70 protein-coding genes and 1 tRNA gene are annotated in these 82,145 nt (G+C 34.6%); 34 read left to right on the top strand and 37 right to left on the bottom strand.

The genetic code is table 11. The features are described 5' to 3' along the window. Position 1 precedes the first annotated feature (1 nt). From IC221_RS19415 to IC221_RS19390, 6 genes are all read right to left on the bottom strand, one after another. Positions 2 to 75: transfer RNA gene (locus IC221_RS19415), tRNA-Asp, on the bottom strand. Between the two features lie 151 nt (positions 76 to 226). Continuing rightward, positions 227 to 1,495 (bottom strand): threonine ammonia-lyase, encoded by a 1,269-nt coding sequence (ilvA, locus tag IC221_RS19410; protein ID WP_188170553.1) that lies wholly within the window; start codon positions 1,493 to 1,495, stop codon positions 227 to 229. Between the two features lie 270 nt (positions 1,496 to 1,765). Continuing rightward, positions 1,766 to 2,308: an acetolactate synthase small subunit gene (ilvN, locus tag IC221_RS19405; protein ID WP_188170552.1), complete on the bottom strand. Its 543-nt coding sequence runs from the start codon at positions 2,306 to 2,308 to the stop codon at positions 1,766 to 1,768. A 12-nt stretch (positions 2,309 to 2,320) separates the two neighbouring features. After that, a complete protein-coding gene (gene ilvB, locus IC221_RS19400) occupies positions 2,321 to 4,063 on the bottom strand; it encodes a biosynthetic-type acetolactate synthase large subunit (protein ID WP_188170551.1) in 1,743 nt (580 codons plus the stop codon). A 33-nt stretch (positions 4,064 to 4,096) separates the two neighbouring features. After that, positions 4,097 to 5,779, bottom strand: a complete 1,683-nt coding sequence (ilvD, locus tag IC221_RS19395) for a dihydroxy-acid dehydratase (protein WP_188170550.1) — start codon at positions 5,777 to 5,779, stop codon at positions 4,097 to 4,099. Positions 5,780 to 5,816: 37 nt separating this feature from the next. Continuing rightward, a complete protein-coding gene (locus IC221_RS19390; protein ID WP_044201268.1) occupies positions 5,817 to 6,713 on the bottom strand; it encodes a branched-chain amino acid transaminase in 897 nt (298 codons plus the stop codon). Between the two features lie 442 nt (positions 6,714 to 7,155). Between IC221_RS19390 and IC221_RS19385 the strand changes: the two genes are divergently transcribed. The 7 genes from IC221_RS19385 (at position 7,156) to IC221_RS19355 (ending at position 14,684) form a co-directional block, all read left to right on the top strand. Beyond that, on the top strand, positions 7,156 to 7,797 hold the full coding sequence (locus IC221_RS19385) for a polysaccharide deacetylase family protein (protein ID WP_188170549.1): 642 nt from the start codon (positions 7,156 to 7,158) through the stop codon (positions 7,795 to 7,797). 78 nt (positions 7,798 to 7,875) lie between these two features. Beyond that, on the top strand, positions 7,876 to 8,655 hold the full coding sequence (locus IC221_RS19380) for a ParA family protein (protein WP_044201265.1): 780 nt from the start codon (positions 7,876 to 7,878) through the stop codon (positions 8,653 to 8,655). A gap of 55 nt (positions 8,656 to 8,710) precedes the next feature. After that, positions 8,711 to 9,661 (top strand): ParB/RepB/Spo0J family partition protein, encoded by a 951-nt coding sequence (locus IC221_RS19375; RefSeq protein ID WP_188170548.1) that lies wholly within the window; start codon positions 8,711 to 8,713, stop codon positions 9,659 to 9,661. Next, the gene (locus IC221_RS19370; RefSeq protein ID WP_188170547.1) at positions 9,661 to 10,374 is read left to right on the top strand and encodes a DUF5683 domain-containing protein; all 714 of its coding nucleotides are present in this window, start codon (positions 9,661 to 9,663) and stop codon (positions 10,372 to 10,374) included. The genes IC221_RS19375 and IC221_RS19370 overlap by 1 nt, the downstream gene beginning before the upstream one ends. An 8-nt stretch (positions 10,375 to 10,382) precedes the next feature. Then, the gene (gene dapB / locus IC221_RS19365; protein WP_188170546.1) at positions 10,383 to 11,108 is read left to right on the top strand and encodes a 4-hydroxy-tetrahydrodipicolinate reductase; all 726 of its coding nucleotides are present in this window, start codon (positions 10,383 to 10,385) and stop codon (positions 11,106 to 11,108) included. Between the two features lie 23 nt (positions 11,109 to 11,131). Beyond that, positions 11,132 to 12,235: a signal peptidase I gene (lepB, locus tag IC221_RS19360; protein WP_188170545.1), complete on the top strand. Its 1,104-nt coding sequence runs from the start codon at positions 11,132 to 11,134 to the stop codon at positions 12,233 to 12,235. Between the two features lie 268 nt (positions 12,236 to 12,503). After that, a complete protein-coding gene (locus tag IC221_RS19355) occupies positions 12,504 to 14,684 on the top strand; it encodes a S46 family peptidase (RefSeq protein ID WP_188170544.1) in 2,181 nt (726 codons plus the stop codon). A gap of 57 nt (positions 14,685 to 14,741) precedes the next feature. Here IC221_RS19355 and IC221_RS19350 read toward each other — a convergent pair whose 3' ends face one another. Further along, a complete protein-coding gene (locus tag IC221_RS19350) occupies positions 14,742 to 15,191 on the bottom strand; it encodes a hypothetical protein (RefSeq protein WP_188170543.1) in 450 nt (149 codons plus the stop codon). A 107-nt stretch (positions 15,192 to 15,298) separates the two neighbouring features. Between IC221_RS19350 and tsaD the strand changes: the two genes are divergently transcribed. The 3 genes from tsaD to lgt all read left to right on the top strand — a co-directional run bounded on the left by tsaD (position 15,299) and on the right by lgt (position 17,663). Further along, on the top strand, positions 15,299 to 16,315 hold the full coding sequence (gene tsaD / locus IC221_RS19345) for a tRNA (adenosine(37)-N6)-threonylcarbamoyltransferase complex transferase subunit TsaD (RefSeq protein ID WP_188170542.1): 1,017 nt from the start codon (positions 15,299 to 15,301) through the stop codon (positions 16,313 to 16,315). A gap of 6 nt (positions 16,316 to 16,321) precedes the next feature. After that, on the top strand, positions 16,322 to 16,660 hold the full coding sequence (locus IC221_RS19340; protein ID WP_188170541.1) for a hypothetical protein: 339 nt from the start codon (positions 16,322 to 16,324) through the stop codon (positions 16,658 to 16,660). Positions 16,661 to 16,799: 139 nt separating this feature from the next. Beyond that, positions 16,800 to 17,663: a prolipoprotein diacylglyceryl transferase gene (gene lgt, locus IC221_RS19335; protein WP_188170540.1), complete on the top strand. Its 864-nt coding sequence runs from the start codon at positions 16,800 to 16,802 to the stop codon at positions 17,661 to 17,663. A 114-nt stretch (positions 17,664 to 17,777) separates the two neighbouring features. Here the strand turns inward: lgt and IC221_RS19330 are convergent, their stop codons facing one another. The 6 genes from IC221_RS19330 to IC221_RS19305 form a co-directional block, all read right to left on the bottom strand. Then, positions 17,778 to 18,038, bottom strand: a complete 261-nt coding sequence (locus IC221_RS19330) for a hypothetical protein (RefSeq protein ID WP_188170539.1) — start codon at positions 18,036 to 18,038, stop codon at positions 17,778 to 17,780. 197 nt (positions 18,039 to 18,235) lie between these two features. Beyond that, positions 18,236 to 19,717, bottom strand: a complete 1,482-nt coding sequence (ilvC, locus tag IC221_RS19325; RefSeq protein ID WP_188170538.1) for a ketol-acid reductoisomerase — start codon at positions 19,715 to 19,717, stop codon at positions 18,236 to 18,238. Positions 19,718 to 19,806: 89 nt separating this feature from the next. Further along, positions 19,807 to 20,691, bottom strand: a complete 885-nt coding sequence (locus tag IC221_RS19320; RefSeq protein WP_188170537.1) for an AraC family transcriptional regulator — start codon at positions 20,689 to 20,691, stop codon at positions 19,807 to 19,809. 233 nt (positions 20,692 to 20,924) lie between these two features. Next, positions 20,925 to 22,178, bottom strand: a complete 1,254-nt coding sequence (hemA, locus tag IC221_RS19315; protein ID WP_188170536.1) for a glutamyl-tRNA reductase — start codon at positions 22,176 to 22,178, stop codon at positions 20,925 to 20,927. 231 nt (positions 22,179 to 22,409) lie between these two features. Beyond that, positions 22,410 to 23,546, bottom strand: a complete 1,137-nt coding sequence (locus IC221_RS19310) for a DUF3179 domain-containing (seleno)protein (RefSeq protein WP_188170535.1) — start codon at positions 23,544 to 23,546, stop codon at positions 22,410 to 22,412. 115 nt (positions 23,547 to 23,661) lie between these two features. Next, positions 23,662 to 24,975 (bottom strand): M28 family metallopeptidase, encoded by a 1,314-nt coding sequence (locus tag IC221_RS19305; protein WP_188170534.1) that lies wholly within the window; start codon positions 24,973 to 24,975, stop codon positions 23,662 to 23,664. Between the two features lie 161 nt (positions 24,976 to 25,136). On the opposite strand from IC221_RS19305, the gene IC221_RS19300 reads away from it, so the two are divergent. Then, entirely contained in the window at positions 25,137 to 25,619 is a 483-nt protein-coding gene (locus tag IC221_RS19300) for a tetratricopeptide repeat protein (protein ID WP_044201243.1), read from the top strand. Here IC221_RS19300 and IC221_RS19295 read toward each other — a convergent pair whose 3' ends face one another. The 3 genes from IC221_RS19295 to IC221_RS19285 form a co-directional block, all read right to left on the bottom strand. Further along, positions 25,620 to 25,877 (bottom strand): hypothetical protein, encoded by a 258-nt coding sequence (locus IC221_RS19295; protein WP_156152218.1) that lies wholly within the window; start codon positions 25,875 to 25,877, stop codon positions 25,620 to 25,622. 188 nt (positions 25,878 to 26,065) lie between these two features. Further along, positions 26,066 to 26,371 (bottom strand): RNA-binding S4 domain-containing protein, encoded by a 306-nt coding sequence (locus IC221_RS19290; protein WP_188170533.1) that lies wholly within the window; start codon positions 26,369 to 26,371, stop codon positions 26,066 to 26,068. 1 nt (position 26,372) lies between these two features. Further along, on the bottom strand, positions 26,373 to 27,953 hold the full coding sequence (locus tag IC221_RS19285; RefSeq protein ID WP_188170532.1) for a toxin-antitoxin system YwqK family antitoxin: 1,581 nt from the start codon (positions 27,951 to 27,953) through the stop codon (positions 26,373 to 26,375). 95 nt (positions 27,954 to 28,048) lie between these two features. Between IC221_RS19285 and IC221_RS19280 the strand changes: the two genes are divergently transcribed. After that, complete coding sequence (locus tag IC221_RS19280) at positions 28,049 to 29,149, top strand: AMP-binding protein (protein ID WP_188170531.1); 1,101 nt, start codon at positions 28,049 to 28,051, stop codon at positions 29,147 to 29,149. Continuing rightward, positions 29,139 to 30,119: a glycosyltransferase family 2 protein gene (locus tag IC221_RS19275; protein ID WP_188170530.1), complete on the top strand. Its 981-nt coding sequence runs from the start codon at positions 29,139 to 29,141 to the stop codon at positions 30,117 to 30,119. Before IC221_RS19280 ends, IC221_RS19275 begins: the two co-directional genes overlap by 11 nt. 6 nt (positions 30,120 to 30,125) lie before the next feature. Here IC221_RS19275 and IC221_RS19270 read toward each other — a convergent pair whose 3' ends face one another. Then, the gene (locus IC221_RS19270; RefSeq protein WP_188170529.1) at positions 30,126 to 32,552 is read right to left on the bottom strand and encodes an ATP-binding protein; all 2,427 of its coding nucleotides are present in this window, start codon (positions 32,550 to 32,552) and stop codon (positions 30,126 to 30,128) included. Between the two features lie 290 nt (positions 32,553 to 32,842). Here IC221_RS19270 and IC221_RS19265 point away from each other — a divergent pair, with 290 nt between their 5' ends. The 3 genes from IC221_RS19265 (at position 32,843) to IC221_RS19255 (ending at position 36,369) form a co-directional block, all read left to right on the top strand. Continuing rightward, positions 32,843 to 34,840: an alpha-amylase family glycosyl hydrolase gene (locus IC221_RS19265; RefSeq protein ID WP_188170528.1), complete on the top strand. Its 1,998-nt coding sequence runs from the start codon at positions 32,843 to 32,845 to the stop codon at positions 34,838 to 34,840. 153 nt (positions 34,841 to 34,993) lie between these two features. After that, on the top strand, positions 34,994 to 35,605 hold the full coding sequence (locus IC221_RS19260) for a hypothetical protein (protein WP_188170527.1): 612 nt from the start codon (positions 34,994 to 34,996) through the stop codon (positions 35,603 to 35,605). A gap of 62 nt (positions 35,606 to 35,667) precedes the next feature. Further along, complete coding sequence (locus IC221_RS19255) at positions 35,668 to 36,369, top strand: DUF2490 domain-containing protein (protein ID WP_188170526.1); 702 nt, start codon at positions 35,668 to 35,670, stop codon at positions 36,367 to 36,369. A 49-nt stretch (positions 36,370 to 36,418) separates the two neighbouring features. Here the strand turns inward: IC221_RS19255 and IC221_RS19250 are convergent, their stop codons facing one another. Further along, the gene (locus IC221_RS19250) at positions 36,419 to 36,808 is read right to left on the bottom strand and encodes an arsenate reductase family protein (protein WP_188170525.1); all 390 of its coding nucleotides are present in this window, start codon (positions 36,806 to 36,808) and stop codon (positions 36,419 to 36,421) included. A 226-nt stretch (positions 36,809 to 37,034) separates the two neighbouring features. Between IC221_RS19250 and IC221_RS19245 the strand changes: the two genes are divergently transcribed. The 3 genes from IC221_RS19245 (at position 37,035) to IC221_RS19235 (ending at position 40,777) form a co-directional block, all read left to right on the top strand. Then, a complete protein-coding gene (locus tag IC221_RS19245) occupies positions 37,035 to 37,937 on the top strand; it encodes a LysR family transcriptional regulator (RefSeq protein ID WP_188170524.1) in 903 nt (300 codons plus the stop codon). Positions 37,938 to 38,009: 72 nt separating this feature from the next. After that, entirely contained in the window at positions 38,010 to 38,942 is a 933-nt protein-coding gene (locus IC221_RS19240) for a YeiH family protein (RefSeq protein WP_223241434.1), read from the top strand. Positions 38,943 to 39,094: 152 nt separating this feature from the next. Then, positions 39,095 to 40,777 (top strand): DUF748 domain-containing protein, encoded by a 1,683-nt coding sequence (locus IC221_RS19235; RefSeq protein ID WP_188170522.1) that lies wholly within the window; start codon positions 39,095 to 39,097, stop codon positions 40,775 to 40,777. Between the two features lie 2 nt (positions 40,778 to 40,779). On the opposite strand, the gene IC221_RS19230 is transcribed toward IC221_RS19235, so the two are convergent. From IC221_RS19230 to htpG, 4 genes are all read right to left on the bottom strand, one after another. Next, on the bottom strand, positions 40,780 to 41,196 hold the full coding sequence (locus tag IC221_RS19230; RefSeq protein ID WP_188170521.1) for a secondary thiamine-phosphate synthase enzyme YjbQ: 417 nt from the start codon (positions 41,194 to 41,196) through the stop codon (positions 40,780 to 40,782). A 70-nt stretch (positions 41,197 to 41,266) separates the two neighbouring features. Then, the gene (locus IC221_RS19225; RefSeq protein ID WP_188170520.1) at positions 41,267 to 41,749 is read right to left on the bottom strand and encodes a TlpA disulfide reductase family protein; all 483 of its coding nucleotides are present in this window, start codon (positions 41,747 to 41,749) and stop codon (positions 41,267 to 41,269) included. 138 nt (positions 41,750 to 41,887) lie between these two features. Further along, entirely contained in the window at positions 41,888 to 42,841 is a 954-nt protein-coding gene (locus tag IC221_RS19220; protein WP_188170519.1) for a hypothetical protein, read from the bottom strand. A 154-nt stretch (positions 42,842 to 42,995) separates the two neighbouring features. Then, positions 42,996 to 44,870, bottom strand: coding sequence for a molecular chaperone HtpG (gene htpG / locus IC221_RS19215; protein ID WP_188170518.1), 1,875 nt, complete (start codon positions 44,868 to 44,870; stop codon positions 42,996 to 42,998). A 653-nt stretch (positions 44,871 to 45,523) separates the two neighbouring features. Here htpG and IC221_RS19210 point away from each other — a divergent pair. After that, positions 45,524 to 46,756 (top strand): DEAD/DEAH box helicase, encoded by a 1,233-nt coding sequence (locus tag IC221_RS19210; protein WP_188170517.1) that lies wholly within the window; start codon positions 45,524 to 45,526, stop codon positions 46,754 to 46,756. A gap of 6 nt (positions 46,757 to 46,762) precedes the next feature. On the opposite strand, the gene IC221_RS19205 is transcribed toward IC221_RS19210, so the two are convergent. Then, positions 46,763 to 48,607 carry a 7TM-DISM domain-containing protein gene (locus IC221_RS19205; protein WP_188170516.1) on the bottom strand — a complete coding sequence of 615 codons (1,845 nt, stop codon included), beginning with the start codon at positions 48,605 to 48,607 and terminating at the stop codon, positions 46,763 to 46,765. Between the two features lie 66 nt (positions 48,608 to 48,673). Beyond that, a complete protein-coding gene (locus IC221_RS19200; protein ID WP_188170515.1) occupies positions 48,674 to 49,285 on the bottom strand; it encodes a response regulator transcription factor in 612 nt (203 codons plus the stop codon). A gap of 311 nt (positions 49,286 to 49,596) precedes the next feature. On the opposite strand from IC221_RS19200, the gene IC221_RS19195 reads away from it, so the two are divergent. Next, positions 49,597 to 49,734 (top strand): hypothetical protein, encoded by a 138-nt coding sequence (locus tag IC221_RS19195; RefSeq protein WP_188170514.1) that lies wholly within the window; start codon positions 49,597 to 49,599, stop codon positions 49,732 to 49,734. Between the two features lie 124 nt (positions 49,735 to 49,858). Here IC221_RS19195 and IC221_RS19190 read toward each other — a convergent pair whose 3' ends face one another. Beyond that, positions 49,859 to 50,428, bottom strand: a complete 570-nt coding sequence (locus IC221_RS19190) for a hypothetical protein (protein WP_188170513.1) — start codon at positions 50,426 to 50,428, stop codon at positions 49,859 to 49,861. Positions 50,429 to 50,657: 229 nt separating this feature from the next. Between IC221_RS19190 and IC221_RS19185 the strand changes: the two genes are divergently transcribed. Next, positions 50,658 to 51,143, top strand: coding sequence for an N-acetyltransferase (locus tag IC221_RS19185; RefSeq protein WP_188170512.1), 486 nt, complete (start codon positions 50,658 to 50,660; stop codon positions 51,141 to 51,143). Positions 51,144 to 51,222: 79 nt separating this feature from the next. On the opposite strand, the gene pgk is transcribed toward IC221_RS19185, so the two are convergent. Further along, the gene (gene pgk / locus IC221_RS19180) at positions 51,223 to 52,410 is read right to left on the bottom strand and encodes a phosphoglycerate kinase (protein ID WP_223241433.1); all 1,188 of its coding nucleotides are present in this window, start codon (positions 52,408 to 52,410) and stop codon (positions 51,223 to 51,225) included. Positions 52,411 to 52,905: 495 nt separating this feature from the next. Between pgk and IC221_RS19175 the strand changes: the two genes are divergently transcribed. Together IC221_RS19175 and IC221_RS19170 are read left to right on the top strand one after the other, a co-directional pair. Further along, positions 52,906 to 53,307, top strand: coding sequence for a hypothetical protein (locus tag IC221_RS19175; RefSeq protein ID WP_188170511.1), 402 nt, complete (start codon positions 52,906 to 52,908; stop codon positions 53,305 to 53,307). Positions 53,308 to 53,326: 19 nt separating this feature from the next. Beyond that, entirely contained in the window at positions 53,327 to 56,143 is a 2,817-nt protein-coding gene (locus IC221_RS19170) for a T9SS type A sorting domain-containing protein (RefSeq protein WP_188170510.1), read from the top strand. A 49-nt stretch (positions 56,144 to 56,192) separates the two neighbouring features. On the opposite strand, the gene IC221_RS19165 is transcribed toward IC221_RS19170, so the two are convergent. Then, positions 56,193 to 56,357, bottom strand: coding sequence for a hypothetical protein (locus IC221_RS19165; protein ID WP_188170509.1), 165 nt, complete (start codon positions 56,355 to 56,357; stop codon positions 56,193 to 56,195). 206 nt (positions 56,358 to 56,563) lie between these two features. On the opposite strand from IC221_RS19165, the gene IC221_RS19160 reads away from it, so the two are divergent. Further along, the gene (locus tag IC221_RS19160) at positions 56,564 to 56,953 is read left to right on the top strand and encodes a DoxX family protein (RefSeq protein WP_188170508.1); all 390 of its coding nucleotides are present in this window, start codon (positions 56,564 to 56,566) and stop codon (positions 56,951 to 56,953) included. Positions 56,954 to 57,106: 153 nt separating this feature from the next. Then, a complete protein-coding gene (locus IC221_RS19155) occupies positions 57,107 to 58,162 on the top strand; it encodes an MBL fold metallo-hydrolase (RefSeq protein WP_188170507.1) in 1,056 nt (351 codons plus the stop codon). A gap of 219 nt (positions 58,163 to 58,381) precedes the next feature. Here IC221_RS19155 and IC221_RS19150 read toward each other — a convergent pair whose 3' ends face one another. Both IC221_RS19150 and IC221_RS19145 read right to left on the bottom strand, forming a co-directional pair. Beyond that, the gene (locus IC221_RS19150; protein WP_188170506.1) at positions 58,382 to 59,515 is read right to left on the bottom strand and encodes a hypothetical protein; all 1,134 of its coding nucleotides are present in this window, start codon (positions 59,513 to 59,515) and stop codon (positions 58,382 to 58,384) included. 25 nt (positions 59,516 to 59,540) lie between these two features. After that, positions 59,541 to 60,218 (bottom strand): hypothetical protein, encoded by a 678-nt coding sequence (locus tag IC221_RS19145; RefSeq protein ID WP_188170505.1) that lies wholly within the window; start codon positions 60,216 to 60,218, stop codon positions 59,541 to 59,543. Positions 60,219 to 60,649: 431 nt separating this feature from the next. Between IC221_RS19145 and IC221_RS19140 the strand changes: the two genes are divergently transcribed. Then, a complete protein-coding gene (locus IC221_RS19140) occupies positions 60,650 to 61,774 on the top strand; it encodes a linear amide C-N hydrolase (protein ID WP_188170504.1) in 1,125 nt (374 codons plus the stop codon). Between the two features lie 91 nt (positions 61,775 to 61,865). Here IC221_RS19140 and IC221_RS19135 read toward each other — a convergent pair whose 3' ends face one another. Then, entirely contained in the window at positions 61,866 to 62,897 is a 1,032-nt protein-coding gene (locus IC221_RS19135; protein WP_188170503.1) for an FAD:protein FMN transferase, read from the bottom strand. 145 nt (positions 62,898 to 63,042) lie between these two features. On the opposite strand from IC221_RS19135, the gene IC221_RS19130 reads away from it, so the two are divergent. Both IC221_RS19130 and IC221_RS19125 read left to right on the top strand, forming a co-directional pair. Further along, complete coding sequence (locus IC221_RS19130) at positions 63,043 to 67,068, top strand: AAA domain-containing protein (RefSeq protein ID WP_188170502.1); 4,026 nt, start codon at positions 63,043 to 63,045, stop codon at positions 67,066 to 67,068. Positions 67,069 to 67,299: 231 nt separating this feature from the next. Beyond that, a complete protein-coding gene (locus IC221_RS19125) occupies positions 67,300 to 67,569 on the top strand; it encodes a hypothetical protein (protein WP_044201182.1) in 270 nt (89 codons plus the stop codon). A gap of 179 nt (positions 67,570 to 67,748) precedes the next feature. Here IC221_RS19125 and IC221_RS19120 read toward each other — a convergent pair whose 3' ends face one another. Then, positions 67,749 to 68,081, bottom strand: coding sequence for a co-chaperone YbbN (locus tag IC221_RS19120; RefSeq protein WP_188170501.1), 333 nt, complete (start codon positions 68,079 to 68,081; stop codon positions 67,749 to 67,751). A gap of 733 nt (positions 68,082 to 68,814) precedes the next feature. Here IC221_RS19120 and IC221_RS19115 point away from each other — a divergent pair. Beyond that, positions 68,815 to 70,290 (top strand): Do family serine endopeptidase, encoded by a 1,476-nt coding sequence (locus IC221_RS19115; RefSeq protein WP_223241432.1) that lies wholly within the window; start codon positions 68,815 to 68,817, stop codon positions 70,288 to 70,290. A 724-nt stretch (positions 70,291 to 71,014) separates the two neighbouring features. Here IC221_RS19115 and IC221_RS19110 read toward each other — a convergent pair. From IC221_RS19110 to IC221_RS19100, 3 genes are all read right to left on the bottom strand, one after another. After that, on the bottom strand, positions 71,015 to 72,403 hold the full coding sequence (locus IC221_RS19110) for an MFS transporter (RefSeq protein ID WP_367397779.1): 1,389 nt from the start codon (positions 72,401 to 72,403) through the stop codon (positions 71,015 to 71,017). A gap of 134 nt (positions 72,404 to 72,537) precedes the next feature. Next, complete coding sequence (locus IC221_RS19105; protein WP_188170500.1) at positions 72,538 to 73,191, bottom strand: recombinase family protein; 654 nt, start codon at positions 73,189 to 73,191, stop codon at positions 72,538 to 72,540. Between the two features lie 115 nt (positions 73,192 to 73,306). After that, on the bottom strand, positions 73,307 to 74,017 hold the full coding sequence (locus IC221_RS19100) for a Crp/Fnr family transcriptional regulator (protein WP_188170499.1): 711 nt from the start codon (positions 74,015 to 74,017) through the stop codon (positions 73,307 to 73,309). A gap of 164 nt (positions 74,018 to 74,181) precedes the next feature. Between IC221_RS19100 and IC221_RS19095 the strand changes: the two genes are divergently transcribed. Further along, positions 74,182 to 75,039: a helix-turn-helix domain-containing protein gene (locus IC221_RS19095; RefSeq protein ID WP_188170498.1), complete on the top strand. Its 858-nt coding sequence runs from the start codon at positions 74,182 to 74,184 to the stop codon at positions 75,037 to 75,039. A 678-nt stretch (positions 75,040 to 75,717) separates the two neighbouring features. Further along, positions 75,718 to 76,596: a pirin family protein gene (locus tag IC221_RS19090; protein WP_188170497.1), complete on the top strand. Its 879-nt coding sequence runs from the start codon at positions 75,718 to 75,720 to the stop codon at positions 76,594 to 76,596. A 614-nt stretch (positions 76,597 to 77,210) separates the two neighbouring features. Here IC221_RS19090 and IC221_RS19085 read toward each other — a convergent pair. Then, complete coding sequence (locus IC221_RS19085; RefSeq protein ID WP_188170496.1) at positions 77,211 to 77,636, bottom strand: hypothetical protein; 426 nt, start codon at positions 77,634 to 77,636, stop codon at positions 77,211 to 77,213. Between the two features lie 236 nt (positions 77,637 to 77,872). On the opposite strand from IC221_RS19085, the gene IC221_RS19080 reads away from it, so the two are divergent. Then, on the top strand, positions 77,873 to 78,796 hold the full coding sequence (locus tag IC221_RS19080; RefSeq protein WP_188170495.1) for a M90 family metallopeptidase: 924 nt from the start codon (positions 77,873 to 77,875) through the stop codon (positions 78,794 to 78,796). A 9-nt stretch (positions 78,797 to 78,805) separates the two neighbouring features. Here the strand turns inward: IC221_RS19080 and IC221_RS19075 are convergent, their stop codons facing one another. Continuing rightward, positions 78,806 to 79,555: a ThiF family adenylyltransferase gene (locus IC221_RS19075; RefSeq protein ID WP_188170494.1), complete on the bottom strand. Its 750-nt coding sequence runs from the start codon at positions 79,553 to 79,555 to the stop codon at positions 78,806 to 78,808. 280 nt (positions 79,556 to 79,835) lie between these two features. Here IC221_RS19075 and IC221_RS19070 point away from each other — a divergent pair, with 280 nt between their 5' ends. Continuing rightward, positions 79,836 to 80,720 (top strand): SIR2 family protein, encoded by an 885-nt coding sequence (locus tag IC221_RS19070; RefSeq protein WP_188170493.1) that lies wholly within the window; start codon positions 79,836 to 79,838, stop codon positions 80,718 to 80,720. A 60-nt stretch (positions 80,721 to 80,780) separates the two neighbouring features. On the opposite strand, the gene IC221_RS19065 is transcribed toward IC221_RS19070, so the two are convergent. Beyond that, positions 80,781 to 82,145, bottom strand: a 1,365-nt coding sequence (locus IC221_RS19065) for a T9SS type A sorting domain-containing protein (protein WP_188170492.1), incomplete at its 5' end; no start/stop codon positions are given.

The following is an 82,145-nucleotide window of genomic DNA, read 5'->3' as shown; positions in this document are numbered from 1 at the left end:
GCGGAACAGACGGGACTCGAACCCGCGACCCCCTGCGTGACAGGCAGGTATTCTAACCAACTGAACTACTGCTCCAGGTCGCTTTTTAAGATGCGTTTTTCTTAAAAGCGATGCAAATATGCACCCTTGATTTGGATAATCCAAACTATATTGGGTATTAAAATTGTAATTTTATCTTAACAAAACCATAATACTCTGATTTACAACAACAAGATAAATCACAAAATCATATCAAAAAGTTGAACATATCTTGATTTTCGTTGAGAAGCTCAAATTTATACCCTCCTTGGGTCATGCGTTCTGTCAAACTATCGAAGTCTGAAGGGTACTTAACTTCAATCCCAACGATGGCTGGAGCCTTCTCTCTGTTCACTTTTTTCGTGTATTCAAAGTGAACAATATCGTCATTTGGACCTAAAACTTCAGCCAAAAATTCTCTTAAAGCACCTGCTCTTTGAGGAAATCTTACCATGAAATAATGTTTATATCCTTCATATAAAAGAGAACGTTCCTTGATCTCTTCCATACGACCGATATCATTATTAGATCCACTTACTACACACACAACTCTCTTTCCTTTTATTTCATCTTTGATAGCATCCAAAGCTGAAATCGACAAAGCACCTGCAGGCTCTACTACAATGGCATCTTCGTTGTACAGACGCAAAATAGTCGAACATACTTTTCCTTCAGGAACTAAAACAACATCTTCTAAAAACTGCTTAGCGATTTTAAAAGTGTTATCTCCTACTCTTTTTACAGCAGCACCATCCACAAATTTCTCAATTTTAGGTAATGTTACCACTTCATCTTTGTCTATAGACACCTTCATAGCCGGAGCACCTTCAGGTTCTACTCCTATCAGCTTTGTACTAGGGCTGATTTGCTTGAAGTAGCTTCCTACACCAGAAGACAGTCCACCACCACCAATTGGCATTACAAGGTAATCTATATCGTCCTTAGCGTCTTCTAAGATCTCAAGTCCTACCGTACCTTGACCTTCTATTACTTTAGGATCATCAAAAGGATGGATAAATACTCGTCCTTCTTCCTCACAACGTTGCATTGCCGCAGCATACGCGTCATCGAAAGTATCACCTATCAATACTACTTCCACCATATCTTTCCCCCACATTCTTACCTGACTTACTTTCTGGTTGGGTGTTGGGGCTGGCATATAAATCACACCATGAATACCTAGCACTTTACAAGAATAAGCTACACCTTGAGCATGATTGCCTGCACTCGCACACACAATACCTTTCTTCTGCTCATCAATCGATAAAGATGAAATCTTGTTGTAAGCACCTCTCAACTTGTAAGAGCGTACAACCTGAAGATCTTCTCTCTTCAACCAAATATCAGCCTGATATCTTTCAGACAAGTTCATATTTCTCATTAAAGGTGTTCTAGTAACAACATCCTTTAATTTTCTATGTGCTTTTACGATAGATTCCACACTCGGTAAACCTACCAATTCTTCTGTTTCTGCCATGATATTTCCCTTTGATAAGGGCGGAAGTTTTTAATAAAATAGATTTAAGTATTTAAAATGCTTAGTACTTATTATCCATTTAAAAAGTAAAAAGGGATAGCCGAAACTATCCCTTCAAATATATCTACTGATAGAGGAATTTTAGAACTTCTTGAGTTTGTTTCAAAGGAAATTTTTCACGCTTTACTACGCTTTCAACTACTCCTCTAAAATTCAACTCTGTCATAATTACTATTATTTGCAGTTCTTTTTTTGAAAGGTTATCCAACCTTACACCATTACATCCTCTTGATCATATTCTGCAAGTAAGCTACTGATCTCCTGACGTTCTTTTGATAATGAAATACGTCCTGAACGACCAAATTGCATTAAACCATAAGGTTTTAGCTCTTCATACAAAGCGTGTGTTTCTTCTTCGTGACCTGTTTTCTCAATCACTAGGAAGTCTGCTTTTGCTGCTAATATTCTTGCATGATTCTTTCTTACGATCTCCTCGACCATATCTGAATCTTTAAGGTTATCAACTGCTACTTTATATAAAGCTACCTCTTGATAGATCGTTTCGCTGTCTTCATAAAGGAAACAACGCACCACATCAATTTGCTTTTCGATTTGCTTCGCTACCTTTTCCGCTGATTCTTTACAATCTGAATAGAATACAATCGTAAAACGGTGAACGTGCTCAATCTCCGAAGCCGAAGTAGTTAAGCTTTCAATATTGATTTTTCTTCTTGTGAAGATGATGGAGATACGGTTCGTTAAACCTACTACGTTCTCTGTAAAAATGGATAATGTGAATCTTTGCTTTTCCATAATCTTATTTTTTTACTTCAAACGAACATCTGAAACTGCGGCACCTGTTTGGATCATTGGGAAAACGTTTGATTCTTTTTCCACAACTACTTCCAAGAAACATGGTCCTTCAGCATTTAACCATTCGTCCATTTTATCACTTAAAGATTCTCTTGTCTCTGCTTTGTCAGCTTTGATGTAATACGACTCCGCTAACTTCACAAAATCTGGATTTACCATTTCAGTGAATGAGTAACGACTATCGAAGAATAATTCTTGCCATTGACGTACCATTCCAAGGAAACTATTATTAAGTACTAGAATCTTTACAGGGATTTTATATTGGAATATTGTCCCTAATTCTTGTACTGTCATTTGGTAACCGCCATCTCCAGAAATAGAAACGACTGTTCTGTCAGGTGCTCCCATTGCCGCTCCTAATGCCGCAGGTAGAGCGAATCCCATAGTTCCCAAACCACCAGAACTTACAATACTATCTGTACGCTTGAATTCATAATAGCGAGAGGCTTCCATTTGATGTTGTCCTACATCAGTAACAACTACCGCCTCACCTTTTGTTTTATCAGAAAGCATTTTGATTACCTCAGACATCTTCACTTTTTCAGTAGAAGAACCTAATGCATAATCTTTTACTTCTTTCTGTTCGATTTCATCACAAGCGTGGAATTCAGCTAACCATTCTTCATGTTTCGCTTCTTTCAACTTAGGAGTAATTCTTTCTAAAGCAGCTTTAGCATCTGAAATGACAGCTACGTCTGCTTTTACATTTTTATCGATCTCTGATGGATCAATTTCAATGTGAATTACTTTTGCTTGTTTTGCATATCTTGACAAATCACCTGTAACACGATCGTCAAAACGCATACCTACAGCGATCAAAAGATCACACTCGTTTGTTTTGATATTCGGTCCGTAATTACCGTGCATTCCTAAATAACCAACATATAGTGGGTGATCATGAGGAACAGCTGACAAACCTAATAGCGTTGATGCCATTGGAATTCCTGCTTTTTCAGCGAAAGCGAGTAACTCATTTTCAGCTTTAGAAAGCATTACACCATGACCTACCAAGATATATGGTTTTTTCGCCTTGTTGATTAAATCAGCTGCAGCTTCAATTGATTCTTCAGAAGCAACTGGTACTGGCTTATAACTACGTACTTTTGTACAAGGTTTATATTCAAAGTCAACCTCTTCAAATTGAGCATCCTTTGTAATATCAATCAATACAGGACCTGGACGACCACTTTTTGCAATGTAGAAAGCCTTTGCAATCGCTTCAGGAATTTCAGATGCTTTTGTTACTTGGTAATTCCACTTCGTTACTGGAGTAGAAATACCTACAACATCTGTCTCTTGGAATGCATCAGTTCCTAACAAATGAGAAGCTACTTGACCTGTGATAGCTACCATAGGAGTAGAATCAATCATTGCATCTGCAAGACCTGTAATCAAGTTTGTCGCTCCTGGACCAGAAGTTGCAACACAGACACCCACTTTATGATTGACTCGAGAATATCCTTGTGCAGCATGAGCAGCACCCTGCTCGTGACGTACAAGAATGTGGTTTAACTTGTCCTCATAATGATAGAGCTTATCATACACTGGCATAATCGCTCCACCTGGGTAACCAAAGAGTGTATCAACTCCTTCCTCAACAAGTGCCATTAACACTGCCTCTGCTCCCGTTACTCTTTGTGGTTTTTGACCTACTGTCTTTGCTTCTTTGGCCATTTCTTTTGTCGCTGTACTCATATTGAAACAATTTTGTACTTCTCTTATTACTGATTAAAATTCATCAGTAACACATCCCTCAGATGCTGAAGAAACTGTTTTTATATATTTATATAAGATTCCTTTCTTAAACTTAGGCTCTGGTGCAACCCATGCCTTTCTTCTTTCTGCCAATTCCTCGTCAGAAACTGCTACTTCGATTTTGTTAGTAACGGCATCAATTGTGATGATATCTCCATCTTCTACTAATGCTAAGTTACCACCAACCGCTGCTTCAGGTGTGATGTGTCCTACTACGAAACCGTGAGTACCACCTGAGAAACGTCCGTCAGTAATCAAGGCTACGTCTTTGCCAAGACCTGCACCCATAATTGCTGAAGTTGGCTTTAACATCTCCGGCATACCAGGACCACCTTTTGGACCTTCGTAACGGATCACAACTACTTCACCTTTACTCACTTCACCGTTAGAAATACCTTCAATCACAGCAAACTCATCGTTGAATACTTTTGCAGGACCTACGAATTTCTCACCTTCTTTACCAGTGATCTTCGCTACAGAACCTTCTGTTGCCAAGTTACCGTAAAGGATTTGTAAGTGACCAGTTGATTTGATTGGATTGTCTTTTGGTCTCATTAAGTCTTGATCGCTACCTAGTGGATCAACATCTGCTAAGTTTTCAGCAATTGTCTTACCAGTAACTGTCATACAAGAACCGTCTAATAAGCCCCAGTTCAATAATGTTTTCATTACTGCAGGGATACCACCTACTGCAAATACATCTTCCATCAAGTATTTACCTGAAGGTTTCAAGTCTGCGAAGAATGGTACTTTATCAGAAACTCTTTGAATATCATCTAATGTCAACTCAACATCTGCTGCCTTCGCGATAGCCAACATGTGCAATGTAGCGTTTGTTGATCCACCTAAAGCCATAATTACAGCCAATGCGTTTTCAAAAGATGCTTTTGTTAAGATATCTGATGGTTTTAAGTCTAACTCCAAAAGGTTACGAATAGCAGGACCTAAGTTCTGACACTCGTCTTTTTTGTTTTGACTTACTGCAGGGTTCGATGAAGAGTAAGGTAAACTCATACCCATTGCCTCAATCGCTGAAGCCATAGTGTTAGCAGTATACATACCACCACAAGCACCAGCGCCAGGAATAGCATTTTTGATTACTCCTTTATAATCTTCATCTGAAATTGTACCGGCGATTTTTTCACCTAATGCTTCAAAAGCAGATACAATGTTCAATTTTTTCTTTTTCCAGCATCCTGATGCAATAGTACCACCATACAACATGATTGTTGGACGGTTGACACGACACATTGCCATCATGGCACCTGGCATATTTTTATCACAACCTACTACAGTAATTAAACCATCGTAGAATTGTCCGTTTGTTACAGTCTCTACTGAATCAGCAATGATATCTCTTGAAGGAAGAGAGTAACGCATACCGATAGTACCGTTCGTAATACCGTCACTTACTCCAATCGTATTGAAAATCAAGCCCACCATGTCTGACTTTTGAACACCGACTTTGACTTCAGCAGCCAATCCGTTCAAGTGCATGTTACATGTGTTGCCCTCATATCCAGTACTAGCAATACCGATTTGAGGCTTGTTCATATCCTCCTCAGTTAAACCGATACCATATAACATGGCCTGAGCTGCAGGCTGTGTATCGTCTTGAGTAATTGTGCGGCTATGCTTGTTTAACATCTCTGCCATAATCTTTTAATATCTATTAGTTTGTCTGATTAGTACATTAAATGATGGAGTAGTTATCGTACTCACTTTGTGTTACGAACTGTCTGTATTTCTCAAACACTTCACAACCAATTGTATCTTCCCAGTTCTTTTTCATTGGCTGACGATCAATACTGCTAATACCCGTAATCTGGGCTGCAGTACCAGTAAAGAACGCTCCGTCGATATCTTTTAAATCTTCCGGTTTGAATTGTCCTTCTACTACTTCAACGCCTAAGCTTTTAGCAATTCCGAAAACCACATTTCTTGTAATTCCTGGATAGATGTGTCCTTTTTGAGAAGTATAAAGTTTGCCTCCTTTTTCAAAGAAGAAGTTGGCTCCTGTTCCTTCTGCTACATATCCTTCTACATCTAATAATAAAGCATCGTCAAAACCTCTGTCTTTTGCTTCTGCAATAGATACTATACTGTTAATATAGTGTCCAGAAATTTTAGCTTCTACATTAAATGAATAAGGACTAGGACGTGTATATTTTGATATTGTAATATCTAATAAGTCTTTTCCTAAGAATTTATCCCATCTCCAAGCTGCAATGAATAAGTTATGCGTTTTGGTAGGTGTTAAATCCATATTGGCACTTGCATATACTAATGGCCTAACATATGCATCAGTAAAACCGTTTTCTTCAAGTAGTTGATAAGTAATCCCAACCAGTTCATCTACACTATAAGGCAGGTCGAGGTGCATTGTTTTTGCGGCCTCTAAGAAACGTGTGTAGTGTTCTTTTGCTTTAAAAATATGCGGTCCTAATGCTGTATCATAAGCCCTTACAGCATCAAAAACACCATTACCATAGTGCAATGACTGAGAAAATAAATCAGCCTTTGCCTCTTCAGCTTTCACGAATTCTCCATTATGGAAAATCACCGTATCTTTGTCATAATATTTCAACATGGCAGAAGACTTTATTGGTTACCTAACTACTTTAATTAAATGACTAAAATGTTTGAGCAATAAAAAAACCACTGTCAGAATTTATTAGTCTTGACAATGGCCGTTCTTTATTATGATTTATGCAATATAAGATCCTGCCATTATCTTCCTTTGAGAAGGACGACAATAGTATTAATAATAATAAGGACGATATTTTGCGTTTTCTTCAACATTTTCGATCATTGTTTACATCAAATATAAAGACCTTACCTTTTATTTTGCAAATATATATACGAATGAAGGATTAGTTTTTATAAATAATTACGAAGTCTAAACTGTTTTTTTCTTTAATTTCATAGTTGAAACATTGATTTTAATAAATTAAAGCTATGTTATAAATATTATTCCTAATCATTTTTCATATCTATTATATTTGTAAAAAATGCACTAAAAGTGTTGTCATATGATTCAAAAAGTAGGTAGTATTTTTAGAAATAAAATTTTCCCAAGTCTAGTCTGGAAAAAGGAGGCTACTACCTCTCCTATATTATATCTAACATTTGATGATGGTCCTATACCAGAAATCACCCCTTGGGTGTTAGATGAGCTCAAAAAATATAATGCAAAAGCAACATTCTTCTGCGTTGGGGATAATATCCGTAAACACCCCGAAGTATATCAGCAAGTACTAGAACAGGGACATAAAGTAGGCAATCACACCTTCAATCATTTACAGTATTGGAAAAAAAGTTTATCTACTTACTTACAAAATGTAAAGGAATGTGATACAATCATGAAAAGTAATCCACTATACAGTGTTGAATCAGAAAAACCGCTCTTTAGGCCTCCTCATGGTCAAGTAGGAAAAAAAATGATGCATCAACTTTTAGTCGATTATGAAATTATCATGTGGCATGTCTTGACGAGAGACTACAATAAGAATTATAAAAAAGAAAGTTGTTTAAAAGCGGCTATTAAAAATACAGAAAATGGGTCTATCATCGTTTTCCATGATAGTATAAAAGCAGAAAAGAATTTAAAGTACGTTTTGCCCCGATATTTACAATATTTTTCAAATAAAGGTTATGAATTTCATACACTTTGAATAAAATAGTGACTTTTTTTAAATGTGTATGAATTAAAACTATATTTGTAGACAAACAAAATTTAGAAAGAGATATTCATGGGAAAAATAATCGCTGTAGCCAATCAAAAAGGTGGTGTTGGTAAAACAACAACTGCAGTCAACCTTGCCGCAAGTTTTGCAGCAATGGAATATAATACTCTTTTGGTAGATGCCGATCCACAAGCAAACTCAACTTCAGGACTGAATCTTGACCCCAAAGAAGAGAGAAAAAGTATCTATAACTGCATGGTGGAAGACATCAATGTTAGTGATATTATTATAAATTCAGAATATGATTATTTAGATATCATCCCCTCTCATATTGATTTGGTAGGTGCTGAAATCGAAATGATCGATATTGAAGATAGAGAAACAAGAATGCTGAAAGCATTAGAGAAGATCAAAGACTCTTATGATTTCATCATTATTGATTGTTCACCTTCATTAGGTTTAATTACAGTCAATGCACTTACTGCTGCTGACTCTGTAATTGTGCCTGTACAATGTGAGTTTTATGCTCTTGAAGGTTTGGATAAATTATTAAATACTGTCAAATTGATTCAATCAAGATTAAATCCAAATCTTTTAATTGAAGGTATTTTGATGACGATGTACGATACACGTTTACGTTTATCGAACCAAGTAGTTGAAGAAGTGAAAAAACACTTAAACGACCTGGTATTTGATGTTATTATTCCAAGAAATATTAAATTAAGTGAAGCTCCAAGTTTTGGCGTTCCTGTTATTGCTCATGATGCCGTTAGCAAAGGAGCTGTTTGTTACTTGAACTTGGCGCAAGAAATACTCACAAAAAATAATATACCCGTTAAAGCCTAACCTAAAATTAGGTACAATAAATTTTTATAACCTTTGATATTGGCGAAAATAGAATATGCCGGACAACTCTGAAAAAAAGACCTTAAAAAAAAGAAAAGCACTTGGTAAAGGACTTGGTGCCATACTTGGTGAAAGTAATAAAACAGAAACAAGTACACCTACTGCACAAAAAGAGGTTGAAAGTCAACCTACAAATATTACTGTAGTGGAAAAACTTGATGAGATTTCTATTGACTATGTTGAAAGAAATCCTTTTCAGCCACGTTTAGAATTTCAAGACGAAGCATTAAAAGAATTAGCGGATTCAATTCGAGTACAAGGCATTATTCAACCAATTACTGTAAGAAAACTTACAGACCAACAATATCAAATCATTTCTGGAGAGCGTCGTTGGAGAGCTTCAAAAATGGCAGGATTAGAAAAAATCCCTGCTTATATAAAAGGAGCCAATGATACTCAAATGCTAGAGATGGCATTGATTGAGAACATTCAAAGGGAAGACTTAAACCCTATTGAAGTTGCAATCTCTTATCAACGTTTGATTGCCGAATGTGAATTGAAGCAAGAAGAACTAGGTGATAGAGTTGGAAAAAAAAGGTCTACGGTTGCCAATTACCTTAGATTATTAAAATTACCACCTGAGATCCAAAGCGGATTAAGAAAAGGTGTTATTTCAATGGGTCATGCTAGAGCTTTGGTTAATGTAAACAGCATTGAAGTACAATTAGCGTTGTATGATACTGTTGTTAAAAGTGAACTTTCTGTTCGAAAAACTGAAAACCTAGTAAGAGATATCATCCAAGGGAAAGATCCTCTAAGTGCTAAGGCGAAATCAAAGAAAGAACCTCTTGATTTTGAATTCAGCCGTTTACAAAGAGATCTGTCTACACATTTTGGTACTCAAATTAAAATAAAGAATGCAGATGATGGTAAGGGAGAAATTAAAATACCTTATCAATCCATAGAAGACCTCAATCGCATCTTAGATATTTTAAAAACTCACTAATGCTCAACAAGTGCGTACATATCGCTTTTATATTCATCACATCATTTTTTATTTTCTTCAGTGCTTCTAAAGGGATTACTCAAACAATACCTCAGAAAGAAGAGTCCACTGAAGGAGATGATGGATTAACAGCAGAAGAACGGAATCAAAAATCGTTGGATTCTTTGAGTTCTATTTCTGCAATACCTAACCATATTGACCAAAAAGCAAGAAAGAAGGAAAAAAAGACACAGTACAAATACATTACTGAGCCGACAAAAGCTTCTTTTTATACTATTGCAGTACCTGGTTTAGGACAGATTTACAATCGCAAGCTTTGGAAATTACCATTGCTTTATGGTGGTATGACTGTTTTTATTTACTTCGTACAATTCAATCATAATAATATGGTTGAAACGGGACACTGGCTTGCTTACAAAGCAGATGCAGACCCAACAAACGATCATCTGATCCCTGAAATCTATCAAAACTTATCGGTTGACAACTTGCGTCAGCGAAGAGATAATTTCAGAAGAGACCGTGACTTCATGATTATATTATCATGTATGTGGTATCTATTAGGGGCATTAGATGCAGCAGTTGACCAACATTTAAAATACTATGATATCAGTGAGGATCTATCAATGAAAGTGAAACCTGCAGCGATAGCAGATCCTTACACTGGACTTCCTGCAGTAGGAATGACGGTATCTTTAAAATTAAGTTCAAAATAAAATAACAAATGAATTTTCTATTAATTGGATATGGCAAAATGGGTCAAACCATTGAACAAATATTAAAAGAAAGAGGACATAATATTGCCGGTATTATTGATAAAGACAATGCTTCTGACTTGGACACTATTGATCCTACTTCAGTAGATGTTGCTATTGAGTTTACGCAACCAAGTGCCGCGTATGCTAATATCAAAAAATGCCTGGATAAAGGAATCAGAGTTGTTTCTGGTACTACAGGTTGGTTAGAGCAAAAAGAAGTAGTAGAAACAACAACTAAAGAAAATAAAACCGCTTTCTTCTATGCTTCCAATTACAGCTTAGGCGTAAACATTTTCTTTGAATTAAATAAGAAATTAGCCAAAATGATGAGTGCTTTCAACGCTGAATATAAATCTTCAATGGTTGAAATTCATCACACTCAAAAATTAGATGCTCCTTCTGGTACTGCTATTACTTTAGCGGAAGGTGTTATTGAAAACTTTGAAGGAGTTGACAAATGGACGCTTCAAGGAGAAGATGAAGCGGTTGATAATGGTATTGAAATTGAAGCAGTAAGAGAACCAGAAGTACCAGGTACACACGAGGTTTCTTATACTTCAGAAATTGATAGAATTGATATCAAACACACTGCTTTCACAAGAAAGGGTTTTGCTCTTGGTGCTGTATTAGCAGGTGAATGGTTGCATCAAAAAGAAGGTATCTTTGGTATGCAAGACATGCTAGCATTGTAAATTAATCTGACTTAGAAACAACAATGAGCAATAAAAAAGAAAAAAAGAAAAAAGGTGTCGTTCAGGAATGGACCGACGCTTTGATTTTTGCTGTTATTGCGGCAACACTAATCCGTTGGGCTGCATTTGAGGCGTTTACCATTCCTACTTCTTCTATGGAAAAATCACTTCTTGTAGGTGACTATCTATTTGTAAGTAAGGTACATTATGGTCCAAGGACGCCTAAAACAGTACTCCAACTTCCTTTAACTCACCAGACTATTTGGGGTACTCAAATTCCTTCTTTCCTAGATTGGATTCAACTACCACAATTTAGATTACCAGGTTTTACGGACGTCAAAAATAATGATGTTGTAGTATTTAACTACCCTGCAGAGGAAGGCTTCCCTTCTGATATGAAACTCAATTATATCAAAAGATGTATTGGTATAGCAGGTGACACTCTTCAGATCAAAAACCAGGAAGTTTTCATTAACGGTAACCGTGTGGAAGTTCCAGAGGATAGTGAAACACAATATAGAGTAGTTTCTAAAACTCAAATTGGGAAAAGAACATTAGAAAGATATAATGTTTATGCTTACGATTATAACAATGTAGGACATTATAGATTGAAAATGATTCCTGGACCAGAAGGTAAATTCACCTACTCTGCAATGCTTCCTCTTCATACGGCGAAGGAATTGAGAAAATTAGATTTCATCGAAAGTGTAGAGAAAATTTACGCAAGAGAAGACCCATCTGTTTTCCCTCAAAATCCTAACAACGTTTGGAGTATTGATAACTTCGGTCCTCTTTATATTCCTAAGGAAGGTGATGTTGTAAAAATCACAAACGACAACTGGTCACAGTATAGAGACATCATCACTAAATATGAAGACAACGAAAATGTTGTATTCAAAGATGGTCAGTTATCGATTGATGGTCAAGTTCAAGACACCTATACCATACAACAAAACTACTACTTTATGATGGGTGACAACAGACACAACTCTCTAGATTCACGCTACTGGGGTTATGTACCTGCTGATCACATCATTGGTAAAGCTGTAATGGTATGGATGTCTATGGATAGAAATCCTGACGCTTCAATGATCAGATGGAATAGGATATTTAATTTCATTGACTAATTAAATGACTCCACTCATTTCAAGAGTCATCAAAAAATATCAAATTTGCCGGAGTTGGATAATCAATTCCGGCTTTTTCATAGCACTATTTTTAGACATCAGAAATAGATAGAAAAGCATTTCGTAGTGTATTGAATTTTTTCGTTAAACTTTTTGTTCATGTAAGACAAAAAAATTAACTTAATATACTGCCTCAATACTACTGTTCTGTATTGCTACAGTGCTATAGTGATTAACCATATTTTATAAACACTTATTCTTAATTGAAATGAAAAAATACATACACTTTTTAGTGGTTGCATGTATATTGGCTCCATTATCTTCTTTTGCACATGAAGGAATGTGGCTCCCTTCATTACTACAACAACTCAATGAAGACGACATGCAAGCCAATGGCTTTAAATTAACAGCGGAAGACATTTACTCTGTCAACAAATCCAGTATGAAAGATGCTGTGGTTTGGTTTGGTAGAGGTTGCACAGGTGAAGTGGTTTCGAACAAAGGCCTTATCTTGACGAATCATCATTGTGGTTATGGACAAATACAATCACACTCAACGGTTGAAAATGACTTACTTACAGACGGATTTGCTGCTCAATCTTTTGGTGAAGAACTTCCGAACAATGGACTTACAGTTAGTTTTGTAGTACGAATTGATGATGTAACTAAAAGTATTCTTGATGGCGTAAAAGACGGCATGAATGAAGAAAAACGTCAAGAAATTATTCAAGCTAATATTGAAAAAGTGGGTGAAGCGGCAGTAAAAGGAACGCATTACGACTTTATCATTAAGCCTTTCTTCTATGGTAATGAATACTATATGTTTATCATGGAGACTTTCAAAGACATTCGATTAGTTTTTGCTCCTCCTTCTTCAATTGGAAAATACGGTGGTGATACTGACAACTGGGTATGGCCTCGTCATACTGGTGACTTCTCTATTTTCAGAATCTATGCTGACAAAGAAGGTAAGCCTGCTGAATACTCAGAAGATAACGTTCCTTACACTCCAAAATACCACTTCCCAATTTCATTGAGCGGTGTAAAACCTGATGATTTTACAATGGTTTATGGATTCCCCGGAAGAACGAAACAGTATTTACCATCAGATGGAGTTTCATACACTGTCGAGACTTCTAACCCTATCAAAATTGCAATGCGTGAGAAAACAATTGCAATCTATGACAAAAATATGGCTGCTGACGATGCTGTAAGAATTAAATATTCTGCTAAAAAGGCACGTGTAGCGAATGCTTATAAAAAGTGGATTGGTGAAAGTAAAGGACTGAAAAGACTTGATGCCATCGAAAAGAAGAATGAGCAAGAGGAAATGTTTGCAAAAGCCGTAAAGGGTAACAAAGAGTACGAAGGATTATTAGATAAATTCCAAGAGAGCTTCAAAGCAATTGAAAAATATCAATTAGGAAGAGATCTTTACATTGAGGAGTTATATTATGGTCCTGAAATTCTTCGTTTTTCATTAGGTTTTAAAGCCTTGAAAGAACAGAAACCAGGTACTCCTGAGTTTGCAATGACACTAAAAAAACTAAAAGGCAGTGCAAAGGCATTTTATAAGAATTATGATTTAGCAACAGACAAAGAAGTCTTTATTTCTGCATCTTCAATGTATTCTGATGCTATTGACGCTTCATTCTTACCTTCTTCATTTGCTACAGCGAAAGAGAAAGGAGATTTTGAAAAATTGGCCAATACAGTATACAAGAAAAGTATTTTCTCTAGTGAGGAAAAACTAATGAAAGTATTAGATGGGTCTCAAGAAAACATCTATAAGAAAGTAGCGAAAGATCCTGCTTTTGTAATCGGTAAAGAAATCAATGATGTATACCGTAACAAAATTGCAGATGAATACGATCGATTAGGAAAGGAAATCGACTTATCAATGCGTACTTATGTAAAAGCACTGAAAGAGGTATTCCCGAACAGAGAGTACGTTGCCAATGTAAAAGGTGCAACTAAGCAATATTGGTCTGATGCCAACAGTACCCTAAGAGTTACTTATGGTAAAATTGAAGGTTCAGAGCCAAGAGATGGCGTTGAGTTTAAATATTACACTACTCTTGAAGGTGTGATTGAAAAAAGAAGAACGGATGTTCCTAAAACTCATGAGTTCTATGTTCCTCAAAAATTGATGGATCTTTATAAAAATAAAGATTATGGTCAATACGGGGAAGATGGAAAAATGATGGTTTGTATTACAGGTTCAAACCATACTACGGGTGGTAACTCTGGTTCTCCAGTAATCAATGCGGAAGGTCAGTTGATTGGTATTAACTTCGACAGAACTTGGGAATCTACGATGTCAGATTTAATGTTTGACCCCGTGAAATGTAGAAATATCATTGTGGATATTCGATATGTATTATTTATTGTTGATAAATATGGCGAATGTCCTCGATTGATTGAAGAAATGACATTAGTTAAAAACTAATCGAATTTTGATATAAAAAATAAGGGATTGAACTTCATTGTTTCAATCCCTTATTTTTTATTCTAAGTTCAAACGTTTTGAAATTTCTTCAATCGCTTCTTCCTCATCATCACTGACACCATCAGAAGCATCAGCAAATAGATGTAGAATATCTAAAATATCATCCTTTTCATCATCATTTTGATCTAAATAACTTCTGAGTGTATCTAGAAAGGGATCCTTCCATTGATCCAAATTATTGACAAGATATTCTAGTTCATTGTAATAGACCTTTTGTAAGTTTTCCAATTCTGTTCTAGTCAATGAGTTTTTATATCCTTCGGCCATAAACTTTGCCAGGTATTTCACAAAAACCCATTCTTCCTCATCTACCACACCGTCAGAAGCCACAATTAATAAACATGGAAAATAGATAAATAAAGTCTGAAAGTGTTCTCTTGAGAGCTCAACATTATTCAATGAATTATAGCGAGTATATAGTTCTTCCGTATTTGTATGTAAACTCATCTTTTTATTTGATAATATAATATTGTCGTTAATGGTTCCCTTTTTTTAAGGTAATTCCCCTCAAGTAATGTAATTTTGCGATCTAATTGACAAAGAAAATATACACCATGAGCGGAATAATATTAGCCATAGAGTCTTCATGCGATGAAACCTCTGCAGCAGTTGTAAAAAATGGAGCTGTACTTAGCAATATAGTGTCTACGCAAGAAATACACCAAAAATACGGTGGCGTAGTTCCTGAACTTGCTTCAAGAGCACATCAAAAGAATATTCTTCCTGTCGTTAATGAAGCGCTTACAGAAGCCAATATAAATAAATCTGACTTAGATGCAATAGCCTTCACCAAAGGACCTGGGTTATTGGGAGCCCTACTCGTAGGTGCATCCTTTGCAAAAGGAATGGCTATGGCCCTAAAGAAACCATTGATTGGAGTAAATCATATGCAAGCTCACATCCTTGCGCATTTCATTGATAATCCACAACCTAACTTCCCCTTTTTGTGCTTAACGGTAAGTGGAGGACACACTCAACTTGTAGTCGTAAAATCTCCTTTGGAGATGGAAGTCATTGGCGAAACAATTGACGACGCAGTGGGAGAAGCTTTTGATAAAACTGCCAAAATAATGGGATTAGATTACCCTGGAGGACCTTTCATTGATAAGTTTGCTCAAGATGGTGATCCTTTAAAGTTTAAGTTCCCCAATGTAAATATCCCTGATTATAATTTTTCTTTTAGTGGTATAAAAACGGCCTTTCTTAATTTCATGAGAAAAGAAACTCAGAAAGACCCTGATTTTGTGGAGAAGAATAAAGCAGACCTTTGTGCGAGTATTCAATTCACACTTATCAGTATTTTAATGAAAAAGCTAAAGAAGGCTGCCAAAGAATTAAATATTAAAGAGATTGGGATTGCAGGTGGTGTTTCGGCTAATTCAGGCTTAAGGAATACACTTTTAGAAGAAGGAAAAAAATTAGGATGGAATGTATTTATTCCTGAATTTGAACACTGTACTGATAATGCCGCTATGATTGCAATGGCTGCACATTATCAGTATGAGGGGGGGGATTTTGAAGCATTAAGTACTTCTCCCAACCCTAGAATGAAATTTACAGGTTCAAAGTAATAAATTATGAGCGTCGTTATTATAGCTGTACTTGCCTTTGTTTCGGCAATAACTTTAGGTGTTTATATCAATCAAAAGTTTCCCAATAAAGGAGATAAGAATGAACATCATACACCAAAAAATACACTTGCTTTAAATGACGCTACAGTTATTGCATTGGCTGCTGAACAAAAAGATGGAATCAGTGTTGCTGCAGTTTGTCTTGCATCAAAAGCTTCTGCAATAGAAGTAAAGAATAAATTGGAAGCCTTAAGAGAACAAGGCCTTCTGTACCTTAATATCGATAAGAATGGTGCTGAGAAATATATTCTTACAGATACCTCACTGATCTCGGATAAAAATTAATAAAAAAATAAAGGAGTCGTTCTGAAATCTCAAAAGTGATGTTCACAGAAAATGTACTTGGTTCTTAAGTTTACATAAACATCACTCTAAATTTACGAGATGCTTTTTTTGTTACGACTTCATTTTACATATTTGTGCTATGGAAGCAATACTAACATTCATTCACTGGGACATTAACCCAGAAATTTTACCAGGCATTTTACCCGTACGTTGGTACGGACTTTTATTCTCGCTTGGTTTCTTTATAGGCACATGGCTAATTGCAAAAATCTTTGTAATTGAGAATAGACCTGAATCTGACGCTGATGCGTTATTGATCTATGTAGTAATTGCTACAATTATCGGGGCTAGACTTGGACATGTCTTTTTCTATCAACCTGATTATTATCTACGAAACCCTGTTGAAATCATTCAAATTTGGAAAGGTGGACTAGCAAGTCATGGTGGTGCAATTGGTATTATCACGGCACTTTACCTTTACAGTAAGAAAAGACCTAATCAACCATGGTTATGGATCTTGGATCGTGTAGTGATCCCTGTTGCTCTAGCAGGTTGTTTTATCCGTTTAGGTAACTTGATGAACTCTGAGATCATTGGTAGACCTTCTGACCTACCTTGGGCATTTATTTTCGAGCGTGCACATGTTTCTGATCCATTGACACCAAGGCACCCTGCTCAGTTATATGAATCAATCACCTATTTAATTATCTTCTTTATTTTAGGTGCTATTTATAAAAATGAAAAATTTGAATTACGCCAAGGAAGAACTTTCGGTTTATTCTTAGTATTAGTATTCGGAATGCGTTTTGTTTGGGAATTTTTCAAAGAAGATCAAGTGGCATTTGAAGCAACAATGACTTTAAATATGGGACAATGGTTGAGTATCCCTGCCGTTTTAGCGGGTTTATTCTTCTTTATAAGATCATTTGGAGCAGCTGGCGAACCGCTTCCTCTCCCAGAGGTAAATCCTAATGAAGAAAAGCTTAAAAAAGCGAAGAAATAATTAAGTCCTAAGTCAAAATAATTATTCACTATTTTGTTCTTAGTTATCAATAAAAAACGAGAGTATTCTTTTTCGAGTACTCTCGTTTTTGTTTATAAGGCTAACTACTAAACCCTACTGCCATCCTTTGATCTCTGTATAATAATTAGGGCAATGCGTTGATAGATCAATTACTTTACCGCTTTTCGTAAAAGTATACTCTCCTTCTTTTTTCTGACCATACACATTACATCTTTCTTCACTGTGAGATTCACTATCATTCAAGCACTTATACCACATTGTTTGCTCTGGATATTCTGGTAAAGTCGAGTCATCTTCATTGCATGAACATAGTACTAGTATGCCTAGTAACATCATTAACGTTTGCTTTTTCATTGTCTAGTATTAAATTAAAAAATACAATTTTGTGATTCCCTCCTTAGATTCAAAATTATCACAATCAACAATTAAATTATTGTATAATTAAAAATCAGAAGTTTTCAAATCATCATTATCTGTGAACCTAACGCATCACAGACAAAAAAAGGCTCCCAAAAAGGGAGCCTTCATATATTGGATATAAATAGTGTTCCTTATCCTAAAGCAATTTGCTTCATAGCAGTCATTGCTCCTCTTAATCTTGCACCTACAGCTTCGATTTCGTGTGATCTTAAAGCTTCGTTTACTTTGATCAATGTTACGTTGTCTACACCGTTGTCTTTTCCTTCGTTGTAGTCTTTACCACAAATATCAGCTTCAACACCTTTCATAAAGTCAGCTAATAATGGCTTACATGCATGATCAAATAAGTAACAACCGTACTCCGCTGTATCAGAGATTACTCTGTTCATTTCGTACAATTTCTTTCTTGCGATTGTGTTAGCAATCAATGGAGTTTCGTGAAGTGACTCATAGTAAGCAGATTCACCGATGATACCCGCTTCTACCATAGTTTCGAAAGCCAATTCAACACCAGCTCTTACCATAGCAACCATCAATAAACCTTTGTCGTAGAATTCTTGCTCAGTGATTTCAACATCAGCAGGAGCAGTTTTCTCAAAGTTAGTCTCACCAGTTAAAGCTCTCCAGTTCAACAAGTTTTTATCATCCTCAGCCCAGTCTTTCATCATTGTAGATGAGAACTCACCTGAAATGATATCGTCTTGGTGCTTTTGGAATAATGGTCTCATGATGTCTTTCAATTCTTCAGACACTTCGAAACATTTTACTTTAGCAGGGTTAGACAATCTGTCTAACATACCTGATACACCACCGTGCTTTAATGATTCAGTGATAACTTCCCATCCGTATTGGATGAATTTAGCAGCCCAACCTGCATCGATTCCTTTTTCAACCATTTTGTCGAAGCAAAGGATAGATCCAGTTTGTAACAATCCACAAAGGATCGTTTGCTCGCCCATTAAATCTGACTTCACCTCAGCTACGAAAGAAGATTTCAAACATCCAGCTCTGTCTCCACCAGTTGCTACTGCATAAGCTTTCGCTTGTGCCCAACCCTTACCTTCTGGATCGTTTTCTGGGTGTACAGCGATTAGAGTTGGTACACCAAATCCTCTCTTGTACTCTTCTCTTACTTCTGAACCTGGAGACTTAGGAGCTACCATGATTACAGTTAAGTCTTTTCTGATCTGCATTCCTTCCTCAACGATGTTGAAACCGTGTGAGTAAGATAATGTAGCTCCTTGTTTCATCAATGGCATTACTGACTCAACAACGTTAGTATGTTGCTTGTCTGGCGTCAAGTTGATCACCAAGTCAGCTGTAGGAATTACTTCTTCGTAAGTACCTACTGTGAACCCTGCCTCAGAAGTATTTACAAAAGATGCTCTTTTCTCATCGATTGCTACTTGTCTTAAAGCATAAGAAATATCTAAACCAGAGTCTCTCATGTTCAAACCTTGATTCAATCCTTGAGCACCAGCACCAACGATTACGATTTTCTTACCTTTCAAAGCCTCAACGCCTTCGCTGAACTCTGAGCTGTCCATAAATTCACATTGTCCAAGCTGGTGTAACTGCTCTCTTAATGGAAGTGTATTGAAGTAATTTGCCATTGTATATAATATTTTTAATTTAAATCTTTTTTGTCTATCACAAATGTGAAGATAATAATCAATAAGATTGTGGTGATTTTAAATAAAGTTTAGGTACTTTTCAATGATCGCTCTCTATAAGCATTTGGCGTCTGCCCTGTCAACTTCTTGAAAAACTTACTAAAATAGGATTGATCTTTAAAGTTGAGATAGTGACAAATCTGAGTAACAGTCAAATCTGTATGCTTCAAAAGTCGCTTAATTTCAAGCACTTGCTTATCCGTAATTAACTCTTTTGATGTTTTCCCTGTCAATCCTTTGACCGTTTGCGTCAAATGATTTTCAGTCACATTGAGGAATTCAGCAAAATCTCTAACAGATAAATTATCTTGGTATTTTTCCTCAATCAATTCTCTGAATCTTTTAACCATCAAATGTCCCTTTCCTTTTTCGATAGCACGTTGTTCTTTCGGATAGATCTGATTACAGGTATTTAATATCAAATCTAAAATAGAATTGGCCATTTCGTGAGAGACTACATCCGTTTGATCCATCTCATCACAACCCTTGACAAACAATTGGGTTAAAAACGCTACATCCATTGGTTCCTCTAGTTTCAATGGAGGGTTTTCTTGTTTGAGATTAAAAAAGAAGGGAAACTCAAGTAACTTGTTTTTGTTGCTCTTGTCGATCAAATAAAACTCCGCTGTAAATAGAAAAATGTAACCTGCAATGTCTTTTGACAACTCCAATTTATGTGCTTGACCCGGACTCAAAAAAAACATACAAGGAGGTTCCACCTTATATTCATTGTCATCAATCACATGAAGCCCCGATCCCTGAGTCAAAAATAACACCTCAAAAAAGTCGTGCTTATGAGGATACTGTACCTCAAAATGACGATTGGCATCAAACACTTCAATTTGGAATGGGTGTTTTGAATTACCAATAGGTTTGAACTTATCTAGACTGTATGTGGGGATTAGATTTTTCAATTAGAAGTTTTAAACCTTTATCTCTATTTCGTTTGGAAGCTTAATAAAGCCAAATAAACCAAAGAAGAGATTAATAAACAAACCTTACTTTTCGAAATGTTATCAAGCATCATTTTTTTTCTAAAAAAGTACTCCAAATATCACTATCAGTGTTTAATAATACTTTAGGCAATAAAAAAAGTGATTACCATCTCTGATAATCACTCTTCCTTATTATTTATATAAATGGATAATTACTGTTTATCCAAATCAAAAAGATCACTAATAATTTTACCCATTTTCTGACCTTCCTTTTTATCGATATTTGATGTCGTTTTCAGTTGAAGTACTGGAATTTTAACGATCTTATTCAATAAGTTCTTTGTGATTTTATCGACGTTTTTCTTTTCCTTAGACGTTAGATCTTTTTCATATTTCTGAACTTCTCTACATCTAATTTCCTCCAAAGTACTCTTCAAACCTTTTATGATCGGTGAGTACTCCATCTCTTGCGTTCTTTTATTAAATTCGGTCAAAGAAGATTCAATGATTGCCTCTACTTTAGGAATTGAATTTAAACGCTTCTCCAATGCTTTGTCGGCTCTTGCGTTGATATCATCTACAGTGTATACTAATGCTCCAGGAATTTTCTCTACATCAACAGCAACTGATCTTGGTACAGACAGGTCCATAAAGCATTTGAAGGCCAAAATATCTAGTGATTTTACATTTTCAGCATTAAAGTAATCTGCAATAGGTAATGAAGAGATAATAACATCTGCTTCCTTTGCTGCTTTCCATAATTCTGAAAAATCTCTTACTTGATATCCTGTTTCGGCTGCTAGTTCCTCTGCGACTGTCAGCGTACGGTTCATGATCGTCACATCAGTGATGTCGGTATTTTGAAGGTTTCTCACTGCATCAGTACCAATCTCTCCAAGTCCGACTACAAGAATTTTAGGATTAGAAACATCAGAAGTGATTTCATCAATCATCTCTACTGCAGCATAAGATACAGAAGCAGCTCCGTCTCTAAATTCCGTTTCAATTTGTACCCTCTTGTTGGCATTGAAGATGGTGTGCATAAGGCGATGTAAATACTGCCCTGCCATTTCATGATCAGCAGTCCACTGATATGCCCTTTTCACTTGACTTGAGATTTGAATATCACCTACCACTTGAGCTTCAAGTCCCATAGCGACCCTAAACAAATGCATTTGAGCATCTGAAGCCGATGACATTGACTCAAAGTATTTGTAAGCTTTATCTTCTTCTACCGCTTTGAGAGAACAAATTTCTTTTATGATATCTTTTGAAAGATCTTCATCGGCCATGTAATAAGCTTCTGTTCGGTTACAAGTAGAAACCAACAACAGCTCATTCACACGCTCATCATTTTGATATACCCTTAGCAGGTCTTCACAATCTTGCTGAGAAAGTGAAAACTGTCCTCTAACATCTAGAGGAGTATTTTTGTATGATAATTTTACGGCTTTGAAATCTTTCATTTATTAACTTAATCTATTAGCAAAGAGCTATTTTACTTTTCACTAAATACCTCAAAAAAAAGAGATTAACTATAACTATTTGTCACTCCAACTACTATAAAAAAGTAAACGTTTAGTTCATTTGTTTTAAGGAAGCTTATGTAACAGTAGGATAAATTAATTCATCTCCCCTTAATATAGATATACAAATTTAAAGATGTTTTAAAAATAATATAAATCTATTAGCGAAGATTACCAATTTATATTGTAAATCAGACTATTCGGATAAAAATCGAGTGCTGGAAATGAGAAGTTTTGAGAGAATTTCAACATTTTCAGCTGTTGTCCTTTCAATTCTCCTTCAATACACCTGCCACTGAAATTCCAAACAGATTGAGTTTGTTCGTCTTTAAAAATATCTCCTTCTTTAGAAAATGTCAAGGATTGCCCCTCATGAAATGAGGAGTAGACTGCCACTGATCCTATCTTTTTATTGGAATGAATTTCTCTTCCTTCCAACATTGAAGTAGAAGCATCACCATAAAAGACTGCGATATACATATCCAATGGTTTATCATTGATGACTCCTCTATCTTTCACATCCTCTAAAGGATAAATTACGTGTTCATCCAACAATGCTACCGCTACCACTCTCTCCATAGGCATAAGCCTTTCACTTGGCATATAATTGAGATAAAGTGGTTTTTCAACCAAGACATTATCATAATTATAATAAGGGTTTTTACCATAAGGCAATAACTCATCCCTTTCATTAAACTTCATGACTAAACCATACTTGTAATTTTCATAGTATTGCTTCATCGTCATTCTTAATGCAGGGTACTTCGTCAGTTCATGTCCTTTGAATTCGCCGGTATAGCTTTTACCATTGTATTGTTGCCACCATGACTCAGATTGAGTATCATATAAAATGACATTACTCTTTCTGATCATTCCTGATGGATTAAAAGTTAACTCTCTTTGTACACCTTTGTATTGGAATCGTCTTTCATAAACCTGCACTGCATCCGTTAAAGGACAGTAGGTAATTGCTATAGGCATACCACCTATTCTATCATTGATAACTTGATGATACATCAAAAAGTCTAACGGATAGGCTTTAAACTCCCTACCGGCAGCTACTACAACGACATTACTCTCGTCAGAATACTCCTCTCCAGCACTTTCCTCATTATAGAATCGAGGATTGTCAATACTTTGAAAAGCATCTTTAGGCACCAAGTTTTCATATTCGTACAATGAAATAGATGAATTGTCTACATTCGTAGTCCACTCACTTTTCACCCCTACTCTATTGATTTGAGCCGATGCGTTGAATACAACTCCAAAAGCAAAAAACAATAGCACTATATTTTTTAATGAAATCATCTATTCCTATTAGGTTTAATCTGTCATTTTATAAGTATAAGGTCAGTCACTCTACCCTTTATACTACCTGTAAAACAACAAAAATACAAAAAAAGCTACACCTTATAAAATCATTTTATCGTATTCTAGATGGTGTTTCTCTTCCTGAAACGATCGGTTCAATTCCAACAATAATTCCTTTTGTTACTTCTACAATGTTTTGGAAGTCTAATGAACTCATTTCATCGTTTACGGTATGATAATATGAATCGAAGTCAATATCTGTAGAAGAGAATGTATGTGCAGGTACTCCTTTTGCTGCAAAAGGTGCATTATCAGAACGCATAAATAATTTTAAATCAGGGTAAGGGTCCGCAAAAAATCCGAATTTCAATCTTGCATTTCGAACGTTTTTCTGCATTATCCTTCCTAAGTTTGATTTATTGTAACCTGTAATGTATGCCTTTCTTTTACCATTAGCAGAAGGTTTACCAATCATCTCAATATTAATCATGGCTACAATGTTTTTCAGCTCTTCTTCTGACATTTTATCAGCCATATATTTAGAACCTACAAGACCTATTTCTTCAGCTGAGAAGGTAGTAAACAATATCGTTCTAGCATATGCTCTTCTTCTTTTTGCAAAGTATTCAGCAATTTGGAGTACAGCAGATACTCCTGAAGCGTTATCATCAGCACCATTCGCAATAGAATCTCCTTGTACTGCATCCAAAATACCAATATGATCATGATGTGCACCCACCATTACTACCTCGTTAGGTTTTGAAGAACCTTCCAGCTTGGCCATTACATTTCTCATTTCAGCCTTCTTTACTTCTTGCTTGAAATCTAAAAGTACTTTTTTGAATTTAGTTTTCACTGACAAAGGAGGAATGACCCAAATAATCGCATGTTTTGAAGATACATCTTCCCAATACTTCTTATTTCTTCCTTTGAATTGCATACTGATCAATTCTTTCCTTTGTTCTTTTGTCTTTACCCATACAATTGTGATAGCAGACTCGTCTAATAATTCTTGACGAAACTCTTTTAACGTTTTTCCTGAAGGGACATCTTTAATTTGAAGTTCTTTTACTTTTTTCGAGTACAGCTGTTCAACATTTGTATCAATAAAAAACTGATCTTTCGTTAAGTCTTCTTTATTAATAGAAAGATTATTTTTCTGAACCACTTTCTGGTATTTAGTCATTACTTGGAAATAAGTACCATTATCTCCAGCTGGTTTTAGTCCTAATTTTTTAAACTCATTACTGATGTAATCTGTTGCTAACTTCTCACCTTCACTTCCTGCTTGTCTACCTCTTAAAGCATCGCTAGATAATGTATCAATGATTTGGGTTGCTCTGTTAATAGTCTGTGCCGTAGTTACTTGATAGAAACCAATCAGTAGTATAAATACCAATCCACGAATTGTTTGTATTATTCTCATGAACTATGAAGATATGTTAAGTTTTTCCCTAATGAATTTAACTGTAAGAAACTTTTTTAGGGAGTTTGTGTATTAATGTTGTGTGACGCAATGCAATTTGCATTACTGTTTTGCGGTATAAAAGTAAATGAAATTTTACTAAAATCTAAAGTAATCCGGTTATGAAACAATATACAGATGAGGTAGATAGTCTTTTTAAGGAATTAAAAAAAGCTACCGAAAGTGAAAAAATATCAGATTTAGAAAGTTCAATTATTGAAATTTGGCAAAGAACGGAAGACCCTTTCTTGGATGATGTTATCATATTAGGGGTTGAACAATTAACCAGAGAAAATTATAAAGATGCAATTGCTACTTTCTCACATGCTTTAATGTTCAATAAAAGCTTTGCTGAAGTCTACAATAAAAGGGCTGTTGCTTATTATATGCGTGGTGAATACAATAAGGCGGTTGCAGACTTAAAAAGGGCATTAGAATTAGAACCAAGGCATTTTGGGGCACTTTCAGGTTTATGCAATATTTATAGAGAAATAAAATTGGAGGTACATACTCTAAAAACATTAGAGACATTGCTTCGAATTATCCCGAATAAAGAAGGTTTATCAGCTCAGGCATATACATTAAGGCAAAAATTAAGAAAATAATTACACCAAGGTTACTTCTTGAGGTTCTTTTTTGCTAGGATCAGGAGCATTGGGAGGTAAAATGAATATTCCTGGAGGCAAGTCTAAGTCTGGTTCTTTAGGAGTTGTAGGCCATCCGCCGTTATTATCATCATCATCATTACCAAAGGAAGAGCCTCTAGAAGAGTCTTCTCTCATTAGGTAGGTTTTGTAAAATGACCATATAGCAAGACCAATCGAAAGGTACATTATCAATAGTAAAAGGTGAATGTACTCCATACACTAGTTAATTAAGTTATTTAATTGATATTTTTCAAAGTAAGGGTTTATAAAGCACATCACACTAATATTTATATATGAGTGCTTGAAGACTTAATTTAAATATATTTACAATTAAAAAAAAGAGGTATTTATTCAAACACCTCTTTTTTTTATGATTTGAGTACTATGTAATAAAGTAAGAGTACTTATCTCAGGTAAAATTTTTTCTCATCAATAAATTCCTGAAGTTTACTTAACTCCTCTTCAGGTGTAATATCCTCAATATTACCCTCTACTAAACTGGCGCCTACCCTTTTATCTATAACGTCTAAAACTTTGTAGGTTCTCCAAATTGGAGCTTTCTTTACCTTTACTATATCACCTATACTCACTTTTTGTGAAGGCTTAGGTACTTGACCATTTAGTAGTACTTCTTCTTTTTTACAAGCATCTGTTGCTACGGTACGGGTTTTAAAAACTCGTACACACCATAAATATTTGTCTATTCGCATTTTATTCGTTGGGGTAATTTACTTTCAGTAATTTACCTTTTTCATAAATTTCTTCTTTTTCCAAGTTACCACTTTCATCATAGTATTTCCATGATCCAAGCTTCTGTTCCTTATATTTTTTCCCAATTTCTCTCAAAGTTCCGTCTTTATAGTACTTTTTGATCATACCATAAATATTGCCTTTATCATAAGGAACCTCATGAAGTACTGTTTTTCCATCTTCATGATATTCTATTCTAACCCCTACAATCCTTCCTTTTCTATATTTTTCTTTTGTCAACAAGACGCCATTTTGTCTGTAAATAAAAGCATCTCCCTCTTCAAAACCTTTCTGATATACTTTTACACTTTTTACGGAACCATCTGCATAGTAAGTTTTCCATTCTCCATTTTTCACCTTACCAAGATAATTTCCTGCTGCTTTGATAACACCTGAAGGATAATGCTCTTTTGAGGTATGTACCGTACCATTTTTAGTGTAAACCTCCAATAATTTAAGGGTTGTACCATCCTCATAAAAATCTTTCTGTTCTCCTTTCTTGATTCCTTTGGCATAACGATATACTGCCTTAGGTTTTCCTGTTAGATAGAAAAGTTCAGTTATCCCATTCATTTTTCCTTGCTGCATATGCCCTTCTTTCAGTAGAACACCTTTTTCAGAATACTCTCTGAAAACTCCTTTCTGATCTTTTCCTAAAGCCGTAATCATTTCAGCTTTTAATTGTCCACTTTCATAGTAGTTCTTGTAATTTCCTGTAGTTCGGCCTTCAAGCATTTTTTCTTCTGCCATTAATACCCCACTAGGAAAATAAGCTTTTCTCAGACCATGTTCTCTGTTGTTTTCGAAAGGGATAATCTCTTTTATTTTACCGGATTCATAAAATTCTTTCGATTCTCCTTCTAAAGCACCATTGACAAATTGACTCTCTTTTTTAATCGTATTTGTTTTAGGAAAGTAGGTATAAAAAACTCCATCAATCACTCCTTTTTTATAAGTACCTTTCTGAACTAAATTTCCTTCCTGATCAAAAACTTCCGTAAGTCCATTTTTCTTCTCCCCTAACATTTGAGAAACCGCTTTTTTCTCACCTGTTGGATAAAATTCTTTCCAAGTTCCTTTCTTGATATCATTCTTTATTTGAAGCTCACCAGATTGATAGTATTTTTTCATTACACCAACCATTTGATTGTTTTTAAACTGAGCCTCTGTTTTCTTCATTCCCTCTACATAATAGGATGTATACGCACCTTCTTGTAACCCATTCTTATAATGAGCGATAAAATGAGGTTGTCCATTTTCATAATATTCATGAAATGTTCCATGCAAGACACCGTCTTTATAATATGATTTTACAATAAGATTATCTGAACCCGGAAAATACCTCTTATACTCTCCGTCTATTCTATTCGAATCGCCATCTATCACATAAAATTCTTCAGCAACAATTCCAGCCCAATCGTCATAATAGGTTTTAATTAGGGTCTTGTCTTTTGACTGTCCTATTACTTTAAATGAAAAAAAAGTAAATAAAAGTAGAAGACACAAAGAATTAATTTTGATTGTTTTATTTTTAGTATTCATTTAGGTATTTGAGATTATTCTTATTCTACAAAGATCAATTATCATTCCTATAATGACAACCTCATTTAACCTTTTTAATTCACATAAGGCCATTTATGTATCTTAATATAGCAAATCAACAGTTTGACAGTAATGAAATCAAGCAAGGTAATTTTACCCTTGAAGGTGATGACTTTGTAGATAACATCTTAGTTTTTTGTTTTGAATGGCTCAATGGAAAAGAAGAATTTACGCTTCAGACTTCAGGTAGTACAGGCACCCCAAAAAGTATTACGGTCACCAGAAATCAAATGATTTCTAGTGCCTCCGCTACCATCAAAATATTAAACTTAAAAAGTGGGGATAAAGCATTGTGTTGTTTGAATACAGACTACATTGCAGGAAAAATGATGATTGTGCGATCATTAGTCGCCGATATGAACTTGTGGATTGTACCTCCTTCTGCTCATCCATTTAAACACCCTTTCTTACCTCATTTTGATTTTGTAGCTTTAGCTCCCTTACAAGTACAAAGCAGCTTGGATGTTCCTTCCGAATTAGAGCAAATTCAAAGTGTTAAGAATATTATTATTGGAGGAGCACCGATTAATTCTCACTTGGAAAATAGAATTATACATCAATTGGAAGGTGTTAGGGTCTTTATGACGTATGGCATGACGGAAAGTGTATCACACATTGCACTGAAACGTATTGCTGAAGATAGTGACCAATTGTATCATACCTTAGAAGGTGTAAGCATTGGTCAAGACGATAGAGGTTGCCTTCACATTACCGCACCAATGACTGATTTTCAAAAAATCCAAACCAATGATGTTGTTCAATTAATCAATAGAGATACTTTTGAATGGTTAGGAAGAGTAGACAATATCATTAACTCTGGTGGGGTGAAAATTCAAGTTGAAAAAATTGAAAATGCCATCTCCAAAATTTTAGAAACGATGGGTTACGCTTCTGTCAATTTGTTTATTGGAGGTATCCCTCATGAGCGTTTGGGAGAAGAAGCGAATTTACTGATTGAAGGTATCACTTTGACAGAAAACGAAAAAACAGTATTAATTAATGAATTGAAAGCTCAATTTACAAAGTACAAGCTACCTAAAAATATTCACTCTTTAGGGGAATTTGTCAAAACAGATACCCTTAAAATAAAAAGAAAAGAAACAGTACAGCTTTTTTTAGAAAACAATGAAAGTTAGTATAATCACTGCCGTTTTTAATAGTGAGGCTTTTTTAGATGACTACTTCAAAAGCCTTCTCAATCAATCCCATAAAGACCTTGAAATCATTTGTGTTGATGATGGTTCCACTGACAATAGTATTTCAAAACTTTATGAATACAGAAAAAAATACCCTGACCTCATTAAAGTCATTCGTCAAAAACATGAAGGGGTGAGTCAGGCCCGTAATAAAGCATTAGACGTCATGAGTGGCGATTATTATTGCTTTTTGGATAGTGATGACTGGTTATCTGAAAATGCCTTAGAACTTGCATTACAACAGTTTCAGAAAGAAGATATCGACGCCTCCCTCTTCACTTTAAATTACATCTACCCACAATCACCTGAAAAAAACTACATATTACCCAAAAAGTATGATCAACTATTCAGCTCCAATGAAATGTTTTCGGATACTTTAGATTGGAGTATTTCTGCTTTTGGCGTTTATAAATCAGAATTTAAGGAATTCTCCTACTATTCGTCTCCTCAAGCGATTTCATATGATGATGAATTTCAGACCAGAAGAATGATCTTAAAAATGAGAAATTTTAAGATTAACAATGGTGTCTATTTTTATAGACAAAGGGATAATTCTGTCAGTAATGAAATGAGCCTGGAATCTTTAGGTAAATTTAAACTGCAATACAAAACAAAGGGACTATTACAAAAAAGAGGGCTTTATGAGGAACATGCTTTAAAGTTTGAAAGACAGTCCCTCCATATTTTTGTCGGTTTCATTAGAAATTTCTTTTTGAAGAAAAAAGAGTTATCTAAAAATGAGTCTTCTTTTATTGAGAAATCAATTCATTCCTACAAACATTTTATCAACAAAAAAGTCTTGTTTCAAAACATCAATGAACTTGATGCAAAAGAAGTACTCATGTTCCTCTTCTTATTTCTTCCGTTTGTATTTCAGAAATTAATAATGAAAGTAATAGCAAAGTATTAGTCGATACTAACTATCGCTACTAGGACCTTCAATCGGTAATGAAATTGTAAATGACGTCCCTTTTCCAACTTCAGAATCAACTTTTATGTCTCCTGAATGATCTTGGATGATACCAAAAGAAATCGACATACCTAAGCCTGTACCCAAGCCAACAGGTTTTGTTGTAAAGAAAGGATCGAAGATTTTGCTCACGGTTTCTTTATCCATACCAGATCCGTCATCTGAAATTTTGATATACACCGTTTTCGCATCATACCAAGTTTTAATGGTAAGGTTACCTTCTCCTTTAATAGCTTGCTCAGCATTATTCAGAATATTCATAAATACCTGATTAATTTTACTTTCGTTACAAACCACTGGAGGAATATCCGCATAATCTTTATGCACTAGTACTCGGTCTTTTAATTTACTGTTTAATAGCGTCAGCGATGTATCAATACCTTCTTCCAAGTTCGCTTCTTTGAACTTTGTAGAATCCATTCTAGCAAAGGTCTTCAAGTCCATCACAATTTGAGTGGTTCTATTGGCTCCTTCTTCAATACCTTTTAATAAGTCACTGATTTCTTGAATTACAAATGACACTTCGTAATCTTCTTCAATTTCATTGACCACTTCCTCTGTGGTATGTTTTTTCAGTTCAGTGAAAGCTTGAATCAGATCTTCAATATCATCTTTAAGAGGTAGAACATTATTGGCTACAAAGTTAATTGGGTTGTTGATCTCATGGGCAATACCGGCCGTCAACTGACCAATTGAAGCTAATTTTTCAGAACTTACCAGTTGATCTTGCATCTCCTTTAACTGAGATAATGTATCTTCTGTCTTATTTAAAGAGTCTTTTAAAGCACTGTTTTTCGTCTTGATCTCATCACTCTTGTGCTCTAAAGCTACATTTTGTTCCCTGATTTCATCATGAGCATAACGAAGCTTTTCAGATTGTGTTCTCAAAGCTTCATTTTGTCGTTCAATATGTTTCGTTCTCTTTTCAACCAACAATTCTAAGTGGTTTTTATGCACCTCTAATTGTTTTTGAGCATCTTTCAATTCTGTTACATCGACCAAGAAAGAAGTAACACCGATGATCTCTCCCTGAGTATTTCTAAATGGATTAAAAAACTGTTCGAAATAATATCCTTTAAAACGATCTACCACCACAATATCTTCTCCTTTGATGCAACGATCAAAATATTCGCTCTGAAGAATGTTCTTATTGTTTTCTTTTATCTCATCAAAAATATCTAACAAATACATCCCGTTTTCAAGTTTGATACCTGTTAGCATTTCTGTAATCTTCATGAATTTGTTATTACAACTCAACAAGCGTTTGTCTCTGTCGAGTGTATACATCATGATATAATCAGAATTATCTAAAATATTTCGAAGGAGTTCATTGGTCTTCTTGTACTCTTCTACCACTATTCTTCTTTGATTTAATTCGTTCTTCCATTTACTCACCATAAATGTCAAAGAAGAAGTAATGATGACCCAAAGCAAGAAAACCAAAGCCATGGTGAAGTTCCTTGATTGAATAGAGCTTCTTAATACTGTTTTCAATGGCACACGAGTAGTAATTACCCATGGTTCTGTCATTCCTTGAATTTTAATTGGGAATAACATCTCATAATAACTTTGCTCCGTTTCGCTGTTCTCTACTATTCGAGATACTTTTTGATCATTTCTCAGAGAGGCAAATAAATACGCAGGAATACCATCATTCATTCCAATATCCGCTTCATTGACAGAACCCACTATTTGCCCGTTTGGTGCTGCAATACAAACATAACGATTATCAAAATCTTCACTTTCTTCAATAAAACGTTGGAAGAAAGACAAACGAATTGCACTACCAATAGCACCTATAAACTTGCCATCATTTGTAAAGAAAGGCTGAACAACATGGACCACAAACTTATTCTCATCATCATTTCCATTCGTATGCTTAGGAAGAGTAACAAAAGATTCTTTTGAGTTAAGAATTCGGTCTTTGAGAATAAAGCTGTCCCAATTCAATTGTGTATGATGGAGCTCATGCCTGATCTGACCTCGTCTTGAAACATATTCTTTATTGAGAAAAACAGGATTGTACAATAAGCGATCTGTATTTACGCTATCAAATAATACAAGCCATAATGATTCAATATTTGAATAGCTTCGTACCGTGTGATCCAATAGTCCTGACAAAACCTTATCTTTTTCCTCTTTATCTCCCTTAATCACACGCATTGCACTACCAATCATCCTCATCTCACCAAGCAACGTTTGTAACCTTGACTCAATAGACTCGCCATAACGCACTGCTCGTTCTTTGGTCACTTCGAAAGCCAATTTCTTTGATTGACTCCCTCCGTTCTCATATACTTTATAGCCTATGATTAGAAAGCAGAAAGTTGTTAGGGTAATTACCCACCATATGGACCTTGATTGTGAATTCAACTTTGGTAAAAGTTTTCCTGATTAAATGAATTGATAATAGATGGTCTTCATGACAAACACACAAAGTTAGTTAGCAAATATTCAATTACATATATTGTTAAGTTTTTTTAGAGAATAAATTCATTCACATAATAATGTGAATAAAAAAATGTATCGAAACGGGTTGAAATAAATTGTTAACAAAAACAATCAATTGAAGGTGGTTTGAATGAATAAAAAGGTTGTAAATTAGAAAGTAATCGAAGGATAATTTCTATAAATATCACCTATCTGTGATTTAATAAGTAAGTATGAAAAAAGATTCGAAGCTATTAAAAATTCTCGAATACCTTGAGGCTAATGAAGCTCAAGAAACGAGGGACTATTATGTTCCATCATTATGGATGGGGCAAGAGCAGGGAGCTTCCCACCCTGTCAAAACTAACCCATTTACGTTCTTCAAAAATGCCATCAAGGAGATCACGGCTCCAACTGATGCTGCTGTAAATTATAACCGTTCTCTTTCTACTTTAAGAAGTCAAATACATGGTTATGGAGGTGACTGGACTTATCAGTCTGCTTTCTACAACTTATTCCCAAGATTGACGACTGCTTATGACCATGATAATGATGGTCACGTAGGCTCTAGTCATCGTATGGACATCACTAGCAGTGATAATGGCTTTAGAGAAACAGGTACTTTATTAAAATGTATTGCAATCTTAAAATACATCAGAGATTTAGGTTGTGATACTGTGTATATGTTGCCCATCACGAGTATTGGTGAAGACGGAAATAGAGGTGATTTAGGATCTCCTTATGCCATCAAAGATCAATATAAGCTGGATGAAAACCTTGCTGACCCATTAATTCCGTTCTCTGTAGAAGAGCAATTTGAAGCTTTTGTAGAAGCGGCACACATGATGGGAATGAGAGTCATTATGGAATTCGTGCTTAGAACTTCTTCATTAGGTGGAGATTGGGTAAAAACAAACCCTGAATGGTTCTATTGGATTGACCGTCATAGAGCACACGAATACCAAAGCCCTGAATTCCCTGCCAACGAGTTGGCGGATATCTTGAAAATCCCTAAAGGTGGTGGATTCCACTTTGCTCCAAACAATGAGTATAGATCATTATTCAAAAAACCACCGACACCAGAACAAATTCAGGTACAAGATGGTAAGTATGTGGCCTATACTGACGAAGGTGAATTAATCATCCCTGGTGCATTTGCGGATTGGCCACCAGATGATATTCAACCTGCTTGGTCTGATGTAACGTATTTGCGAATGTATAACTTCCCTTATGATCATGCTCCTAATGATTATAACTACATCGCTTATGATACAATTCGTTATTATAACCCTGAGCTTGCACAACCTGCTCATGTCAACAGACCGCTTTGGGATAAAATTGCCGGCGTAATTCCTCACTACCAATCTTTCGGTATTGATGGTGTAATGATCGATATGGGACATGCCCTTCCAAAACCATTAATGGAAGAGATTATTCATGTTGCCCGTCAAAATGATCCTGACTTTGCCTTCTGTGAGGAAAACTTCGATGTTACTCAAGAAAGTAGAGAAGCTGGCTTTAATGCAGTACTAGGTCACGAATGGAGAGTTACTTCAAGAGAAAAAAGAGCAGGTATACAGAGAATCGTTCAAGATTCTAGCGAACGCCTTGCTTTACCTTATTATGGTACTCCTGAGACACACAACACTCCTCGTGCAATGATGAGAGGTGGTGAACCTCACTGTAGAGTTACTTATGTGTTGAATAAATTCCTTCCTAATTCTATTCCTTTTATTCATCAAGGATTCGAGTTATTAGAGGAGTGGCCTGTCAATACTGGTTTGAACTTCTTGCAGTCAGAAACAGATTATTACAGTCAACAAAGATTACCATTATTCTTTAAGTCTGCCTTAAGATGGAATAATGACCATAACCTTATTGGCTATATCAAATACATCAACAGTATTTATGATCACTTTGGATGGTTACTTAATAATGTACACCTAAGAGGTAATGAAAAATCGATGAAGATTCATTACCCTGAAACATCCTATGAAAGTGTAATCGGTTTTGAGCGTTTTGATCCTTGGCACCCTGAACATAGTATTCTTGTGATTGCCAATACAGATTATCAAAATAGTCAAGATTTCTATATCAATGTTCCAGGTACCAATAACGGTAAGTACTGGGATTTCTTGGAGAAAAAAGATTATCAGTTTGTTGAAAACTGGCTTTCTGCAACGCTTCAGCCAGGACAATGTCTGGTCATTGAACTGAAAAAATTATTATAATCATCTTTTAAGAATGATATTTATAGGCTACTGATTTTCAGTAGCCTTTTTTATGATATTTGTATTTTTTACGGTTTACTTATGTTCACACAATGTTATTTTCATGTTAGATTTTAAACATTAGATTTGTTTCATAATCAAACAAACAGGAAAATGAAAGTAACAAGTTATGTTGTTGGCTTATTAGTATTGTTTTTTGCAAATCAATCTTTCGCACAATCGCATTTAGATTCAGAAGTAAATGAATCAAATCACATCTCATCAAAAGCAACTATTCACCACCACGAAGAAGAAGACTTCAAAAGGCATAAGGTATCCGTTTATATGGGTTACACTTATATTCCTCAAGCTATTCCTTCACAAGAAGGGTTGTTAGTTCCTACTTTCGGACTAGATTATGTTTACCAATTTTCTGAAAAATGGTCAATTGGTCTTATCAATGATATTGAGATTGCTCAATATATGGTGGAAGTAAAAAACAGTGGAAGCCACGGCGAACATGGGCATTTAGAAACCTTGGATAGGGAGTATGCTTATGTAGGTTCATTGGTCATTTTTTACTCACCGTGGGAAAGCTGGAAAATCGGTGTAGGACCAGGTTTTGAAATTGAGAAAAACAAAAACCTTTTTGTAGGTAAATTCATCTTTGAAAAAGAATTTAAACTACATGACGGTTGGGAACTTTCTCCTAATTTCCAGTACGACATGAAAGAAAAACTCTATGATACGTGGACTTTCGGTGTTTCGATTGGAAAAAGGTTTTAAGAAAGAAGAATCTTAAAGAAAAAGTTGTTAGTTTTGTTAAATAATACTAACAACTTTTTTTTATGAAACAACTAAATAAAGGACTACTTGTAATTGTCTTTTCTATCTTATCTTTTACCTCTATTAAACTAAATGCACAAGATGTAAGTGACAACAGACTTTGGCTTCATTACTTTAACAGTGTTGGTTTAGCAGACAATTGGTCAATTGATACCGATGCCGCTTATATGGCAATGTTCGACAAGCCCGTTGACAGATTTCAGATTCGTTCTGGTTTAAAAAGAAAGGTCAACAAGAATTTATCAATCAGATTTGGTTTGGGATACTTTTATGTATTTGGAGATGAGTCTTCCAAATTACATGAAATCAGGCCAATGCAAGATTTTATCGGTACACACAACTTAACGGCTGATAAAAAATTATTTATCAAACAAAGACTTCGTTTTGAACAACAAATCTTCAGTGCAACCCTCAATGAGACGGAAACAAGCGAAGTAGACTACAGAATGAGATACTCGTTCATTCTCAGAAAAAAATTGGACAAATGGATATTGGGTATTGGTACTGAAGCTTTTATCAACCTAGAAAACAAAGAGGAAAAACCATTATTCAATAAGAATCGTTCGATTGCTTTGGTCAACAGAACGATAAGCAGTCATTTAAGCCTTGAAGCTCAATACATCAGAGAAGATTCCTTTAGGAAAGGAGAAGGTTCACACCATCATGCTGATTTACTGAGAATTGCCGTAAGACATAAAATCTAAAAACGATATTCAAAAAATAAGCCTTGAAGTGAATTTCAAGGCTTATTTTTTATACAAGAACTTCCTTCTCCTCGTGAGATTGAGAAAGATCTTCCAAACTGGGATCAATAAAGATTTCATTTTCTAAAATCACAATAGGAGTTTTGAGTAATGAAGGAAAGTCTCTTAATGTGCGAAGAAGTACAAATGGACTCATTTCATGCAAATCTTCTGCGAAACATCTGTACCAAGGTGAACTTGTATTAATTAATGCTTTAGTTGGTTTTAGATTCATATTCTCCATAATATGGATCAAATATTTTTCTGAAACAGGGCAGACATTGACTTCAATTTCACGGATGGCGTGGTTCTTTCTTCTTAAATCATTGATGAAGAACTGTTGATTTGGGGCATTACTGTCATAAATGACAATTGGATGGTTGAGCTTTAAAAGTGACATGGCTATGGGTTGTTATTGGACTTTGTTTTTATTAATCAATAAGTTAGCGAAAAAAGCGAAATTTATTAACACACATTTATCACCATAAAATATTGACATTTATCATCCTGATACTTATATCATGACCGTTGTTATTAGTTTTTGAATAGAAACGTTTTCATTAGTAAGTCAATTTCTGATCAATTATATTCATTCTTTAAATATAAAATACAACCTTTTCAAACTTATGAAATCACACTTCCGCTTACATGTTTTCTATGAAGTTGTCCAACGACAAAGCTTTACAAAAGCAGCTGAGGCACTCCAAATTTCTCAACCTGCGGTCACAAAACATGTTAGAGCATTGGAAGAGGAATACAAAGTGCCATTATTAGAACGAAAAGGTGTTATTATTCATATTACTCCTGCTGGGGAGGTTCTGAAAAGTTATTGCGAAAAGATTTTCGGATTAGAACGACAATTAAAATTTGAGATTGATGCCTTAAGGGACAATCAAGGTGGAACGATTCGTATTGGAGCGAGTACGACCATTGCTCAATACATTATTCCAAAAGTGATTGCTTCTTTTCAACAAAAAGTAAAAGACGTCAATATTGAAATTAAAAGTGGTAATACAGAAGCAATCGAAAACTGGCTGATTGATGATATTATTGACTTAGGAATGATTGAAGGTTCACCACACCGAGGAGGTTTGAAGTACATTCCTTTTCTAAAAGATGAACTTGTAGTGGTTTGTTCTACAAAGTTTCATAAGGGACACAAAAGTTCATTGACCATTAAAGAGTTCTTGAAAAAACCTTTTGTCATCAGAGAACAAGGCAGTGGTACTCGAAAAATCATTAAAGAAGCCTTGGCTGAAAAAAAACTACATGAAGATGATCTTACTATTGCTATGCAATTGGACTCTACTGAGAGTATAAAGAGATACATTGAGGCTTCTCCAAACTATGCATTACTATCCATTTATTCCATCCTTGAAGAGTTGAATAGAGACCAACTACAAATTATCGATATTGAGGACTTTGAAATTGACCGAGACCTACATTTTGTAATAAAGGAAGGTGGTTCTATTGGTCTTGGTACAACTTTTATGGATTACGCCATGCTTCATTATAACAAAAAGTTATAACTCATTCATTTTCTTCATTCATTTTGATCCTAATACTTATGACATTTGTATTGTTATCAAAAGAATATGAAAATGAAAAAGTCAAATCAATATAATAAAGTTGTATATGTCGTTTTAGCCTTATTAACCTTGACTCCATGGGTGACTCCAGCCATGTCATTATTTGCCGGAATTATCTTTGCCTTATTATTCAAAATACCTAACCCAACCCTTAATAAAAACTTAAGCAATAAATTAATGAAATGGTCTGTAGTTTTCCTTGGATTCGGCTTGAATGCTGTTGATGCCATGAAGACAGGAAGCGAAGGATCATTAATCACATTTAGTAGTATAGCACTGACATTGACTTTTGGTGCTTATATCGGTAAAAAATTAGGTTTAGATAAAACCATTTACCGTTTGATCGCTTCTGGTACAGCCATTTGTGGTGGTAGTGCTATTGCTGCTATGGCTCCCGCTCTAAAAGCCGATCAACATCAAATTTCAGTAGCCATGGCTACAGTATTTATTCTTAATGCTGTTGCTTTAGTTGCATTTCCTGTTGTAGGAGAATACTTCCACCTTTCACAAACTCAATTCGGATGGTGGGCAGCACTAGCCATTCATGATACAAGTGCTGTAGTAGGAGCTGCCGCAAAATATGGTGAAGAAGCTCTTCAAATTGCAACAACTGTCAAATTAACTAGAGCACTTTGGATTGTTCCGATCTCATTGATCGCTGCATTCTCACAAAAAGGAAAAATGAGCTTGAAAACGATGCCTATTTTCATCTTCGGTTTTATCGTTGCCATGTTGATCAACTCTTATGTACCGGGTGCTGATGCTCTTGCTCCTGTTTGTAAATTCATTGCACATAAAGGACTTTCTTTAGCATTGTTTACCGTTGGTTGTACAATGGATGTATCAAGTGTAAAACATGTTGGAACAAGACCAATGTATCAAGGTATAGCACTTTGGATAATTGTTTCTTCAATATCATTATTCGCTGTAATTCATCTCTTTTAAAGAGAATTAACCCAATATCAAATCCCTGCAATATTCTTATTGTCAGGGATTTTCTTATATTTATAGTTTAGGTACTTAAACAAAATGGTATAACACGAACTCTTATTATTTTTAGCTTAGTACTTACCAATTAAAAAGCCCAATTATTATCAATGCAAAAGAAAACTATTCTCTTTTCACTCGTTATTATTCTAACTCTCCTAATACTTTATCTCTTTTCAACAGGACAAAAAAGATTAGAAGAATTTACAGCTCAGACCTTAAAAGAAGTTGCACTTGGGAAAAATGGAAAAGGTTATTTTGTCAACTTTCAAGAATTCTCCATTGAATGGACCAATAGTAGAATTGAAGCCACTGGAATCAGTATTATACCTCATGTTAATCAAGAAAAAGATAATTGGGTAAACGGAACTGTTGATACCTTAAGTATTGAATTTTCTAACCTCTACCTAGGAGCACTCTCTAAAAATATTACGATTGAAGATTTTAGAATTATTCACCCTAATTTTCAATATTTCTGGAAAGAATCTCCCATCAATCAAATTAAAAAAAAGCCCAATCCAATTCCAAAATTTGATGCACTGAGAGCACGACTATCTAAAATTGGTATTCACTCTATCAGCGTATTAAACACTGAGATCAATGGGTATTTAGTGACCAATGAGTACCGTCATCTGCATATTTTTCACACGACTCAAAGTTTTGTCATAGAAGGATTAAAATTTAACCTAGACACACTTGATCACCAAAGTAAGGTAGTTGATTTGGATCGCTTTTTCTTTTCTTCAGGGCCAACTTTTATGAAAGGATATAAAGATCTTTATCATTATCAATTTGACACCCTTCTTATCAGTAATCGAAGAGATTTTTTCAAATTGGGAGGAGTAAAACTAATACCACAATATAGTGATGATGTCTTTTTTGAAATAGTTGGTCAACAGACAGATCGTTTTATGGCTGAAATAAAAATCCTTGAAGGACATGGACTAGCAGAAAAAGAACTGTTTAATCAAGACCGTTTTCATCTAGAAAAAATAATCATTGATTCACTTGAAGCAAACATATACAGGGATAAGAATTATGAAGAAGATACCTCTGCTATAAAACCTCTTCCACACGATATATTGAAACAATTAGATTTTCAATTGGCAATTGACAGTATTGTATTGACGAATAGTCAGTTGACATATCAAGAAAAAAGTAAAGGTGCAGAACAACCTGGTATACTTCCAATCACACACATCAATGGAACGATCAGTGATATCAATAATGAAAAAGAAAATGTAGTTCAAGTAGACTTAGCTTGTAAGCTATCCGGTAAAGGAAATACAAACCTTCACATTGATATTTTACTTGGGGAAAAAGAACCTTATTTTATGAAAGCTAAAGGTCATCTTGATCCTTTCCCTCTCACAATCTTAAACTCTTTTACTCATCATAATATGGGAGTTCTATTTCAAAAAGGCTATGTCAATTCGATTGATTTTGATGCACAACTAAATGATTCTATTGGCCGTGGAAACTTGGATTTTTTCTATCAAGATCTGAAAATTAAAGTCACCGGCAAAAATGACAATAAATCAAGTGTTGTCGAATCCATTGCTGGTTTTGCCGCCAATAATATTGTCCATCGTCAAAACTTAGAAAATAGAAAACCAAGACATGCTCCCTTATATTACGAACGTGTAGGTTATAAATCTTTTGTTCATTACCTCGTTCATACCATTATGTCGGGAGCTCAAACATCAGTCCTTGGCATTTACGGACAATTGCCTGATGAAGAGAAAAAGGCCTACAAACGAAATCAAAAAGCTAAAAAAAAGAAAAAGAGCTAAAATTACTCTCCTATAAAAGTAAGGACTAATCTTCTACTCCCTCCTCTATCTCTATGTTCGCCAAGATAGATTCCTTGCCAAGTGCCCAACAGGGGTCTACCATTTCCGATCGGTAATGAAACACTACTTCCCAAGGTTGATGCTTTTAAGTGAGCAGGCATATCATCAGGACCTTCATAAGTATGTTCATAGTAAGGAGCGTTTTCTGGGTACACTTTATTAAAATGAGACTCAAAATCTGTTCTAACTGAGGGGTCCGCATTTTCATTGATGGTCAATGAAGCCGAAGTATGTTGGATAAAAACTTGTAATATTCCGCTTTTGCCTCTCATTTCAGGTATTTGAGCTAGTACCTCCTCCGTAATAATATGATAACCTCTCGAATAAGGTCTTAATGAAATTGTCTTTTGAATAACCATAGTTCAAAAATAAAAAAACTGTATGAGTTACTTCCCATACAGTTCTTATAATTATGTTTTCGAATAAAGATTAGATGCCTAATTCGTCAAATAAAGTTTTAATTTCAGAAGATGAAGGACGTGGAGCATTCGCTTCTTTTACGTTACCTTCTTTGTCTAATAAGATAAATCTTGGAATGGCTGAAATATTAAATTTCTCAATAAAACCTTGGTTTCCAGAATAATGAAACTGATTTCCATGCAATTCTTTCTTTTCTACCATCTTTTTCCACGCTTTTGTATCTTGATCCACTGATAAGCTCACAAAAACTACATCTCCATCTTTATGATTTTCCTCTAACGCTTTTAATGAAGGAATCTCACCTAAGCAAGGTCCACACCATGAAGCCCAAACGTCAATGTATACATATTTTCCTTTAAAATCAGCCAGGTTAACTTCATTACCTTCCAAATTTTTAAATGTATATACTTTATCTTTTTCAACATTTAAAAAGCTGAATAAAGTGATTGATAAAAGTAAGGACAGGGCAGTAATAATATTTTTCTTGTTCATTGTACTGTGATTTAATTTAAAAAGTTGATTAGTGTTTTTTATTAGATGTAAAGTTGATTAAAATACAAATGAGTTGGATAGGGAATACTTCCTTATATTCTGACAATTTTTCCTTTTTGATAGACAGGGTATGTAAGATTAAAATATACTTTTAAATTTCTTTACCACTTCATTAAAGAAGGCTTCAGACCAGAAGTTCTTTTTAATTTTAGCATAAACTTCTGCTTCAATTTCATCAAAGATCGGATCTGAATAGATCTGTTTTCCTTTTCTCGCCAACTCCAATGCCACTACATATTCTTTATTGATCATGGTAAATAACAACCCTAAAAGAAAATCTCGAATAGCTATATTTTCCTTCTCCAGGTTATTTAAATACGAAATTTCTACCCATAAAGGTGCCTTTTTCAACGTAACTTTAGCCAATCTTTTGTTTAAAGCACCAGAAAACAGGTTTTCATAGGTTTTATGATTACCACGGATTACTTTTTGGACTTCGTATTCTGAAAGCCAAAAATTCTTTCCAGCCATATAACTCAAAACCGAACTTGCACTGTCTTCCCCATTATAAGTTTGAGTAAGACCAGGTTCAAAATCAATCGCTAAAGTGTTGTCCTGTATATCCGCTTTTAAGCTTCTTAAGATTCGAAGATCAATACCTTGAGAATCCGTTTTCAACCAGTCAATGTAATCTAAAGACAGCTTTTCCAAAGCATGACTGATAGAAATATTATTGAGTTGAATCGTTCTATCTAATTCAAAATAAGGAGAGAAAATATAATCTTTCACACTATTCTGATCAGGAATTAAAGTACTAGAACAGTAAGGACTTTTGGTTAAATGAAAATCAAGCTTTTCTACTTCTTGATCCGATACGATACAATTGAACTTGTAAAGCTTTTTGAACCCTTGATTATCTTCTTCTGAAATATCAAATTTCCGATCATCTGCATCAAAAGCTATGCATATTGAATAAGGAGCAATCTCTCTCCATTTTGCATGAATTTCTCCTGAAGCTCCTACATCTACTAATACAGGTGGTTTATTTTTAAACTCTTCTCTTGAAAGAATTTTTTTCGCGATTGAATGCATATTAATCTTCTTTTACTTTAAGCGAGAGCCAAATATACAGTTTTTTTAAACTGTTGCTAAAAAATCAACACAGTAAAAAAGGCCGAAGAGTAAGAATACTCAACGACCTTTCATTAACGATTCAAAAACTCACTCTTGATGAGCGAGCTCTTGATTATATAATTTCTAACGAGCGGTTGATAAATGCTGTAAGATCAGCTCCTTTCAAGTTACCTTGTGAAAGTTTTGCTAAATCATAAGCATGTTTCACCAATTTATCTTGTGCTGTAGTATCTTCTTCTTTTAAGATTCTTGATACTAACTCACTGTTACCGTTGATTGTTACTGTATCAGCACCTGGGAATCCACCGAACATGCCTCCCATTCCACCTTGCATCGCAGACATTTCTTCCATTCTACGCATGAACTCAGGCTTAGTGATCATAACAGGTAATTCATCAGCAGTCATTGCTTCAACTTTTGGCTCCAATTTATCATCGTTCAACGCACGCTTGAAGATGTCTACTAATTTCTTAGACTCCTCTTCTGTTAAAACAGATTCGTTTTTCTCATCTGTCTCAATCAAGTTATTGACTGTATCAGAGTCAATACGCTTCATTGTGATGTTCTCGAACTTGTGCTCTGTGTTGCTCACAAAGTGGGTATCGATCATTGTATCCATTTTCAAGATATCATATCCCTTCTTCTTAGCAGCCTGAATATAAGTATCTTGAGTACCTTGATCAGTAGCATATAAGAAAACGTGTTTGTTATCCTTATCTACCTGATTTGATGCAATATGCTCTTTATATTCTTCTAAAGTAAACTTTTTGCCCTCTAAATTTTCAAAAAGACCAAATTTTTTCGCTTTATCGAAGAATTTGTCATCTGTCATCATACCATACTTCACAAATAGGCCGATGCTCTCCCACTTTGTCTCATAGCTTTCTCTCTCATTTTTGAACAAGCTGCTCAAACGATCTGCCACTTTACGAGTAACATAGCTAGAGATTTTCTTCACATTTGAATCAGACTGTAAGTATGATCTCGACACGTTCAATGGAATGTCCGGAGAATCAATTACACCGTGCATCAAGCGTAAGAACTCAGGCATGATTTCCTCTACATTGTCAGTGATAAATACCTGACGAGAGTACAATTGAATCTTGTCTTTATGTGGAGTGATATCTTCTTTTACTTTAGGGAAGTAAAGAATACCTGTTAATTCAAATGGATAATCCACATTTAAGTGAATCCAGAATAATGGCTCCTCAGACATTGGATATAACTCCTTGTAGAAGTTGATGTAGTCCTCGTCTGTTAATGACTTAGGATCTTTTGTCCAAAGTGGCTCCTTTTGGTTGATGATGTGCGGCTCTACGATTTCCACGTCTTTAGCGTCATCACCTTCACCTTCTTTTTCAGTTCTTTTATCTACTCCTACTTGAATTGGAATAGGCATGAACTTAGAGTATCTATTTAAGATAGCACGTAAACGGTGCTCGTCTACAAACTCTTCTGAGTCTTCATTTACGTGAAGTACAATTGTAGTACCTCTGTCTGCTTTGTCAGCGTCTGTGATCTCATAAGTAGTTGAACCATCACAAGTCCATTTTACAGATGGAGCATCTTTGAAAGACTTAGTGATCACTTCAACATGATCAGAAACCATAAATGCTGAATAGAAACCAAGACCGAATTTACCGATGATTGTAGAAGTATCTACATCTTTGAATTTTTCAACAAACTCAGTAGCACCTGAGAAGGCTACTTGGTTGATATATTTTTCAACTTCGTTCTCACTCATACCGATACCACGGTCAGTGATTGAAATTGTTTTTGCTTCCTTGTCTACGTCTACTTGAATCGTTAGATCACCTAGTTCTCCGTCAAACTCACCCATTGAAGCAAGTTTTTGAAGTTTTTGAGTTGCATCTACTGCGTTAGCTACCAACTCACGTAAAAAAATGTCGTGATCTGAGTATAAGAACTTTTTAATGATGGGAAAGATATTTTCAGTATTTACTGAAATAGAACCTTTTGCTGCCATGTTTATATTTTTTGTTTATTAAAATACTTATTAATTAAAGACTAAAACTTCTTGTTTAAAGTCATGACATTCTTTTCAAATTGCATTCCAACACTAAAATTGGGTAAAATTGACACTTAGAACTGCCTATTTGTCAGTTTTGATTTTAATACTTCCATTAAAAATGACCTTTTCTTGGGTTAATATTAAAAATGTGATAGATTTGTAGATGACGTCGACAATTTTGGATGATATTTGAATTCGTTAACAATTTAAATATAACGATTATCGAAGTCAGTGTATAAACCATAGAAACACTCTCTTACTAAAGATCTAACAGCGGGTAAAGAAGATTTAAACTAAATCAGCAATTCAGTGTCTTTTTCAGCGTCATGTAAAAGATATTCCCTATTAGAAACACATTTTAGTACAGAATTAGAGTTTTTAAAAACGTCGCAAAGTAATGACGCAATTTTTACTTTGCCTTTCAAATTTGTATAAGTAGTCACACATCATAATGAAAAGGCTGTTGAATATTTCGACAGCTTTTTTCTTTTATAAGAATTCTAACATTGTAAACTTTCTACTCGTTATTAATGACCTTTTAGAAATGATACTATGCACTAAAGCGTCAAACAACTAACTTTGCAAAAAAATCAAAAATCGTTTTGTCCATGACATTTGAAGAATTGGGAGTTATCCCTGAAATACAAGAAGCGTTAGAAAATAGAGGATATGACAGTCCTACGCCCATTCAAGAAAAAGCTATTCCATCTATTTTAGAAGGGAAAGACCTACAAGGTAGTGCTCAAACCGGAACAGGTAAAACTGCCGCTTTTTGTATTCCAATTATTCAATTGTTGAAGAAAAACTCGAATAATGGTCAAAAAATAAGAGCTTTGATTCTCACACCTACTCGTGAGTTGGCCCTTCAAGTAGCCAATAACTTCAGCTTATACAATCAGAAAACCAAACTAAAGCAGTTGGTCATCTTTGGTGGTGTTCCTCATGATAAACAAATCAAAAGATTAAAGCAAGGGGTAGAAGTATTGATTGCCACTCCTGGCCGATTAATGGATTTACATCAACAAGGATTTGTCAATCTAAAGCATATTGAAATGTTTGTGCTGGACGAAGCTGACAAAATGTTGGATATGGGATTTATCAATGATATAAAAAAGATCATTACTCTGATTCCATCTGAAAGACAAACTTTGCTTTTCTCTGCGACAATGCCTGCAACTATTCAGGAGATTAGTAAATCCATGCTTAATAATCCTTTAAAAATAGCTGTTACACCTGTTTCTTCCACTGCTGACACTATTGATCAGTATATCTACTATGTGGATAAGAGAAATAAGAAACAGCTTCTTTTTGAAATCTTGGATGATAATAAAAAGGAGAGTATTCTGATTTTCATGAGAACTAAAAGAGGTGCCAATCATTTGGCAAAAACTCTTAATGAAAATCGTGTGAAAGCAGAAGCTATTCATGGAAATAAATCGCAAACTGCCCGTCAGAGAGCACTAGAAAACTTCAAGAAAAAGAAGACAAGAATCTTAGTAGCTACGGATATTGCGGCTAGGGGAATTGATATTAGCCAACTGAAATATGTGATTAACTTTGAGATTCCTGAAGTAGCAGAAACGTATGTTCATAGAATTGGTCGTTCGGGAAGAGCTGGTGAAGAAGGAACTGCTATTTCGTTAGCCGATGGTACAGAACTGCAAGATGTCAAAAACATTGAGAAGTTAATCGGACACAAAATTCCTGAGATCAAAGAGAATCCTTTCCCTATGTTGGAGAAAGAAAAAGATATCGCTCAAAGAGATGCAAAAAGAAAGAAACAAATCAAAAGAAGTAAACAGGGAAATCGAAGAAAACAAAACACGAACAAAAAATCATAACTACAATTAAGTTGTCGTTTTTTTCACCTTACCCTTCTCTAAAACAATATCTTCAATTTTCACAATTGTTCCTTTCATAGAAGATTCAATGGTCAGCTTCGCTCCAATCGAAGCTGACCTAAAATCAATATTTCTAAGCCCAATACCGCTTTTTACAGCATTTACATCAAACCCTACTCCATTGTCCTCATAATAGATATTACCTCTTTTGTTTTCACTTCCAAAAAACTGTATAAATACCATACTGGATTTACTGTGTTTCTCCGCATTATGAATCAACTCTTGTGTTATTCTAAAGCAGTGATGTTGAATTTCCTTATCTGTAATTTCTGGCCATTCATGAAATTGTACAATTACTTTTTGTTTACTAGAGTTGTATTTTGATACTAAATCAATCACCGACTCTTTAAAGGAGATATGATGAAAACTAGGTGAAATTAATTCATGACTTAGGTTTCGGATGGCATCCATTGTATCTGTCAGTATGCTTTTCGTTTCCTTACTCATATTGGCATCAGACTTATTGAATAATGCCAAGTTTCCTCCAATTGAATCGTGTAACTCCCTTCCTATTCGGTTTCTTTCCTTTTCCTGTCCTTCCAGTACTGCTTTTGAATACAGTTTATGTTTTTCAAGCATAGTTTTCTTCAACTCAATTTTCTCATTATAGATCGTAATAGAACGCTTCAGAAGGAGATAGAAGTAAACAATAGATTCATATACTATAAATATATAATAGATATAATCTGTATAGGAAGCCCTTTGTATCACTCCCATATGTGGCAAAGTCACAAAAATAGCAATGATGACCAAACGGCTCATTTGAACCAGGAAAAGGTATTTTGACAATATGGAGTGATTCCTCTTTTTGTATAAAATCACCGAGCTACCAAAGAAACTTACCCAAGATAAAATGACAACAGAAATGAAATTGACATACACAATCACTGGGTTTTCGCTTGCTACTAAAGAGGTAAAGGAAATGACTGTATAGATCGCAATTAATGGATTAAACCATCTCAAAAACTGTTTGAAAAAACGTTTTTCTGGTGTAAAGTAGTTGTAAAAATAAATGAGTGCGAAAATATAAGCCACATTTAATAAATGGCGTAAAATGTAATTCGCCTCATGGTATTTGTCTTTAAATGCATCTACAAATAAGCCAATTTCACACTCCGCAAAAAGAATACCTGCTGAAAAAGTTAAGGCATAAAATATGAATACACGTTGACGAGATAATATTCCAATAAAGAAGCCAATTGAAAGCAATGTAATGACAACTGCCCTCAAAAAACTAATGATGTAAAATTCATTTTGATTACTTTCCAAAAAGGTGGTAACATCAAATAAGAACACCTCAGAATGTATCGGCCAACCTTGACCTTCCATTCTAAAATAAATGATCTTTTCCTCACCTTCATCAAAATCCATTACATAACTATACCCCTTGTCCGACACTCCTAAATGCTGTGTACGATCAAGGGTACTTGTCCCTCCATGATAGTGTGCCGCTTCGCCATTAGAGGACAAAACCCAAAATTCTAACTGAGGAATAAGGGTATAATTAAAATACAACACCTTTTGAAGTTCCGTTTTACTCGACAAAATCAATCTATACCAACTTCCTTTATCTGTAGGTCCCTTAGAGAGACCTAAACGATCGGGTTTTTGCCAATGATTTTGGAAAATAGGACGGTTATCAATAAAAGTGGGCTGATCTTCACCATACTTTTGGGTATATGGAGTCAAGTTAAATTTCTCATCTAACTTTTCTACGTTAACCTGTGCATGAGTGAGAGTTGCGATTTTTAGCAGTGAAAATGATAGTAACAGTATGAGCTTAATTTTCATTCAATCAAAAATGAGCAATTTAAAAAAGCATCTAGAGCGTAATCATCAACTTGTCTATCTCTTTCCCTAAGTCAAGAGATTTTTATAAGCATACTTGATTAACTGAGCTCTATTCTCAATTTTAAGTTTGGATTTAATATTTCTGTTATGAGTCTTTACAGTTTCAACACTAATATATAGCATTTCTGCAATATCATTTGCGTTTAAACCTTTAGCAATATACTTAATGATTTGCTCTTCTCTTGGTGATAATACTATAGTTTCAAGAGTAAGGTATTTCATCGATTCCCTAACTCTTTCTGAATAATACTCTTTGCCTTCTAATATTTCAGTAATAGCCAATGTGAATACCTCCAAAGGATCATCTTTTAAGATATACCCATTAACGCCTGATTCTATTGACTTTTTTACCAAGGAAGGTTTATTATGCATAGATACGATTAAAAACTTTGTGGTAGTATTTCCGGTGGCTTTTACACTACTTACAAATTCATACCCTTTTTGGCTAGGCATGTCCATATCTACCAATACAATATCAAAATTCAAAACCTCGTCGAGTGCAACATCTTCAGGGTTGTTGATGATGTTAATTTCAGAATTGAATTGCTCTAAGAGTATCCTTTCTATCCCTTGACAAAAAAGCATATGATCATCAAGTATTAGTATTTTTGGTGTCATTACGATTAAATATTAGCAGGAAGAGTTTTCCTTATAAGGAAACTTATCATTATGTTGATTTCAAGTAAATAACTTTTATCCAATAAAAATAAAATTATTGAATTTAATATGGATATTCTTCGACTTTTACCCTTATTCAATCCTGTTTTTTCTTTTTTCGTTACAATATTATATAAATATTGATTACACTTTAACGATATGTAAAATTTCACAATTTTAATATTTATTCACTATAAATCGTTGTCCACAATACCTAATTCTACGTTAATTTATGAACGTAGTTTATATATGTGCTGATAACTTAAAAAGAAATGAAAAAAATTAAGTACAATTTTGAAAAAACCTACGCTACTAAGTTTGATGATGCTATCAGAAACTTAGAGCACTTCAATAAAGATGTAAACAGAGAATTATTGGCATCAATTACTCAGAAGGTAATCAGTAAATAGTAGGTGATCATAAAGAGTTTATCTCTGATTATACTACTTCTGTATAAATAAAAGAGCTTAGGTTATTTTTTTAATCTAAGCTCTTTTTATTTTTATAGTTACCAAGGAAGTTGTCATAAGGTCTTTAAGAATAAATTTTATAATGTTCCTTGTTGATGAAAAATACGGATATGAATTTGTTTATCGCGCAAAGCAACATGGCCAATGTCAATATTTTATCAATCTGAATCTCAGAAAACAGGACATTGATTACCAACAGCATGGATAAAACTATAGTCGTTAAACTCGTTACTACATAAAAGTATTTTATAATTCTTTCTTTTTTAATGAGTGAGGAGAAGTTTAAAGTAACCATCCCTTTTCCTAATATCCAGAAGCTTCCAAAATAAAGTAAAATGGAATGATCCAAGTAAGAATGTGCAATAAAAACGATACTCATCATAAGGTCTGCAACAGCATTCAATAATAAAAAGCCCCAACTAAAAATTTGAGCCTTATTATCTGATGAAAAATAAATATCAAGAAACGCAGATGGTAAAAGTATAATACCAAATGACATCGTCATGGCATAGACATCTGAAAATGGACGAAAATAAAGGATCGTACTTATTAATAAATAAGACACTCCTGTAAGTGCAGTCATCCATTTTTTTGGTGTAATGGGATTTTGATACGGTTTACAAATCGTCTTCATTTATTTTTCACTTTTAATTAGGTATTGCAACTCAAACAAAATCAACGTCATTCTAATTTGCCTGAATATTTATAAGACGTACTTTATTTCATCCTGTTTCAAAAGATAGATTTATTTAACATAAGTTTAATGTCAAACATATTTATTCAATTGTCATAACCTGATTTCCTTATTAATTAATTAGTTTTACCTTCAATGAATGAACGCAAATAATAAAACAACCAAAGTTATGGACCTTTTATTACAATCCGATGAGTATCAATATGAAATTACGAGTGAACTCAACCCTTTAGAGAAAAGTAGATTAATGGCGATTTGGAATAATGAGTACCCAATGCAACTATCTTATAAGTCAATTGACGCTTTTGATCGCTATTTAAATGGTGTTTTGAATAAGGAATTTATCTTAGTAAAAACTTATGGAAACTTGATTGTTGGTTGGTTTCTCAAATTTGAACGAGAAGAAGAGCGTTGGTTTGCTACTATTATAGATGAAAAACATAAGGGAAAAAAGATAGGAAGTACATTATTGAAGTTGGGTAAAAAACAATTCGGTTCACTCAATGGATGGGTTATTGATCACAATCGCTATTTTAAAAATAATGGAGAAAAATACTTATCTCCTTTAGAATTTTATCTCAAAAATGGATGCAGAGTGCATCATAGCCAACGTCTTGAAGTAGCAGTACTATCAGCAGTAAAAATTACTTTATAAAAACAAAGCGATACCCTATTGAAAAGGTATCGCTTGTCTTAGATATAATATCTAAGGAAATATACTTGGTTGTGATATACTAGTCTTCTAATGCTGCAATACCTGGAAGAACTTTACCTTCCATTAATTCCAACATTGCACCACCACCTGTAGAGATGTATGATACTCTGTCACCAAAACCTAAAGTGTTTACAGCAGCAGCAGAGTCACCACCACCGATTAATGAGAATGCACCAGCTTCAGTAGCTTCAGCCACTGCAGTTGCAACAGTAGTAGTACCGTTAGCAAAGTTTTCCCACTCAGAAACACCCATTGGTCCGTTCCAAAGGATAGATTTTGATTCTTTGATAATTTTAGAGAATTCTTCAGCTGCTTTAGGTCCGATATCAAGACCCATGTAACCGTCAGCGATAGCGTTAGAATCGTAAGAAGCAACAGCTGCATCTTCACCGAATTTATCACCACAAACTGAATCTACTGGTAATACCAAGTTTACTCCTTTTGCTTTTGCTTTTTCGATTAATTCTAAAGCTAAATCTAATTTATCTTCTTCACATAATGAGTTACCGATTGTACCACCTTGTGCTTTGAAGAAAGTATAAGCCATACCACCACCGATGATGATGTTATCAGCTACTTCCATGATACGCTCGATTAATAAGATTTTATCAGAAACCTTAGCACCACCCATGATAGCAGTGAAAGGACGTTGAGGGTTTTCTGTAATTTTCTTCGCGTTTTCAACTTCACGACCCATTACATAACCAGAAACTTTTTCGTCTACGAACTTAGCGATAACTGCAGTAGAAGCGTGAGCTCTGTGAGCAGTACCGAATGCGTCCATTACCCAAACATCACCACGAGAAGCTAATTTCTTAGCAAACTCTTCGTCACCTTTTTTCTCTTCTTTGTAGAAACGTAAGTTATCCAATAACATTACTTCACCTGGCTGTAAGTTAGCAGCCATCTCGTCTGCTTCAGCACCGATTGGATCACCACCGAATTTAACTTCAAGACCTAATTTTTCAGATAATGGAGCAACTACGTGCTTTAATGAGAACTTATCCTCAAAACCATCTTTTGGACGACCCATGTGAGACATCAAGATAGCAGAACCACCGTCAGCAACGATTTTCTTAACTGTAGCAATTACTGCATTGATACGAGTAAAGTCACGAACTGAAAAATCTGGGTTTAAAGGTACGTTCAAATCTACACGTACAACCGCTTTCTTACCTGCGAAATTATAAGAATCGATAGTTTTCATATTAATAAACTACGTTTTTAAGAATTTTGTGAATTTTAAAAATTGCACCCGCAACATAGACCTATAATTCTTCTAAAAAAATGACTAAAATCAGAGGAAAAAATTATTTCAGTAAAGCGTAAAATGCACGTTATTTCATTTTTAATATGAATATTTATTATCATATTTAACCTACTATTTAGATACTCAGCGAGGTGCACTCTACTTTTAATGAGCGTACTATGAAAAATGACAACTATTTTCATGCTCACATAAAATTGAATAAAAGCTAAGTACCCCTATTATTGATGGTTAGATTTGACAAATCTTTAACTTTATAATGATTATGAAGTACCAAGACAAAATTATTTAATACTAATTCAATTTATTGTTTTGCGATTACTTCCTTCAAAAAACACTAAATATGATCTATTTTTAGCTTAGTACTTATGCTATTATTAGACATCACTTATCTTTAAGCTTAGTTTAATCATCAAGAAGATTTTCTTTACTATTATGCAGTTAACAACATCTATTTTTTTATCTTTTTTAATGCTCTTATCAATGGGCTGTCAGTCTCCAAAAACAGACTCGTCCGAAATCAATAAAAAAATGATATCAAAAGCACAAAGTGTTCTAAAAAGTGAAAATATTGAGGTCATTCCGAATGAAAAAAATACTTATTATTTATGCTTCTCAAAATCGGATAATACTATTAAGCAGAAATTAAGTTTTGTGGTATTGGACCCTAAAGAAAATATTATTTACCCCTTAAAAGTGCTGATTGATGGCAAAGTCTCTTGGTTAGATGAAAAGCACATCAAAACTTCACAAAAAATGGGTATTGCTAAAAAAGGTGAATCAAATGTTCTCCTTTATTCCATTGACGTCACTACTGGTCAGTCGACAAAATTATAATCATCAAAAACAAAACATTATGACTAAAAAGCTACTCTTTGCTACTTTTCTAATGGCATTGTTCTGCCCTATCATTTATTTCTCTTTCAATACTTCCCAAAAGCCTGTTTTACCCAAAACACATACTTCGGAAGATGTCATTGCTTATGAACACGCTTTAAAAAAATGGAAGAGAAAGAACGGGTATAAAAAGTCAAATCAACCCAAGAAATACCTGGAAATACTCAATAAAATGAAGTATAGAACGTCTGGAGAAAACTACACTTCAGGTTATAAGGTAAAGGAATTAAAAAAAGCGATCCAAAAAAGTAACCTCCGTAAAAACAATACAACCTCTTATACTTGGATAGAAAGAGGACCTTCTAACTCCCCAGGAAGAACCCGTGCAGCAGTCGTAGATCCTAATGACGCCTCTGGCAATACTATTCTTTTGGGTGCTGTTGGTGGTGGTATTTGGAAAACGACTGACAAAGGCGCTTCATGGACTGATATATCAGGTGTTACGTCCTCAAGTATTGCTATTTCATGCATGGCTGTAGCCCCTTCAAATGCACAAATATGGTACGCAGGTACTGGTGAAGGTTTTTCGGGTTTTGGATCAATTGTAGGAAATGGTGTATTAAAATCTACTGACGGAGGAGCAACTTGGGCATTTTTACCCGCTTTAGAAGGTAAACTGCAATATGAAACAATATACAAACTCATCGTTGACCCTAATGATGCCAATACAGTATTAATTGCTGCATCAACAAGAGACAATATAAGTAGCAGTTTTTATGGTATCTATAAAACTACAGATGGGGGTGACAATTGGAGTTTGGTTTACAATGCCAGCTATTTTGTGGAGTCACTTGTATTTGAACCAGGTAATTTTGATACAATGTATGCTACTGTCAATCAGACTGAATTTATTAAGTCAACAGATGGCGGAGACAATTGGACCACATTATCGGCAACTGATGTTATTCAAGACGGAAGAGTGGAGTTGGCAGTCTCTCCAAAAGACCCGAATGTAATTTTTGCTTCTATTGCCGGACAAGGAGATAGTAGTCAAGATGGCAATTTGTACATTTCTAGAGACAAGGGAGACACATGGAATTTTGTCACTTTAGACAATCAAAGTTACAATTTTTTAGGAGGACAAGGTTGGTATGATCATACCGTTTTAGCACATCCGTTTGATGAAAATGTGGTTTACATTGGAGGAGTAGATTTATGCAAAGTAACTGTTAATGACCAAAATAATGGTGCTTTTATCGAATTAACAGATGCCTATGGACAATACAATGGTGATGGTCCTAACGATGCTAACACCTTCCACCCTGACCAGCATTTTCTCACTTTAGGTTCTATTGATGAAAACGCTGAAACTTTTTCCATTATAGTCACTAACGATGGGGGAATCTATCATACTCAAGATGTATCTTCCCCTGGTGAAGGAGAGGGGTCATGGACAAAAATTGGCAACGGTGTCAATACTACTCAAATTTATGCCATTGATAAATTCCCTAATGAAAATAGATATTTTTTCGGAACGCAGGATAACGGTTCTTGGGTATCTCCAAAAAATGAAGCTTCTACAGCCTCTACAGCATATCATGCTGTGATCGGTGGGGATGGATTTGCGAGTTTAGTGTATAAAAAAGATCCTGATATTCTGATTGGTTCTTATTACAATAATAATTTCGAGGTATCAGTAGATGGTGGAACAACTTTTACAAACATTGATGTTGCCTCTAGAGGACTTTCAGATACAGGTGACGAAAACGCTCCATTTATTACTATGCTTGGTAATCACCCTAATGCTCCTGACACACTTTATACGGTTGGCTTTAATGGTATTTGGAAATCTCCTGACTTTGGCCAAAGTTGGACAGGAGTTAATATAACTGAAAACTGGAATGTAACTAGTTTCTTAGACGTTGAAGTCTCTGAAAAATCACCTATTGTAATCTGGGCAGGCGGTGCAATGAATGACGACAACCGTATTTACGTGTCCAAAGATGGAGGCAGGTCTTTTAACGCTACTTCAAATTTCGATTTCATCAATCAAAACCCTGGCTATATTTCAGGTTTAGCGACAAGTCCTAACGACTCTGCAACGGCTTATGTCACGTTCTCTTATTTAGCATCGACCAAAATTATCAAAACAACAGATTTTGGTGAAACTTGGACCGACATTACAGGTTTTGAGGTAGCTTCAAACACTAGAACAAGTGATACAGGATTCCCTGATGTTGCTGTTTTTGATGTGTTAGAATTCCCTGGGGATGCTAATAAACTATGGGCTGCTACTGAAATTGGTCTATTTGAAACTACCGATGGAGGTGGAAGCTGGAATCGTTTGGCGGGTAATTTCCCTGCAGTTTCGGTGTGGGATCTTAAAATTTATGATGATCAAGTGATTGCTGGAACACATGGTAGAGGTGCATGGACTCATGATTTATCAAATGGAGATGGTGACGGTAATGGAAGCGGCGATGGAGATGGCAACGGTGGCGGTGATGGAGATGGTGATAATAACAGTGGAGATGGTAATGCTGACACTGTGACTTCTATTATTGATATCCCGTCTATGATTGATGTTTCCATACTAAAATCACCTATGACCTCAGGTGAGAAAGTGACATTAAAAATCAATAATGAAATCAATACTTCGCTCGATATAGAGATTATCAATGTGAAAGGACAAATAGTTTACAATAAATCAATAGAAAAACTAGAATTGGGTAATTACAACTATCCTGTTCAGCATCCTTCACTTGGTCATGGCACTTATATTTTAAAACTCTCTTACAACAATCAAGCAAGAAGTTTGAAATTTATAGTCCAATAATATTAATATCAGTAGTTACAAGAAGGCACTCTGAAAGGGGTGTCTTTTTTTAATCAATAATCATTACTGCAACATCCTCTACTAGTGAAAGAATGAAAAATTCATGATCTGCTTCTTCAGCGGTAGCAATGATTGAACTAGAAGTTAGTGTCACTGTTAACTTAAACCAAAAGAAGAATTTTCGGAAATAGGGTCGTACAGTTTTCAATATCATATCAAATAAAGAGTTAAGATGTAGTTTTTTTAACGAAACTTTTTTTACTCAAGATGTATTTATTAAGATACATAAACACTGCTGTATACAACTGAAAGAGAGCATAATGAATATTTTACATCATTTTACAGACTCTGTGAACTACATCACACTCTAATTCTCAAAAACTCTTCATATTTGTATTGAACCAAAAACAAAATAACATTATGAAAAAGTATCTTATAATTATTTTAAAGATTACAATAGCCATTATATTAGTTCAAACGTTAAGATTTAAATTTACCGCTCACCCCGATAGTGTTTACATTTTTACCACTGTAGGTTTGGAGCCCTTTGGAAGAATTGGAATAGGAGTTTTAGAATTAATAGCTGCGGTCTTGATTTTAATTCCTAGAACATCATGGATCGGAGCACTTCTTACTTTCGGGATAATTGGTGGAGCTGTATTTATGCATTTAACCATTTTAGGTATTGAAATTAATGGAGATGGAGGGAGTCTTTTTTACTTAGCAGTGCTTACAGAAATCCTTAGTGGAATCGTATTATGGACTGAAAAAGAGCATTTTGAGAAATTAAAACAATTAGCTTTGAAATAATTTTCGACTGAGCTTCAAGACACAATTAATATAAAATTATAATTCAACCTCACTTAATACTACTTGTCAGTAATGTAGTCGTATTAAGTGAGGTTATTTTTTGGTGAAAACAATAACATCGCTAACTTCATAATACAACATAAGTAATTTTATATGCTCAGTAATTTCAAAAGACAATTTGGGGGTAAGGTAACACCTCAAGAACAATCTAAATTAGAAAAATCTCCTCAGTGGAAAGAAGGAAAGTTTGAAAACCTTGCTTTGACCACTATGAATATCAATATCAGAAATATTCCTGGTTTACTTAAACAGCAACTTACCAATAGAGCTGAAAGAGCACCCAAAAGTAATCTTCCTATTTTACCTTTTAATAAGGAAGTCGCTAACGGTTCATCTGGTATTCCAAAGTGTGCATGGTACGGTCACTCAGCCTTATTCCTACAATTAGGAGATAAAAACATTTTGATAGACCCAATGCTAGGACCGAATGCCTCACCTATTGGACCAATTACCACCAAACGTTTTAGTGAAAATAGCCTTTCTATCATTGATCAGTTACCAAAAATCGACTTATTAATGATGACTCACGATCATTACGATCACCTCGATTTAGCAAGTATTGAGAAATTGATTCCAAAAACTAATCAATTCATTGTCGGTTTAGGAATTAAAAGACACCTCGTTTCTTGGGGAGTGGAAGAAAGCAAAATTAAAGAGATGGACTGGTGGGATAGTATTAATGTTGATGATTTAGAAATCACCTATACTCCATCAAGGCATTTTTCGGGCAGAGGTCTAACGGATAGAGCGAAATCACTTTGGGGTGGTTGGGTATTTAAAAATAGCGAATACTCTATTTACTGGAGTGGCGATGGCGGCTATGGCGATCACTTCAAAGAAATTGGTGAGAAACTAGGGCCTTTTGATTGGGGCTTTATGGAAAATGGTCAATACAATGAAAATTGGCATCTTATCCATATGTTTCCCGAAGAAAGTGTGCAGGCCGCCATTGATGCCAAAGTAAAAAATGCCTTCCCTGTGCATTGGGGTGGTTTTGTTTTGGCTTTACATCCATGGAAAGAACCCATTGAACGTTTTGTGAAAGAAGCTGAAAAGAAAAATGTGAAAGTTTTCACCGCTCCTATTGGTAAAATAGTAGTCATGGGACAAAATGATGAATTCAACAACTGGTGGGGAAAATTGGAGTAAAGAAATGAATGGTTAAGAATGAATAATGAAGGATTATGATTGCTTCATTATTCATTCTTTTTTATTTTGATCTCTTTTGTTTTTATGCGAATATTTATTGTAGTCAGTATCTGTGGGTAGATGTTGAAGATGTAATTACTGTTTTACATAAAGTATGTTATATTGATTTACCCCCATTACTCACTCTACCTTGGTAGAATAAGGTATATATGTATATTCTCAAATTACCTTTTCTATTTTTTCTCGTAAAAAATGATCTGTTAATGGTTCATCGTATCGAACTTCAATCAATCTAATATTTAATTTTTTCAAAAGTTGTTTCTTTAGTTTATCCCTTTCTTTTTGCTTTTTTAAAGCTTTTTCTCCCCCCCAAAGTTTTATTGGCTTATAATGTTGTTGTCCTTGATATTCAAAAGCAATTTTCTTTGTTTCATTAAAAACATCTATTTCCAATTTTTGTAACCAATCAGGTCTAAAATGAAAATGTATTACATCATTAGGAAATATTTTACATATAATTTGATGCATAATTGATTCAGATATCCAGCCTTCTCCAATCTTTCTAAATCCAAATTCAGTTCTTACTTCATTAGTAATTGTATTAATAATAGATCTTTCCAATCTACTAAGTTCTTTACGTAATACTTTTTCTTTATCACTTGATTGCTCATTTAAGATGATACTATCGATATATTTTCTTTCTTCAATTGTTACATCAATTTCAGTAAAATCTGAATTAAGTAAGTTAAATCTGAAAAGTCTTTCTTTAGTTTCTAAATTACTAATAATATGAGATTTCCTTTTATTTATTATAAATTCTTTTGGGCAATAATCTTCTACAATAAAAGAACCTTTGATACCAATATGATATTCATGTTGATTAATGTACCACCCATAAGATTGTTTAAATTTACTTCCATACATTGGATGACAATAAGTAACAGATGGAGTTGCATTATTACATTTATGACAGATACCATCTTTAAATTTAATTAGACTGCTTAATTTGTATTCCACACCTTCTTTAAGGTTAAAAAAAGGAAAGTCTGAATTAAATTTCCAATTGTTAGTTATTTTGTCTCCGATTTTTTTGTCTTTGAGTTTAAGTTTATGAATGGTGAATTGATTGTCATTTAAACCAAGCTCATTTTCCTTATTATTTATTAATAAGTAATTTTCAATAGATCTTGCACTACAAGAACAAAGATAAATCTGACTTTCTCGTTCTTCAGAATAACCAATATAAGTTCCGTAATGCTCAGGATAGTGGACATAAGGCAATGGTAAGTCTTCTTTATAGGTTGAATGAAAAATATTGATTCGATCAAGTATTGCTTTCTTTCTTTTACTCATAAAAAATATTTAATAGCAGGTTAAATTAGGACTTATATTTTTTCAATTGTGTTTCATATTCTTCCTTAAATTGTTGAATACTTTCCAATGTCTCTTCAATATATTTTTTAGCATCACTTTCTGGAATTATTTCAGATTTAATAAGAGAATTAAACTTATGAACCTTTGAATTGAAATCTCTAAACTGATCAATTTTAATAAAAGTCGTATTTAATATATTTTCTAGATATTCTAAATCATATATTTCATCCTTGAGCTTTTTATCATGTTTTGCATGAAATATAAGTTGAATGTCATTTCTTGTAAAAATTTGTATGAGATTAATATCTTTTACTCTTAGAATATTTTCAAAAGAATTCAAATATGAAAAAATATTGTTTTCCTCCTGAAGAAGTTGTCTATACATCTGTTCATTATTCTCTAACTCTTTTTTTGTTTCTATAGCTTCCTCCTTTTCTTTTTCTCTTTCAGATTTTAACCTTTCTAATTCCATATTACTTTTCTTGGTTAAAACATAAATGCTGTATGCTAATAAAACATTAACAATAACTCCAGCTATAGCAACACAATCAGAGAATGATGGAGCAAATTCTTTTTTTTGGTCAATAATTTCAACCAATTTCTTATTAATTTCCTTTTGTTCTTGTAACAGGTCTAAGACAAGTGATAAAGAGTCTGTTTGAATTAGGTTGAGTAATACCATGTTGCTTTTTAGTTTATAGATTAAAGCATAAGTTTATTTGTTCCATAAATTTCAGAAAAAAATACTCCAACCAAAATAAATAGTTAGCAACATTTTGGATTTTTGAATATATTCAATCATTCGCCTAAGCAGATTATTGAAGTAAACATCTTATATTTATATCCTATTTTCTATATAAACCGATTTAATAGGGTATTACATCCGCCTTATAATTAAGATTCTTCAAGCTTCTCCTAATAAATCTTCGATTGGAACTCTTTTTACTGATGATGAACGAAAAGGAAAAAAGTGCTTATTGATAAGCTTGAAATAATTCCCGTCATCCAAATCTTTGCCTTTTTTATGCAAATCTCTTTTGTTTCCGTGTAAATCATCTCTTTGAAATACAGTGATCTTTGTGATGTAAAAAATCTATTAATCATTGATACATTATGAAGACATCACTTAAGATTACATCTATACTGGGTTTAAGCCTGATACTTCTAGCCAACTCAACCCTTTTTGCTTGTACCGGAATTCGTCTTATCGCAGAAGATGGAACGGTTCGTTATGGTAGAACTATGGAATGGGGTGCTTTTGACTTACATTCAAAAGTCACCATTATACCAAGAAATTTCAATTTTATAGGATTAACTCCTGATCAGGCAAAAGGGAAAAGCTTCAATTCAAAATATGGTATCATTGGATTAGATATAATCGGAAAAGACCTTATTGTGGATGGAATGAATGAAAAAGGACTTACTGCAGGACTTTTTTATTTCCCTGGGTATTCAAAATATAACGAATACAAACCTTCTAACGCTGAAAATACTATTTCATCTCAAGACTTAGTGAACTATGTGTTATCTCAATTTTCAAATATTGAAGAAGTAAAAGAAGGTCTTCAACATATTAATGTTGTTGGTGTTGTTGAAGAAGCTCTTGGTATACAAGTTGATGCCCATTGGATGATCACAGATTCTACAGGTGCTTCCATTGTTGTGGAATATACTAATGGTACAGTAACTATTAATGATGCTCCTTTGGGTGTGATCACTAATGCTCCATCATACGATTGGCATCTTACAAACCTTAAAAATTACATCAACTTAGAATATGATGCGGCAAAACCTAAAACAATCAACGGAGAAACTTTCTCTCAAATAGGTTTTGGCTCTGGTATGTTAGGTTTACCAGGAGATATGACACCACCTTCTCGTTTTGTAAGAGCAGTTGCATGGACTCAGACAACAAGACCAATGGAAAACAGTGGTGAATCTTTATATGAAATGTTCAGAATTTTGGACAACTTCAACTTGTCGTTGGGTGCTGACCGTGCTGAAGGAAGTGGAGAGTTATTTGGTAAAGATCATAGTACAATGAGAAGTGCTACTGTATGGACTACATCATGGGATTTAACCAATAAAGTATTGAACTATCATACACAAGACAATAGAAGAGTTCAAGAAATCAAAATAGACGAGATTGACTTTTCAAAAATGGGTAACAAAATTGTTCGAATCCCACTTGATATCGAAAGAGAGCAAGATATTTTAGATAGAACTCCGAAATTATAGTTAAGCAATCATTTTTAAAACATACCAAAAAACCGCAATTAGTTAAAGAGTATACTAATTGCGGTTTTCCGGTATTTTTAGAAAGATGATGCTATTGAATAAACTTCTCAGCCCCTTCTGAAATATAATTTTTCATTACTCCATTATCATCATAAATCAAGATTGCTTCTAAATCGGCATGAGCTTCAATCACCTCAATCGCTTTCTCTACACCCATTACCATAAAAGCAGTTGCATAGGCATCTGAACGCATACAACTCGATGAAAATATAGACGCACTTAACAGACTATGTTGTACTGGATAGCCAGAACGGGGATCTAATGTGTGAGCAAACTTTTTTCCATCTTTCACATAGAAGTTTCTATAGTTACCAGAAGTAGCCAAAGCCTTGTTTGGTAATTCTACAATCAATGAAAGCTGTTCTTCTTGTCCTCCCTCACCATAACGAGGGTTATCGATCCCTATTTTCCATATTTTTTCTTTTTCGTTGTGTCCTTCACAAACAACCTCTCCTCCTATTTCAACCATAAAGTTATGAATGTTCTTTTCTCTTAATAAATCCGCTACTACATCCACGGCGTATCCTTTAGCAATTGCACTAAAGTCTAACTCAACACCTTCTTTCGACTTTTTCACTTCTTTGGTGTCGAATGAAATATATTCTGCAAAATTGACAAAAGACTTAATTGAGTCTACTTCTTCATCTTTAATTGTTGGTGTCTTGCCCGGTCCAAACCCCCATGCTTTTACCAAAGGTTGAATAGTAGGATCAAAAGACCCTTCCGTAGCTTCATACACATCTTTACTTTCCTGAAGTACAGGATAGAAAAAAGAAGATTCATACGTAAATGCTGTTCCAGAATTGAAACGAGAGATTTCTGATGATGGAATATAAGTAGACAATGATTGATTGAAGTCTACGAGTACTTTTTTGATTTCCTCATCCAATGGTCTACCTTCTGAATCGATATATTTCACATTATAAGGCACGACTCCCATAGTGGTGCCTCTCACATGAAAATGGGTTGGTAATTCAGGATTATACTTTCTATAAACCCATACAATACCAACAAGAGTGATGAGAATAAATGAATAAATTATATTTTTCTTTCTGTTATCCATTACGATTTTAATTTTCGTTGCGTATCTTGATACTATAATTCAGAATCTTTTCCTGCAAAGGTGAGTAAGAGAACGATTTACTCCTATTTGTTTTGCATTTTTTTAGAAAGATTTTGGAGTTAGAACCAAAATAAAAAAGTGAACTGTGCAAAAGACCCTTAAGACGTACCAAAAAAGGCTTGCTAATTTGTCTGCAAGAAATAAATCTTTGTACTTACCAAGAGCATATTCTGGTCAATATATAGATATTGCAGACCTGGATCAGCTAATGCAACTTCCTGCTTTTGACATTATCCGTCAAGTCATTAAAGGCTATAAAACAATTCCGATCTGTCCTACCGCTGATAGCAGAGATGCTTCTGCCAATAAAATTAGCACGCAGATCAGAAGAGTGGCCAAAGCAGCAAAATTTGTTTTGGAAGAAGGTGGTCGTCATGATTTATTTTTAGGGTACCCTTTTGTACAAGGACGATTTATTAATGGTGGTAATTTAAGAGCTCCTTTATTGTTTTTTCCTATAGAATTAAAACAGGAAAATGGCAATTGGGTTTTACAATTGCGTGAAGACACTGAAGTCACTTTCAATAAAACACTCCTATTAGCCATATCACATCATAACGGAATCTTATTTGATGATGACTTTTTGGAAATGAATTTTGAAGATTTCCCGAAAGATACTACTGCTTTTCTAACAAAATTATACCACACTTTAGAAGATTCTAATCTAGAACTTAATTTTAATCAAGATACATTTGGCGAGTGGATTAAAAGATTTGAACCACAAAACAAAGCCTACTTCTTAGAGCATTTTGAAGAAGGGCAGATGAAACTATTTTCTGAAGCACTTATTGGGATTTTCCCTCAATCTGACTCTTATCTAATGCCTGATTATGATCGCTTGATTGAAAGTGATCAAATCAAAGATTTAGAAGGGTTCTTTGGAAGTGCTGAAGAACATCTTGATGTTTTAGGTCTTAGAGAAACCTATGTTGGCAAAGCCAATCAAGAAGAAGAGTTACTTTCTCCCTATCCAATTGATGCCTCTCAAGAAAAAGTAATTAAGAAAGTAAAAGGAGGACACTCTGTTGTGGTACAAGGGCCTCCGGGTAGTGGTAAGTCACAATTAATTTGTAACCTTATTGCCGATTTTACGACAAGAGGCAAAAATGTTTTGGTCATCTCTCAAAAAAGGGCCGCTCTAGAAGTGGTTTACCAAAGAATGAAAGATATTTCTTTGGGTACTTTTTGTGCTATGGTACATGATCACCGCTATGACAGGAACTATATCTACAAAAAAATGCATGAACAGATTGATGCATTAGATAAGTTTAAAGAAGATAATAATAGTCTCGGTGCCATGCAGTTGGAAAGAAGCTTTGCTCTACTTTCCAAGCAAATCGATAGTGCAATCACACAATTAGAAGAATTTAGAGAAGCACTTTATGACACTTCAGAATGTGGAATTTCAGCCAAAGAACTGTATTTAAAATGTGATCGAAAGTTACCTCACACTCATCTAAAAGGTTGTTATCAGCAATTTGATTTAAAAGAAGTTAACTATTACAAAGATCGCTTACAGACCTACCTTCAGTTTGCTTCTAAATTGGATGATGAAGATTACATATGGAAAGACCGCATTCCTTTCACTCATTTTGATAGTAGTGCTATTATGACGATCCATGAGATTTTGGATAATATCATTCCATTCAAAAATAAAATTCTGAGTGAAATAACCGACAATATTCAAGTTGAACTTTCTTTTGATGAATGTCTTTGGATTTTAAGACAAGAGGAACAGGTTACAAAGTTTATGGAAATCATCAGCGACCCTGATGTCTATAGAATGTTCAATTCCATCATTAAAAAGAGAGGTAGAGTTCCTACACTTCAAGACTGGCAAAACCATAAAAGGGGTTGCATGAGTTCTTTTGATAATAGAGGAACCGAGATTGAAAAAAAATTAGCAGATCAAGAGCTTGGAGACGCTGTTGAATCAGTAACAATGGCCATTGGTGCCAGAAGCAACCCTGTCACATTAATGAAGTGGCAATTTTCTTCTAAAAAGAAATTTATTGATCAACTTCTCCAAAAAAACAACCTTGCAAATACTGCTAGAGGACTTCAAGACCTTCGAGACCGCCTTGAAAACAGGATGAATCTTACACATCAGAAAAATGACATGAGTAAGAAGTATGAATGGTTGGTGGAATTTCCTGAAGAATTAGAAAGTAAAGTTTGGGAAGAATGGTTTGCAGCAGGCAGAAAAGCAATTGAAGCCCGTAAACTATATACTTCATTACGATCAAGTGTGCAGTTCATTGAACTTCAAAACTATAGTTATGATGAACTTTGGACAAAAATTAATATCCTTTTCAAGACCATTCATAAAATTCCTCAAGAAAGAGTGAAGTGGGAAGACTATTTATCTCCTCTTGAAATTGAAGATATTATCAATAATAAAATTGATCTTGAAAAATTCAAAGAAGTACTAGAAGATGATTTTGATGAAATTTGTCGCTTTGATAAGTTAAAAGAATCATTTACTCCACATGAATGGGCGGCGTTTCGTATGATTGATACACACTTAGAAGGTGTACATAATCACCCCATTGATGAAGTAGTGGTCTACCTCGAAAACAGTCTCAATATAAGCTGGCTGTATCATATTGAAATGAAACATCCCGTCTTAAGGATTGTTTCGAATGGTGCGATTGAGCAATTAGAGAAAAATTTACAGGAAGCTATTCTTGAAAAAAGGTCAATCACATCGGATATGACTTTGGTAAGGCTCAAAGAGCGTACTTACGACAAAGTTGAATATAACCGTCTCAACAATCGAGTGACTTATAGAGATCTATATCATCAGGTCAATAAAAAAAGAAGTGTTTGGCCACTTCGAAAAACTTTCCATCAGTTTCAAGATGAAGTATTGGACTTACTTCCTTGCTGGCTAACCTCACCTGAGGCGGCTTCTGCTATTTTCCCTTTAGTGCCGTTTTTTGATTTGGTGATTTTTGATGAAGCCTCTCAATGTTTTGCAGAAAAGGGAATTCCGGCGATGTATAGAGGTACACAAGTGGCAATCTTAGGGGATTCGCAGCAACTTCCTCCTTTTGACCTCTATAAACCGCGATGGGAAGAAGATGAAGAATACGATCTAGATCCCGCGTTGGAAGTCAACTCTCTCTTGGACCTAGGAAAGCAGTACTTATCCGAACATTATCTTCTAGGACATTATAGAAGTCAAACCTTTGATCTAATTGATTTCTCAAACCAACACTTCTATAAAAATAAGCTTCGATTTATTCCTTATTTCGACCAACTCGATTCTAGAGAAAATGGTATTGAGTTTATAAAAGTAGACGAAGGCGTATGGAAAAAAGGTATTAATCAGGAAGAGGCCATCAAGGTGGTAAAATTGGCAAAGCGATTGGTCGAAAGAGGAGAAAAGAGCATTGGCATCATTACTTTCAACCATAAACAGCAAGAGTTAATTCAAGAAATTATGGATCGCTTAGAGATCAATTGGCCTGAAGAATTAATTATTAAAAACATTGAAAATATACAAGGTGATGAAAGAGATCATATTATACTTTCTGTAACCTATGCTCCTAATGTAAAAGGTAAAATCAACTTACAATTCGGAACGCTGAGTCAAGAGGGCGGTGAAAAACGCCTGAATGTAGCAATTACAAGGGCGAGAAAGAAAATGTATGTTGTGAGTAGTATTCTTTCGCATCAACTCAATGCTGAGGAAAGTAAAAATGAAGGTCCCAAATTACTGAAGAAGTTCCTTTATTATGCCAAGGATATTCAAGACAATGGATATCAACCTTCAGTACAGCAGAATCATGCTTGGTCATTTGGTAAAACACTGAAACAGGCCATACAAAACAGCCATGAAATCAAAGAAATGATTCCATTTGCAGCCTTAACCATTATGGACAAAGAAGCTCCAATAGGACTGCTAATGACCGATGATGAAGCCTATCATCAATTTATTTCAGTAAAAGAAGCACATGGCTACTTTCCTATTGAGTTGCAAAATAAACACTGGACTTACCAACGATTCTATAGTAGAAACCTCTGGAAAAATGGTAAAAAGTTCAGAAGTGCCGTTCAAGATTATATTGAGCTTACAGAAAACGGCCGCTATATGGAAAGTAAGTAAATGGCCTCAAGATGAACTTTAGATGATATAGATTAAATTTCGGACAACTCTCAAAATTTAATTCACTCATAATAAGAGAAGTGTAAATTAATAAATGTACTTTTTACGTATAAAATATTATTTATACTATTTTATTTAATATATTTACTGCGTTGAGTTAACAATATATAAGAGAAAGAACCTTTCTTGCTACTTTTTCGCTATATATCATCTAAACTAAAACGAGAGGCTATGAAGAAAGCATTAATTATACTATCAATGTTAGTTTTGCCACTTATGACAATGGCCAATGAGGTAATTGTTAAAACAAAGAGCAAAACGCCAAAATATATTTTAGTAGAAGGAAAAATGGTTAAAGTAGGTACTTTTCCAAAAGGTCATGTATTGAAGATCTACAGAGATCCAGAGATCGTTGGAAAAGTGGAATACAAAGCGAAAGTGAATTATCACAAAACAGATTGTGGCCATTTAATTTCAACTAGAAATTTCCAGAAGCATTAAGATCGCATTAAAACGTGTATAAATAAATTTTCACATCTTGTGGAAACTAAAAAGTCACTAACCTGCATTGGTTAGTGACTTTTTTTTTATCTTTTTCAAAACGCTTCACGGAGGCTGTACAACAACCTTGATTTGCCTTCTTTTTACTTTCGTACAAGGCTTTCAGCATTTTTAATAACTTACTCTTCATTGACTAATTCTTTCAACATTTTAATGGGTACCACTCCCTGAGCCTTTTTATTAAATTTCCCATCAACATAACCAATGTAATAAGGAATCGTTTTCATATTGAATTCCTTTGCAACTTCTGGAAGTTTTTCAGGGTTTATCTTGATGACCTTTGCTTTTCCATTCAATTCAAATGACAAGTTCGAAATTGTTCCCTCCATCACACGACAAGGTGGGCACCATTCCGTAGAAAAGTTCAAGATTAATTTATCTGTTGTATTCATAAAGTGATCTAATTCACTTTTAGATTGAATTTCTAAAATGTCATTTGGAAGTGTAAACATTCTGAGATTACTTCTTGTTATTATGATGAGTTCAACAATGATTGATACAAAGCCTGAATTAATTGATAATCATATGTTCCATTGAAATAGGATTGACTAGGTATCGAAATATGAAAATCAATAAAATAGATTATCTATCAATTTGATTTTACACTATATTACGTAAATATAGATCCAAAGTTAAAATAAGTGGAGGGTTAAAGAAATATTTCGATATTATTATGAATGAGAAGGTCAGTTTGTCATACGTCATGAAATATTGTCATATTCTCAAAAAAAGTATATACAAAAAACAAGGCCCGTCATGGACGAGCCCCGTTTCAATTTACACCCAAACTTTAAACACTATGAAAATTGATCTATCCCTTAGGATAGAAACTCTCAGTTCTTATATTAAAACACTCTATATTAGAGCATTAGAATCACTTTATAAAGGATACTTACTAGAAGTATTTTGTATCCTTTTCTCTTATGACATTACAAAGGTGCTTAATCTTTTCTTAAGAAAAGTTGACTGTTATCATCATGATTTTATGATAGTTCACTGTTTTAAAAAAAATTAAAGAATAAATGCATCTCTTATTATTTTATAAAAAAGTAGAATAAACTTATTTTTCGCACAGGGTTTGATTTAATTAGTGAAATACTAGTGCAAATAAGAATTATAGGAATAGTGGAAAAAGGCTATTCCATCAATAGTTCTCTTACAAAACTTAATTTTTACTATCTAATTATGAAAAAACAATTCATATCAATGGTAGCTGCTTCGATGTTAGGTGGCATCATTTCAATAGGAACTTACACAACATTTATTCAAGAAGATCTTAATGGTCAAAAAATACAAAGCGAACAACCAGTTACGTTTACAAAATATGAAACTACAGCAGCAAGGCCTGAATATAGCGTACCTGATGGGTTGAATTTTGTAAGTGCGGCTGAGAAAACAACACCAACTGTAGTTCACATTAAAACCTATGCAGATGCTACTGCAATGAGAAGAAATACACCTCGCTTTTTCCATGACTTTTTTAACGATCCCCGTGCGGAAGGTGGTCAGTTAGGTTCAGGTTCTGGAGTTATCATTAGTGAGGATGGTTATATTGCCACCAATAACCACGTAGTAGAAGGATCATCAAAAATAGAAGTTGTTTTAGAAGATAAGCATACTTTCACTGCTACATTGGTAGGTACTGACCCTACTACTGACTTAGCCTTATTAAAAGTAGAAACAGATGAAAATTTACCTTTCTTAAAGTTTGGAGACTCAGACAATGTAAAAGTAGGTGAATGGGTATTAGCAGTAGGTAACCCTTACGAGTTAACATCTACGGTGACTGCGGGTATTGTCAGTGCAAAAGCAAGAAACATTAATATCTTAAGATCGAAAACTAATTTAGCTGTTGAATCTTTTATTCAGACTGATGCAGCTGTAAACCCTGGTAACTCTGGTGGAGCATTAGTGGACTTAAACGGTAGCTTAATCGGAATTAACTCGGCGATTGCATCAAGAACAGGTTCATTTACGGGCTATTCTTTTGCGATTCCTTCTGAACTTGTGAAGAAAGTAATGGAAGATTTGAAAGAGTATGGCGCTGTTCAAAGAGCATTGATTGGAGTGCAAATTCAAGATATTGATCAAAAAATTGCTGATGAAGCTGGATTAGAAAAAATTTCAGGTATTGCTGTTATGGGTGTAAATCCTCAAGGTGCTGCAAGTGAAGCTGGAATTGAAACAGGTGATATCATTACAGATATTAATGGTGAAGAAATGAGTACGGTTTCTGAGTTACAAGAATATATTGCTAGAAAAAGACCTGGTGACGTTGTAAAAGTAACAGTAAACAGAAATGGTAAAGACAAATCATTTGATGTAAAGTTGAAAAATAAAGAAAATACAACTGATATTGTCTCTGCTCCTAAAAACTCAGCGGAAGCTATTGAAGCCCTAAATGCTGAAGTTCAACCTTTATCTGATAAAAAAGCAGCTGCACTAGGTATTAATGGCGGTTTAGAAATTACTAAACTAGATCCTAATAGTAAATTAGCGAAAGCAGGAATACAAGAAGGATTCATCATTATGTATGTTGATAGAGAAGCAGTACTCTCTATTGATGACCTTGGTACAGCTTTAAGAGGTAAAAGTGGAGGTATCTTATTAGAAGGTATGTATCCAAATGGAGAGAAAGAATATATTGGATTAGGACTTTAAGGTATTATATTTGCAGAGTTGTTGTTAAAAAACGCAACAACTCTGTTTTTCTTTGAAACTAATTCTGCTTGTTAACATAATTATTCAAGAAAAACCGTTTAATTTGCATTGTAATGGTGAGTGATTCACATAACACCGTGTACTAATTTAAAATTCATTACAATTATTTTCATTCATTAACGTTTTTAATGAAACTTTTTACCCCCTAGTTCACGTTTATAAGGGTGTAAGCAACGAAGAAAAGGTTGTAACAAAAAAGAAATTCGTAATAGAAGGGAATAATTAATATTTCGTTCGATTTACAAAAAGAACAATAGTTTGCTTTAAGTAATGGGGAAAGGGTTTAGATTTTATCTGATCCCTTCTTTTTTTGTCTAAACTTTTTTAGAAGTAAAAACGATAGGTAAATCTTATCCATTTTCAACAGATAAAAGAAATTCCAACTACATACTCCCCGTTGTAGCATAATTCATCACTATCGTAAACATTCAATCCGCCTTACTATAAACAATTATCGGATCTACTTTCAAACTTCCTTCTTCTTCACGAAATATCTCACTCCTTTCATCAATCTTCATAAAAACATAAAAATCAAGTATTTATAAATAGAAAGCAGTCTTCCTCCAAGAGAAGAAGACTGCTGCAAATAAGAGTTTTTATATCGGAACACTATAAATCACATATTTCTATTTTATAGGTATATTTTTTAGTATGAAGTCGTTTGTTATACAGCAGGTACACCCGCTGCTTGATCTTTTAATGAAGCATTAAAAGCTTCTAATTTCTTTTGTTCTTCTACGGCTGCTGCTTCGTCTGCTGCTGAGAACTTGATTAACAGTCCTAAGAAACCTACTGCAGATACTACGAAACCGAAAGTGAAGAAAGCATCTTGTAATGAAGCTCCTGTTCTTAATAAGTACTGAGCATAAAGTACTGCACCTACGTTACCACCAGCACCCACAATACCAGAAACAGCTCCTAATGCTTTTCTATTGATAAATGGTACTACTGAGTAAGTTGCTCCCTCTGCCATTTGTACAAATAGTGAGAAGAATACCATACTTAAGATTGCGAATTCTAATACGTTCATCTGAGAGAATAGTAATAATGCTACACCCTCTGCGATTACTACGTATACTAATATTTTTACTCTACCATTCAATCCTGAGTTTTTCGCGAATCTATCAGCGATCCATCCACCAGTTGAACGGGCAAATAAGTTCATTGCTCCAAAGAATAATACTACAAAACCTGCAGCTTCTTGGCTCAAACTAAATTTCTCTTGGTAATATGTTGATGCTTTACCTGTTACGAATAATTCCATTCCGAAACATCCAGCATACATTAAGAATAAGATCCAAACTCTTTTGTCTGACGCAGCAGCTAAGAATAAGCTCTTTTCTCCTTTCTTTACTTGTGGTCTTTCCTCAGGAAGATCATCATAGTTTCCTTTAGGGCAGTCCGTTGTATATTTCCAGTATAAGTAAGCTACTAATAACATGATTGCTGCTGGTACCCACATTGCAATTCTCCATGACTCTGCTGCTTCTGCTAAACCAAATGCTGCTACACCTGATGCGATCAATGGCATTGTAGCGTTTGTAACACCACCACCTAAATTACCCCAACCTGCAGTTGTTGCATTGGCAATACCGATCACGTTTGGAGCGAACATTACTGAAGTATGGTACTGAGTAATTACGAATGATGCACCAATTACACCGATAGCTAAACGAGAAAATAAGTAAGTTTCCCAAGTATTAGCGAAAGAAGACCCTGCTACTGCAAATGCACCAAATACCAAAAGGTATACATAACTTTTTCTTGGTCCAATTTTATCACAAAGGTTACCAATTCCCAATCTTGCAAAGATTGTCACACCTACTGAAGCAATAAAAGCAAGCGTTGCTTGTTCTTTTGTTAAGTTTAGATCCGGTCCAATAGTAGACTTGATCAAAGGTGCGTGAGAGAACCATCCGAAGAAACACAAAAAGAATGCGATCCAACTCAAATGAAATGTTCTCATTTGTATGCTACTAAAGTCAAACAAGTTGATACTTGTTGCTTTTTCGTTTGATGTCATGTTAGGCTTCATACCACTAAGTATTTTCACGTTGCTATATAATAATTACACAGCAATACTACGTATTTATACTTACTTTTCAAAAACATTACGTATTTTTTCCATAAAAAAAGACTACTTCACCATAAAGTAGTCCTATAATTACGTAAAAACATATTATATTTTTAAGCTTCTTCTAAAAGTGTGTTATCATTCACTGCACCTTCTTGAGCCTGTTCTTTCTCTTCAATTTGCTCTGCTTCAATTTCACGTAAACGCTTTCTTACTCTTGAAACTTGGGTTTTTCCTACTCCTGTAAGATCTGAGATTTGATAGGTCGTTAAACCGTCTTTCAAACCTTGAATTACCTCTTTGTTTCTTTCCATCCAGCGTTCAATGTTCATTTTTCTTCCCTTCTTACCTCCTTTGTACTTTCCTTCTGCTTTAGCACGAGCAATACCTTCTACTGTTTTTTCCTGCATTTGATACTCTTTCATATTAATCATCGTTTCAAATGCTGAGATCACCGCTTTCAAAGCTGCAGCCGAATTTCCGTCCTCTAAATCAAACTTATTAATGATTACATTGGCATTGGTTTCAAGTAAGGCCTTTAAACCATCCAAGATGTCTTTAGGATTATCACCTAATCTATCAATATCTTCGATATATAATGTATCTTCTGCTGTAAGCGTTGTCAACAATTCTTGTGCCCTAGGGCGCTCTATAAACGGTAAAGTGACAGGACATTTATCAATATATGGTTTACCTTTGATCTTTGCCTGCTGTTTAAATTTCGATTGTGCAACTGTAGATACGCGTATATATGTTATAACTGACATGTTTACTTGTTATGCTAAAAAATGATTGTACACACTTTAAAGTAAACACATTTTAAGATAAAAAAGCAACAATTGAGGTCAAATAAAAACCAAAATCAAACTAATATACTAAAGTTCAGCTATCTAGAAAGAAGTTATGTTCTTTGATTTCATTCTTTAATTTATCAAGTTTTACAATTCCTAAGCGTTTGCCTTGAGCGATTAAAATGCCTTCTTTCTTAAGAGATGAAATCACCCTAATCACTTGTTCATCAGTTGTACCCGCAAAATCTGCAATTTCTTTTCTTGACAATTGAATATTTAAAAGTGAATTCGTTTGACCAAACTTTCTATTCATATATAAAATTGCATCAATCACTTTTTCACGTACGGTCATTTGGGCAATCTTACGCACTTTATTCTCACTTCTGTTTAGTTCTTCAGCATAAAAAAGCATCATATTGTAAGATAACTGAGGTACTTTTTGCAACATACTATTAATAACTTCATTCGAGAAATTACATAGCATTATATCCTCAATCGCTACAGCACTGATATGATAAAATTGCCCCACTCCAAAACCTCTATGCCCAATGATTTCTCCATCCTGACATAACCTCACAATTTGTTCTTTTCCATTAATACCTGTTTTGGCTACTTTCACTTTACCTTTATAGATAAAATATAAGCCATGCACGGGAGCTCCTTCTAAAATAAAAGGTTGGTTTTTTTTGGCTCTCACCATTAATTTCTGCTCTAAATAAGGAATCGCCTCTTCTGTAAGACAATTTTTTTTAATTAGGCACTGTTCATTATGACAGCTTTTACAGTCGATGCTAGAATTCATTTGTGAGTAGTTTTTCCGTTTAAGTTTAAGTAAATCTACGTAATTTTATTGTAAAAAGTAAATTCCAATATACAAAAAGGTCAATCTCTCTACCAATAGATCTCGAATGTTTTTTTATAAACATTAATATCATAACTTCAGTTAAAGGTAAAAGTTTAGCGCTAATGGAATCTGTAAAAACATATAAAAACGTCAATAAAAGGGATAAAAAGCTGAGTTTTGGCATTTCAAAAATGGAAGAAATATATGATAAGCGAAAAGGGAAAAAAGACGATCCACACCGCCATGACTATTTCACATTAGTTTTTACAGAAAAAGCAAAAGGAGAACATAAAGTTGACTTTAGGTCCTACCCCTTATCAGGACAGCAAATCTATTTTATCTCCCCCGGACAAGTTCATCAAATTATTGAAGAGGAGAAGTCTTTTGGTTTTGCTATCGTCTTTTCATACGACTTTTTACTACTCAATAATATTCCCCTTACATTTATAGAAGACCTCAACCTTTTCAATGATTTTAGTGAAACTCCTCCATTAGAACCTAACGAGAGTGATTTTATAACAATTCAGAAATACTTAAGTGAAATGTACACTATTTTTCATTCTGAAATGTCCTATAAACAAGAAGCAATAGGAGCACTGCTCAAACTCGTCCTAATTCTATGTAATAATGTTTGTTCTCTTCCTCAAGAGGATATTAATACGGTAAATACTATTTTCAGAAAATTCAAGCAATTAATCAATCAGCATTATAAAACAGATCATCATACCAACTTCTACGCTGAGCTTTTACATATCAGCCCTGATCACCTTAATAAAGTAGTAAAGCAAAACAGTGGAAAGTCTGCCAAAGAACATATTCAAAGTAGAATTATCATTGCGGCTAAAAGAATGATCTATTTCAGTTCGCTTAGTAATAAAGAAATAGGACATGAATTAGGTTTTTCAGAACCAGCAAATTTTAGTGCTTTCTTTAAGAAGTGTGTGGGTGTTTCTCCTTCGCAGTTTAGAAAGATGGGTTAGGTATCTGGAAAAAATACATTTTGCCGTGCACCATGAGGTTGATTTACCTCCTACTCATAGTTTTAACTATGGTGCAAGAAACATCTCATTATTTTTATCATAGTACCTAATAAATTGTAAACGAAAGTATCGTCAACTTTCAAATGACATTTCAATAAGCTTTAATGAGCTACTTTCAACCTTCTTTCTTCTTCATTTTTCCATTGATGAAAAACGAAGCAAAAAATCTAGGCTGTGAAGTCAAAAGCTAACTTTCATTCCTTTCGCCTAAATGATTTTTAACTCGCTCTGCTCAAACAAGAAAATCATTTTTAACGGCTCAATACATGAAATTCTTAACGCTTTTCCCTTCAATGCCGGGAAAATACTACCAAACTAATAAGATTGGAGTTCCACTGTTGGGAATGTTTCGCAGTCATCTACTAAAATGCAGCGTTGTAGGGATGTTGCATTGCAACGTCCGCCGAACCACCATACATAACTATTTACTATTCGTACTAGAATCTTATATAAATTAACGAAAATTTAGTTTACAATGTAATAAATACCATATCACTAGTCCCAAAACTTTTATCATTTTACTCAATCTCGGATTTTCATAAGTTTTTCACTTTTTCTCATATTCCCTGCCTTTGCTATTCTTCCGTCCTTTGTAATACATCAAAATCAAAAAAAGTCATGGACAGAAAAAAGTTTATTTCCACTTCTTTAAAAGCTGCTGCTGCGAGCACTGTTATTCCTTCAATGGTCAAAGCATCTAATGTGAGACTTAAAAACTCTGATTATGACAAATTGATGGAACAAGTTGGATTTAATCATTTACCAAACGAAGAAAATAAAACTATGAATACTGTATTACATAAATCCGATACAAGAGGACACGCCAATCACGGATGGTTAAACTCTCACCATACTTTTAGTTTTGCAAATTATTATAACCCTGAAAGAGTACATTTTGGTGCTTTGAGAGTTTTGAATGATGATACTGTTGCTGAAGGTAAAGGTTTTGGAACTCACCCTCATGACAATATGGAAATAATCTCTATCCCGCTTTCTGGTGATTTGGAACATCAAGATAGTATGGGAAATAAAGCTGTAATTAAGCAAGGAGATATACAAGTGATGAGTGCCGGAACAGGAATCTATCATAGTGAATACAATAAAAATAAAGATAGAAATGTAGAGTTCTTACAGATATGGGTATTCCCTAATGAAAAGTCTGTAGCACCACGTTACGATCAAATCTCTATCGGTGATATCTCAAAACCAAATCAACTGAATCAAGTACTTTCGCCCAATAAAGAGGATGCTGGAGTATGGATTCATCAAGATGCTTGGTTTAGTTTAGGCGATTTTGATCAAGACACTGATCTATCTTATGCATTCAATTCCACTGATAGCGGCGCTTACCTTTTTGTACTAGAAGGCAATGTTACTGTTGATGGTCAAGAACTTGAAAAACGCGATGGTTTTGGTGTTTGGAATACGGATCAATTGAACATTAAAGCGGAAAAAGGCACCAAATTATTATTGATGGAAGTGCCGATGACTGTTTAATTCAATAAAAGAAACCCACTTTTCATCGGAGAAGTGGGTTTACTATTCAATCAGATTAAATTTTTAAGCTCAAATACTTCTATTTAGTACTAGAATAAAGCAAGTCACACAATCACGCTACTTCTTTTACTTTAGTACTTATCACTACTACATTGTAAACTAAATTACCGTTAACTGTCAGTCTGTATTTCTACTAGATTTTATAGGGCCTACTTTCAAACTTCCTTCTTCTTCATTTTTGTCTTGAAACAAAAAAATCAAGGCTTAGAAATCAAAAGCTAACTTCTATTTCACTCGCCTAAATGATTTTAAACTCGCTAAAGCTCGAATAAGAAAATCATTTTTAACGGCTCACTCCATGAAATTCTTAACGCTTTTCCCTTCAAGGCCGAGGAAGATACTACTAAATGATGGTCTGATTACATGTCAAAAGACAAAGGTTTTATAATAATCTTCAAAAATACAGTTCTGTAGAAAAATTGCATTGCAACGTCCTCGCGAACCACAATACGCTACCATTTATCCTTCATAAAAGCAACTACATTAATCAACGAAAACTTAGTTTACAATGTAATTACTGCTTTGATAAATGGGGTTTGATTTCTGACTATAAATTACATTCCTGGGCCACCGCCCATCATGCCTCCTCTTCCTCCACCTCTCATTCCACCTTGTCCGCCTCTTCCGCCAGGACCTCCTTGTCTTTGATGTCTATTTTCCTGCATAACAGTAAGGTATTTTCGGTATTGTTTCTTCTCTAAAACTTCTTGTACTTTTTTATTTCGAGCTTCCACCAGCCCTTCCATTTTTTCACGATCTTTTTGTTTCATGACTTCATGGACATCGTTGAAAAAATCGACATGAATATCATAAACGCTTTTTCTTTGCTGATCATCCAATTCTATTTTCTCTTCTAGCTTTCCTAGTATTTCTACGGCCCTTTCTTCCGCTGTCAATTTTTGTCTTTGTGGCTCTTCCTGAGCATATACTTGAGAAAGAAGAAACATTAAAATAATCGATAATGGTAATTTTAAATTCATTTTTTAATACGTTGAAATTTTGTTTGAATTATCTTAAGCATCCATTTGCTTATACTAATAGAAAGGGGATATTGATAAAAAGTACTCATCAACAATTACTTTTTAAACCAACAGTATCTTTTTTTCAACGAACGATACTTTTTTGTACTATTTTGACATTTTCAGCTCCTTTTGTTTTTAACCTAAAATAAAGCTACTTTTCAAAGCTAAAATAATAGAGCTTATTTTTATCACTTATGAGTTCAACAACTATTATACTAACATTACTAAGCTTCAGTATCATCGGCGTCCTTATTTACCTTTTGATTTCGAATGCTAAAAAGAAAGAAAATAGCCAAAAACTTCGCCTCAAAAAAAGACCCTTCCGTGATGAATGGAAGGCTATTTTAAGGGAGAGTGTTACTTTCTACAATGAAATCCCTGATTCAAAAAAAGAAGAATTTGAACAAAGAATTTTAAGGTTTCTCGACACCATCACTATTACTCCTATAGCTACCGAAATTGAAGATCTTGATCGGTTATTAGTTGCGAGTAGTGCTATTATTCCAATTTTTGGTTATCCCAATTGGGAGTACCCCAATCTCAACGAAGTCATTATTTTGGAGTCCGATCTCAATGACACCGAATTTGGACAACAGTTTACTGATGGTCATGTTTTGGGTATGGTCGGTGAAGGTAAATTGAAAAATAAGATGTTGTTATCCAAAGGTGCTTTAAGAGAAGGATTCCGAAATGATAATGATAAAAAGAATGTGGGTATTCACGAATTTGTTCACCTGATCGATATGGCTGACGGTAAAACAGATGGCATTCCTGAAGTTTTACTTCAAAAAAGTTATACGATTCCTTGGATGAAGCTGATGCAAGAGGAAACCGAAAAGATCATTAATAAGGAATCGAGTATTGATGAATATGGAGCTACAAAAGTACAAGAGTTTATCACTGTAACATCAGAATATTTTTTCGAAAGACCACAACTTTTAGAAAAGAAACATCCTGAACTTTATAATGCATTGGAAAAGATATTCAATCAAGATATGGCAGAACAGGAACGAAACTATTTGAATAATTTGGTGGAAGAAAAAGAAATTGGACGTAATGATCCCTGCCCATGTGGGAGTGGCAAAAAATATAAAAAGTGCCATGGTAAATTCGAATAATTTCTTCTCTTAATTGCCTATAAGTAGTAAAGGATCAAAGACAATGGTCTCTGGGAAAACTTTTACTTTTTCCCCTTTTAAAAGAGAAATGATAGAAGATAATACCAAAGAAGAGCAAACAATGGATGCATTATGTAATTGAGGGTCATGTTCTGGTGGAGCTGTTTTGTATTCTTCAAACTTTTGTATTGAAAAATTACTTAGCTCAGTACTTTGGCAAATGTGATTTAATAACAACCCTTTTAAAGCTAAAGCGTTTTCTGTTTTGTAAAATGATCCCCATTCCGGTGTATTTTTATTGTTAACTATTAGTCCACCTCCAAATCCCAAGTTAATTGGAAACAACTCAATTTTTTCATGCTTCTTGGCGATTTGATGGCAAGCCAAAAAGACGGGAGAATCAAAATCAATAGAATTAATCACAAAATCAGCATTCGGTATCCATTCATCAAGCATTTTTTCATCCAAAAAAGTAGAGATAACCTCAAGATGAATAGTGGGATTAATAGATTTCAACCTCCCTTCTAAAGCAGTAACTTTCATCTCCCCTACTTCAGCTAACGTGAAATTTTGTCGGTTTAGGTTACTATTTTCAATAGTATCTCCATCTGCTATAATTATATTTCCTATACCTGTTCTCACCAAGTTTTCTGCAATGACACTACCCATTCCTACACCACAAAGTAAAACGGTAGTGTTGAGTAGTTTTTGTTGAAGTTCCTTTGGAATAAAAAAATGGTTTCTGTTAAAGTTCATCATAATAGTATTGAAGAGGTTGTTATTAAAAGCCTGTAACTGCATATCACCAAACAGCTTGTCAATTTCTTCATAATTTAAGCAAATTTCCTAGAACAGAGACACTACTAAAAATAGAGATGGTAGCCTAAAATCCATTCTTCGAAATTCAATCTCTAACTAAACGTAAAGAATGATCGAAAAAAGGAAAGAGAAAATCCATTTATATCTACACTAGTACTTAACTTTGAGTCTAGAAGTTATTTCAACTAAAAGTAGACGAAGCGACAACAAATTCAATTTCATGGAAAAAACAATTTTATTCGGAAACGGCATCAATCTTCTTTCTCAAAATGCTCTAAACTGGAATAGTCTTTTGGAAGAACTGAAAGAAGCTCGAATTTTTGAAAATGGAAATTTACCCAACACGTTGATTTTTGAAAGAATTGTTTTAGAAAAAGACAAAGTAGACTTAAAAAGTGCTCATTTAGCAGAAAAAAATATTAAGGATAAAATTGCCGTCAATTTTAGAGAAATCCCTACCAATCCTTTTTACAAAAAACTATTTGAATTAGGATGTAAAAACTACATGACTACCAATTATGATTATGCTTTTATAAAGTGCTTGGATGATACTTTTGAAATCAAAAATAATAGTACTGAAGAAGCTTACAACATCAGAAGGAATACTTCTATTTTAAAAAATAATAAAGAAGTAACCAAGATCTGGAATATTCATGGTGAGATTAACAAGCCCACTTCAATCATGTTGGGTTTAGATCACTACTGTGGTACTATTGGCAAATTGGATGGTTATTTGAAAGGCACTTACGAGTTCATTCAGCATAAACAAAAAATTAGAGTCCAATCGCTATTCAAAAAGGTCAATGAAAAAAAATATGATGGCTACTCATGGATAGAATTATTTTTTACTACTGATATTCATATCGTGGGATTATCCATGGATTACAGTGAAACAGACCTTTGGTGGGTACTGAACAAGAGAGCTCGAACAATGTATAATGGCAGAAAAAAACTCATTAAAAATAACATCTATTTTTATACTGACAGCTCAATATCAAAAGAAAAGGAAGAGCTACTTCAATCATTCAAAGTTACAGTTGTCAAAGTTCCTGTCGTTAATCATAATTGGGAAGAGCACTACCACCATATTCTTGATCAAATCTAATATTCGATCATAAAAAAAGAGGATCAAGTGACTAGCACCTGACCCTCAAATCACTACTTACTATCGCTTTATTATCGATTTTCTTATGCTCTTTTCTCCGTCTGAAAACTGAACAATATACTGTCCAGAATAAAGGTGGGAGATGTTCAATTGTATATGATTACTATTGAATGAACCTTGGTATACTTTTCTACCACTTGAACTGAATACGTTTACCTCTACTCCATGTGACCAATTATTATCTAAATCCACCGCAAAGATACCGTTACTTGGGTTAGGGTAAATTTTAACGTCCAATTGTTCTACAAACGTGCTCAAAATAGAAGTGGACTCATGCGTGTATTCAAACTTGACTTCATCACTTGATTTTACTGCCGTGAAAGCACTGATGTAATAAGTATGTTTTCCTTCAGCAAACTGTCTTCGATCTCTGAATACATTTGTATTTTCATTCGTGGTACCTATCAGTACTTTTTTATTAGAAGATGAATCAAAATAGCAAATATGGAAACCTTCTTCATTTTGAGAATTATCCGTCCATGATATTCTTAAATAATCATCAACCATTGTTGCACTGATTTGAGATGGAGCTTGAACTATTACACTGTCTTGTTCAGATTGATTTTCTCCATCTGGATCTGAATCCGCATCATCTTCATCGTTATCGTCCTCTTCATCATCCCCACTTATCGGGTCTTCATCAGAAGTAGTGTCATCGTCGGAATCGGAATCGCCTTCATCGGTATCGTCCTCTTCATCATCTCCGTTTATTGGGTCTTCATCGGAAGTTGCATCATCGTCAGAATCGGAATCACCTTCATCGGTATCATCCTCTTCATCACCTCCGCTTATTGGGTCTTCATCGGAAGTTACATCATCGTCAGAATCAGAATCACCTTCATCGGTATCGTCCTCTTCATCATCACCACTTATTGGGTCTTCGTCAGAAGTAGCGTCATCGTCGGAATCAGAGTCACCCTCATCACTATCGTCCTCTTCATTGTCGCCACTTATTGGATCTTCATCAGAAGTTGCGTCATCGTCGGGATCAGAGTCGCCTTCATTAGTATCCTCCTCTTCATCACCGCCGTTTATTGGGTCTTCATCTGAACTAGCGTCATCATCGGAATCAGAATCACCTTCATCAATATCGTCCTCTTCATCGTCTCCGCTTATTGGGTCTTCATCTGAACTAGCGTCATCGTCGGAATCAGAATCACCTTCATCAGTATCGTCTTCTTCATCATCACCACTTATTGGGTCTTCGTCAGAAGTAGCGTCATCGTCGGAATCAGAGTCACCCTCATCCGTATCGTCTTCTTCATCATCCCCACTTATTGGATCTTCATCTGAACTAGCGTCATTGTCGGAATCGGAATCATCTTCATCACTGTCGTCCTCTTCTTCATCCCCACTTATCGGGTC

This window comes from Flammeovirga sp. EKP202 (assembly GCF_014534745.1).
Classification (GTDB): Bacteria; Bacteroidota; Bacteroidia; order Cytophagales; family Flammeovirgaceae; genus Flammeovirga.
Note: the sequence above shows the minus strand (reverse complement) of the source record. Positions and strands in the feature narration are given on the sequence as shown.

What these genes read in the sequence shown, in the direction of transcription:
- IC221_RS19255 (WP_188170526.1), top strand. Translation starts at nt 35,668, where the DNA reads ATGAAACAACTAAATAAAGGACTACTTGTAATTGTCTTTTCTATCTTA.
- IC221_RS19250 (WP_188170525.1), bottom strand. Translation starts at nt 36,808, where the DNA reads ATGTCACTTTTAAAGCTCAACCATCCAATTGTCATTTATGACAGTAAT.
- ilvN (WP_188170552.1), bottom strand. Translation starts at nt 2,308, where the DNA reads ATGGAAAAGCAAAGATTCACATTATCCATTTTTACAGAGAACGTAGTA.
- IC221_RS19170 (WP_188170510.1), top strand. Translation starts at nt 53,327, where the DNA reads ATGACTAAAAAGCTACTCTTTGCTACTTTTCTAATGGCATTGTTCTGC.
- IC221_RS19140 (WP_188170504.1), top strand. Translation starts at nt 60,650, where the DNA reads ATGAAGACATCACTTAAGATTACATCTATACTGGGTTTAAGCCTGATA.
- IC221_RS19300 (WP_044201243.1), top strand. Translation starts at nt 25,137, where the DNA reads ATGAAACAATATACAGATGAGGTAGATAGTCTTTTTAAGGAATTAAAA.
- IC221_RS19285 (WP_188170532.1), bottom strand. Translation starts at nt 27,953, where the DNA reads ATGAATACTAAAAATAAAACAATCAAAATTAATTCTTTGTGTCTTCTA.
- IC221_RS19295 (WP_156152218.1), bottom strand. Translation starts at nt 25,877, where the DNA reads ATGGAGTACATTCACCTTTTACTATTGATAATGTACCTTTCGATTGGT.
- IC221_RS19200 (WP_188170515.1), bottom strand. Translation starts at nt 49,285, where the DNA reads ATGACACCAAAAATACTAATACTTGATGATCATATGCTTTTTTGTCAA.
- IC221_RS19245 (WP_188170524.1), top strand. Translation starts at nt 37,035, where the DNA reads ATGAAATCACACTTCCGCTTACATGTTTTCTATGAAGTTGTCCAACGA.
- hemA (WP_188170536.1), bottom strand. Translation starts at nt 22,178, where the DNA reads ATGAAAGATTTCAAAGCCGTAAAATTATCATACAAAAATACTCCTCTA.
- IC221_RS19205 (WP_188170516.1), bottom strand. Translation starts at nt 48,607, where the DNA reads ATGAAAATTAAGCTCATACTGTTACTATCATTTTCACTGCTAAAAATC.
- IC221_RS19390 (WP_044201268.1), bottom strand. Translation starts at nt 6,713, where the DNA reads ATGTTGAAATATTATGACAAAGATACGGTGATTTTCCATAATGGAGAA.
- IC221_RS19075 (WP_188170494.1), bottom strand. Translation starts at nt 79,555, where the DNA reads ATGATGAACTTTAACAGAAACCATTTTTTTATTCCAAAGGAACTTCAA.
- IC221_RS19310 (WP_188170535.1), bottom strand. Translation starts at nt 23,546, where the DNA reads ATGATTTCATTAAAAAATATAGTGCTATTGTTTTTTGCTTTTGGAGTT.
- IC221_RS19100 (WP_188170499.1), bottom strand. Translation starts at nt 74,017, where the DNA reads ATGAATTCTAGCATCGACTGTAAAAGCTGTCATAATGAACAGTGCCTA.
- IC221_RS19330 (WP_188170539.1), bottom strand. Translation starts at nt 18,038, where the DNA reads ATGAAAAAGCAAACGTTAATGATGTTACTAGGCATACTAGTACTATGT.
- htpG (WP_188170518.1), bottom strand. Translation starts at nt 44,870, where the DNA reads ATGGCAGCAAAAGGTTCTATTTCAGTAAATACTGAAAATATCTTTCCC.
- IC221_RS19115 (WP_223241432.1), top strand. Translation starts at nt 68,815, where the DNA reads ATGAAAAAACAATTCATATCAATGGTAGCTGCTTCGATGTTAGGTGGC.
- IC221_RS19090 (WP_188170497.1), top strand. Translation starts at nt 75,718, where the DNA reads ATGGACAGAAAAAAGTTTATTTCCACTTCTTTAAAAGCTGCTGCTGCG.
- IC221_RS19125 (WP_044201182.1), top strand. Translation starts at nt 67,300, where the DNA reads ATGAAGAAAGCATTAATTATACTATCAATGTTAGTTTTGCCACTTATG.
- IC221_RS19120 (WP_188170501.1), bottom strand. Translation starts at nt 68,081, where the DNA reads ATGTTTACACTTCCAAATGACATTTTAGAAATTCAATCTAAAAGTGAA.
- IC221_RS19095 (WP_188170498.1), top strand. Translation starts at nt 74,182, where the DNA reads ATGGAATCTGTAAAAACATATAAAAACGTCAATAAAAGGGATAAAAAG.
- IC221_RS19145 (WP_188170505.1), bottom strand. Translation starts at nt 60,218, where the DNA reads ATGGTATTACTCAACCTAATTCAAACAGACTCTTTATCACTTGTCTTA.
- ilvB (WP_188170551.1), bottom strand. Translation starts at nt 4,063, where the DNA reads ATGAGTACAGCGACAAAAGAAATGGCCAAAGAAGCAAAGACAGTAGGT.
- IC221_RS19195 (WP_188170514.1), top strand. Translation starts at nt 49,597, where the DNA reads ATGAAAAAAATTAAGTACAATTTTGAAAAAACCTACGCTACTAAGTTT.
- IC221_RS19305 (WP_188170534.1), bottom strand. Translation starts at nt 24,975, where the DNA reads ATGAGAATAATACAAACAATTCGTGGATTGGTATTTATACTACTGATT.
- IC221_RS19240 (WP_223241434.1), top strand. Translation starts at nt 38,010, where the DNA reads ATGAAAAAGTCAAATCAATATAATAAAGTTGTATATGTCGTTTTAGCC.
- IC221_RS19225 (WP_188170520.1), bottom strand. Translation starts at nt 41,749, where the DNA reads ATGAACAAGAAAAATATTATTACTGCCCTGTCCTTACTTTTATCAATC.
- IC221_RS19150 (WP_188170506.1), bottom strand. Translation starts at nt 59,515, where the DNA reads ATGAGTAAAAGAAAGAAAGCAATACTTGATCGAATCAATATTTTTCAT.
- pgk (WP_223241433.1), bottom strand. Translation starts at nt 52,410, where the DNA reads ATGAAAACTATCGATTCTTATAATTTCGCAGGTAAGAAAGCGGTTGTA.
- IC221_RS19085 (WP_188170496.1), bottom strand. Translation starts at nt 77,636, where the DNA reads ATGAATTTAAAATTACCATTATCGATTATTTTAATGTTTCTTCTTTCT.
- IC221_RS19280 (WP_188170531.1), top strand. Translation starts at nt 28,049, where the DNA reads ATGTATCTTAATATAGCAAATCAACAGTTTGACAGTAATGAAATCAAG.
- IC221_RS19370 (WP_188170547.1), top strand. Translation starts at nt 9,661, where the DNA reads ATGCTCAACAAGTGCGTACATATCGCTTTTATATTCATCACATCATTT.
- IC221_RS19135 (WP_188170503.1), bottom strand. Translation starts at nt 62,897, where the DNA reads ATGGATAACAGAAAGAAAAATATAATTTATTCATTTATTCTCATCACT.
- IC221_RS19210 (WP_188170517.1), top strand. Translation starts at nt 45,524, where the DNA reads ATGACATTTGAAGAATTGGGAGTTATCCCTGAAATACAAGAAGCGTTA.
- IC221_RS19275 (WP_188170530.1), top strand. Translation starts at nt 29,139, where the DNA reads ATGAAAGTTAGTATAATCACTGCCGTTTTTAATAGTGAGGCTTTTTTA.
- IC221_RS19265 (WP_188170528.1), top strand. Translation starts at nt 32,843, where the DNA reads ATGAAAAAAGATTCGAAGCTATTAAAAATTCTCGAATACCTTGAGGCT.
- IC221_RS19235 (WP_188170522.1), top strand. Translation starts at nt 39,095, where the DNA reads ATGCAAAAGAAAACTATTCTCTTTTCACTCGTTATTATTCTAACTCTC.
- tsaD (WP_188170542.1), top strand. Translation starts at nt 15,299, where the DNA reads ATGAGCGGAATAATATTAGCCATAGAGTCTTCATGCGATGAAACCTCT.
- ilvA (WP_188170553.1), bottom strand. Translation starts at nt 1,495, where the DNA reads ATGGCAGAAACAGAAGAATTGGTAGGTTTACCGAGTGTGGAATCTATC.
- IC221_RS19385 (WP_188170549.1), top strand. Translation starts at nt 7,156, where the DNA reads ATGATTCAAAAAGTAGGTAGTATTTTTAGAAATAAAATTTTCCCAAGT.
- IC221_RS19260 (WP_188170527.1), top strand. Translation starts at nt 34,994, where the DNA reads ATGAAAGTAACAAGTTATGTTGTTGGCTTATTAGTATTGTTTTTTGCA.
- lgt (WP_188170540.1), top strand. Translation starts at nt 16,800, where the DNA reads ATGGAAGCAATACTAACATTCATTCACTGGGACATTAACCCAGAAATT.
- lepB (WP_188170545.1), top strand. Translation starts at nt 11,132, where the DNA reads ATGAGCAATAAAAAAGAAAAAAAGAAAAAAGGTGTCGTTCAGGAATGG.
- IC221_RS19350 (WP_188170543.1), bottom strand. Translation starts at nt 15,191, where the DNA reads ATGAGTTTACATACAAATACGGAAGAACTATATACTCGCTATAATTCA.
- dapB (WP_188170546.1), top strand. Translation starts at nt 10,383, where the DNA reads ATGAATTTTCTATTAATTGGATATGGCAAAATGGGTCAAACCATTGAA.
- IC221_RS19190 (WP_188170513.1), bottom strand. Translation starts at nt 50,428, where the DNA reads ATGAAGACGATTTGTAAACCGTATCAAAATCCCATTACACCAAAAAAA.
- IC221_RS19375 (WP_188170548.1), top strand. Translation starts at nt 8,711, where the DNA reads ATGCCGGACAACTCTGAAAAAAAGACCTTAAAAAAAAGAAAAGCACTT.
- ilvD (WP_188170550.1), bottom strand. Translation starts at nt 5,779, where the DNA reads ATGGCAGAGATGTTAAACAAGCATAGCCGCACAATTACTCAAGACGAT.
- IC221_RS19380 (WP_044201265.1), top strand. Translation starts at nt 7,876, where the DNA reads ATGGGAAAAATAATCGCTGTAGCCAATCAAAAAGGTGGTGTTGGTAAA.
- IC221_RS19185 (WP_188170512.1), top strand. Translation starts at nt 50,658, where the DNA reads ATGGACCTTTTATTACAATCCGATGAGTATCAATATGAAATTACGAGT.
- IC221_RS19290 (WP_188170533.1), bottom strand. Translation starts at nt 26,371, where the DNA reads ATGCGAATAGACAAATATTTATGGTGTGTACGAGTTTTTAAAACCCGT.
- ilvC (WP_188170538.1), bottom strand. Translation starts at nt 19,717, where the DNA reads ATGGCAAATTACTTCAATACACTTCCATTAAGAGAGCAGTTACACCAG.
- IC221_RS19220 (WP_188170519.1), bottom strand. Translation starts at nt 42,841, where the DNA reads ATGCATTCAATCGCGAAAAAAATTCTTTCAAGAGAAGAGTTTAAAAAT.
- IC221_RS19160 (WP_188170508.1), top strand. Translation starts at nt 56,564, where the DNA reads ATGAAAAAGTATCTTATAATTATTTTAAAGATTACAATAGCCATTATA.
- IC221_RS19355 (WP_188170544.1), top strand. Translation starts at nt 12,504, where the DNA reads ATGAAAAAATACATACACTTTTTAGTGGTTGCATGTATATTGGCTCCA.
- IC221_RS19175 (WP_188170511.1), top strand. Translation starts at nt 52,906, where the DNA reads ATGCAGTTAACAACATCTATTTTTTTATCTTTTTTAATGCTCTTATCA.
- IC221_RS19070 (WP_188170493.1), top strand. Translation starts at nt 79,836, where the DNA reads ATGGAAAAAACAATTTTATTCGGAAACGGCATCAATCTTCTTTCTCAA.
- IC221_RS19230 (WP_188170521.1), bottom strand. Translation starts at nt 41,196, where the DNA reads ATGGTTATTCAAAAGACAATTTCATTAAGACCTTATTCGAGAGGTTAT.
- IC221_RS19155 (WP_188170507.1), top strand. Translation starts at nt 57,107, where the DNA reads ATGCTCAGTAATTTCAAAAGACAATTTGGGGGTAAGGTAACACCTCAA.
- IC221_RS19105 (WP_188170500.1), bottom strand. Translation starts at nt 73,191, where the DNA reads ATGTCAGTTATAACATATATACGCGTATCTACAGTTGCACAATCGAAA.
- IC221_RS19080 (WP_188170495.1), top strand. Translation starts at nt 77,873, where the DNA reads ATGAGTTCAACAACTATTATACTAACATTACTAAGCTTCAGTATCATC.
- IC221_RS19340 (WP_188170541.1), top strand. Translation starts at nt 16,322, where the DNA reads ATGAGCGTCGTTATTATAGCTGTACTTGCCTTTGTTTCGGCAATAACT.
- IC221_RS19165 (WP_188170509.1), bottom strand. Translation starts at nt 56,357, where the DNA reads ATGATATTGAAAACTGTACGACCCTATTTCCGAAAATTCTTCTTTTGG.